Annotated in this window: 84 protein-coding genes and 1 tRNA gene; 51 read left to right on the plus strand and 34 right to left on the minus strand. The window is 71.8% G+C overall.

The window, feature by feature from the left end; genetic code table 11:
* Positions 1 to 58 precede the first annotated feature (58 nt).
* From OO63_RS28480 to OO63_RS28490, 3 genes are all read left to right on the plus strand, one after another.
* Positions 59 to 2191 carry a PTS fructose transporter subunit IIABC gene (locus OO63_RS28480; RefSeq protein ID WP_030359403.1) on the plus strand — a complete coding sequence of 711 codons (2133 nt, stop codon included), beginning with the start codon at positions 59 to 61 and terminating at the stop codon, positions 2189 to 2191.
* 136 nt (positions 2192 to 2327) lie between these two features.
* Positions 2328 to 2750: a hypothetical protein gene (locus tag OO63_RS28485; protein WP_030359404.1), complete on the plus strand. Its 423-nt coding sequence runs from the start codon at positions 2328 to 2330 to the stop codon at positions 2748 to 2750.
* Positions 2751 to 2838: 88 nt separating this feature from the next.
* Entirely contained in the window at positions 2839 to 3090 is a 252-nt protein-coding gene (locus OO63_RS28490) for a hypothetical protein (RefSeq protein WP_030359405.1), read from the plus strand.
* Positions 3091 to 3116: 26 nt separating this feature from the next.
* On the opposite strand, the gene OO63_RS28495 is transcribed toward OO63_RS28490, so the two are convergent.
* From OO63_RS28495 to OO63_RS28510, 4 genes are all read right to left on the minus strand, one after another.
* On the minus strand, positions 3117 to 3890 hold the full coding sequence (locus OO63_RS28495) for a DUF6227 family protein (protein WP_031192658.1): 774 nt from the start codon (positions 3888 to 3890) through the stop codon (positions 3117 to 3119).
* 233 nt (positions 3891 to 4123) lie between these two features.
* Positions 4124 to 5359: an Ig-like domain-containing protein gene (locus tag OO63_RS28500; RefSeq protein WP_030359406.1), complete on the minus strand. Its 1236-nt coding sequence runs from the start codon at positions 5357 to 5359 to the stop codon at positions 4124 to 4126.
* Between the two features lie 173 nt (positions 5360 to 5532).
* Entirely contained in the window at positions 5533 to 6696 is a 1164-nt protein-coding gene (locus OO63_RS28505; protein ID WP_051811285.1) for a P1 family peptidase, read from the minus strand.
* A gap of 110 nt (positions 6697 to 6806) precedes the next feature.
* Complete coding sequence (locus OO63_RS28510) at positions 6807 to 8021, minus strand: low temperature requirement protein A (protein ID WP_030359408.1); 1215 nt, start codon at positions 8019 to 8021, stop codon at positions 6807 to 6809.
* A gap of 295 nt (positions 8022 to 8316) precedes the next feature.
* Between OO63_RS28510 and pflB the strand changes: the two genes are divergently transcribed.
* From pflB to OO63_RS28525, 3 genes are all read left to right on the plus strand, one after another.
* A complete protein-coding gene (gene pflB, locus OO63_RS28515; RefSeq protein WP_078619414.1) occupies positions 8317 to 10662 on the plus strand; it encodes a formate C-acetyltransferase in 2346 nt (781 codons plus the stop codon).
* A 129-nt stretch (positions 10663 to 10791) separates the two neighbouring features.
* On the plus strand, positions 10792 to 11649 hold the full coding sequence (pflA, locus tag OO63_RS28520; RefSeq protein WP_078619415.1) for a pyruvate formate-lyase-activating protein: 858 nt from the start codon (positions 10792 to 10794) through the stop codon (positions 11647 to 11649).
* An 82-nt stretch (positions 11650 to 11731) separates the two neighbouring features.
* Positions 11732 to 11950, plus strand: coding sequence for a hypothetical protein (locus OO63_RS28525; RefSeq protein ID WP_030359411.1), 219 nt, complete (start codon positions 11732 to 11734; stop codon positions 11948 to 11950).
* 91 nt (positions 11951 to 12041) lie between these two features.
* Here OO63_RS28525 and mscL read toward each other — a convergent pair whose 3' ends face one another.
* From mscL to OO63_RS28560, 6 genes are all read right to left on the minus strand, one after another.
* A complete protein-coding gene (mscL, locus tag OO63_RS28530; RefSeq protein ID WP_051811295.1) occupies positions 12042 to 12566 on the minus strand; it encodes a large conductance mechanosensitive channel protein MscL in 525 nt (174 codons plus the stop codon).
* 180 nt (positions 12567 to 12746) lie between these two features.
* Positions 12747 to 13400 carry a hypothetical protein gene (locus OO63_RS28535; protein ID WP_078619419.1) on the minus strand — a complete coding sequence of 218 codons (654 nt, stop codon included), beginning with the start codon at positions 13398 to 13400 and terminating at the stop codon, positions 12747 to 12749.
* A 270-nt stretch (positions 13401 to 13670) separates the two neighbouring features.
* On the minus strand, positions 13671 to 14522 hold the full coding sequence (locus OO63_RS28540) for an S-methyl-5'-thioadenosine phosphorylase (protein WP_030359414.1): 852 nt from the start codon (positions 14520 to 14522) through the stop codon (positions 13671 to 13673).
* A 112-nt stretch (positions 14523 to 14634) separates the two neighbouring features.
* Positions 14635 to 14976 carry an FmdB family zinc ribbon protein gene (locus OO63_RS43985; RefSeq protein ID WP_030359415.1) on the minus strand — a complete coding sequence of 114 codons (342 nt, stop codon included), beginning with the start codon at positions 14974 to 14976 and terminating at the stop codon, positions 14635 to 14637.
* A gap of 67 nt (positions 14977 to 15043) precedes the next feature.
* Complete coding sequence (locus OO63_RS28555) at positions 15044 to 16309, minus strand: MFS transporter (protein ID WP_030359416.1); 1266 nt, start codon at positions 16307 to 16309, stop codon at positions 15044 to 15046.
* A 383-nt stretch (positions 16310 to 16692) separates the two neighbouring features.
* Positions 16693 to 18192 carry a potassium/proton antiporter gene (locus OO63_RS28560; protein ID WP_030359417.1) on the minus strand — a complete coding sequence of 500 codons (1500 nt, stop codon included), beginning with the start codon at positions 18190 to 18192 and terminating at the stop codon, positions 16693 to 16695.
* Positions 18193 to 18421: 229 nt separating this feature from the next.
* Between OO63_RS28560 and OO63_RS28565 the strand changes: the two genes are divergently transcribed.
* Positions 18422 to 21268 carry a penicillin acylase family protein gene (locus tag OO63_RS28565; protein WP_030359418.1) on the plus strand — a complete coding sequence of 949 codons (2847 nt, stop codon included), beginning with the start codon at positions 18422 to 18424 and terminating at the stop codon, positions 21266 to 21268.
* A 100-nt stretch (positions 21269 to 21368) separates the two neighbouring features.
* On the opposite strand, the gene OO63_RS28570 is transcribed toward OO63_RS28565, so the two are convergent.
* Positions 21369 to 21980: a 5-formyltetrahydrofolate cyclo-ligase gene (locus OO63_RS28570; RefSeq protein ID WP_078619416.1), complete on the minus strand. Its 612-nt coding sequence runs from the start codon at positions 21978 to 21980 to the stop codon at positions 21369 to 21371.
* Positions 21981 to 22074: 94 nt separating this feature from the next.
* On the opposite strand from OO63_RS28570, the gene galU reads away from it, so the two are divergent.
* The 8 genes from galU to OO63_RS28610 all read left to right on the plus strand — a co-directional run bounded on the left by galU (position 22075) and on the right by OO63_RS28610 (position 28970).
* Positions 22075 to 22977, plus strand: coding sequence for a UTP--glucose-1-phosphate uridylyltransferase GalU (gene galU / locus OO63_RS28575; RefSeq protein ID WP_030359420.1), 903 nt, complete (start codon positions 22075 to 22077; stop codon positions 22975 to 22977).
* A gap of 3 nt (positions 22978 to 22980) precedes the next feature.
* Positions 22981 to 24330, plus strand: a complete 1350-nt coding sequence (gene glp, locus OO63_RS28580) for a molybdotransferase-like divisome protein Glp (RefSeq protein ID WP_030359421.1) — start codon at positions 22981 to 22983, stop codon at positions 24328 to 24330.
* A gap of 122 nt (positions 24331 to 24452) precedes the next feature.
* Entirely contained in the window at positions 24453 to 24944 is a 492-nt protein-coding gene (moaC, locus tag OO63_RS28585) for a cyclic pyranopterin monophosphate synthase MoaC (RefSeq protein WP_030359422.1), read from the plus strand.
* The gene (locus OO63_RS28590) at positions 24941 to 25492 is read left to right on the plus strand and encodes a MogA/MoaB family molybdenum cofactor biosynthesis protein (protein WP_051811288.1); all 552 of its coding nucleotides are present in this window, start codon (positions 24941 to 24943) and stop codon (positions 25490 to 25492) included. Before moaC ends, OO63_RS28590 begins: the two co-directional genes overlap by 4 nt.
* Positions 25489 to 26112: a GNAT family N-acetyltransferase gene (locus OO63_RS28595; RefSeq protein ID WP_030359424.1), complete on the plus strand. Its 624-nt coding sequence runs from the start codon at positions 25489 to 25491 to the stop codon at positions 26110 to 26112. The genes OO63_RS28590 and OO63_RS28595 overlap by 4 nt, the downstream gene beginning before the upstream one ends.
* Positions 26113 to 26367: 255 nt before the next feature.
* Positions 26368 to 27744 carry a divisome protein SepX/GlpR gene (sepX, locus tag OO63_RS28600; RefSeq protein ID WP_030359425.1) on the plus strand — a complete coding sequence of 459 codons (1377 nt, stop codon included), beginning with the start codon at positions 26368 to 26370 and terminating at the stop codon, positions 27742 to 27744.
* A gap of 180 nt (positions 27745 to 27924) precedes the next feature.
* Positions 27925 to 27998 (plus strand) — tRNA-Ala (locus OO63_RS28605).
* Between the two features lie 123 nt (positions 27999 to 28121).
* A complete protein-coding gene (locus tag OO63_RS28610) occupies positions 28122 to 28970 on the plus strand; it encodes an arylamine N-acetyltransferase family protein (protein WP_030359426.1) in 849 nt (282 codons plus the stop codon).
* Between the two features lie 102 nt (positions 28971 to 29072).
* On the opposite strand, the gene OO63_RS28615 is transcribed toward OO63_RS28610, so the two are convergent.
* Complete coding sequence (locus tag OO63_RS28615) at positions 29073 to 30161, minus strand: sigma factor (protein ID WP_030359427.1); 1089 nt, start codon at positions 30159 to 30161, stop codon at positions 29073 to 29075.
* Positions 30162 to 30248: 87 nt separating this feature from the next.
* Between OO63_RS28615 and OO63_RS28620 the strand changes: the two genes are divergently transcribed.
* From OO63_RS28620 to OO63_RS28630, 3 genes are read left to right on the plus strand one after another with little or no spacing between them, the layout of a single operon-like run.
* Entirely contained in the window at positions 30249 to 31043 is a 795-nt protein-coding gene (locus tag OO63_RS28620; protein ID WP_234311233.1) for an FMN-dependent NADH-azoreductase, read from the plus strand.
* Positions 31044 to 31071: 28 nt separating this feature from the next.
* Complete coding sequence (locus tag OO63_RS28625; protein WP_030359429.1) at positions 31072 to 31548, plus strand: hypothetical protein; 477 nt, start codon at positions 31072 to 31074, stop codon at positions 31546 to 31548.
* A 6-nt stretch (positions 31549 to 31554) separates the two neighbouring features.
* Complete coding sequence (locus tag OO63_RS28630; protein WP_063750469.1) at positions 31555 to 32916, plus strand: sensor histidine kinase; 1362 nt, start codon at positions 31555 to 31557, stop codon at positions 32914 to 32916.
* On the opposite strand, the gene OO63_RS28635 is transcribed toward OO63_RS28630, so the two are convergent.
* On the minus strand, positions 32913 to 33392 hold the full coding sequence (locus OO63_RS28635) for a GNAT family N-acetyltransferase (protein WP_030359431.1): 480 nt from the start codon (positions 33390 to 33392) through the stop codon (positions 32913 to 32915). The genes OO63_RS28630 and OO63_RS28635 overlap by 4 nt on opposite strands.
* An 82-nt stretch (positions 33393 to 33474) precedes the next feature.
* Between OO63_RS28635 and OO63_RS28640 the strand changes: the two genes are divergently transcribed.
* Both OO63_RS28640 and OO63_RS28645 read left to right on the plus strand, forming a co-directional pair.
* Positions 33475 to 34266: an exodeoxyribonuclease III gene (locus OO63_RS28640; RefSeq protein WP_030359432.1), complete on the plus strand. Its 792-nt coding sequence runs from the start codon at positions 33475 to 33477 to the stop codon at positions 34264 to 34266.
* Positions 34267 to 34480: 214 nt separating this feature from the next.
* Positions 34481 to 35578, plus strand: coding sequence for a DUF6528 family protein (locus OO63_RS28645; RefSeq protein WP_157854067.1), 1098 nt, complete (start codon positions 34481 to 34483; stop codon positions 35576 to 35578).
* Positions 35579 to 35611: 33 nt separating this feature from the next.
* On the opposite strand, the gene OO63_RS28650 is transcribed toward OO63_RS28645, so the two are convergent.
* Positions 35612 to 36283: a MerR family transcriptional regulator gene (locus OO63_RS28650; protein ID WP_051811289.1), complete on the minus strand. Its 672-nt coding sequence runs from the start codon at positions 36281 to 36283 to the stop codon at positions 35612 to 35614.
* A 207-nt stretch (positions 36284 to 36490) separates the two neighbouring features.
* Here OO63_RS28650 and OO63_RS28655 point away from each other — a divergent pair, with 207 nt between their 5' ends.
* Genes OO63_RS28655 through OO63_RS28665 form a run of 3 tightly spaced genes read left to right on the plus strand, consistent with a single transcriptional unit; the run spans position 36491 to position 39869 of the window.
* The gene (locus OO63_RS28655; protein WP_030359435.1) at positions 36491 to 38041 is read left to right on the plus strand and encodes a flavin-containing monooxygenase; all 1551 of its coding nucleotides are present in this window, start codon (positions 36491 to 36493) and stop codon (positions 38039 to 38041) included.
* Positions 38038 to 38997: an alpha/beta fold hydrolase gene (locus tag OO63_RS28660; RefSeq protein ID WP_030359436.1), complete on the plus strand. Its 960-nt coding sequence runs from the start codon at positions 38038 to 38040 to the stop codon at positions 38995 to 38997. The genes OO63_RS28655 and OO63_RS28660 overlap by 4 nt, the downstream gene beginning before the upstream one ends.
* Entirely contained in the window at positions 38994 to 39869 is an 876-nt protein-coding gene (locus OO63_RS28665) for an SDR family oxidoreductase (protein WP_030359437.1), read from the plus strand. Before OO63_RS28660 ends, OO63_RS28665 begins: the two co-directional genes overlap by 4 nt.
* A gap of 134 nt (positions 39870 to 40003) precedes the next feature.
* Here OO63_RS28665 and OO63_RS28670 read toward each other — a convergent pair whose 3' ends face one another.
* Positions 40004 to 40198, minus strand: a complete 195-nt coding sequence (locus OO63_RS28670; RefSeq protein ID WP_030359438.1) for a hypothetical protein — start codon at positions 40196 to 40198, stop codon at positions 40004 to 40006.
* Positions 40199 to 40312: 114 nt separating this feature from the next.
* Complete coding sequence (locus tag OO63_RS28675; protein WP_234311228.1) at positions 40313 to 43618, minus strand: S41 family peptidase; 3306 nt, start codon at positions 43616 to 43618, stop codon at positions 40313 to 40315.
* A 184-nt stretch (positions 43619 to 43802) separates the two neighbouring features.
* Here OO63_RS28675 and OO63_RS28680 point away from each other — a divergent pair, with 184 nt between their 5' ends.
* Complete coding sequence (locus OO63_RS28680) at positions 43803 to 44399, plus strand: TetR/AcrR family transcriptional regulator (protein ID WP_030359440.1); 597 nt, start codon at positions 43803 to 43805, stop codon at positions 44397 to 44399.
* 180 nt (positions 44400 to 44579) lie between these two features.
* Complete coding sequence (locus OO63_RS28685; protein ID WP_030359441.1) at positions 44580 to 46874, plus strand: MMPL family transporter; 2295 nt, start codon at positions 44580 to 44582, stop codon at positions 46872 to 46874.
* Between the two features lie 27 nt (positions 46875 to 46901).
* Here OO63_RS28685 and OO63_RS28690 read toward each other — a convergent pair whose 3' ends face one another.
* On the minus strand, positions 46902 to 47243 hold the full coding sequence (locus OO63_RS28690) for an SsgA family sporulation/cell division regulator (protein WP_030359442.1): 342 nt from the start codon (positions 47241 to 47243) through the stop codon (positions 46902 to 46904).
* A gap of 268 nt (positions 47244 to 47511) precedes the next feature.
* On the opposite strand from OO63_RS28690, the gene OO63_RS28695 reads away from it, so the two are divergent.
* Genes OO63_RS28695 through OO63_RS28710 form a run of 4 tightly spaced genes read left to right on the plus strand, consistent with a single transcriptional unit; the run spans position 47512 to position 51444 of the window.
* Positions 47512 to 48663 (plus strand): energy-coupling factor ABC transporter permease, encoded by a 1152-nt coding sequence (locus OO63_RS28695; protein ID WP_030359443.1) that lies wholly within the window; start codon positions 47512 to 47514, stop codon positions 48661 to 48663.
* Position 48664: 1 nt separating this feature from the next.
* Positions 48665 to 49429, plus strand: coding sequence for a cobalt ECF transporter T component CbiQ (gene cbiQ, locus OO63_RS28700; protein WP_030359444.1), 765 nt, complete (start codon positions 48665 to 48667; stop codon positions 49427 to 49429).
* Positions 49414 to 50187 (plus strand): energy-coupling factor ABC transporter ATP-binding protein, encoded by a 774-nt coding sequence (locus OO63_RS28705; protein WP_030359445.1) that lies wholly within the window; start codon positions 49414 to 49416, stop codon positions 50185 to 50187. The genes cbiQ and OO63_RS28705 overlap by 16 nt, the downstream gene beginning before the upstream one ends.
* Positions 50188 to 50223: 36 nt before the next feature.
* Positions 50224 to 51444, plus strand: coding sequence for a serine hydrolase domain-containing protein (locus OO63_RS28710; protein ID WP_051811290.1), 1221 nt, complete (start codon positions 50224 to 50226; stop codon positions 51442 to 51444).
* 196 nt (positions 51445 to 51640) lie between these two features.
* Here OO63_RS28710 and OO63_RS28715 read toward each other — a convergent pair whose 3' ends face one another.
* A complete protein-coding gene (locus tag OO63_RS28715) occupies positions 51641 to 52213 on the minus strand; it encodes a TetR/AcrR family transcriptional regulator (protein ID WP_030359447.1) in 573 nt (190 codons plus the stop codon).
* Between the two features lie 83 nt (positions 52214 to 52296).
* Between OO63_RS28715 and OO63_RS28720 the strand changes: the two genes are divergently transcribed.
* The gene (locus tag OO63_RS28720) at positions 52297 to 53247 is read left to right on the plus strand and encodes an NADP-dependent oxidoreductase (RefSeq protein WP_030359448.1); all 951 of its coding nucleotides are present in this window, start codon (positions 52297 to 52299) and stop codon (positions 53245 to 53247) included.
* Positions 53248 to 53351: 104 nt separating this feature from the next.
* On the opposite strand, the gene OO63_RS45615 is transcribed toward OO63_RS28720, so the two are convergent.
* Positions 53352 to 53804, minus strand: a complete 453-nt coding sequence (locus tag OO63_RS45615) for a hypothetical protein (protein WP_157854068.1) — start codon at positions 53802 to 53804, stop codon at positions 53352 to 53354.
* A gap of 32 nt (positions 53805 to 53836) precedes the next feature.
* Positions 53837 to 54556 carry an ATP-binding protein gene (locus OO63_RS43990; protein ID WP_078619417.1) on the minus strand — a complete coding sequence of 240 codons (720 nt, stop codon included), beginning with the start codon at positions 54554 to 54556 and terminating at the stop codon, positions 53837 to 53839.
* A 111-nt stretch (positions 54557 to 54667) separates the two neighbouring features.
* Here OO63_RS43990 and OO63_RS28730 point away from each other — a divergent pair, with 111 nt between their 5' ends.
* Positions 54668 to 55456, plus strand: a complete 789-nt coding sequence (locus OO63_RS28730) for a helix-turn-helix domain-containing protein (RefSeq protein WP_030359450.1) — start codon at positions 54668 to 54670, stop codon at positions 55454 to 55456.
* Positions 55453 to 55632 carry a DUF397 domain-containing protein gene (locus OO63_RS28735; RefSeq protein WP_030359451.1) on the plus strand — a complete coding sequence of 60 codons (180 nt, stop codon included), beginning with the start codon at positions 55453 to 55455 and terminating at the stop codon, positions 55630 to 55632. The genes OO63_RS28730 and OO63_RS28735 overlap by 4 nt, the downstream gene beginning before the upstream one ends.
* Before the next feature lies 1 nt (position 55633).
* On the opposite strand, the gene OO63_RS28740 is transcribed toward OO63_RS28735, so the two are convergent.
* Positions 55634 to 56923, minus strand: coding sequence for a helix-turn-helix domain-containing protein (locus tag OO63_RS28740; protein ID WP_030359452.1), 1290 nt, complete (start codon positions 56921 to 56923; stop codon positions 55634 to 55636).
* A 232-nt stretch (positions 56924 to 57155) separates the two neighbouring features.
* On the opposite strand from OO63_RS28740, the gene OO63_RS28745 reads away from it, so the two are divergent.
* The 4 genes from OO63_RS28745 to OO63_RS28760 all read left to right on the plus strand — a co-directional run bounded on the left by OO63_RS28745 (position 57156) and on the right by OO63_RS28760 (position 60598).
* Positions 57156 to 57596: a glycine-rich domain-containing protein gene (locus OO63_RS28745; protein WP_030359453.1), complete on the plus strand. Its 441-nt coding sequence runs from the start codon at positions 57156 to 57158 to the stop codon at positions 57594 to 57596.
* 108 nt (positions 57597 to 57704) lie between these two features.
* Positions 57705 to 58427 (plus strand): class I SAM-dependent methyltransferase, encoded by a 723-nt coding sequence (locus OO63_RS28750; RefSeq protein ID WP_346009341.1) that lies wholly within the window; start codon positions 57705 to 57707, stop codon positions 58425 to 58427.
* Between the two features lie 257 nt (positions 58428 to 58684).
* A complete protein-coding gene (locus OO63_RS28755) occupies positions 58685 to 59656 on the plus strand; it encodes a hypothetical protein (protein ID WP_157854069.1) in 972 nt (323 codons plus the stop codon).
* 285 nt (positions 59657 to 59941) lie between these two features.
* Positions 59942 to 60598, plus strand: coding sequence for a class I SAM-dependent methyltransferase (locus OO63_RS28760; protein ID WP_030359456.1), 657 nt, complete (start codon positions 59942 to 59944; stop codon positions 60596 to 60598).
* A 29-nt stretch (positions 60599 to 60627) separates the two neighbouring features.
* On the opposite strand, the gene OO63_RS28765 is transcribed toward OO63_RS28760, so the two are convergent.
* From OO63_RS28765 to OO63_RS28790, 6 genes are all read right to left on the minus strand, one after another.
* Positions 60628 to 61026 carry a hypothetical protein gene (locus OO63_RS28765; RefSeq protein ID WP_030359457.1) on the minus strand — a complete coding sequence of 133 codons (399 nt, stop codon included), beginning with the start codon at positions 61024 to 61026 and terminating at the stop codon, positions 60628 to 60630.
* A gap of 315 nt (positions 61027 to 61341) precedes the next feature.
* Positions 61342 to 62190: a DMT family transporter gene (locus OO63_RS28770; RefSeq protein ID WP_030359458.1), complete on the minus strand. Its 849-nt coding sequence runs from the start codon at positions 62188 to 62190 to the stop codon at positions 61342 to 61344.
* A complete protein-coding gene (locus tag OO63_RS28775) occupies positions 62187 to 62738 on the minus strand; it encodes a YbaK/EbsC family protein (protein WP_051811297.1) in 552 nt (183 codons plus the stop codon). Before OO63_RS28775 ends, OO63_RS28770 begins: the two co-directional genes overlap by 4 nt.
* 119 nt (positions 62739 to 62857) lie before the next feature.
* Positions 62858 to 64582, minus strand: a complete 1725-nt coding sequence (locus OO63_RS28780; RefSeq protein ID WP_030359460.1) for a penicillin-binding transpeptidase domain-containing protein — start codon at positions 64580 to 64582, stop codon at positions 62858 to 62860.
* A gap of 159 nt (positions 64583 to 64741) precedes the next feature.
* On the minus strand, positions 64742 to 66376 hold the full coding sequence (locus tag OO63_RS28785) for a penicillin-binding transpeptidase domain-containing protein (RefSeq protein ID WP_030359461.1): 1635 nt from the start codon (positions 66374 to 66376) through the stop codon (positions 64742 to 64744).
* Between the two features lie 312 nt (positions 66377 to 66688).
* Positions 66689 to 68431, minus strand: coding sequence for a dolichyl-phosphate-mannose--protein mannosyltransferase (locus OO63_RS28790; protein ID WP_030359462.1), 1743 nt, complete (start codon positions 68429 to 68431; stop codon positions 66689 to 66691).
* Positions 68432 to 68583: 152 nt separating this feature from the next.
* Here OO63_RS28790 and rsmI point away from each other — a divergent pair, with 152 nt between their 5' ends.
* From rsmI to OO63_RS28820, 6 genes are all read left to right on the plus strand, one after another.
* Entirely contained in the window at positions 68584 to 69408 is an 825-nt protein-coding gene (gene rsmI, locus OO63_RS28795; protein ID WP_030359463.1) for a 16S rRNA (cytidine(1402)-2'-O)-methyltransferase, read from the plus strand.
* A 319-nt stretch (positions 69409 to 69727) separates the two neighbouring features.
* A complete protein-coding gene (locus tag OO63_RS28800) occupies positions 69728 to 70165 on the plus strand; it encodes a hypothetical protein (RefSeq protein ID WP_030359464.1) in 438 nt (145 codons plus the stop codon).
* A gap of 139 nt (positions 70166 to 70304) precedes the next feature.
* Positions 70305 to 71069 (plus strand): TatD family hydrolase, encoded by a 765-nt coding sequence (locus OO63_RS28805; protein ID WP_051811291.1) that lies wholly within the window; start codon positions 70305 to 70307, stop codon positions 71067 to 71069.
* 168 nt (positions 71070 to 71237) lie between these two features.
* Positions 71238 to 72986, plus strand: a complete 1749-nt coding sequence (locus tag OO63_RS41720) for a resuscitation-promoting factor (RefSeq protein ID WP_037631346.1) — start codon at positions 71238 to 71240, stop codon at positions 72984 to 72986.
* A 966-nt stretch (positions 72987 to 73952) separates the two neighbouring features.
* Positions 73953 to 74879 (plus strand): 16S rRNA (adenine(1518)-N(6)/adenine(1519)-N(6))-dimethyltransferase RsmA, encoded by a 927-nt coding sequence (rsmA, locus tag OO63_RS28815; RefSeq protein ID WP_051811292.1) that lies wholly within the window; start codon positions 73953 to 73955, stop codon positions 74877 to 74879.
* A gap of 133 nt (positions 74880 to 75012) precedes the next feature.
* Complete coding sequence (locus OO63_RS28820) at positions 75013 to 75924, plus strand: 4-(cytidine 5'-diphospho)-2-C-methyl-D-erythritol kinase (protein WP_033264559.1); 912 nt, start codon at positions 75013 to 75015, stop codon at positions 75922 to 75924.
* Between the two features lie 8 nt (positions 75925 to 75932).
* On the opposite strand, the gene OO63_RS28825 is transcribed toward OO63_RS28820, so the two are convergent.
* A complete protein-coding gene (locus tag OO63_RS28825; RefSeq protein WP_051811293.1) occupies positions 75933 to 76556 on the minus strand; it encodes a Uma2 family endonuclease in 624 nt (207 codons plus the stop codon).
* A gap of 160 nt (positions 76557 to 76716) precedes the next feature.
* On the opposite strand from OO63_RS28825, the gene OO63_RS28830 reads away from it, so the two are divergent.
* The 4 genes from OO63_RS28830 (at position 76717) to OO63_RS28845 (ending at position 83449) form a co-directional block, all read left to right on the plus strand.
* Complete coding sequence (locus OO63_RS28830; RefSeq protein WP_030359470.1) at positions 76717 to 78531, plus strand: ABC-F family ATP-binding cassette domain-containing protein; 1815 nt, start codon at positions 76717 to 76719, stop codon at positions 78529 to 78531.
* A gap of 146 nt (positions 78532 to 78677) precedes the next feature.
* Complete coding sequence (locus OO63_RS28835; protein ID WP_030359471.1) at positions 78678 to 80471, plus strand: outer membrane protein assembly factor BamB family protein; 1794 nt, start codon at positions 78678 to 78680, stop codon at positions 80469 to 80471.
* A 49-nt stretch (positions 80472 to 80520) separates the two neighbouring features.
* A complete protein-coding gene (locus tag OO63_RS28840) occupies positions 80521 to 82431 on the plus strand; it encodes an outer membrane protein assembly factor BamB family protein (RefSeq protein WP_030359472.1) in 1911 nt (636 codons plus the stop codon).
* A 292-nt stretch (positions 82432 to 82723) separates the two neighbouring features.
* Complete coding sequence (locus tag OO63_RS28845) at positions 82724 to 83449, plus strand: helix-turn-helix transcriptional regulator (RefSeq protein ID WP_051811294.1); 726 nt, start codon at positions 82724 to 82726, stop codon at positions 83447 to 83449.
* 59 nt (positions 83450 to 83508) lie between these two features.
* Here the strand turns inward: OO63_RS28845 and OO63_RS28850 are convergent, their stop codons facing one another.
* From OO63_RS28850 to galT, 4 genes are all read right to left on the minus strand, one after another.
* On the minus strand, positions 83509 to 83982 hold the full coding sequence (locus OO63_RS28850; RefSeq protein WP_030359474.1) for a carboxymuconolactone decarboxylase family protein: 474 nt from the start codon (positions 83980 to 83982) through the stop codon (positions 83509 to 83511).
* A gap of 113 nt (positions 83983 to 84095) precedes the next feature.
* A complete protein-coding gene (gene galK / locus OO63_RS28855; RefSeq protein WP_030359475.1) occupies positions 84096 to 85259 on the minus strand; it encodes a galactokinase in 1164 nt (387 codons plus the stop codon).
* 7 nt (positions 85260 to 85266) lie between these two features.
* Entirely contained in the window at positions 85267 to 86238 is a 972-nt protein-coding gene (galE, locus tag OO63_RS28860) for a UDP-glucose 4-epimerase GalE (RefSeq protein WP_030359476.1), read from the minus strand.
* Positions 86238 to 87314, minus strand: coding sequence for a galactose-1-phosphate uridylyltransferase (gene galT / locus OO63_RS28865; RefSeq protein ID WP_030359477.1), 1077 nt, complete (start codon positions 87312 to 87314; stop codon positions 86238 to 86240). Before galT ends, galE begins: the two co-directional genes overlap by 1 nt.
* Before the next feature lie 247 nt (positions 87315 to 87561).
* Here galT and OO63_RS28870 point away from each other — a divergent pair, with 247 nt between their 5' ends.
* Both OO63_RS28870 and OO63_RS28875 read left to right on the plus strand, forming a co-directional pair.
* Complete coding sequence (locus OO63_RS28870; RefSeq protein WP_030359478.1) at positions 87562 to 89259, plus strand: sodium:solute symporter family protein; 1698 nt, start codon at positions 87562 to 87564, stop codon at positions 89257 to 89259.
* A gap of 62 nt (positions 89260 to 89321) precedes the next feature.
* A complete protein-coding gene (locus OO63_RS28875) occupies positions 89322 to 89600 on the plus strand; it encodes a hypothetical protein (RefSeq protein WP_030359479.1) in 279 nt (92 codons plus the stop codon).
* Positions 89601 to 89710: 110 nt separating this feature from the next.
* Here OO63_RS28875 and OO63_RS28880 read toward each other — a convergent pair whose 3' ends face one another.
* Positions 89711 to 90217: a GNAT family N-acetyltransferase gene (locus OO63_RS28880; RefSeq protein ID WP_211271476.1), complete on the minus strand. Its 507-nt coding sequence runs from the start codon at positions 90215 to 90217 to the stop codon at positions 89711 to 89713.
* Between the two features lie 228 nt (positions 90218 to 90445).
* On the opposite strand from OO63_RS28880, the gene OO63_RS28885 reads away from it, so the two are divergent.
* Complete coding sequence (locus tag OO63_RS28885) at positions 90446 to 91222, plus strand: response regulator transcription factor (RefSeq protein ID WP_030359480.1); 777 nt, start codon at positions 90446 to 90448, stop codon at positions 91220 to 91222.
* Here the strand turns inward: OO63_RS28885 and tamR are convergent.
* Positions 91181 to 91678, minus strand: a complete 498-nt coding sequence (gene tamR / locus OO63_RS28890) for a MarR family transcriptional regulator TamR (protein ID WP_030359481.1) — start codon at positions 91676 to 91678, stop codon at positions 91181 to 91183. The two genes, OO63_RS28885 and tamR, sit on opposite strands and share 42 nt — an antisense overlap.
* 202 nt (positions 91679 to 91880) lie before the next feature.
* Here tamR and OO63_RS28895 point away from each other — a divergent pair, with 202 nt between their 5' ends.
* Together OO63_RS28895 and OO63_RS28900 are read left to right on the plus strand one after the other, a co-directional pair.
* A complete protein-coding gene (locus tag OO63_RS28895; RefSeq protein ID WP_030359482.1) occupies positions 91881 to 92720 on the plus strand; it encodes a trans-aconitate 2-methyltransferase in 840 nt (279 codons plus the stop codon).
* Positions 92720 to 93097, plus strand: coding sequence for a VOC family protein (locus OO63_RS28900; protein WP_030359483.1), 378 nt, complete (start codon positions 92720 to 92722; stop codon positions 93095 to 93097). Before OO63_RS28895 ends, OO63_RS28900 begins: the two co-directional genes overlap by 1 nt.
* Positions 93098 to 93145: the final 48 nt, after the last annotated feature.

Consider the following 93145-nt stretch of genomic DNA (forward strand, 5'->3'; position numbering starts at 1 on the left):
GTCCCCACCCCCGCCCTCATCCCCGCCCCCGAGGGATACGCGTGCGAAGGAGCCCGCGATGAGCAGCGAAATGATCACCGCGGACCTGGTCGACCTCGAACTCGACCGGTCCGCCGACACCAAGGAGGCGGCGGCCCGCGCCCTCGCCACCCGCATGGTGACCCTCGGCCGTGTGACCGACCTCGACGGCTTCCTCGCCGACGTGGCGGCCCGCGAGGCCCAGATGCCGACGGGCCTCGACGGCGGCATCGGCATCCCGCACTGCCGCAGCGCCCACGTCACGGAGCCCACCCTGGCCTTCGGCCGCTCGGCCACAGGCATCGACTTCGGCGCCCCCGACGGCCCCGCCGACCTCATCTTCCTCATCGCGGCCCCCGCGGGCGCGGACGACGCCCACCTGACGATCTTGTCGTCATTGGCCCGCCAGCTGATGAACACGGAGTTCACGACGGCACTGCGCGAGGCCCGGGACGCGGGGTCGGCAGCGGCCCTGATCCGAGGCGAGCAACCCACCTCCACGCCCGCCACGGTCAGCAGCGCGGATGGCGCCGCACCCACTCCACCGACCGCCGCGGCCGGTGACGCAGGGGGCGCCGCGACTCCTACCCCTACCGCTGTGGGCATCAGTTCCGCTGGGGCGGAACGGGTGGGCACAGCCCCCGGTTCCGGTGCACCGGAGTCCAACGCAGAACAGACCACCCCAACGTTCAGAATCGTCGCCGTAACCTCCTGCCCAACGGGCATAGCCCACACGTACATGGCAGCAGAGTCCCTGGAAAACGCCGCCCGCGCCGAGGGCATAGAGCTCACCGTCGAAACCCAGGGCTCCGCAGGCTTCACCCCCCTCACCGCAGAGGCCATCGCAGCCGCAGACGCAGTCGTCTTCGCCCACGACGTCCCCGTAAGGGACAAGCCCCGCTTCGCGGGCAAGCCCACCGTCGACGTAGGCGTAAAGGCAGCCATCAACCGCCCGGCGGAACTCCTCGCGGAGGCAAGGGAGAAGGCGGCCCGGGGCGAGATCACGGCCCCGGCCCCGGCGGGCTCGACGCCGGTCGACAACGCGGGCGACACCGGCGACAGCTACGGCACCAAGCTCCGCAAGTGGCTGATGTCCGGCGTCAGCTACATGGTCCCCTTCGTGGCGGCCGGCGGCCTCCTCATAGCCCTCGGCTTCGCCATCGGCGGCTGGAAGATCGACAAGGCCCCGTCCGTGGCGGACCACTTCATCTGGACCGACCACACCAGCTGGGCGGCCCTCCTCTTCCAGGTCGGCGGCCTGGCGTTCGCCTTCCTGGTCCCGGTCCTCGCGGGCTACATCGCGTATGGCATGGCGGACCGCCCCGGCCTGGTCCCCGGCTTCGTGGGCGGCTCGGTCGCCGTCACCATCGACGCGGGCTTCCTCGGCGGCCTGGCCGCGGGCCTGCTCGCGGGCGCGGTGGTCCTCGGCATCCAACGGGTCCGCATCCCGCCCGTCCTGCGCGGCATCATGCCGGTCGTGGTGATCCCCCTGATCTCCGCGGCGGTCGTCGGCTTCCTGATGTTCCTCGTCGTCGGCAAGCCCATCGCCTCCCTGCAGAGCGCGCTGACGGACTGGCTGGAGGGCCTGAGCGGCGCCAACGCGATCATTCTCGGCGTCATCCTCGGCCTGATGATGTGCTTCGACCTCGGCGGCCCGCTCAACAAGGTCGCGTACGCCTTCGCGATCGGCGGCCTCACCCACCCGACGGACGGCTCCCTGAAGGTCATGGCCGCGGTGATGGCGGCGGGCATGGTCCCGCCGCTGGCCATGGCTCTCGCGACCACCGTACGGGGACGGCTTTTCACCAGGACCGAGCGCGAGAACGGCAAGGCGGCCTGGTTCCTCGGCGCCTCCTTCATCACGGAGGGCGCGATTCCGTTCGCGGCCGCCGACCCGCTGCGCGTCATCCCCGCGTCGATGGCGGGCGGCGCGGTCACCGGCGCCCTGTCGATGGCCTTCGGCTGCACCCTGCGCGCCCCGCACGGCGGTGTCTTCGTGGTCCCGCTGATCGGGCAGCCGCTGCTGTACCTGGTCGCCGTCGCGGCGGGCGTCTGCGTGTCGACCGTCGTGGTCGTCCTCCTGAAGGGCGCGCGCCGGACGGCGGACCCGGCCGGTGACGGCGGCGCGGGCGCCGCGGCGGCGGACGAGACCCGGGTGCCGGTGGCCGCCTGAGCGCGCGGCGTACGAGCGGGGTGTGAAGGGCGCGTCGGCACCGGCGTGCCCTTCACACGTTCCCCGACGCCCCACGCGTGGGCATACTGCTGATACTGCGGTTCGAACCCGAGTACGGGCACGGGCGGGGGCCAACGTGAGCCACCTTCAGCAGAGTCACCTCACCAGCCTGCTCGACATGGTCGGCCAGCTCACCGAGCAGGCACAGGCCGGCCTCGAGACCGACACCGAGGCGGCACGTGTCTTCCTCGCGGTCTACTCCGGCTTCCTCATCGAGACCGGCACGGGCATCCGCTGGATCCTCGAACCGGATCTGATCGAACACGCCACGGAGGTCATCGCCCGTCGCGCCCCTGACGCCGGTCCCGCGAGCGCGGACCTCGCCGCCCGCCTCCTCGCCACCCTGTGGGCGAGTTGCGTCCTCGCGGGCGTCGACACCGAGGACTGGGCCCGCGAGGCGCCCGAACTGCCCGCGATCTGCGTCCGGATGGCTGGTTTCCTCACCGGCGAACGCGAAGCGGGACGGGAGAAACGGACAAAAGGCATGCGAGATGGGTGAGTCGTGATGTGCGAGATGCGTCACTTCAGGACCAAAGGCCCATTAGCACCTCTGTTGTAGATCCGGCCGCTGTTGTCTACTGAGCGGCATGTTCCAGGGTGCATCGATCGTTCAGCAGACAGGCGTGGTCCTGCTCGCCGCGCTGACCGCCATCTGGGCCGTCACGTTCCTGCATGTGCAGCGCCGCCGCGCGGCGGAACCCGCGACCGGCAACAGCCCCTCGCTGGGCTCGCTCCCGGTCCAGTCGGGGCCACCGCGCGCGGAGTCCGTCGAGCTGACCCCGGACGAGCGCGCCGCGTTCGCCGGTCTGATACGTCAATTCGGCCGTGGGCGGCCGTGACTGGCGGGACCGTGGGGCGGCCGTGACTAGCGGGACCTGGTCGCCGGATACGTCCGGGCCCGGCGCGCCATCGCCGACCGTGCCGCGCGCTCGCTGACGTACACCTCGCACATGTGTCGGCCGTCGGTCGTCGCCGTGTGCTCGACCTCCCAGAGGCTGACCTCGGAGCCGTCGAACAGCAGGAACGCGTGCTCGTACAGCGCGAAGCCGAGCCGGGGTTCGCCGCTGAGGCCCGTGCGGCCGAAGGCCTGCGTGATCTGGTGGGCGAACGCCGAGCGCAGCAGGCGGGCCATGTCGTCGCCGGGGCGGTCCGCGCCCGCCGGGTTCTCCGCGCGGCGCAGCAGTCTGCGGGCGTGGTCGGCGGAGTCGTCGGGGACGTAGGTGTGCCGGGGCTCGGGCGGTGGGGCCGTCTGGAGCAGGACGGGCAGGTCGCTCGCGGGGGTGTCCGGCGGGAGCGGCAGCCGGGCCGTCGCGACGCCCGCCTCCTCCTCGTCCAGATACAGCTCGTACTGCGCGTGGCTGCCGGGTCCTGTGTTGTGCGCCAGCTCCCAGAGGGTGAGCGCCTGGCCGTCGGCGAGCAGCCACGTGTGGCGGTAGGTCTCGCGGTGCAGGCCCGCGCTGTGGTGCGCGGAGTGCAGCGAACTGTCGTACGCCAACGCCCGCTCGAGGCGCCGGACGGCCTCGTCCGGCAGGTCGAAGGAGTTCAGGGCGCGGCTGAGCAGTCGCTCGAGGTGCTCCTCGGGGGAGGCTGGCTCGGGCGACTCTGGTGGTTCGTACGCTGTCTCGTACGGAACGCTCACGGATACTCCCGGATGCTTCCGGCGTTGCTGCATGTCACCTTGTGCGTGCATACCGTAGCCCCTGGGTCCGACATCATGTCCGGGAACAGGAAAACGATCGAGCCGCACGGCAAGTTCCCGTGCGGCTCGTTCCGTTGGCGCCCAAAGGGCACCATGTGCGCCCTTGCGGGACATCGAACGCGCCCCGCGCTGTGGGCCTTTCAGCCCCTTCGGTGCCCTCGGGCACCTTCCGGTCAGACGGCGCTGCCCGCCGTCCACTGGCTCCAGGACATGTTCCAGCCGTTCAGGCCGTTGTCCGGGGCGATGGTCTTGTCCGGCGAGCCCTTGACCGTCACGACGTCACCGACGAGGGAGTTGTCGTAGAACCACTTGGCGACGGTGTCGCCCTGCGCGCCCTGGACGTCCCGGAGGCCGACGCAGCCGTGGCTGGTGTTGGCGCTGCCGAAGATGGAGGGGGAGCTCCAGTAGTTGCCGTGGATGAAGGTGCCGGACGTCGAAAGACGCATGGCGTGCGGTACGTCCTTGATGTCGTACTCACCGCCGAAGCCGACCGTCGAACCGTTCATCCGCGTCTGCGTGAACTTCTCCGAGATCACCATCTGGCCGTTGTACGTGGGGTTCTGGGGGCTGCCCGCGGAGATCGGGATGGTCTTGACGACCTTGCCGTCCCGCTCGACCGTCATCTTCTTGGCCTTCACGTCGACGGTGGAGACCTGGGAGCGGCCGACGGTGAACGTGACGGTCTTGTCCTGCACGCCGGTCGCGTTCGCCGCGCCCTTCACGCCGTCCAGCTCGATCTTCATCGTGACCTTGGAGCCGGCCTTCCAGTACTCCTGCGGGCGGAAGTCCAGGCGCTGGTTGCCGAACCAGTGGCCGACGACCTTCTGGCCGCTGCTCGAGCTGACCGTGATGTGCGACTGCACGGCCTTCTTGTCGGTGATCGCCTTGTCGAAGGTGAAGGACACCGGCATGCCCGCGCCGACCGTGGTGCCGCCGTCGGGCGTGTACGTGCCGATGAAGCTGTTGGCGTTCGACACCGTCGTGAACGTGGCGTTCTCGGTCGCCGGGCGGCCTTCGGAGTCCTTGGCGTTCGCGGTGACCTTGTACTTGGTGCCGCGCTCCAGCTGCGCCTTCGGCTTCCAGGTGCCGCCGTCGGCGGATATGGAGCCCTCGACGGCCGCGCCGGAGGCCACGTCCGTCATCTTCACGTTCGTGAGCTTGCCGTCCTTGACCTTCACGCCGGTGGCGTTGATCGAGGCGTCGGTCGCGCCGTCCTTGGACGAGATGGCGATGCGCGCGCCGGACGCGTCCTTGGACGTGTCGGACTTCTTGTCGCCCTTGGCGTCGGCGTCGCCGCCGCAGGCCGAGAGGGTCAGCGCGCCGACGGCCGCGAGCGCGGCTGTCGCCAGCAGTACCCGCCGACGGCGACGGGGCTGAGGCTGCTGCGCTGCTGTGTCCGGCGTTGTCACGAGCTGCTCCAAGTGCGTCGTCTGGTCCAGTACGAGTAAAGAGCGCCCGGGCGGCGGAACGGTTCCGACCAGGGGGTGTGAGTGCACGCACACCGGAGCGCCCCCGTCCGACGCTAACAACACGAGATGAAAAGGGACTTAACGCCCTTGATAGTGGTTCGCCGACGACTGGGCTATTGCTGATAAAGATCCCGGTATGACGGGAATGTTCCTCCCGGTGTCTCCACCGAATCCGCCGCGAGCAGCGCCCCGACGATCGCCTCCGTGACCATGTCCGCGCCCGCCGCGAGGACCTCGTTCAGCGCCAGCGGGTCGGTCTCGGCCAGCGACCGGGTGCCGGTCGACAGGGCGAACACCGTGTCGCCGTCGTTCAGCAGGTGCACCGGCCGCACGGCCCGGGCCAGGCCGTCGTGCGACGTGCCCGCGAGCTTCTGCGCCTGCGCCTTGGTGAGTGCCGCGTCGGTGGCGACGACGGCCAGCGTCGTGTTCAGCGGCGGCGCCACGTTCCGCGCCGCGGCCTCGGCGAGGCGCCGCAGCGCGGCCGCGTGCACCTCGGGCGGGGGCGGGGTCACGAGGGCGGCGGACCCGGCGGCTCCGGCAGACCCGGCGGCTCCGGCCGGGCCGTCACCCGCGTCGGCGCCCGCGCCGACCCCGGTCCCTGCCCCGGTCCCTGCCCCTGCCCCTGCCCCGAAGAGCTGTCCGTACAGCACCCCCGTCCGCGGGTCGATCCCCGACCCCGCTGCGTTCGCCACCGCCAGCGCGGCCACCGTGATCCCCGAGCCGAGCACCGTGCTCGCCGTGCCGACCCCGCCCTTGACCTGCCCGACCACCGCCCCGATTCCCGCACCCACCGCGCCCACGTCCACCGCGTGCCCGCTCTCCCTGGCCGCCGCGTCCGCCACCGCCGCCCGCCCCGTCGCCGCGTCGGGCCGCGCCCCGAAGTCGCCGCCCCGGCCCAGGTCGAACACGCACGCCGCGGGCACCACCGGCACCACATGCGCCGGGTCCGGGCCGACCCGCACCCCGCGGCCCCGCTCCTCGAGCCACGCCATCACCCCGCCCGCCGCGTCGAGCCCGTACGCGCTGCCGCCCGTCAGGACCACCGCCTCCACCCGCTGCACCAGGTTCCGCGGGTCCAGCGCGTCGGTCTCCCGCGTGCCCGGGCCGCCGCCGCGCACATCCACGGCCGCGACCGCCCCGCCCTCGGGGGCGAGCACGACCGTCGTGCCGGAGAGCCAGCCGCCCCCGGCGCGCCCCGCGTGCCCCACCCGCAGCCCCGCCACGTCGGTCAGCCCTCCGGCCCGCCCGGATCCCGTCGGTACGTCACGTGTCGTCATACGCCATGCGTATCACGCGTGTTGACTCCTGCTGGCGGCAATCGATCGAGGTCACACCGCGCCGGGCGATGTCGGACGACCCTCGGGCGATGTCGGGCGCCCCGGCGATGTCACGCCGACTCCGCCCGCACCATCCGCGACGTCAGCGTCACCCCGGTCACGACCGCGAGCGCCGCCACCACCCCGGCCGCGAACACCGCCCAGCCGCCCGCGAACGTGCACGCGAGCACCGCCAACGCCGTCACCGGAAGCACCAGTTGCTGCGCCAGACCGACCTTGAAGTAGCGCGAGTGCAGCAGCCACACCGCGAACATGTACACCGCCGCCGGGATCGTCACCGCCGCCGACGCCGCCGTCTCCGAGATGTGCGCCTTGCCGACGGCCTGCTCCACCGCCACCTCGATGCCCGCCCCGATCGCCGCCGCCGACGCGAAGATCACGAAGTGGCCGTAACCCCACAGGAAGGCCTGGCTGTTGGAGCGCAGATGGCCGTGGATCGGCACCACGAAGTAGATCCACCAGGCGGCGAAGACGAGGAGGAGCCCGCCCGCGGCGATCGGCAGGACCTCGCCGAGCGCGTCGTTCTCGTCGATGCCCGACTTCACCGCGACCGTCGCCGCGGCGATCGTCTCGCCGAGCACGATGATCGTGAACAGGCCGTACCGCTCGGAGATGTGATGCGGGTGCCAGGGCGTCGTCCGGGTCCGCTCCGCCCACGTCGGCACCGCCATCTCGGCGATCGCCATCACCAGGAACAGCCACCCCCGCGCCCCCTCCGGCAGGAGCAGCAGCCCGAGCCAGCCGACCTGGCACAGCGCGACCCCGCCCGCGTACCGCAGCGCCGTGCGCCGCTCGTCCCCCGTCGTCGAGGCCGCCGCCCGCAGCCACTGGGTGATCAGGGCGAGCCGCATGATCAGGTAGCCGAGCCAGACGACCAGGAACTCGTGGTCCTGGAAGGCCTTCGAGACCCCCGCCGCGAGGACCAGGACACCGGCGATCTGGACGAGCGTCACGACCCGGTACAGCGTGTCGTCGTTGTCGTACGCCGACGCGAACCAGGTGAAGTTCATCCAGGCCCACCACATCGCGAAGAACACCATCGCGTAGTTGAGGACCCCTTCGCCCGGATGCCCCTCGGCGACCGCGTGGACCAGCTGCACCCCGGCCTGGGCGACCGCCACCACGAAGCACAGGTCGAAGAAGAGCTCCAGCGGGGTCGCGGCGCGGTGCTCCTCCTCGCGGCCGCGGGCGACCATCGGACGCAGTGGGGGAGGCGGTGCGGGCGGTGCGGTCGCGGCACCCGGTGGGGGAGTGGTCGACGTCATGGGCCAACAACAGCAGAGCTCGGCGGCCAGTCGTCCCGGCGCGAGCCGTGTCGGGGCCGGAGCACCCGAGTGGGCGGTGGCGGCACCCCCTAGGGAAAATATTGTGAATGCTTTCACAAGCGAACACGGGGCCAAAGTCCCCCGAGAACCCCCAGCTCACCCCGCGCCCTCGCGCGAAAGCCGCGCCGCCGACGGGACTTGTGGCCCTCAAGCCGGGACCAACGCGGCGCCCCGGACCGCCCGCGCGGGAGTGCAATGGAGCCGTAGCGACACGGCGACTCGGAAGGTGCGGGCGATGACTGCGACTCCTGCGGATGCGACTTCTGCGGAAGCGACCTCTGTGGATGCGGCCCCTGCGGATGCGACTTCTGTGGATGCGGCCCCTGTGGATGCGACGGGGCACGGCGGGGCCTGGGACGGCTTCAAGGGCGGCCTGTGGCGCGACTCCATCGACGTCCGCGACTTCGTTCAGCACAACTACGCCCCGTACGAAGGCGACGCGGACTTCCTCACCGGCCCCACACCGCGCACCACCGCCGTCTGGCAGCGGCTCCTCTCGATGTTCCCGGAGGAGAACGAGCGCGGCGTGCACGACGTCGACATCGCGACGCCCTCCCGCATCGACGCCTTCAAGCCCGGCTACGTCGACGGCACCGCGGTCGACCACAAGGACCTGATCGTCGGCCTCCAGACCGACGCCCCGCTCAAGCGCGCCATCATGCCGAACGGCGGCTGGCGCATGGTCGAGAGCGCGCTCAACTCCTACGGCTACCCGGCCGACCCCGCCGTCAAGGACATCTACACCCACCTCCGCAAGACCCACAACGAAGGCGTCTTCGACGCCTACACGCCCGAGATCCGCGCCTGCCGCTCCGCCGGCATCATCACCGGCCTGCCCGACGCCTACGGCCGCGGCCGCATCATCGGCGACTACCGCCGCGTCGCCCTCTACGGCGTCGACCGCCTCATCGCCGCCAAGGAGGCCGACAAGGCCCGGCGCTGCCTCGACTGGCCGACCGAGCACGTCATCCGCGACCGCGAGGAGATCTCCGAGCAGATCAAGGCCCTCGGCGAACTCAAGGCGATGGCCCTGTCCTACGGCTACGACATCTCCGGCCCCGCCCGCACCGGCCGCGAGGCCGTGCAGTGGCTGTACTTCGGTTACCTCGCCGCCGTGAAGGAGCAGAACGGCGCGGCCATGTCGATCGGCCGCATCGACAACTTCCTGGACGTCTACCTCCAGCGCGACCTCGACCGCGGCCTCATCACCGAGTCCGAAGCCCAGGAGTTCATCGACGACTTCGTCATCAAGCTGCGCATCGTCCGCTTCCTGCGCACCCCCGAGTACAACGAGGGCTTCTCCGGCGACCCCACCTGGGTCACCTGGTCCATGGCGGGCATCGGCGAGGACGGCCGCCCGCTGGTCTCCCGCACCACCTTCCGCGCCCTGCAGACCCTCTACAACCTCGGCCCCGCCCCCGAACCCAACCTGACCGTCTTCTGGTCCGGCCGACTGCCCCGCGCCTTCAAGGACTTCGCCGCCCGCGTCGCCATCGACACCTCGGCCATCCAGTTCGAGTCCGACGAGCTGATGCGCCCCAAGTACGGTGACGACACCGCGATCGCCTGCTGCGTCTCCGCGATGGCCGTCGGCAGGCAGATGCAGTTCTTCGGCGCCCGCGTCAACGTCGCCAAGGCCCTGCTCTACGCCATCAACGGCGGCCGGGACGAGCTCACCGGCAAGCGCGTCGTCGAGGGCTTCGAGCCCATCGAGGGCGACCACCTCGACTACGACACCGTCGCCGAACGCTACGACGCCATGCTCGGCTGGCTCGGCAAGACCTACGTACACGCGCTCAACGTCATCCACTACATGCACGACAAGTACGCCTACGAGCGCCTGGAGATGGCCCTGCACGACCAGGACGTCCTGCGCACCATGGCCTGCGGCATCGCCGGCCTGTCGGTCGCCGCCGACTCGCTCTCGGCCATCAAGCACGCCCGTGTCAAGGTCGTCCGCGACGAGACCGGCCTCGCCGTCGACTACGAGATCGAGGGCGACTACCCGGCCTACGGCAACAACGACGAGCGGGCCGACGCCCTCGCCCAGCGGATCGTCTCCGACTTCATGGGCAAGATCCGACAGCACCCCACCTACCGCGACGCCGTCCACACCCAGTCCGTCCTGACCATCACCTCGAACGTCGTCTACGGCAAGAAGACCGGCAACACCCCCGACGGCCGCCGCGCGGGCGAGCCCTTCGCCCCCGGCGCCAACCCGATGAACGGCCGCGACGCACACGGCTACATCGCCTCGGCCCTGTCCGTCGCCAAGCTCGACTACGACGACGCCGAGGACGGCATCTCGCTGACCAACACCATCACCCCGGACGCCCTCGGCCGCACCCCCGACGAGCGCGTCGCCAACCTCGCCGGAGTCCTCGACGGCTACATGGCGAGCGGCGGCTTCCACATGAACGTCAACGTGCTCGACAAGGCCACCCTCCAGGACGCCATGGAGCACCCCGAGCACCACCCGCAGCTGACCATCCGCGTCTCCGGCTACGCGGTCAACTTCGTCCGCCTCACCCGCGAACAGCAGCTCGACGTCATCAACCGCACCTTCCACGGCTCCCTCTGAGCCCCGGGCGCGCCCCGGACCGCACCCCCGCCGCGCCCCACCGACTCGCGGCCCCGGGACCGGGCCCTCACCCCGGCCCCGGGCGCCGCGACCACCACGTCCCGCCGACAGAAGTCCGGGAGACCCACCATGACCGTCCTGCTCGCACCCGCCACGACCACCGCCACGGGGGCCACGAGCAAGCCCCCGGCCACCCCCGTCCCCGCCGCGCCCCTCGTTCCCGCCGTGACCCCCGCGGCCGCCGCCACCCGCCGCCCCGTGACCGGCTCCGTGCACTCCTGGGACCTGTCCACCGGCGTCGACGGCCCCGGCACCCGCTTCGTCACCTTCCTCGCGGGCTGCCCCCTCACCTGTCTGTACTGCCACAACCCCGACACCTGGCGGATGCGCTCGGGGCGCCGGAGCACCGCCGACGAGGTGCTCGCGGAGGCCGCCAAGTACACGGAGTTCATCGCGGCCGCGGGCGGCGGCGCCACCGTCAGCGGCGGCGAACCCCTCCTCCAGCCCGTCTTCACCGGCGAGCTCCTGCACCGGCTCAAGCACCAGCTCGGCCTGCACACGGCCCTCGACACCTCCGGCTTCCTCGGCGTCCGGGCCACCGACGCTCTGCTGCGCGACGTCGACCTCGTCCTGCTCGACATCAAGTCCTGGGACCGCGAGACGTACCGCGAGGTCACCGGGCGCCCGCTGCGGCCGACCCTCGACTTCGCCGACCGCCTCGCCGCTCTCGGCAAGGAGGTCTGGGTGCGCTTCGTCCTCGTGCCGGGACTGACCGACGACCCGGCCAACGTCGACGGCGTCGCCCGCTTCGCCGCCGGGCTCGGCAACGTCTCCCGCGTGGACGTGCTGCCCTTCCACAAGCTCGGCACCGCGAAGTGGGACGCCCTCGGCAAGGACTTCACCCTCCGGGACACCCCCGCGCCGACGCCGGGGCAGCTCGCGGCGGCCAGGGAGACCTTCGCCGCACGGGGCCTGCGGGCCGTCTGACGGCTCCCACCGCCCCGGCGGCCCCGGTCGCCCCGGCAGATCCCGGACCTCCCGCCGCTCCCGGCGGACGTACGCTGGAGGCATGAGCACCGCCCCCGCCCCCGAACCGCGCGATCCGAAGGACGCGAAGCCCCGGCAGGACGCCAAGAAGCCGGCGAACGCGCTGATCTTCGACGACCCGCTGGCGCAGCAGTCCGCGGACGACACGGATCGCGGGTGGGGTGAGCGGCCGACGTCGTCCGGCGACAGCGCCGCCGACCTCGCCCGCTTCCTGGACGAGAAGCCGCCCCACCACATCTGAGCCCGCCGGAGCCCCCGGGCCCACCGCAGCCCTCGGGCCCACCGCAGCCCCCGGGCCCACCGGGGCCTCCCCGCCCCGGCCCCGAGCCGGGCTAGAGAGCCGGGCCGCCCGGCCTGCCCTCGCCGCCGGACGTCTCGTCGCCGCCGGGCCGGTCGCCCCCGGCGCCGCGCTGGGCGACTAGCACGTCGCGGATCTCCTTGAGCACCTCCAGCTCCGAGATCTCGATGACCTCCTGCGTGCCCTCCTTCGCCGCCTGCCGCGCGGCCTGCTTGGCCAGGTACTTCGCCATCGGCATGACCATCAGGAAGTAGACGACGGCGGCGGTGATCACAAAGCTGAGGGTGGCGCTGAGCACCGAGCCCCACAGGATCGGGATGCCGCTGACCGCCTCGCCGTTCTTCACCACGCACGGCGATTTCAGGCAGGAGCTGTAGTGGTCGAGATCCTTGGTGCCCAGGGCGCCGACCAGCGGGTTGATGACGCCCTTCACCACCGAGTTCACGATGTTCGTGAACGCGGCGCCGATGACGACCGCGACGGCCAGGTCGACGACATTGCCGCGCATCAGGAAGGCCTTGAAGCCCTGCCAGATGCCCGGATCCTTCTTCTCGCTCACCACTGAGCCTTTCGTTGCATGTGCGGATTGTGCGGCAAACCGCCTTGCAACCTACGGCAGTGCGTGGCAGCCCTGTCCAATTCCATAACGCGAACGAGCGACTTGACGGGCGGTCAGCCGTGTCGTAGGCGCTTCTGCCCGTCGGACGGGTATGTACCCGGTTCATCGCAGGGTCACCGTTCATCGCAGGGTCACCGCGAGCCGGGCCGTCGCGCTCGCCCCGGCGAGCCGGGCCGCCGTCGCGCGCGGCACCGCGAGGACGACCAGGGCCCCGCCCTCGGCCACCGCGTCGGAAGGCTCCGGCACCTCCGACACCCGCGCCCCGGCCGCGACCACCCGCGCCGCCCCGCCCGGCCGCGCCCCCGCCGAACCCACCGGACCCGCAGGCCCCGCCCCCGTGCCGTCCACCCCCGCGCCGTCCGCGGCCACGATGTCCACCCGGTCGCCAGGCCTCAGCAGCCGCACCGTCGCCGCGTCCGCGATCCGCACCGGCGCCGTCACCAACCGGGCGGCCCGCCGCGTCCGTTGCGGCGTCGTGTCCTCCCCGTGCTCCCCGGCGGTCGCGGGCGCCGGGGACCCCTGTGGCTGTGGTCGCCCCGGCTCACGCGGCCCCGAGGCCAGCAGCGCGGCCGCCGTCATCGCGAGGCCCACGGCAAGCGCCCGCCGCCGGTGCCTGAGCAGGCGTCGCAGCCGCTGGCGTCCGCCGCGCACATGCAGCGGGGAGAAGTGCGGCACCTGGCAGGGCGGCGGCGCGCCGCCGCCCGGGCCGGAGCTCGACGCCGCGGAATCGTGGGAAGCCGTACGTGCGGACGTACGCGAAGGGACCTGCGTCATGACGACCACCACCTGCTGCGAGAAGTTGGAATCCCGGTCCGGATTCCGTTCTCACGATGCAGGCCCCCGCCAGATCCCGCTGAGCCCCGTGCACTACTCGCCGGTTGTGGACAACTCCCTCACCCGAAGGGGAAGTTCCGCCCCCGCGCGCCGCAGCGGCACCGCGCCGCCCGCCCCCAGCTCACCTCGCAGCGGCACCGCACCGCCCACCCCCAGCCCTCCCCGCAGCGGCACCGCGCCGCCCGCCCCAGCCAGCCCTCCCCGCAGCCCCTACGGCAGCCGAATCCCCGTCTCCAGCCCGCCCAGCGCCCCCACGCACAAACAGTCCCGCTCGGCGTTCGCCGGCAGCCCCGCCACCGCGTCGAAAAGCACCGTCCGCAGTCGGCCGACATTGGCGGCGAAGACCTGGAGCACCTCGTCGTGCGAGACGCCCTCGCCGGACTCGGCGCCCGCGTCGAGGTCGGTGACGAGGGTCAGCGACGCGTAGCAGAGCTCCAGTTCACGGGCGAGGATCGCCTCGGGGTGGCCGGTCATGCCGACCACGGACCAGCCCTGCGCCGCGTACCAGCGCGACTCGGCGCGGGTCGAGAACCGGGGCCCCTCGATCACCACGAGCGTGCCGCCGTCCACCGGCTCCCAGTCGCGGCCGCGCGCGGCCTTGAGGGCGGCGGCGCGGCCCGTCGGGCAGTAGGGGTCGGCCAGCGACACGTGCACGACCTTCGGGATGCTGCCGTCGGCCAGCGGCAGGCCGTCGAAGTAGGTCCCCGGGCGGGACTGGGTGCGGTCCACGAGCTGGTCGGGCACCAGGAGCGTGCCGGGCCCGTACTCGGGCCGCAGCCCGCCGACAGCGCACGGGGCGAGTACCTGGCGCACGCCGACGGAGCGCAGCGCCCACATGTTGGCGCGGTAGTTGATGCGGTGCGGAGGCAGATGGTGGTCGCGGCCGTGGCGCGGCAGGAAGGCGACCCGCCGTCCGGCGATCTCGCCGAGGAACAGGGAGTCGCTGGGGGAGCCGTAGGGGGTGTCGACGTGCACTTCGGTGACGTCGTCGAGGAAGGAGTAGAAGCCGGAGCCGCCGATGACGCCGAGCTCGGCCTGAGTCGCGTTCGCCGTATTCACCATGGCCAGCACAGTAGCCGGGGCCGGATACGCCGAGGACCCCGCCGTCGTACGACAGCGGGGTCCTGGGAAGTGCCGGGGGCCGGAGCGAACCGGCGGTCCCTGTGGGGCTCGGTCAGGCCGCCGAGGAGCTCGTCGACGACGAGGCGGAACCCGACGACGAGGACGAGGAGGAAGAAGACGTGGAGGACGATGTCGACGAGGAGGACGACGAGCTGTCCGACGACTTCGACGAGGAGGCCGAGGACGACGTCGACGCGGGCGAGCTGCTGGACGACGAGCCGCGGCTGTCGTTGCGGTAGAAGCCGGAGCCCTTGAAGACGATGCCGACCGCCGAGAACACCTTCTTGAGGCGTCCGTCGCAGTTCGGGCACACGGTCAGGGCGTCATCGGTGAACTTCTGCACCGCCTCGAGGCCCTCGCCGCACTCGGTGCACTGGTACTGGTACGTCGGCACTTGCTTCCTCCTGGCACTCTCACTCGATGAGTGCTAACGACGGTCCATAGTGACGTATTCCGCGGGATCAGTCCACCGTCACCGGCACGCGGTGACCGACGCCACGTGCCACGGTGCGGCCCGGGCTCTTCGGAGTGAGCCGGGAGCGCAGCGACAGGAGCACGGCCAGGGCGAGCGCCGTGCCGCCGAGGGGCACCAGGAATCCGGCGCCGTCCCAGAAGCGGTCCTCCAGCTGTCCCGCGACCGTGACGGCCGCCGCCTGCCCGAGCGCGACCGCGCCGGTGAGCAGGGTGAACGCCTCCGTGCGCGCGGTCGGCGCGACCAGGCTGTCGACCAGCGTGTAGCCGGTGATCAGGGCGGGCGCGATGCAGACGCCGACGAGCAGGCCGAGACCGGCGAGCAGCAGCACGGAGTGCGCGGCCCACAGGCCGGACGCCATCAGCGTCAGTCCGGCGTACCCGAGGACGAGCCGCCGCTGCGGGGCGATCTTCCAGGCGATGGCGCCGCACGCGATCCCGGAGAGCATGTTGCCCGCCGCGAACGTGCCGTACAGGACACCGTTCAGGCCGGGCTCCCCGATGGACTCGGTGAAGGCGGCCAGGGAGACCTGCATGCCGCCGAAGACGGTGCCGATGCCGAGGAAGGCGACGATCAGGACGCGTACGCCGGGCACCCGCAGCGCCGAATCGTGCGCCACGCGCGCGTGGCCGGCGGCGGCGGGCTTCGGCTGGGTGGACTTCTGGGCGGCGAACAGCAGACCGCCGACGAGGGTGAGGCCCGCCTCGGTGAGCAGTCCGGCCGCCGGGTCGATGCCGGTGCACAGCGCGGTGGCGACCAGTGGGCCGAGGACGAAGGTCAGCTCGTCGGTGACGGACTCGAAGGCCGCCGCGGTCTGCGCGAGCGGGGTGCCCTGGAGCTTGACGCCCCAGCGTGCCCGCACCATCGGCCCGATCTGCGGGGTCGACGCACCCGTCGGCACGGCGGCCACGAAGAGCGCCCACAGCGGGGCGTCGGTCAGCGCGAGCACGGTCAGCGTGACGCCGGACGCGGTGTGCACGAGGACGCCGGGCAGCAGGACGGCGCGCTGCCCGAAGCGGTCGGCGAGCTTGCCGGTGAAGGGCGCGAACAGGGCCATGGAGACGCCGGTGACGGCCGACACCGCACCGGCGGCCCCGTACGAGCCGGTGGTGTGCTGCACGAGCAGCACGATGGAGATGGTGAGCATCGCGAACGGCTGCCGCGCGGCGAATCCCGGAAGCAGGAAGGTCCAGGCGCGAGGGGTGCGCAGAAGTTGTCCGTAGCCCGGGCGGGGTTCGGTGACCGTGGACACCACGGCCCTTGCCTTTCTGCTGCCTGGTAGCGCGGCCGCCTTCCGGGGCGACGGCGCCGAGAGCTGTCCTCTTGCGCAGAACTGCGGTAGATACCGGTCGCCCACTGCAAGGGCGCCGCGGCCGCCATACGGTCGCGCCAGCTCTGCGTCAGACAGAGTTGGTTCGATCAGTGTCCGTACCGAGTGCCCGATGATTCGATGCGCCGGTACGTTCAGAAGTGTGCCTTCATCGTACAGGTGCTACGTAAAACGCACCTGGGATTACGAGAAGTGAGACCCCCGCCACCTGCGAATGCCCCCGTACCGCCCCCGAGGCGCCCCCACGCCTGCCTGTTCCGGGCTCCGCCCGGCCGTGCGCCGCCGCGACCGTCAGGCCGCGAGCCCCCTCATCGCTGCCCGCCCGGCAGCCCCAGCCAGCCCACCAGCTTGCCGCCCTGCGCCACGGCCCGCAGCCGCTGCTCGGCCGCGTCGCGCACCGGGTCCGTGGCCACCACCAGGAGCTCGTCGTCCTGCCGCAGCACCGTCGTGGGACCCGGTACGAATGATGTGCCCTCGCGCACGATCAGGGTGACGGCGGACCCCGTGGGCAGCCGCAGCTCGCTGATCTCGACGCCGTGGAGGCGGGAGCCCTCCGGGACGGGCACCGAGAGCAGATGGCCGCGCAGGCGTTCCAGGGGAGCCGACTCGATGCCCAGGTCGGCGGCCTCCGTGCCCTTGCCGATGCCGAGGAGTCTGGCGAGTCCCGGCAGGGTGGGCCCCTGCACCAGGGTGTAGACGACGACGAGCACGAAGACGATGTTGAAGATCTCCTCGCTGTTGTCGACACCGTTCACCATCGGGATGGTGGCGAGAATGATGGGCACGGCGCCGCGCAGCCCGGCCCAGGACATCAGCGCCTTCTCCTGCCAGGGCATCCGGAAGGGCGCCAGGCCCACCACGACGGACAGCGGCCGGGCGACCGCGGTCAGGATGAGGCCGATGATCACCGCGGGCCAGATGTCGTCGAGCAGCCGGTGCGGAGTGACCAGCAGGCCGAGCAGGACGAACATGCCGATCTGGGCGATCCACCCGACGCCTTCGGCGAAACCGCGGGTGGCCGCCCAGTGCGGCAGCTTGGCGTTGCCGAGCACCATCGAGGCCAGGTACACGGCGAGGAATCCGCTGCCGTGGGCGATGGCCCCGGCGGCGTAGGCGGCGACGGCGATGGCCATCACCGCGATCGGATAGAGGCCGGACGCGGGCAGCGCCACATGCCGCAGCCCGTAGGCGCCGAGCCAGCCCACCGCGAGCCCGATGGCCGCGCCGATGGCCAGCTCCAGGGCTATCTCCCCGACCAGGACGTACCAGTGGTGCACCGGTCCCGCGGTGGAGAAGGCCACGACGAGGATCACCACCGGGGCGTCGTTGAACCCCGACTCCGCCTCCAGGACCCCCGTGATCCGGGACGGGAGCGGCACCCTGCGCAGCACCGAGAAGACGGCCGCCGCGTCCGTGGAGGACACCACCGCGCCGATGATGAGCGCCTGCCGCCATTCGAGCCCGACCAGGTAGTGTGCGGCGGCGGCCGTCACGCCGACGCTGACCGCGACGCCGACGACGGCCATGCAGGCCGCCGCGGGCAGCGCAGGCTTGATCTCTTTCCACTTGGTGCCGAGACCGCCCTCGGCCAGGATCACGACCAGCGCGGCGTAACCGATGACCTGGGTGAGCTGGGCGTTGTTGAAGGTGACGTTGCCTATGCCGTCCTGGCCCATGGCGACGCCGATGCCGAGGTAGAGCAGCAGGCTCGGCAGCCCACTGCGCGAGGAGAGGCGCACCGCGACGACCGCGACGAGCAGGACGAGTGAGCTGATGAGCAGAAGCTGGTTGAGGTCGTGGACAGACAGGGGCTGATCCTTCCGTCGTGCGAGCCGTGATGCTTCGTTACGTTACCTAAGCTTTAACGCGCTCTTGACGCACACCCCCATGCTCCGTCCGGCATCTCCGAACCTTCGTTCGATGTCGGTTTCCGACTCCGCGTCCGGGGCCGTATCGCCCTGCGCCTATGGTTGCTCCAGCACTCCAGGACCCGCACAAGCCCCGCCCTGCCGCTCGCGAAGGACAGCAAGGACAGCGATGCCCTCCAACACCAACGCCTCTTCCGGTCGCAAGTCCGGTAGGAAGAAGGGGCGCCGAGCCCGACTGATCGTGATCGTCCTGGTCCTGGCCGTCGTGGGAGGCATCGGTTTCGGCGCGTACTGGAGCATCAGCACCGTCCGTGCCTCCTTCCCGCAGACCAAGGGCTCCATCGACCTGAAGGGCCTGTCGGGCACGGTCGAGGTCAAGCGCGACGGCAACGGCATTCCGCAGATCTACGCCGAGTCCGACGAGGACCTGTTCATGGCACAGGGCTTCGTGCAGGCTCAGGACCGCTTCTGGGAGATGGACGTACGCCGCCATATGACCTCCGGCAAGCTCTCCGAGATGTTCGGGAAGAGCCAGGTCAAGACCGATGAGTTCCTGCGCACTCTCGGTTGGCACCGCGTGGCCAAGAAGGAGTACGACTCCAAGCTCTCGCCGAAGACGAAGAAGTACCTCCAGGCGTACGCCAAGGGGGTCAACGCCTACCTCGACGGCAAGGACGGCAAGGAGATCTCCGTCGAGTACGCGGCGCTCTCCTTCGAGAACGACTACAAGCCGCAGAAGTGGACTCCCGTCGACTCCATCGCCTGGCTGAAGGCCATGGCCTGGGACCTGCGCGGCAATATGCAGGACGAGATCGACCGCGCCCTGATGACGAGCCGCCTCGGCCCGTCGCAGATCAAGGACCTGTACCCGGAGTACCCCTTCGACCTGCACAAGCCCATCGTGCAGGAGGGCCGCTACAACGAGGTCACCGAGAAGTTCAGCGGCGACGACTCGACGGGCGCGCAGTCGGACACGGGTACGGGCACCGGGACCGGCACGGGCACTGGGACCGGCACGGGCACCGGGACCGGGACCGGGACCGGCACGGGAACGGGCACAGGAACCGGTACGGGCACGGGAACGGGCACCGGCACGGGAACCGCCAGCGGCCTGCAGTCCCAGCTCTCCGGCCTCTCCGACGTCCTCGACAAGATCCCGGACGCGGGCCTCGGCTCGAACGGCAACGGCATCGGGTCGAACTCCTGGGTGGTCGCCGGGGCGCACACCATCACCGGCAAGCCGCTCCTCGCCAACGACCCGCACCTCGCGCCGCAGCTGCCGTCCGTCTGGTACCAGATGGGCCTGCACTGCAAGTCGGTGTCGGCCAAGTGCCAGTACGACGTCAGCGGCTACACCTTCTCCGGGCTGCCCGGCGTGGTCATCGGCCACAACAAGGACATCGCCTGGGGCATGACGAACCTCGGCGCCGACGTCACCGACCTGTACCTGGAGAAGTTCACCGCCGACGGCTACCAGTACGACGGCAAGATCGTGCCGTTCAAGCCGCGCAAGGAGAAGATCAAGGTCGCGGGCGGCAAGACCAAGACGATCACGGTCCGGGAGACGAACAACGGCCCGCTGATCTCCGACCGCGACGACGAGCTGGTCAAGGTCGGCAAGAAGGCCCAGGTCGACGCGTCCGCGCCGGACCGCGGCGACGGCTACGGCATCGCCCTGCGCTGGACCGCCCTGGAGCCCGGCAAGTCCATGGACGCCGTCTTCGAGCTGAACAAGGCGAAGAACTTCAAGGAGTTCCGCAAGGCCGCCACCGACTTCGAGGTGCCCTCGCAGAACCTGATCTACGCCGACACCAAGGGCAACATCGGCTACCAGGCGCCCGGCAAGATCCCCACCCGGGGCAAGGGCGACGGCTCGCTGCCCGCGCCCGGCTGGGACCCCGACTACCGCTGGGGCGACCCGATCCCGCAGGACGCCCTGCCGTACGAGTACAACCCCAAGCGCGGCTACATCGTCACCGCCAACCAGGCCGTGATCGACGACGACGGCGGCAAGAAGTACCCGTACAAGCTCACGTCGGACTGGGGCTACGGCGCGCGCAGCCAGCGCATCGAGGACCTCATCAAGTCCAAGACGAAGAACGGCGGCAAGATCTCCACGGAGGACATGCGGCTGATGCAGACGGACAACAGCAGCGAGATCGCCCGGCTGCTCGTGCCCAAGCTGCTCAAGATCGACATCAACGACAAGCACGTCCGTGAGGCCCAGAAGCTCCTGGAGGGCTGGGACTACACCCAGGACGCCGATTCGGCCGCCGCCGCGTACTTCAACGCCGTCTGGCGCAGCATCCTGCAGCTCGCCATCGGCAACAAGCTCCCCAAGGAGCTGCGCGTCAAGGGCCAGTGCCTGTCCGTCGAGCCGACGGGCAACACCCGCCCGGCCGACGAGGAGAACCGGGTCCGCGAGTGCGGCGAGCGCGACGCGGACTCCGCCCAGCCCGACGGCGGCGACCGCTACTTCGAGGTCATCCGCAAGATCCTCGACGACCAGGACAACGACTGGTGGAAGACGCCGGGCACGCGCACCGACAAGGAGACCAAGAACCGCGACCAGCTGTTCGCGCGGGCCATGGAGGACGCCCGCTGGGACCTGACGGCCAAGCTCGGCAAGGACATCGACACCTGGAGCTGGGGGCGTCTGCACACCCTCACGCTGAAGAACCAGACGCTCGGCACCGAGGGTCCCGGCTGGCTCCAGTGGGTGCTCAACCGCGGCCCCTGGAAGCTCGGCGGCGGCGAGGCCACGGTCAACGCCACCGGCTGGAACGCGGCCGGCGGCTACGGAGTGATCTGGGTGCCCTCCATGCGGATGGTCGTGAACCTGAAGGATCTCGACAAGTCCCGCTGGATCAACCTCACCGGCGCCTCCGGGCACGCCTACAGCGACCACTACACCGACCAGACCGGCAAGTGGATCAAGGGCGAACTGCTGCCGTGGGCCTACTCCGAGAAGGCCGTCGAGGACAGCACGAACGACACCCTGGTGCTCAAGCCGTGACGGGCGCACCACGGACCGGATGACACGGGAAAGGGCCCTCCACGCGCGCGTGGAGGGCCCTTTCGCCGTACGGGACGCACTGCGGGGGCGCGCCCGCGGGTCATGCGAAGCGGCGCACCGCCGACGGCGTCACCACGGCGTGCACCGGCCGGTCGTGCGCCTCTTCGGGGACGTGCGCGACCACTTCGGAGTCGTACAGGAGCACCACCAGGGCGGGGGAGAGGGCGGCGCGCTCCAGGCGGGCGAGCACCCGGTCGTAGGAGCCGCCGCCGCGGCCGAGCCGCATCCCGCGCGCGTCCACGGCGAGCCCCGGGAGCAGCACCGCGTCGGCCTCCAGGACGGCGTCGGGGCCGAGGCGCGGGCCCGCGGGCTCCAACAGCGTCATCTTTCCGGAGTGTTGGACGGGGACGAGGGAGTCCGGTCCGTCGTACGCGGCCCAGTCCAGGTCGTTGTCCGGGAGCAGGACGGGCAGCAGGACCCGTGTCCCGCGCGTGTGGAGGGTGTCCAGAAGGGCACGGGTGCCGGGTTCGGTGCCTACGGAGACGTACGCCGCGACCGTGCGGGCGCCGGAGAGTTCGGGCAGCTCCAGGGCGCGCTCGGCGAGGGCGGCGGCTGTCTTCCGCGTGTCACCGGGCGTCAACCCGCGTCTTACCGTGAGGATCTCCGCGCGCAATGTGCGCTTGTTTCCCTTGCCCGGGCCGGGTTGATCCATGGTGAACTCACAAATCCTTCCTATTGTGCGCACATGTGGGCCTATATTCCGGAGCCACAGATTCCACACATAGGCACCGGTTAAGGTAACGCTCATGACTGAGTCTCCCCCCAAGATCACCAAGGCTGTCATCCCAGCAGCGGGACTTGGCACTCGCTTCCTGCCCGCCACGAAGGCGACGCCCAAGGAGATGCTGCCGGTCGTCGACAAGCCGGCGATCCAGTACGTGGTCGAAGAGGCTGTCGCCGCGGGCCTGGACGACGTCCTCATGATCACGGGCCGCAACAAGCGCCCCCTGGAGGACCACTTCGACCGCAACTACGAGCTGGAGTCCGCCCTCGCGAAGAAGGGCGACGAGTCCCGGCTCGCGAAGGTCCAGGAGTCCAGCGACCTGGCGACCATGCACTACGTCCGCCAGGGCGACCCCCGAGGACTCGGTCACGCCGTCCTGTGCGCCGCCCCCCACGTCGGCCGCGAGCCCTTCGCCGTGCTCCTCGGCGACGACCTGATCGACCCGCGCGACCCGCTGCTCGCGCGCATGGTCGAGATCCAGGAGCGGCACGGCGGCAGCGTCATCGCGCTCATGGAGGTCGCGCCCGAGCAGATCCACCTCTACGGCTGCGCGGCCGTCGAGCCCACCGCCGACGGCGACGTCGTGAAGGTGACCGACCTGGTCGAGAAGCCGGAGGCGGCCGACGCCCCGTCGAACTACGCGATCATCGGCCGGTATGTCCTCGACCCCCACGTCTTCGACATACTGCGCAAGACCGAGCCCGGCCGCGGCGGCGAGATCCAGCTCACCGACGCCCTCCAGCAGCTCGCCGCCGACGAGAAGATCGGCGGCCCGGTGCACGGCGTGGTCTTCAAGGGCCGCCGCTATGACACCGGCGACCGCGGCGACTATCTGCGTGCCATTGTCAGACTCGCGTGCGAACGTGAAGACCTGGGCCCTGACTTCAAGGCCTGGCTTCGCAGTTACGTCACCGAGGAGATGTAGCACTTGAGCAGCAGCGGCACGACGCACCACACCACCGGCCGGGACCGGCTCTGGTCGGTGGACGAGCATCTGGACGACATCCTCGCGACCGTCCGCCCCCTGGAGCCCATCGAGCTCCAGCTCCTCGACGCCCAGGGCTGTGTCCTGATCGAGGACGTCACGGTGCCCGTCTCGCTGCCGCCGTTCGACAACAGCTCCATGGACGGGTACGCGGTGCGGGTGGCCGACGTCGCGGGCGCGAGCGAGGAGTTCCCCGCCGTCCTCACGGTCATCGGGGACGTCGCCGCGGGCCAGGGCGAGCAGCCCACGGTCGGCCCCGGCGAGGCCGCCCGCATCATGACCGGCGCCCCGCTGCCGCCCGGCGCCGAGGCCGTCGTGCCTGTGGAGTGGACCGACGGCGGGCTCGGCCAGGGCCCCGCCACCGGCATGCGCGCCCACAGCGCGGCCCCCGAGGGCGCCTCCGGCGAGGTTCGGGTGCACCGCCCCGCCGAAGCACGCGCCCACGTGCGCGCGCGGGGCAGCGACGTCCGCGCCGGAGACCGCGCCCTCACCGCGGGCACGGTCCTCGGCGCCCCGCAGATCGCCCTGCTCGCGGCGATCGGCAGGGGCACGGTCAAGGTGCGCCCGCGCCCGCGCGTGGTCGTCATGTCCACCGGCAGCGAACTGGTCCAGCCCGGCGAGCAGTTGGCCGACGGCCAGATCTACGACTCCAACAGCTTCGCCCTCACCGCGGCCGCCCGCGAGGCCGGAGCCATCGCCTACCGCGTCGGCGCGGTCACCGACGACGCCGAGATCCTGCGCTCCACCATCGAGGACCAGCTGATCCGCGCCGACCTGCTCGTCACCACGGGCGGCGTCAGCGTGGGGGCGTACGACGTCGTCAAGGAGGCCCTGGACTCCATCGGCGACCCGGACGACGAGGAGGGCCTGGGCGCGGGCGGCGGGGTGGAGTTCCGCAAGCTCGCCATGCAGCCGGGCAAGCCGCAGGGGTTCGGCACCATCGGCCCCGACCACACCCCGCTCCTGGCCCTGCCGGGCAACCCGGTGTCGTCGTACGTCTCCTTCGAGATGTTCGTACGGCCCGCCGTGCGCGCCCTCATGGGCCTGCCGGACGTCCACAGGACCACCGCCCGCGCCCGGCTCACCGCCGACAAGGCGCTGACCTCGCCCGCGGGGCGGCGCCAGTTCCTGCGCGGACGCCACGACGCGGACGCGGGCACGGTCACGCCGGTCGGCGGCTCCGGGTCGCATCTGATCGCCGCCCTGGCCCACGCGGACGCCCTGATCGTCGTCCCCGAGGACACCACGTCCGTGGAGCCGGGCACGGACGTCGACGTGGTGCTGCTCGGCTGACCGGCCCCGCCGCCCGGGCGGGCGCGCGGCTCGGGCGGGGCGGCGCGGGGGCGGTACTGTGTCGCGCACAGCAGGCCCGCGCACCGCACCGCGCGGGGCCCGGACCGGGAGCGCCACAGCACATGAGCACGCAGCAGCGACTGACGCACATCGACGAGGCGGGCGCCGCCCGCATGGTCGACGTATCCGAGAAGGACGTGACCGCCCGCACCGCGCGCGCCAGTGGCCGCGTCCTGGTCTCGCCCCGCGTGATCGAGCTGCTGCGGGGTGAGGGCGTGCCCAAGGGCGACGCCCTCGCGACCGCCCGTATCGCCGGAATCATGGGCGCCAAGCGCACCCCCGACCTGATCCCGCTCTGCCACCCGCTGGCCGTCTCCGGGGTGAAGGTCGACCTGAGCGTCGCCGACGACGCCGTGGAGATCCTGGCCACCGTGAAGACGACCGACCGCACCGGCGTCGAGATGGAGGCCCTCACCGCGGTCACCGTCGCCGCCCTCACCGTCGTCGACATGGTCAAGGCCGTCGACAAGGGCGCCGTCATCACGGACGTGCGGGTCGAGGAGAAGACGGGCGGCAAGTCCGGCGACTGGAACCGGCGGGGAGCGGGGGCATGACCCACCGCGCGCCCGCCGACGCCGCGGCCGCGGCCGAGGGGAGCGAGGGCACGGCGTACCGGGCACTCGTCGTCACCGCCTCCAACCGCGCCGCCGCGGGCGTCTACGCCGACAAGGGCGGCCCGATCCTCGCCGAAGGCCTCGCCGCCCTCGGCTTCGCCGTCGACGGACCGCGGGTGGTGCCGGACGGCGACCCCGTCGAGCGGGCCCTGCGCGAGGGCGTCGCCGCCGGGTACGACGTCATCCTCACCACCGGCGGCACCGGCATCTCGCCCACCGACGCCACCCCCGAGGCGACCCGCCGCGTCCTCGACCACGACGTCCCCGGCATCCCCGAGGCGATCCGCGCGTACGGCCGCGAGAAGGTGCCCACCGCCGTGCTCTCCCGGGGCCTCGCCGGGGTCGCGGGGCGCACGCTGATCGTGAACCTGCCGGGCTCGAGCGGCGGCGTGCGCGACGGAATGGCCGTCCTCGCGCCCCTGTTGATCCACGCCGTCGACCAGTTGCGCGGCGGCGACCATCCGAGAACCGACGGGGGTGCGAGCTGAACAGCCCCAGCTGGCCCGCCGAGCTGACCGACGGCGATGTGGTCCTGCGGCCGATAAAACTGCGTGACCAGCGCGCGTGGCGCGAGGTCAACCGGCGCAACCGCGACTGGCTGCGCCCCTGGGAGGCCACGATCCCGCCGCCCACCCCCAGCGGCCCGGTCACCCACCGCCCCACCTACCGGCAGATGGTCCGGCACCTGCGCGCCGAGGCGAACGCGGGCCGCATGCTGCCGTTCGTCATCGAGTTCCAGGGCCGCCTCGTCGGGCAGTTGACGATCGCCGGGATCACCTGGGGGTCGATGTGCTCGGCCCATGTGGGCTACTGGGTCGACGAGTCGGTCGCGGGGCGCGGGGTGATGCCGACCGCCGTGGCGCTCGCCGTCGACCACTGCTTCCGCACCGTCGGGCTGCACCGCATCGAGGTCTGCATTCGGCCCGAGAACGCGCCGAGCCGCCGGGTCGTGGAGAAACTCGGATTCCGCGAGGAGGGGCTCAGGCCCCGCTATCTCCACATCGACGGGGCCTGGCGCGACCACCTGGTGTTCGCGCTCACCGTGGAAGAGGTGCCCGAAGGGCTGCTGCACCGCTGGCAGCAGGCACGTCCGCAGAACACCGCGTGACACCGCGTGACGTCCTCCGCGGAGCGTGGAACGGGCGCCTGACGGACCGTCGCGCCCCCGTCGCGGCACAATGCTGCCACTCTCATAAATGAAATACCTGTTCGAAATTGATCGGTGAGTGACCGTTAAATTCGGTGCCGCGTCGGCCTGTTGATCGCATCAGTCACAAAAAAAGTTCGAGATATCAGCCAGATCGTGCGACACACCGGCTCAATTGGCGGATGGCCTCGACAAAACCCCTCTACCGTGTGAGGCGTGAGCAGCAGCGGCCTCATCTACGCAGTCATCGTCGGGGCCTGGGCCGCCTACTTGGTGCCGATGTGGCTCCGTAGGCAGGACGAGCTCAACGAAGCTCGTCCGACGGAACGCTTCAGCACCGCCATCCGGCTGCTGTCCGGACGGGCGGGAATGGAGCGCCGTTACGCCAAGGACCTGCAAGCGCGCTCGCCTGAGGAGGAGGAGTCGCGCAGCGACCCGGACGTCGTGACCGACTCGGTCGACGTCCGGGCCTTCGCCGTGCCTCCGGGACAGGAACGCGAGGGGCGCGCCACGGACTCCCGCGGCCGCCCCCCGGCCGGCAGGCCTCAGGCCCGCGCGTCCGCCGCCGAACAGGCCAAGCCCGGCGCACAGGCGCGCGTCGGCGCGCGCCCGGCCGCCAAGCCGGGGTCCGGGCAGGGCCCGCGGACTGCCGGGGGCTCCGGCGCGGAGCGGGGTAAGGGGCAGGGGCAGGGCCAGGCGCACGGCCAGGGGCACGGCCAGGGCCAGAACCAGAACCAGGGCCAGAACCAGAGCCAGGGCCAGAGCCAGGGCCAGAGCCGGGGCCAGGGCCCGTCCGCCGCAGCCCGGCGCGCCGCCGCTGCCGACGCCGCCGCGCGGGCCCGGCGCACGAAGGTGCTCGCGCGCCGTCGCCGCACCACGGTCATGCTGTTCCTCACGTTCACGGTCGGCGCGATCGTCGCGGCGGTCGGCGGCTTGGCGTTCCTGTGGGCGCCCGCCGTCCCGGCCGCGCTGCTGAGCGCGTACATCGTCTATCTCCGCCGCCAGGAGCGGCGCCGCTTCACGTACACGATGGACCGGCGCCGGGCGGAGGCCGCCGCGCGGCGGCTGCGCGAGCGGCAGCCGCGCGGGCGCGAGGCGAGCGCCGAGCCCGCCGCCGAGGAGCCCGCCCCAGAGTCGGAGACCGGCCTGTCGGCGCTCGCCGCCGACCGCCGCGCCCTCGTCGAGCAGACCGACCACGCCGAGTGGGTCGACCAGCAGCGCGAACGCCAGCACGGCCCCGGCCGCGCCGACAGCTGGGACCCGGTCCCCGTACCGCTGCCGACGTACGTGACGGCGCCGGTCGCCCCGCGCGCCCCCGGCAGCGTCGACCTGGGCGCCCCCGACACCTGGAGCTCGGCCCGCTCCAGCACCGCCGAGCCCGCCGCCGACCGCAGGCAGGCGCCCGAGGCGGCGGCGCCCGCCGACGAGCAGCGGGCGGACGACGCCGAGGGCGACGAGAGCGGAGCCGACGGCGGCCGCAGCGACGCCCGCCGCGCGGCCTCCGCCCGCCGCTCCCGCGAGCGCGGCCGCACCCCCCTGTTCGACCAGTACGACGACGGCGCCGACGGACGCCCGCGCGCCGCCAACGAGTGACAGGCGGGCCCGGCGGCCACCCGTGAGGTGCCGCGCGCCCGCCTCCTCGACCGGCCCGGACGCGCCGGTCCGACCAGCGCGGACGCACCTGTCCGACCCGCCCGGGCGGGCCACCCTGACCAGCACGGGAACGGATTTCCAAGCACCCGGATGGGGATGCTAGAGTTTCACTCGTTGCAAGGGCCTGTGGCGCAGTCCGGTAGCGCACCTCGTTCGCATCGAGGGGGCCAGGGGTTCAAATCCCCTCAGGTCCACTGCACAAGGAGATCCCGTCCGATCGAAAGATCGGGCGGGATCTTTTCGTTGTGCCATGTGTACGTCGGCCAAGCATCCTGCCTGCGTCGGCAATTGACGTGATGACACAAGGAGACCCCTGCATGTGGAACGGCGACGCACTCGACCTCGACGCCTATCTGGCGCGCCTCGGGTATGAAGGGGACCGCTCGCCCTCGCTCGCGACGCTGCGTGCCCTGCACCGGGCCCATGTGCTCTCCGTTCGCTGGGAGAACGTCGAGGCGGTGCTGCGCAAGTACCGGCCGCTCGACCTGGAGTCCGTCCAGGCCAAGCTGATCGGCTCCCGCCGTGGCGGGACCTGCTTCGAGCACGTCACCCTGTACGCGGCCGCCCTGGAACGGCTCGGGTTCCGGTTCGTCGTGGTGCAGGGGCGGGTGCAGATGGGCGAGACGAAGATCCGGCCCGAGACGCACGCCGCAGTGATCGTGGAACTTGACGGGAAGCGCTGGCTCAGTGACGTCGGGTTCGGGGCCAGCCCCCTGGAGCCCATCGAGGTGACCGACGCGACCGACGTGAACGACGGCACCTGGGCGTACCGGCTGCGGCGCCAGGAGGTCACCCCCGGCGCCGACGGCTGGGCGCTCTACCAGCCCGCGGGCAAGGGGCTTCCCGACAACTCCGGCGACGGCTGGACGGTCCGGCACACCTTCACGCTCCACCCGCAGTACCCCACCGACCTGCGCGTCACCAACCACTTCGGCGCCAGCAGCCGCCACTCGGCCTTCGGCGACCGCGTCTTCGTGCAGCGCCTGCACCCGGACCGGCTGCACCTCCTGGACAACCGGCAGCTGACCACGGTCACGCCGGGGCGGCCCGGCCCGCCGGAGAGCCGGGAGCTGGCGGCGCACGAGGTGCCCCAGGTGCTCGCCGACGTCTTCGGCGTCGAGCTGTCGGCCGAGGACGCCGAGCTGCTGCTGCCCAAGCTGGTCTGAGGTGGTCGGCCCGCCGGTCCCGGGCGTCGGGGCCGCCGCGCCCGGGCGTCGGGCCCGCCGGTCCGGGGTGCATCGGCCCTTCGGCCCGGGAGCGTCCGTTCCTCAGTCCGGGAGCAGCGCGAGGGTCAGGTCGCGCAGGCGGGCCGGGTCCGCGACGACCTCGTACGACGTGACCCTGCCCGATCTCACCGTGAGGGTGAGGGCGAGCAGGAGGCGGCCGCGCGGGGCGACGACGATGCCGGGGGTGCCGTCGAGGAGGAGCACGGCCGCGTGCCGGGCGTTGCGGGCGAGCAGGACCGTCTCGCGGGCCACCGCCTCGGCGCCTTGGATCTCGGCGGCCGTGCCCGGCGGGAGCACTGCCGGGTCGGCGCGGCGGACCACGTCCGGGGCGAGTACCGCCAGGAGGGCCCCGAGGTCGCCGCCGCGGGCCGCGGCGAGGAAGGCCTCGACTGCCCGCCGGTGCCCGGCCGGGTCCGTCTGCGGGCGGGCCGGGTCCGCCTGCGGGACGGCCGGGGTGCCGCGCACCTTGCTGCGGGCGCGGCTCGCCAGCTTCTTCGCGGCCACCGGTGAGCGCTCCACGATGGCCGCGATCCGGTCGAAGGGCACGGCGAAGGAGTCGTGCAGCACGAAGGCGACCCGCTCCGCCGGGCCCAGCGTGGCGAGGACCACGAGCAGGGCGCGGCCCACCGACTCGATCAGGAGCGCCTCCTCCTCGGGGGTGTGCGCGTCGGCGGCGGCGATGTGGTCGGGGATCCGGCCGCCGACGAAGTCCTCCCGGCGGGTGCCGCGGGTGCGGAGCATGTCCAGGCAGACGCGGGAGACGACGGTCGTCAGCCAGGCGGGCAGGTTCTCCACCGGCTCGGGCAGGTTCTCCACCGGCTCGGGGTGGTCGGGAGCTGGATTGGGACGGTCGGGAGCTGGCTCGGGGCTGCCGGGAGCCGGACCGGGGTGGTCGGGAGCCGGGCCGGGGCCGCCGGGGTCCGGCTCGGCGCGGTCGGGGTCCGGATCGGGGCTGCCGGGCGCCGGGCCGCGGCGTCCCCGGGCCCCGGCGGCCGTGCGGCTCAGGCGCAGCCACGTCTCCTGCACCGCGTCGTCCGCCTCGTGCAGCGAGCCCAGCATGCGGTACGCGATGCCCCGCAGCCGCCCGCGCTGCGCCTCGAAGCGGTCCGCCAGTGCGGCCGGCTCGTCCATCGGTCACCTTTCCCTCGCGTGCTCCGTCACCTCCTTGACGTACCGGACCACATGGGATGTGACAGGAGTTGAATCGACGTGAGCACCATGGGTGACGCAGAGGTCATGGGGGACATCAGGGGCGGTGGACTGCTGCATCTGGACTCCGGCGCCGACCGGCGCGCGCAGTCCGTGACGCGGGCGCTGGGCGGTCTGTTCGCGCGGAGCTGGCGGGAGCGGTACGGGGACGCCGGGTACCGGCACCGGGACCTGGCCGCCGAGCCGGTGCCCCCGCTGGGCTCCGGCTTCGTCTCGCTCGGGACGCGTACGGAACGGCAGGGAGCCGTACCGCTCGCGAAGGTGGCCGCGCTGGCCGAGGGCGCCGACGAGGAGCGGGAGTGGGCGCTGACGCTGCCGCTGGTCGAGGAGGTGCGGGCGGCGGGGACCCTGCTGCTCGGGGTGCCCATGTACAACTTCGGGGTGCCCGCGGCGCTGAAGGCGTGGATCGACCGGGTGTCCTTCCCGGGGGCGTACACCGACCCGGACAGCGGGCGGTCGGTGCTCGGCCGGACGCGGGTCGTGGTGGTCGCCGCGTGCGGCGGTGGCTACGGGCCGGGCACGCCGCGCGAGGGCTGCGACTTCCAGGTGCCCTACCTGCGGGCGTTCTTCGGCGCCCTCGGGGTGCCCGACGAGGAGCTGCACGTCGTGCGGGCCGAGCTGACGCGGTCCGGGGACATCGCCGCGCTCGCCCCGTTCAAGGACCTCGCGGCGGACTCGCTCGCGGCGGCGCGGGCGGCGGTCGCCGAGCTCGCCGTACGTCCTCACGGCAGGAGTGCCGTAGGTCCTCACGACAGGAGTGCCGTACGTCCTCACGACAGGCGTCCGGACGCTCTCCACATGTGAGAAATGTCCTGATCGATACATTTGAGGCATGTGGAGCAGCCCGGGCCGCCCCGGCAGGACCGTCGCCGCCGTCTGCGGCATGGCCCTGACGGCCGTGCTCTGCGGCGGCTGCGCCGAGCACGGCGGTCTGTACGTGGAGGGGCCCGCGCTGCGGCCCTCGCGGATCAGCGGGCCCGTGTACGTCGCCGACGCGCTCGGCTCGCCGCTGCAGAAACCGGCCGTCGTCGGGCTCACCGACGACGTCGCGATGTCCTCGCTGCGCTGGAAGGGCTGGGGCGGGCCTACCGCGCGCGCCACCGGGAGGCTGAGCGGCACCTGGTGTCTGCCCGGGTGCTCGCGGGAGCCGTACGCCGCGACCCTGACGCTCAGCGGCGTCGAGCGGCAGGACGCGGCCGCGTACGCCTACCGGCGGGCGACCGTCGAACCGGAGCGGCCCGAGGCGCTGCCGCCCGCCGCGGTGAACGTGCAGTTCCAGGGGATCCGGCTGATGGTCCCGGAGTTCTGAGCCGCCGTGGGGCTGCGGACGAAGATCGGGATCGCCATCGCGGGCACGGCCGCCGTGGTGTCGGTCGTGATCGGTCTGCTCGTGCACCACCGGACGGTCGAGGCGCAGTACGCGAGCGCCCGCAGCCAGGCCAGGGACCGGCTGCAGACCGCCGTCCAGGACCACGCCGCCGGGATCGACGGCGACCGCACGCTGATCGACCCGCCCGATCTGCCGAGGCCCCTCGCCGACGCCGTGCGGCGGGGTAAATGGGGCAGCTATCTCGACTGGAGCGGGAAGGTGCCGCAGATGTGGGCGGCCAGCGTGTACCGCGACGAGGTCGTCGCCCTGAAGCGGCCCTACGAGCGGGAGGCCGAGACCGTCCGCGACCTCGACCGGGTGCTGTGGATCTCCGGCGCCATCGGGACCGCGCTCGCCTGTGTCGCCGGGCTGCTCGTCGCCACCCGGCTCGGGCGGCGGCTCACCGCGTCCGCGGACACCGCGCAGCGCATCGCCGACGGGGATCTGACCGCGCGCCTGCCGCTGCGCGGCCAGGACGAGATCACCAGGCTGACCGCCGCCGTGAACACCATGGCCGACGCCCTCGCCGGGCGGCTGCGGGCCGAGCGCGAGGTCACCGCCAACATCGCGCACGAGCTGCGGACGCCGGTCGCGGGGATGGTCACCGCGGCCGGGCTTCTGCCGCCCGGGCGGCCCGCCGAACTGGTGCGGGAGTCCGCCGCGCGGTTGCGGGAGCTGGTCGACGACGTGATCGAGGTGGCTCGGCTCGATGGCGCGGGGGAGGAGGTGCGGGTCGAGGTGTGCGGGGTGGGGGAGGTGGTGCGGCGGGCCGTCGCGGGGGTGCGGGCTGTTTCCGGGGGTGCTGAGGCCGGGCGTGCCGGGGCCGGGGGTGCCGAGGCCGGGGGTGATGGGGCCGGGGGTGCCGGGGGTGCTCCGAACGGGGTGCGCGTGGAGGTGGTGCGGGACGCCTCGGTCGAGACCGATCCTCGGCGGGTGGAGCGGATCGTGGTCAACCTCGTCAGCAACGCCCTGCGGCACGGGCGGGAGCCGGTCGTGGTGGAGGTCGACGGGGGTGTGGTGCGGGTGCGGGATGCCGGGGACGGCTTTCCTGAGGGGTTGCTCGCGGGTGGGCCGCAGCGGTTCCGCACGGGGGCGGAGGGGACCGGTCTCGGTCTCGGGCTCACCATCGCGGTGGGGCAGGCGAAGGTGCTGGGGGCGTCCTTGCGGTTCGCCAATCCGGACGGGGGCGGGGCTTTGGCGGAGCTGGACCTGACGGGGACCGTGGTCCACGCCGACCCCTCGCGCCTCGCCGACCCCTCGCGCCTCGCCGACCCCTCGCCCCGCGCCGACCCGCCGGACAGGCCCTAGCGCAAGGGCTTCGCGAAGCAGCGGCTCAAGGGGGAGTCGCGGTAGTAGCCGAACTTGGGGCAGGGCTCGTAGGCGGTCGAGGTGTAGAGGGCTATGGCCTCGGGCTGCTTGCTGCCGGTTTCGAGGACCATGCGGGTGCGGCCCGCCTCGCGGGCGTCGGACTCCAGGGCCGCGAGGATGCGGCGGGCGAGGCCGAGGCCCCGGGCCTCCGGGGTGACGTACATGCGCTTGATCTCGGCATCCCCGTCGGCGTACCCCTCGCCGTTCTGGTCCATCGCGCGCCAGCCGCCCGTGGCCAGCGGGGTGCCCGCGTCGTCGTACGCGATGAGGTACAGGCCGTACGGCGGCTTGAACATGGCCGCGTCCAGCGGGGTCGCGTCGCCCTCGTCGCCGTAGCGCTCGGCGTATTCGAGCTGGACGCGGTCGTTGAGCTTGACGGCGTCCGGGTGGTCGAAGGCGACGGGCTGTATGTTCATGCTCTCCATCGTACTTCTATGCAGGGCCGAGGGGGCGGCGACGGATTCCGGGCGCCTACCAGTGTGCCGGTATCGTGCCGGGATGCTCACAGTGACCAGCGTGAATGTGAACGGCCTGCGTGCCGCCGCCAAGAAGGGCTTCGTGGAGTGGCTCGCCGGGACCGGCGCGGACGTGCTGTGTCTGCAGGAGGTGCGGGCCGAGCCGCAGCAGCTGCCGGACGAGGTCAGGGACCCGGAGGGCTGGTACGTCACGCACGCCCCGGCCGCCGCGAAGGGCCGCGCGGGGGTGTCGCTGTACACGCGGCGCGAGCCGGAGCGGGTGCGGGTGGGCTTCGGGTCGCAGGAGTTCGGCGGCAGCGGGCGGTACGTGGAGGCCGACCTGCCGGGCGTCACCGTCGCGAGCCTGTACCTGCCCTCGGGTGAGGTCGGCACCGAGCGGCAGGACGAGAAGGTCCGGTTCATGGGGGAGTTCCTCACGTACCTGAAGGACCTCAGGGCGCGGGCCGCCGCCGACGGGCGTGAGGTCCTCGTCTGCGGGGACTGGAACATCGCCCACCAGGAGGCCGACCTCAAGAACTGGAAGGGCAACAAGAAGAACTCCGGCTTCCTGCCCGAGGAGCGGGCCTGGATGGGGGAGGTCTTCGAGGACTTCGGCGACGACGTGATGCGCGCGCTGCACCCGGACGTCGAGGGCCCCTACTCCTGGTGGTCCTACCGCGGCCGCGCCTTCGACAACGACACGGGCTGGCGCATCGACTACCACGTGGCGACGCCGGGCCTCGCCGGGCGCGCCGTCAAGGGCTACGTGGAGCGGGCCGCCACGCACGCCGAGCGCTGGTCGGACCACGCGCCGGTCACCGTCGTCTACGAGTAGGCCGGTCACCGTCGTCTACGAGTAGTCCGATCGGCGTCGTCCGCGAGTGGCTCGGTCACCGTCGTCGGGGAGTGGTCCGGGCGGCGGCCGGCGGGCGAAGTCGCGGCCAAAAGTCCGGCGGAGGGCTGTCCGGGCGCCGCGTGGCGTGGCAGATTGCGGTCGCGCTCGTCGTTCATGATGAGCGCGCCAACTGATCCTCGTGCGGGGGTGCTTCATGTCTGCTGGTCCTTCCGGAGGTCTTTCCAGACGCGGGCTGCTGGCCGGTGCCGCGGGCGCGGTGGCGGGCGCGGGACTCGCGGGGGCGCTGCCCGCGGGCGCGGCGCACGCGGCGGCCGACGCGACCGCGGCGTCCCCGGGCGCCGCTCCGGCTCCGTACGCCAGCGGCCCCGGCATCCCCCCGGGCACCCCGCCCATCCTCGTCACCGAGCAGGCGAGCAAGCGGCTCCTCCTGCTCGACCCGCGCCGCCGCGTCTGGGACCCGGCGGCCGAACCGGGCGTCGTGCGCTGGCAGTTCTCACCGCTCGGCGACCCCCGCTACCGGGACCTCCAGCCCGAGGCCAGCTGGGTGTACCCGTGCGAGGCGAAGGTGCGCGTGCACCGCAAGCGGACCCTCGTGCTGACCACGGCGTCGTTCGGGTTCGTGGCCGCCGTCGAGTACCCCACGGGGCGCCGCTACTGGGGCGCCGCGCTCGGCCCCGGCGACGACCTCTTCAACCCGCACAGCGCGGAGGTCCTGCCGGACGGCAACGTCGCGGTGGCGTGCAGCTCCGGCGCGCTCGTGCGGTTGTACGCCGCCTCGCTCGGACCCACCGCGACGCGGTACGCCGAGGACCGCCTCAAGGGTGCGCACGGGCTGCACTGGGACCGCGCCCGCCGGGTCCTGTGGGCGCTCGGCGACGACGACCTGGTGGCGTACGCGGTCGGCGGCACCCCCGCGCGGCCCACGCTGACGCGGACGTCCGTGACCCCGCTGCCGGTCGCCGTGCCCGGGAAGACCGCGGGCGGGCACGACCTGTTCCCCGTCGCGGGCAGGCCGGGGCGGCTGTGGGTGACGACGAACGCGGGCGTGTTCCAGTACGACCGGCGCCACGGCACCTTCGTCCGCGACTACCCGGGCCACGAGCTGATCGACCGGGCGTCGGTGAAGGCCGTCGGCAACGACCCGCGCACCGGGCAGGTCCTCAGCACCGTGCCGGAGAAGGGCCTCGAAGAGACCTGGTGGACCACGAAGGTGGGCGTGCACCGGCCCACGGGGACGTACACGCTGGTCAACGGGGGGATCTACAAGGCGCGTTGGTGGCTGCCGCGCTGAGCCCCGGCCTGCCGGGCCCCGGTCGTCCGACCTCTACCCGGCCGAGCCCCGCGCACCCGCACCCGCGTCCTCGTCCGGCTTCTCGCCCGCGAGCCGCCGGTCGAGCGCCAGCGAAAGCTCCGCCTCCACCACGGCCTTGGCGACAGGCCGCAGCATCTCGACGCTGACGTCCGCGTCGTCGGGGGCGTGCGTGCGGACCACCGTCAGGAACAACTCGGCCAGCGCGTCGGTGTGTTCGCGCACGCGCTGGCCCGCCTCCAGGACCGCGGCGAGCGGGATGCCCTTGCGCACCAGGGTGGTCGAGGCGTCCAGGAGGCGGCGGCTGATGTGGACGATCTCGTCGCCGTCGGTGCCGAGATAGCCGAGGTCCAGGGCCGCCGACAGGTTCTCGGGGGTGACCTCGCCCGCGAAGCGGTCGGCCAGCTCCTCCGGGGTGAGGCGGACCGGGGTCTCCTCCGACGGGCCGTCCATGCCGAGGAGTTCGGCCACATCGCGGCCCTGCTCGAAGGCCTCGGCCAGCTCCGCGATGCCGTTCAGGGTGTGGCCGCGCTCCAGGAGTGCGGCGATGGTGCGCAGGCGGGCCAGGTGGTGCTCGTCGTACCAGGCGATGCGGCCCTCGCGGCGCGGTGGCGGGATGAGGCCGCGCTCGCGGTAGAAGCGGACGGTGCGGACGGTGATGCCGGCCTCCTTGGCCAGTTCCTCCATGCGGAACTCGCGTAGGTCCGCCGCCGCTGCCGGGTCTCCCGTGTGATCTGCCACGTGAGCAGCCTATGTCGGGACGGCTGCGCCGCGCCGGGGTCGTACCGCCGGTAACTTTCTCGCTCCCGACCCCTACCCATGAGTACGAGCCTGTTCTACGCTCCCCATTGCGCCAGTACTTACTGGCAGAGTCACACCTCGGGAGGCGTCGGCATGGCCGGGAGCGAACGTGTGGAACACGTGCGGGTGGCGGTGATCGGGTCCGGGTTCGGCGGGATCGGGGCCGCCGTCCGGCTGCGCAGGGAGGGCGTCACCGACTTCGTCGTCCTGGAGCGGGCGGGTGCGGTCGGCGGCACCTGGCGGGACAACAGCTACCCGGGCTGCGCCTGCGACGTGCCGTCCCACCTGTACTCGTTCTCGTTCGCGCCGAACCCGGACTGGCCGCGCACCTTCTCCGGGCAGGAGCACATCTGGGACTACCTGGAGGGGGTCGCGGACACCTTCCGGCTGCGTCCGCACATCCGCCTCGACACCGAGGTCCTGAAGCTGACCTGGGACGCCGACGAGCTGCGCTGGCTGATCGAGACCAGCACCGGGAACCTCACCGCCGACGTCGTGGTCTCCGCCACCGGACCGCTCTCCGACCCCAAGACGCCCGACATCCCGGGCCTGGACACCTTCCCCGGCAAGGTCTTCCACTCCGCGCGCTGGGACCACGACTACGACCTGCGCGGCAAGCGCGTCGCCATGGTCGGCACCGGGGCATCCGCGATCCAGATCGTGCCCGAGATCCAGCGCGACGTGCGCAGGCTCACCCTGTTCCAGCGGACCCCGCCGTGGGTCCTGCCGCGCGCCGACCGGGCCATCAGCGGCGTCGAGCGCTGGCTGCACCGGCAGTTGCCGTTCACCACCCAGGCGCGCCGCGGCATCCTGTGGGGCCTCCGCGAGCTCCAGGTGCAGGCCTTCACCAAGCGGCCCGACGAACTCGGCCTGATCGAGCGCATCGCCAAGCGGAACATGGAGCGGTCCGTCAAGGACCCGGCGCTGCGGGCCAAGCTGACGCCGACGTACCGCATCGGCTGCAAGCGGATCCTGCTCTCCAACTCCTACTACCCGGCGCTCGCCAAGCCGCATGTCGACGTCGTCGCGAGCGGCCTCGCAGAGGTGCGCGGGTCCACCGTCGTGGCCGCCGACGGCACCGAGGCCGAGGTCGACGCGATCGTCTTCGGGACCGGCTTCCACGTCACGGACATGCCGATCGCCGAGCGCGTCGTCGGCGCGGAAGGACAGACGCTGATGGAGTCCTGGAAGGACGGCATGAAGTCGCTGCGCGGCGCCACCGCCGCGGGCTTCCCGAACTTCTTCACCGTCATCGGCCCGAACACCGGCCTCGGCAACTCCTCGATGATCCTCATGATCGAGTCCCAGCTGAACTACCTCGCCGACTACATGCGGCAGTTGAACATGATCGGCGGCCGCGCCGCGCTGTCCCCGCGCACCACCGCGGTCGACGCCTGGAACCACCGCGTCCAGGAGCGCATGAAGCGCACCGTCTGGAACACCGGCGGCTGCACCAGCTGGTACCTGGACGCCAACGGCGTCAACACCACCGTCTGGCCCGGTACGACGACGGAGTTCCGCACCGCCACGCGCCGCGTCGACCTGTCCGAGTACGAGGTCACACGCGCCCTCGAGCGGGAGGCGGAGCCCCGGCCGCGCACCGCCCGCAAGAGCAGGCCGTCGAAGGCGAGGGCCACCGCATGAGCAGGCTCACCCACGTCCGCGGCGGCCCCTACGCCCCGCCGGTGCCCGCGCACGAGCTCACCGCCGTGTCCGCCGACGGCGCGCGGATCCACGTCGAGGTGCACGGCGCCGAGCACGCGCCCGCCGTCGTCCTCGTGCACGGCTGGACCTGCTCGACGGCGTTCTGGGCGGCGCAGATCCGGGCCCTCGCGGGCGCGTACCGCGTGATCGCCTACGACCAGCGCGGGCACGGCCGCACCGAGGCGCCCCTGGAGGCCGCCGGTTACGGCACCCGGGCCCTCGCCGACGACCTGGAGGCGGTGCTCGCCGCGACCCTCGCCCCCGGCGAAGCGGCCGTCCTCGCCGGTCACTCCATGGGCGGCATGACGCTGATGGCGGCGGCCGACCGGCCCGGCGTGCGCGACCACGCGGCCGCGGTGCTCCTGTGCAGCACGGGCAGCTCTCGGCTCGTCGCCGAGTCGACGGTCCTGCCGCTGCGCGCCGGGGGACTGCGGACCCGGCTCACCCGCCGCGTACTCGGCTCGCGGGCACCCCTCGGGCCGGTGACGCCGATCGCCCGGCGGGTCCTCAAGTACGCCACGATGGGGCCCGGTTCGGCGCCCGAGCGGGTCGAGGTGTGCGCGCGGATCGTGCACGGCTGCCCGCGCGTGGTGCGCTACCGCTGGGCGCACGTCCTGGACGAGCTGCACCTGGACGCCGGGGTGGCCGCCCTGACGGCGCCCACGGCGGTGCTCGCGGGGACCGCCGACCGGCTCACGCCCGTCGCGCACGCCCGGCGGATCGCGGCCGCGCTGCCGCACTGCCTCGGCCTGACCGAGCTGACCGGCGTCGGCCACATGACGCCGGTGGAGGCGCCGGAAGCGGTGACCCGAAAGATCATGGAACTGGCCGAGGCCCATGTCGTACGACAGCCCGTGCGGGAGTCCGCGCGGCAGCACGAGAGGGAGGGCGCGTGAGCAAGGTGAGCCTGGAAGGACAGGTCGCGGTCGTCACGGGGGCCGCGCGCGGGGTCGGTGAACTCCTCGCCCGCAAGCTGTCGGCGCGCGGCGCGCACGTGGCGCTCGTGGGCCTCGAACCCGACGAGCTGAAGCAGGTGGCGTCCCGGCTGCACGGGGAGGCCGCGTACTGGCACGCCGACGTCACCGACCACGAGGCGATGGCGCGCGTCGCCGAGGAGGTCAAGGAGCGGTTCGGGAAGGTCGACATCGTCGTCGCGAACGCCGGGGTGGCGAGCGGGGGGCCGTTCCTCGGCTCCGACCCCGTCGCCTGGCGGCGGGTCATCGAGGTCAACCTCATCGGCAGCGCGGTGACGGCGCGGGCGTTCCTGCCCGTCCTCATGGAGAGCCGCGGCTATCTCCTCCAGATCGCCTCGCTGGCCGCGCTGACGCCCGCGCCGATGATGACCGCGTACTGCGCGTCCAAGTCGGGCGTGGAGGCGTACGCGCACGCGCTGCGCGCCGAGGTCGGCTACAAGGGCGTGAAGGTCGGCGTCGGCTATCTGTCCTGGACGGACACCGACATGGTGCGCGGCGCCGACCGGGACGACGTGATGCGGGAGCTGCGGTCGCGCCTTCCGTGGCCGTCCAACAAGACGTATCCGCTGGGGCCCGCCGTCGACCGGATTGTCGCCGGGATCGAGCGGCGCTCGGCGCACGTGTACGCGCAGTGGTGGCTGCGGGGCATGCAGGGCATGCGGCCGTATCTGCCCGGGGTCATCGCCGCCGTCGGGCAGCGGGAGATGCGGCGCTTCGAGCCGCGGCTCGGGGAGGTGCCGACGGGTCTGGTCGGGGCCGGGGGCGCCGCCGACGTGGCGGCTCGCCGGGGGTAAACGGGTGGGTGGGGGAAATCCGTCGCGGAGCGTCGGGACAGGATCGCGCCCCACCGGCCCGCAGGTGAGCGTGGGAGTGGGGCCCGCCCAGGGAAAAGCCCGGGCGGGCCCCACATGTCCGGCACAGCGCAGCGTTACGCGTCGTAGTCCCGGTTGAAGCGGTCCTCGGCCTCCTGCTGCGCGTCGTCCAGGGAGTCCTGGGGCTGCTGGGACTTCTCGCGGGCCTGCGAGGAGCGCTCGCTCTCCTCGCTCCGCCCGCGCTGCGCGGCCTGCTTGGCCTTCTCGGAAAGCTCCTGCGCCTTGTCCTGGAACTGGTCCTTCATGCCCATGCTGGTCACTCCCGATGTGGGTGAGGGGATTGGGCCTCGACCAGACTCACACGGCGGCATGGGCCGCGCATTTCGATCACTCACCCTCAGTGATACGCCCCGTTCAGCGCCGCCTCAGGCGTCCCGCGGCGGCAGCTTCGGGCGCCGCCGGTCCGGCACGTCCGCGTAGCCGGGGGGCACCGCCGCCGGGCGCAGCGCGAGCAGGTCGAGGGCGACGCGCACCGCGTCGTCGAGCTGGGCGTGCCGTCCCTCCGCCCAGTCCAACGGCGTGCGCAGGACGGCGAGATCGGGCTCCACGCCGTGGTTCTCCACGGACCAGCCGTAGCCGTCGAACCAGGCCGCGTTCATCGGCACCGTGATGACCGTGCCGTCGCCGAGCGTGTGCCGTCCGGTCATCCCGACCACCCCGCCCCACGTCCGCTGCCCCACCACGGGCCCGAGGCCGAGGAGCTTGAACACGGCCGTGATCATGTCGCCGTCGGAGGAGGTGGCCTCGTCGGCGAGGGCGACGACCGGGCCCCGGGGCGCGTTGGAGGCGTACGACACCGGCTGGGCGTCCCGGGTGAGGTCCCAGCCGAGGATCTTGCGGGTCAGCTTCTCCACGACCAGCTCGCTGATGTGCCCGCCCGCGTTGCCGCGCACGTCCACGAGCAGCGCGGGCAGCGACATCTCCAGGCGCAGGTCCCGGTTGAACTGCGCCCAGCCGGACCCGCCCATGTCGGGGATGTGCAGATAGCCGCACTGGCCGTCGCTCAACTCCCGTACGACCTCACGCCGTTTGGCCACCCAGTCCTGGTACCGCAGCGGCCGTTCGTTGACGAGCGGCACGATGGCGACCCGGCGCGCGCGGCCCTCGCCCGCCGCGGGCTGGAAGGTCAGCTCCACCGTGGTGCCGCCCGCCGCCGCGAGCAGCGGGTAGGGGCCGGTCACCGGGTCGACGGGGCGCCCGTCGACGTGGGTGAGGACGGCGCCCTCGCGGATGCCCGCGCCCGCCAGCGGTGAGCGCGCCTTGGAGTCGGAGGACTCGCCCGGCAGGATCCGCTTGACCACCCAGCCCTCGTCCCTGTGCACCAGGTTGGCGCCGAGCAGCCCCATCGCCCGCTGGTAGTGCGGCGGCCCCTCGTTGCGCCGGGCGGGGGTGACGTAGGCGTGCGAGGTGCCGAGTTCGCCGAGGACCTCGCGGAGCAGGTCGGCGAACTCGTCGGGGGACGCGACGCGCTCCACCAGCGGGCGGTACTGGTCGAGCACGCCGTCCCAGTCGATGCCGCACATGTCCGGCTCCCAGAACAGGGCGCGGATGAGGCGGCCCGCCTCGTCGAAGGACTGCCGCCACTCCGCGGCCGGGTCGACGTCGTGCAGGATGCGGCGCAGGTCGAGCCAGACGGTGCTGTCGCTGTCGCCGGACTCGGTGGACGGCACGGCCCGCAGGTCGCCCTCGTCCACGACGACGAGCCGGGAGCCGTCCCCGCTGGTCGCGAACCAGTCGAGGTGGTCGACGAGTTCGGACTTCTTGGCCTTGGTGATGTTGAAGTACTCCAGGGTCGGACGGCCCGAGGTGTCGGCGGGGTTGGCGAAGGTCTCGCCGAGCGCGCCCGAGATGGGCCAGCGCAGCCACACCAGGCCGCCGCCGCTCACCGGGCACAGCGCCGAGTACTTCGACGCCGCCACCGGGAACGGCGTCACCCGGCTCGCCAGGCCCTCCGCCTCCACGGTCACCGTCCCGTCGCCGGAGCCGTCGTCGCCGTCCGCGTCCGGGTCGAGCCCGCCCGCCGCGGGCCGTCCGTCGGGAAGCAGCGCGAACGGCGAGGGGGTCGCGGACGACAGGGGTACGAGGTAGGGGCGGCAGCCGAGCGGGAAGGACAGGTCGCCGGTGTGCACGTCGTAGACGGGGTCGAAGCCGCGCCAGGAGAGGAAGGCGAGGTAGCGGCCGTCCCGCGTGAACACCGGGTTCTCGTCCTCGAAGCGGCCGTTGGTGACGTCGATGACGGTGCGGGCCCCGGGGCCTTCGATCCGGGCCAGCTTGATCTTCCGCAGGGACCGTCCGATGCCGGGGTGGGACCAGGTGAGCCAGGCCCCGTCCGGCGAGAAGGCGAGGTCGCGTACGGGGCCGTTGAGGGACCGGATCAGCTCGGTGACCTCGCCCTCGCCGTCCGATGCCCCGGCGGCCACGTCGTCGGCCGCCTCGTCGTCGGGCACGGTGACCAGGAGCAGCCGCCCGTCGTGCGAGGCGATGGCGAGCCGCTCCCCGTCCGGGTCGGACACCAGCTCCTGCACCCGCCCGAGCTGCCCGGCCGCCAGCCTGCGCGGCTCCCGGGCGCCGCTGGCCCGGGGCAGATAGGCGATCTCGATGGCGTCCTCGCCCTCGGCGTCGGTGACGTACGCGACCTGCCCGCCGGTGCCCAGCATCTCCGGCAGCCGCACCCGCACGCCCGGGGTGTCGGCGATGGTGCGGGCGGGGCCGTCGCGGTGGGTCAGCCAGTACAGGCTGCCGCGTACGACGACGGCGCTCGCGCGGCCCGTGGTGTCCACCGAGAGCGCGTCGACGTGCTGCGCGGCAGGCACCTGGTACGTCCGCCGTCCCGCGCGCGGGCCGCCGATCTCGACCTCGACCCGGCGCGGCTCGGAGTCGGCGGCCAGGTCGTCCACCAGCCAGATCTCGCCCGCGCACTGGTAGACGACGCGGGTGCCGTCGCTGGCGGCGTGCCGGGCGTAGAAGGCGTCGTGGTCGGTGTGGCGGCGCAGGTCGGTGCCGTCGGGGCGGCAGGAGTACAGGTTCCCCACGCCCTCGTGGTCGGAGAGGAACGCGACCCGGCCGGACACGAACATCGGCGCGTCCAGATGCCCCCCGAGGTCCGCGAGCAGTCGCTCGCCGTGCAGCCAGAGGCGGCCCGTCGCGCCGCCCCGGTAGCGCTTCCAGGCGGCGGGCTCGTGCGGCGGCTTGCCGGTCAGGAGCAGCGTGCGGCGCTCGCCGTCACCCTCGCCGTCGAGCACGGCGATGTCGTGCACCGGGCCCCAGGGGAGCTTGCCGCCGGGGGAGCCGTCGGTGGGGACGCTGTAGGCCCAGCAGAAGTGGGAGAAGGGCTGGCCGTGCGAGGAGACGGCGAGGATGTCGCCGTCCGGGGTCCAGCCGCAGACGCGGGTGTCGGTGGAGCCCCAGTAGGTCAGGCGCCGCGCGGGGCCGCCGTCCACCGGCGCCAGATGGATCTCGGGGTCCAGGCTGCGCCAGCTCGTGTACGCGATGTGACTGCCGTCGGGGCTGAAGCGGGGGTGCCCCACCTTGGTGCGGTCCGCCGTGATGCGCCAGGCCCGGGCGGGTGGGGTGCCCTCCGGGGGGAGGGGGGTCACCCAGAGGTCGTCCTCGGTGACGAAGCAGAGTCGGTCGCCGCTGACGTGGGGGAATCTTAGGTACGCCTGAGTCACCCTCCCCATGGTGCGGCAACTTATGGGGCTTCGCCCCTTTCCCCCTGTTGGCGCTTCGCGCCTCGTCCTCAAGCGCCGGACGGGCTAAATGCGTGTGGCTCACGACACGTACGAAACCGTTTCGTTTCGATAGGGGGTCCCGGTAGAGTTCTCGGCATCGCAGTGGAATCGGGAAGGAGTCCTCATGGCCGAAGTGGCGGCGGCGGCGCCGCGGCGGAGCCGGATCTCGCCCGAGCGGGAGGCGGAGCTTTATGAGGCCGTCCTGGAACTGCTGCGCGAGGTCGGGTACGACGGGCTGACGATGGACGCCATCGCCACCCGCACCCGGTCCAGCAAGGCCACGCTCTACCGCCAGTGGGGCGGCAAGGCCGAGTTGGTGGCGCGGGCGCTGAGGCACGACAAGCCCGCGTCCATGGCGGACATCGACACGGGGTCCCTGCGCGGGGACTTCATGCGGATGGTCGCCCTCCACGACGACTGCAAGATGGAGCAGGACCAGGCGCTGATGCGGGCCCTGTTCCACGCCGTCCACGAAAACCCAGAACTGCACAAGGCGCTCCGGCAGTTGCTCATCGAGCCCGAGATCACCGGTCTCAACGAGCTGTTGCGCCGCGCCGTCGCCCGGGGCGAGATCGCCGCCGACAACCCGGCGCTGGAGTACGTCATCCACATGCTGGTCGGCGCTTTCGTCGCCCGGGGCCTGGTCGAGGAACGCCCCGCCGACCAGGAGTTCCTCCGCAGCTACATCAACGCCGTGATCCTCCCCGCCCTCGGCGTCTGACGCTCACCCCGCCGGGGATCCCTCGCGGTCGCACCCGCGGCCACACCACCACCTGACGCGCCCCCGCTCACGTCGTCGGGCCGATCACCCCTGCCCCTCGGCCGATCACCCCTGCCCCTCGGGCCGATCACCCCTGCCCAGAAGCCATCAGCCACCACGACCTGACCGGGAGTACTCCCCGTGGCCACATTCCTGTACAAACTAGGCCGACTCGCCTTCCGGCGACGGCACTTCGTCGCCCTGATCTGGGTCGCGCTGCTCACCCTCGCGGGTGTCGGCGCGGCGTCCGCGCCCACTGCGGCCTCCAGTTCGTTCTCGATCCCGGGCACGGAGGCGCAGAAGGCCTTCGACCTGCTCGACGAGCGCGTGCCCGAGGCCAGTGCGGACGGCGCGAGCGCCCGGGTCGTGTTCAAGGCGCCGGCCGGTGAGAAGGTCACCGACCCGGCCAACAAGGCCGAGATCCAGAAGACGGTCTCCAAGCTCAAGTCCGGCTCGGACCAGGTCGCTTCGGCCGCCGACCCGTTCGCCGCCAAGGTGGTCTCCAAGGACGGCACGACGGCGTACGCCTCCGTGACGTACAAGGTCACCTCCATGGAGCTGACCGACGGCAGCAGGGACGCGCTGGAGAAGACCACCGACGAGGCGCGCGACAGCGGCATGACCGTCGAGGTCGGCGGTGACGCGCTGCAGGCCATGCCGCACACCGGTGCCACGGAGATCATCGGCATCGCGGTCGCGGCCGTGGTCCTCGTCATCACCTTCGGCTCGCTGGTCTCGGCCGGGCTTCCGCTGCTCACCGCGCTGATCGGCGTCGGCATCGGCGTCTCCTCGATCGCCGCGCTCGCCAGCGCCCTCGACCTGGGCACGACCACCTCGACGCTGGCCATGATGATCGGTCTCGCGGTCGGCATCGACTACGCGCTGTTCATCGTCTCGCGCTACCGCGCCGAACTCGCCGAGGGCCGCGAGCGCGAGGACGCCGCGGGCCGCGCCGTCGGCACGGCCGGGTCGGCCGTCGTCTTCGCCGGTCTGACCGTCGTGATCGCGCTCGTCGGGCTCGCCGTGGTCAACATCCCGATGCTCACCAAGATGGGCTTCGCGGCGGCGGGCACGGTGGCCATCGCCGTACTGATCGCGCTCACGATGATCCCGGCGCTGCTCGGGTACGCGGGCAGGAAGGTCACGCCGACGGGGGAGAAGGGGAGGCTGTTCGGCGGTCGCAAGAAGGCCGCCGGGACCGGTCCGGCCGAGGGGAACGCCTCGTCCGAGGGGAACGCCCCGGTCAAGGGCAGCGCCCCAGCCAAGGGCAGCGCCCCCGCCAAGGAGAACCTCGGCACCCGCTGGGCCCGCTTCGTCGTCCGGCGCCCCGTCGCCGTCCTGCTGCTCGGCGTGCTCGGCCTCGGCGCCGCCGCCCTGCCCGTCTCGCAGCTCGAACTCGGCCTGCCCGACGACGGCGCGCAGCCCACGTCCACGACCCAGCGCAAGGCCTACGACCTGATCGCGGACGGCTTCGGGCCAGGCTTCAACGGCCCGCTGATGGTGGTCACCGACCTCAAGGGCGTCGACGACGCCAAGGGCGAGGCGGCCGCCGTACAGAAGAAGATCGCGGGCCTCGACGACGTGCTCACGGTCGGCCCGCCGCAGCTCAACAAGGCCGGCGACACCGCGATGATCAGCGTCGTGCCGTCGTCCAAGCCCAGCGGCACCGAGACCGAGGACCTGGTGCACGCGATCCGCGGCGAGGCGAAGGACGTCAAGGCCGACAGCGGCGCCGAGGTCATGGTCACCGGCACCACGGCCATGAACATCGACGTCTCGGAGAAGCTCAACGACGCGCTGATCCCGTATCTCGCGCTGGTGGTGGGCCTCGCGTTCCTGCTCCTGATCGTCGTCTTCCGCTCGATTCTGGTCCCGCTCAAGGCGGCCCTCGGCTTCCTGCTGTCGGTGCTCGCCGCGCTCGGCGCCGTGGTCGCGGTCTTCCAGTGGGGCTGGCTCGGCTCGCTGTTCGGCGTGGAGCAGACCGGCCCGATCATGAGCATGATGCCGATCTTCATGGTGGGCGTGGTCTTCGGCCTCGCGATGGACTACGAGGTGTTCCTCGTGACCCGGATGCGGGAGGCGTACGTCCACGGCGAGAGCCCGCACGAGGCGATCGTCACCGGCTTCAAGCACGGGGCGCGGGTCGTGTCCGCGGCGGCGGTCATCATGATCGCGGTGTTCGCCGGGTTCATCGGCTCCAGCGAGCAGATGGTCAAGATGATCGGCTTCGGCCTCGCCATCGCGGTCTTCTTCGACGCGTTCATCGTGCGCATGGCGCTGGTCCCGGCCGTCCTCGCGCTGCTCGGCCGCAAGGCCTGGTGGCTGCCGAGGTGGCTGGACCACTCGCTGCCGAACGTGGACGTCGAGGGCGAGGGCCTGCGCACCCCGGCCGACCAGGGCGACCCCGACGAGAAGCGGGAACTGGTCCGCGTCTGAGCCGACCGGGCCGGTGCCGCGCCCGAATCAATGGGGCACGGGGGCGGCCGCGTACGTACGACGCAGGAAGCGGATCAGCGCCGAAGCGTCGAACTGCACGACCGCCACCCCCTGCGCCGAGTGGAACTCCAGGATCGTCTGGACCCGCCCGCACGGCCAGATGCTCACGTCGCCGCTCTCCGTCGGGGCCCGCAGGCCCTGTTCGAGCAGCTCGCGGCTGAAGGTCCAGTCGTGGGACCCAGGGAGGTCGACCCGCACCGAGCGCGGGTCGGCCTCCGGGTCGTAGCGCAGCGCGACGGGGACGACGACGTGCTCGTCGGGGGAGTCGGTGACCAGGTGGGCCCGGGTGTACTGCTCGACTGCGGACATACTGACTCCTCGTAGTCGTTCCGGCCCACGGAAAGCGGCTCTCCCCCTAATGTCCCATATGTACGCATATGCCACATGGGGCGAAGGGGGGAGTGGAGGCGGTCCGGGGCGCTCCCGGCCCGCCCCAATCGTTGCTGGGCCGCTCTTGCAAGCGATTCGCAACAACGCCCATCATTGAAAGGTTCACGAGCGACCCGCTCGGAGCGATCCGCTCTTGTCATGAGCGCCTCCCCACGCTCATGACCTGCGCCTTTCCAGGAGCACGCGCATGCATGTCCCCGATGGCTTCATCAATGCGCCCGTTTCCGTCGCCGCCGGTGCCGTAGCAGTCGGCGCGGTCGCCGTGAGCCTGCGTGGCGCGCGGCGTGAACTCGACGAGCGGACGGCACCGCTCGCCGGCCTTGTCGCGGCCTTCATCTTTGCCGTACAGATGCTCAACTTCCCCGTGGCGGCCGGAACAAGCGGCCATCTGCTGGGCGGAGCCCTTGCGGCGATACTCGTCGGCCCCTATACGGCGGTCCTCTGCGTCTCCGTCGTCCTGCTCATGCAGGGCCTGCTCTTCGCCGACGGCGGCCTGACCGCGCTCGGCGTGAACATCACCGTCATGGCGTGCGTGACGACGGTCGTGGCGTACGCGATCTTCCGCGGCCTGGCGAAGGTCCTGCCGCGCGGCCGCCGCTCGGTGACCGCGGCCGCGTTCACGGCCGCGCTCGTGTCGGTCCCGGCCGCGGCCGCCGCCTTCACCCTCCTCTACGCCGTCGGCGGCACCACGGACGTGCCCCTCGGCAAGGTCGCCACGGCCATGATCGGCGTCCACGTCCTGATCGGCATCGGCGAGGCCGCCATCACGGCGCTCACCGTCGGCGCGGTCATCGCGGTCCGGCCGGACCTGGTGCACGGGGCGCGCGGCCTGACGGCGCCGCTGAAGCTGCGCGTCGGCGGCGAGCTGGTCGACGCCCCCGCCACCCCCGCTCCCGCACCGGCCCCCGCCGCCGCGGGCTCGCACCGCAAGCTGTGGGCCGCGGGCCTCGTCACCTCCCTGATCCTCGCGGGCTTCGTCTCCTTCTACGCCTCCACGAACCCCGACGGCCTGGAGAAGGTCGCCCACGACAAGGGCTTCGACAAGGGCGAGAAGGAGCACGACGCGGCGGACTCGCCGCTCGCGGACTACGGCGTGAAGGACATCAGCAACACCCGCCTGTCCGGCGGCCTCGCGGGCGTCATCGGCGTCGGCGTGACCGTGGTCGCGGGCAGCGCGGTGTTCTGGGCGGTACGACGGCGGCGCGACGGCGACGGCACGGAGAGCGGCCCCGCGTCGACGGCCACGGACGACGTGACCGCCGCGACGGCGACCTCCGCGACCTCGACGACCTCCGCGACCTCGGCGACCTCCGTGACCAAGCCCGCGGAGAACGCCTGACATGGGTGCGGGCCACGCCCACCGCCTCTACCGGCACGGCCACTCGCCGGTGCACGCCCTGCCCCCGCACACGAAGCTGACCGCCGTCTTCTGCTTCGTCGTCGTGGTGGTCTCCACGCCCCGCGAGGCGGTGTGGGCGTTCGCCGCGTACGCGCTGCTGCTCGCGTCGGTGGCGTACGCGGCCCGCGTACCGCCCCTGTTCTGGCTGAAGCGGCTCCTCATCGAGGTCCCCTTCGTGGCGTTCGCCCTGCTCCTGCCCTTCGTGGCCGAGGGCGAGCGCACCGAGGTCCTCGGGATGTCCCTGAGCGTCCACGGCCTGTGGGGCGCCTGGAACGTCCTCGCCAAGGGCACCCTCGGCGTCGCCGCGTCCGTCCTGCTCGCCGCCACGACGGAACTGCGCGAACTGCTCCTCGGCCTGCAGCGCCTGAAGCTCCCGCCGCTCCTCGTCCAGATCGCCTCCTTCATGATCCGCTACGGCGACGTCGTCGCCGACGAGATGCGGCGCATGCGGATCGCGCGCGAGTCCCGCGGCTTCGAGGCGCGCGGCGTGCGGCACTGGGGCGTGCTCGCCAAGTCGGCGGGCGCGCTGTTCATCCGCTCCTACGAACGCGGCGAGCGCGTGCACCTCGCCATGGTCAGCCGGGGCTACGCGGGGTCGATGCCGGTCATCGACGAGGTGGCGGCGACCCGCGCGCAGTGGACGTACGCCCTGACCCTGCCCCTGACCGCCCTCGCCGTCTGCCTGTTGGGATGGACCCTGTCGTGACCACCGCACCGCCCCCCTCCCTGGAGGTCACCGGCCTCGCCTACGCCTACCCCGACGGCCACCAGGCCCTGTTCGGCGTCGACCTGAGCATCGCGCGCGGCGAACGCGTCGCGCTGCTCGGGCCCAACGGCGCGGGCAAGACCACCCTGGTCCTGCACCTCAACGGCATCCTCACCGCGGGCGCGGGGAGCGTCACCGTGGCCGGGCTGCCCGTCGGCAAGCGGCACATGGCGGAGATCCGCCGCAAGGTCGGCATCGTCTTCCAGGACCCCGACGACCAGCTGTTCATGCCGACGGTCCGCGAGGACGTGGCCTTCGGGCCCGCGGCGGCCGGGGTGCGCGGCCCCGAGCTGGAGGCGCGCGTCCTGAAGGCCCTCGGGCAGGTCGGCATGGCCGCGTACGTCGACCGGCCGCCGCACCACCTGTCCTTCGGCCAGCGCCGCCGCGTCGCCGTCGCCACCGTCCTCGCCATGGAGCCCGAGATCCTCGTCCTCGACGAGCCGTCCTCCAACCTCGACCCCGCGTCCCGCCGCGAACTCGCCGACATCCTGCGCTCCCTGGACGTCACCGTCCTCATGGTCACCCACGACCTGCCCTACGCCCTCGAACTCTGCCCCCGCGCCCTGATCCTCAGCGAGGGCGTCATCGCGGCCGACGGCCCCACCGCAGAACTCCTCTCCGACGCCGACCTCATGAGCAGCCACCGCCTGGAGCTCCCCTTCGGCTTCGATCCGAAGTCCGTACGGGAGAAGAGCTAGTGGAATCTTCGGCGGCGGGTGGCTGTTGTGCGTGACATGAGCGCTGATCAGGTCGAGGTCGGGAACGCCGGGGTGCACGGCACGGTGTCCGAGGGCTTCGAGCCCGTACGGGACGCCTTCGTACGCAACTTCGCCGCGCTCGGGGAGCGCGGGGCCGGGGTCGTGGTGTACCGGGACGGGCGTCCGGTGGTGGACCTGTGGGGCGGGGTGCGGGACTTCGACGGGGCGGAGGCCGAGGCCGGGGGTGCCGCGCCCTGGGAGCGGGGCACCGCGCAGGTCGTCCGCTCCGCGACCAAGGGGGTCGCCGCGGCCGTCCTGCTCCTCCTCCACCAGCGCGGCGACCTGGACCTGGACGCTCCCGTCGGCACGTACTGGCCCGAGTACAAGGCCCACGGCAAGGACCGGACTCTCGTACGCCACGTCCTCGCCCACCGCGCCGGGGTGCCCGCCCTCGACCGCCCCCTGACCCCCGAGCAGGCCCTCGACCCCGACGTGGCCGCCGCCACGGTCGCCGCGCAGCGCCCCTTCTGGGAGCCCGGGACGGACCACGGCTACCACGCGCACACGTACAGCTGGCTGACCGGGGAACTGGTGCGGAGGGTCACCGGGCGCTCCATACGGGACGTGATCGCGTCGGAGATCGCGGGGCCGCTGGGGCTGGATCTGTGGGTGGGGGCGCTTGCGGCCGACGGCCCGGCCGGGCGTGTGGGACGGCTCGGGCGGCTGCCCGACCCGCCCGCCGCCGCGTCGGGGCTCCGCACCCGCCCCAAGCCGCAGGTGTCCGACGCCTACCGGGACCCGGACTCCCTCACCCGCCGGGCCTTCGGGGTGGTCGAGCCGTTCCCCGACGAGAACTCCGCCGCGTACCACTCGGCCGTGCTCCCCGCCTCCAACGGCATCGCGACCGCCGGTGCGCTGGCCCGCTTCTACGCATCCCTCATCGGCGAAGTGGAGGGCGGCGCGAGGCTGTTCACCCCCTCCACCCTCGCCCTCGCCCGCGCCGAGGCGTCCACCGGGCCCGACCGTGTCCTCGTCGTCCACACCCGCCTCGGCCTCGGCTACATGCTCCACGGCGCCGCGTCGCCCCTCCTCGCCCCGACGTCCTTCGGCCACCCCGGCCGCGGCGGCGCCCTCGCCTTCGCGGACCCCGAGTCCGGGATCGCCTTCGGCTACGTCACGAACGGGATGGGCAAGGGGGTCACGGCGGACGCGCGGGCCCAGGCCCTGGTCCGAGCCGTCCGCACCGCCGCCGGGTAGCTCGCCCCCGACAGGGGCGGTAGTACGTCTGCGCGACGCGATGGGATGCCGAACAGAACTCCCGCCGGGTGCTTAGGTGTGCCATTTCAAGAGATTGGTGCCACGCAGATGACCATCACTCTCGTGCCAATGGCCTTCCGGGACGCGTGCGCGTATGTCGATCGCGCCCACCGCCATCACGCCGCTCCGCACGGGCTCAGTGGACTGTCGGAGCTGGCAGTGTGACCGCCTCGCGCAGTTCGGCGGTGGCCTGGGTCATGAGCTGAGCGAGGGTGGTGTCCGGCTCGGCTAGCCAGCGGGGCATGGCGCGCCGGTGGATCGCCAGCACCACGTCGATGAGGAAGCGTGCTTTGCCGGGCTCGACGCCGCGGTGCTCGAGCGCCGGTGCCAGCGCGTCGGCGATGTTGGCGAGCTTGATCAGGTCGCGCTCGGCCAGTGCCGGGTTGGCGGCGATCACTCTGCCCCGGCGCAGCAGGAACTCGCGTGGGCGGAAGATCTCCTCGGCGGTTCCCAGCGCGGTCAGCAGCGCCTCGATCGGGGTGAGGCCCGGGTCGGCCGACTCGACCTGGGCGACGAGGTGGGCCTCGAGTTCGTTGCCGGCGAAGAGGACTTCCCGCTTGTCGGGGAAGTAGCGATAGAAGGAGCGCTCCTTCAGACCGGCGGCGCCTGCGATCTGCGCAACCGAGGTGCGCTCGAACCCCTGCGTCTCGAACAGCTCGAGCGCCGCGCGTTCGAGCCGGCCCTGTGCGTCAGATTCCCATCGCGGCATACCCACCAGCGTACGACAACAGGAGTTGTTATCAGCTGGTACGGTCAATGACAACAGATGCTGTCATCAGTCGGGAGATCGTCATGAAAGCTCTGCAATTCGACCAGTTCGGCTCCCCGGACGTGATCGCTCTCCGCGATGCCCCACAGCCGGAGCCTGGACCCGGCCAGATCCGCATCGCCGTGCGGGCGTGCGGCCTGACACCGGCCGACTGGCACATCGTCGACGGTCTCCTCGCCGACCATCTGCCGCCGCTGCCGCGCGGGCTCGGCCTCGAGGTCGCGGGCACCGTCGACGCGCTCGGCGAGGGCGTCACCGGCGTCCAGATCGGCGACCGCGTGTTCGGCCCTGCCGCCTTCGACGGGCCGACGGCCGGCGCCGCCGAGTACGCGCTGATGCCAGCCTGGGCACGCATTCCCGAGGGCGTAACCGCCGAGCAGGCCGCCGCGCTGCCGATGGCGGCCGAGACGGCGTGGCGCGCGCTCGACGACCTCGGCGTCCAGCCGGGTGAACTGCTGCTCGTCCACGGCGCGGGCACCACCGTGGGTGAGGCGGCGGTGCGCTTCGCGCTGCACCGGGGTATTCGGGTGATCGCCACCGCTGGGCCGACCCGGACCGCCGCCCTGGAAGAGATCGGCGCCCAGGTGACCGCCTACGGCGAGGGCATGGCCGAACGCGTCAGCGCACTGACTCCAGGCCCCGTGGACCGCGCCCTGGACACCGCGCCGTCCGGGGGCCGGATCGACCGCGCCGACCAGCCCAGTCCGGCCGGCGGCTCGCTACCGACCTTGATCGAGCTCACCGGGGATCCCGACCGTGTCCTCACCGTCTCGGACTTCGCCGCCGCAGCCGAACTGGGCGTCCGGATCACTACCGAGATCCGCTACGACCAGATGAATGAGTTCGCCAGGCTTGCCAGCGAAGGCATCCTGGTCGTACCGGTCGCCCGCACCTACACCCTCGACCAGATCCAGGAAGCGGCCAAGCTCAGCCAATCCCGCCGCCCCGGCGGCAAACTCATACTCGTCCTGTGAGCGCCCTGCCAGTCCCCGTCCTGCCCGCTATTGCTCTCCTGCGTGTCGACAACGGGCCTACCGCAAGCGCCTCACCAAGCCACCAACGTCCTGAGACACGACACTTAGGGCTTTGAAGTCTCTTTGTTGCTGGGCCACTCGAACAGGACGACTTGCCAGTGGCTCTGCTCGTACACCAGATCAACCCTCTCCCGGAGCGGGGGCCCTTCACTGGCAGAAGCTGTCAGGGCGACCTTGCCTAGATAGTCGCCCATTTGTTCATACTCAATGGGTGCCTTCTTGATGGTTAGCCCTTTGCCGCCCTTGGCTTGAATGATCTTGTCTGCCTGCTTCCGCGACCACGGCTTGTTGGGGGCGTCCCCTACTTCCAGGAGGCCCTTCACGTCACGATTGTTGAGGGCTTCGACGTAGCGCTTGACTGCATCCGGAGCCCCAGAGGGCGGGGAGTTCCTACCAGGGCCGCCGCTGTCATCAGAGGCGTCCCCGGCGTCGGCGGAGCCGCAGCCCGCGGCGAGGAGCAAGGCAATGGTTGCTACGAGTGCGCGTTGCCTGCTCAAGGCGCCTCCAGGATCGGCCGACTGCCAGCTTCTCAGATGCGGCTGTCCGTGTGACGTCGCCGTGGTCGCCCTCGGTCAGGGCCACACCCCCGCGCCACGGCGAGTTCGAACCAGACCCTCTTGCCGATGCCCCCAGGGCGAAGTTCCGTGCCCCAGTCGTCCGACAGCGTGGCGACCAGTGCCAGGCCTCGGCCCGACTCGTCCTCCGGGCACGCCTGCCTGGGCGCGGGCGGTGTCGCGTTCGCGTCCGACACCGCGATGTGGAGGAGGCCCGCCTTCAGCACGCAGCGGGTCCAGATCTCTCTGCCCGGGGAGACCTTCGCGTGCCGGTACGCGTTCGTCATCAGCTCGCTCAGGAGCAGCGTCGCCGTCTCGGTGACCTCGGGTGGCAGGTCCCACGAACTCGCCTGCTCCCGCAGAAGAGTTCGGGCCCGCCCCACGCTCCTTGCGTGGCGCGGCAGGCGCCATTCGATCTCCTGGGGGAGGGGTTCGTTGGCGTTCCTGCTCTTCTCCGGCGTGCGGCCGGCGATCTCGAATTCTCGTTGCTCCCCGGGGAGGGCCCGTCGGCAGTTCAGGCGCCGCGTCTCCCAGGAGAGGCCCGCGGGCCGGGTCACCGTCAGCACCTCCCCGTCCGCAGCCGTCACTTGGACTACGCGCCCTCGGCGCGTGTCCACGACGACGTCCCCCACGGTCGTCGCCGTGCTTGCGTCAGGCGGCTCGATGTGCTGGCGCGTCCCGTTGTCGTTGGTCATGGGTGGTACCTCGTAGGGGAGTTGGTCCTTCTGTGGGACTCCCAGACTGCTCACCTGCGGGTACGTTGACCAGGAGTAGCGATTCCGGAACCGGACCGTGGAACGGGGCATATGCCAGGCGCTAACGAGCTCGATCCGGCCGAGAGCCTTGAGGCGTACATCGGGAATCAGGTCAGGGAGGCGCGGCGGGCGAAGGGCTGGTCCCAGACCGACCTCGCGGCCAAGGTGTTCAGCAACAAGAGCAGGATCTCCGAGGTGGAGAACGGGGAGGCGCTGGACCGCGCCCTGGCGGCCAAGCTGGGTGTGGTGCTCGAACTGGGCGACTCTCTGACGGACTTGGTCAAGATCCAGGAGCGGAAGACTGTTCGCGAATACGCCAAGCCGTACCTAGCGAAGCAAGAAAAGGCGGCGCTGATCCACACCGCTGGATTCGTCGTTCATGGACTGCTTCAGACTCCTGACTATGCACGCGAGCTCATTCTGGCTGGCCAGGATGATGACCCGTCCGTCGTCGAGTCATACGTCGAGCAGCGCATGGAGCGCCAGAAGCTGTGGGAGCGGGATAACCCCCCGTGGTTCGCAGCCGTCCTCGACGAGGCCACCATCGCTCACGCCACAGCCCCTCAACTGGAACGCCTGCGTGAGGCGCAGGAGCAGCCGAACATCACGCTCCAGCTTCTCCCCTTCGGAGCTGGCAGGATCATGGGAACCATGGCTGTCCTGACGCAGCCGGACGGTTCGCGAGGCGCGTACACGGAGGGCCTTCTGGTCGGCCAGTACTTCGAAGAACCAGCAGCTGTCCTGCGGCTCCAACGAATCTATGATCGGCTCGCCTCCAGCTCATTGACGGCTGAAGCGACCACAGTTCGCATCGAAGAAGCATTGAAGAGGTACAAGTGAGCAACCCGAATTGGCACAAGTCGACTTACAGTGGGAACGCCACCAACGACTGCATAGAGGTCGCCGACAATCTGCCGCTCATCCTGATCCGCGACACCAAGGACCATGCGGCCGGACTCATAGAGGTGACCCCCGCGGCCTGGGCCGCGTTCACCGGCCACGTGAGCCGTAACTGACTCAGACGCCAGTCGCGGCGGCCAACTCGCGAACGCCGCTCACCCGTGGGTGTCGCCGCGAGAGATCACCGACGATCTTGCGGATCGCCGGACGATCGCGGACCTCGCCCGGCGAGACGCGCAGAGCCGACAGTAGTTCGTCGGCGGTCTGTTCCGCCTTGCCCCACTGCCACCACGCTCGACCGAGATCGGTATGCATCCTGCCTTTGCGTTCGGCCGTGGGGAACTGGCTCGCGCGCAGTTCGCGACCGGCGTGGAGGGCGGCCCCGGCATCGCCAAGCGCCCAGTGAACGCCGACTTCGTAGAGGACGACAGCGGCAGGAGTGAGCGGAAACAGGCGCGTAGACGGAGCCTGTTGAGGAAGGCGGCGCGCGGCTTGAGAGGCTTCGCGGATCATGGCTTGCGCCTGGTCACGGTCTCCCGCCCGCGCCGCCGTGTACGACGTGGTGCACAGCATCTGTGCGTAGGCCGCTGCTTGCGCCGGGGTCTTCAGCCCGGTGGCCTCAACCTTGTTCGCGGCATCAAGAATGAGCCGCTGAGCGGCGCCGCCCTGGTCCTGGTGGCGCAGGACGATGCTTAGTTCACGGGCCGCTGCCGCAGCCACCAGCGGTGAGCCGGAAAGGTCCGCGTACACCGTGGCGCGGTCAGCGGTGAGCCGCGCCTGGTCGTACCGTCCGATCTTCGTCAGGACCTGAGCGGCGAGGCTGTAGCAGGCCGAGAGACGGGCGTGCGCGAGGTCGTCACGGGACCGGGCGCCATGGTGCGCGTCGGCGAGCAGTCCCGGTAGTGCTTCCAAGAGATCGGCGTGCTTGCCGACGTCGAACAGGGCACGTGCCTGAGAGAGGCGGGCATCGAGGGGGACGGCCGAGCCGGTCGGAGCGGGCGTGATCGCGAGGGCGTCATCCACGCCGATGAGGAGCTGGGCGGGGGCCGCGAGCCCGGCGGCAGCGAGCAGTGTGCGGCGGCGCATGGGGTCCTCCTCGACGCAACGTGGACCGTCCGCCGCAACTCTAGTGGTATCGAGTGTGCCTAACCCGAGTGCCGCACCCAGGATATTTGTCGGCACCCCAACCGCTTCGGCGGCCGACCGCAGGAGATCCAGGTCACCTGTCTGTCCGCCGCGATGCTCCATCCTGGAAACGGTGGACGCGTCGCACCCGAGCCGTGCGCCCAGATCGGCTTGCCGCCACCCCCGACCGAGGCGGCCCACACGGATGAGTCCGCCGGCATCACGGCGATCGACGAGCGAACGCACCTCGGTGGATCTCCACAGTGGGTCGATAGGGCGCATCGAGCCTCCCGTCCCCAAGCTCTCGGTCCCGCTCGACCAGGGATTTGTCTCATCGCCGGGGTCGGGCCCACTCACGGTAGCGACCGCCTGATGGCGCGTCGACAGCGTGTGCACGTTCTGCACATCGCGTGTGCGCCACGCCAGTCGACCGCCACAGACCGCGGGCCGGTGGTGTCGTTCGAACACGGGCCGCCCGCTCGGCGGCAGGCTCGACGACATCGCGGAGGACACCATGGCGACAGCAGTCGAAACCCAAGCCCGTGACCCGAAGGACTACGTCAAGCGTGAGGTGTGGGACCGGGAGGTCCAGCTCCTGATGCGGGACCATCCGGTCGATGAGGTGATGGCCAACCGTCTGTTCGGTGCGGCCGTCATGTACCTGATCACGGCAATGGAGAAGTGGGGCCAGGGGCTCGAAATGTGCTGTGGCCGCCTGGTCGACCTCGCGGTCCATGTCTTCATCCTGGACACGCGGAACTATCGCGAGTTCTGCGCCGAGCACTTCCACGGCAAGTTCCTGGAGCACATCCCGGAAATCGAGTTCAAGTACGACGGCTCGGTCGAGCGCACCGCGAGGATCATCGCGGACGCAGGGTTCGATGTGGACTGGAAGCTGTGGGAGCGCGACTACGGCAAGTGCGGTCCGTGCAGGCCGGGGGCGAACTGCCACTGATCCGATGAAGTCAGGTCCGGGAGCGCCGTGAGTGCTCCCGGACCTCTGTGCGCCCTCATCGGATGACGTTGTGTCATTCACCCGTGCGCGGGAGGAAGCGCCGATACGGTGTCCAGTTCGACCGGCACCGGTCCCACCGTCCTCCCGAGGAGCTTTATGCCCCACGAGCCAACGACACCGGCTGAATACTGGGACAAGTACAAGCCCTTCAAGGGGGAGGGCATCCAACCCGCACCACAGGCGGACCGCTTCGACTGGACCCAGTACCCCGGCCACGGACCCGGTGCCGAAGCCCTTGGCCGTCCCCGCCGCGTCCTCGAACTGGGGTCGGCTGAAGGCAAGGAAGCCGCCTACCTGGCTCATGCCGGAGTGGACGTGACAGCGGTGGACTTCTCCGCGGTTCAGGTCGAGCGTGCCCGCTCCTTCTGGCGAGACACACCCGGTCTGTCCTTTGTCCATGGGGAGGCATGCGACTACCTCGCGTCCGGCACGACGACGTATGACGCGATCTACTCGGTATGGGGCGCCGTCTGGTTCACAGACCCCGAGGAACTGTTCCCGCCCATCAGCAAGCGGCTCGCACCCGGGGGAGTCTTCGCGTTCTCCCAAGCCGAGCCGGTCGCTGGTTCCTGCGGACCTCAGCAGATGTGTGGCAAGTGGCTCGAAGGCCGGGAACGCGAGCTGACGGTACTTCGCTGGCAGTACGCCCCCGAGATGTGGGCGGACGTCCTCAAGCGTCACGGCTTCACGGAGATCGACGCCCACATTCTCGCGGCACCGGCCCCCGAGGATTTGGGCACGCTCATGGTGCGCGCCTGCGTTCCCCATTAGAGCGTTCGCACAGAGCTGAGCCTCGGGCCCCGGGCTTCGGGGGCCGAGATCCGAGCCCCTTTTGTAAGGATTGGGTGGTTGGGTTACCTCCACCCACCCCTGCCAACTCCCGCTCGTACCACCGCACATCACATTTCGTGACCGACTTGCCACGCGCCGTCGTGACCCTCTAGGTTCGCGGCAACAAAGAAACGACCCCGACCGGGTGCTACCAACACCCGCCGGGGTCTCGCCCCAAGATCGAAAGCAGCGATCCCGTGGCTTACGAAAACTCTAACGCCGCCCTGCCTGCCTCCGCACACCCCATGGCCAAGCCGGGGTACGGCAAGCGATCCGCACCTGACCAAGGGCCCGCCCGCGCCCGGGACTTCGGACACCTCCCCGCCCGCGAGGCCTACCTCGCCGCCTTCGTCGACCGGCTTCCCGAAGGCGCCGCGATGGACGCCAAGACCCTCGCCAACGCCCAGCCGCTCTACGGCCAGCAGGCCGTCCGCACCGCCCTCAACGAGCTGTCGCGAGCCGGGCACCTGCGCCGCGTACGGCGACTCGCTCAGGGCGAGGGCGACACCGGGACCGGTACGCGCTGGGTGTTCCGCACGTACTGGACCCGTACCGCACGTGACAGCGAATGGTGGAACCGGTTCCTCGACGGTGACGCACCCTCGCGGGCCGAGGCCCGAGGCGGCGGCGCCCCCGACGACGTACCCGAAGAGCGGCACCAGCCCGGGACTCCGCCCGCGCCGCCCTCCTCCGCGTACAGCGTCCTCGCCCAACTCGGCCGAACGGCACCGCAGTTGATCCTGTCCGCCGCCGACTGTGCCGCTCTGGAGGACCTGGCCGCCGACTGGCTCGCCCGAGGTGCCACGGCCGACCACCTCACCCGGGCCCTGAGCGCGGGACTTCCCGAGCAGGTCCACGCACCCCGCGCCTTCGTGCAGCGGCGCCTCCTGGACAAGATGCCGCCCGTTCCCCCTCCGAGTGCGCCCCGTACACCGCACCGCACGATCATGGAGTGCACCGGCTGTGGCGTACCGGGGCGACCGGAAGCCCTGCCCGAAGGCCTGTGCCGCGCCTGTCGGGCACCGGAAGGAACGGGCGACCCCGGCAGCCGTGGGCGGCCCGTACCCGCCACCCCTGAACCCGCCGACGTGCACCGCCATGCCACCCAGGTCCGCCGCGCTCTCGCCGGACCGCACAGGGGCCGGGCGGACTGTTCCGGTCGGCAGTAATACGAAGTCCTGGTCGCGGAAGCCGCGACGTGTCCCTGTTTGAGGCCGGACGATGATCCTGCTGGCTTATTCCGTGCCCGGCGGGGCCGGCAGCTCGTTGGTCGGGACAGCAGCGGCCGTCTTGGCGATCCCGGTAAACGGCGTATCGGCTCCGGGTCCCACCGGCCTCGTTGCGGAGCCGGGTGGTGGTCTTGTCGTGGTAGCGAGAGCGTCTGCGGCGACGGGCGCGGGATTCGGCACGAGGTGGGAGAACAGCTGCGAACGGCGGGTGTTAACTTCCTTCCCGTGGCGGAGCACCAGGACGAGACCAGGGCGGCCTACGACGGGGTCGTCGAGCTGTATGCGTCGATGTTCGCTGACCGGCTGGAGACGCAGCCGTTCTCGCGGAACATGATCGGCACCTTCGCCGAGCTCGTGCGCGGGACGGGGAACCCGCGGGCGGCCGATGTCGGCTGCGGGCCCGGACATCTGACGGCCATGCTGCATGACCTGGGGCTGGATGCCTTCGGGCTCGACCTCTCCCCAGCCATGGTCGACCACGCCCGGCGGGCCCATCCGGCGCTGCAGTTCGACGAGGCGCGCATGGAGGCCCTGCCAGTCGAGGACGGCGCGCTCGGCGGCGTGCTGGCCCACTACTCGATGATCCATACCCCGCCTGGGGAATTGCCCGCGCTGCTCGCCGAGCAGGCGCGTGTCCTGGCACCAGGGGGCCTGCTCCTGGTGTCCTTCTTTGGGACCGAGGGGCCTGAGCCGGTCCGCTTCGACCACAAGGTGACGCCCGCCTATAGCTGGCCGGCGGACCGGTTCGCCGAGCTGCTGGCCCGGTCCGGGCTCGTCACGTTCGCGCGGCTGCTCCACGACCCGGCCTCTGAGCGGGGCTTCCTCGACGCTCACTTGCTGGCCCGCAAGTCGGAGGACACCGTCGAGGCCACCGCACAATAAGCCAGCAGGATCGGACGATAGCGGCAAGCTCAGGGGTTGCCGCACTCGGACTGCGGGAGGACCTCGTTGGCCTCACCGAGAGGTGAGTCGCCGAGTCCGGCTCCGGACCAGTAGACCGCGACCGATGCCTGGGGTGTCCCCTGGGGGGCGGTGACGAAGAACTCGGAGACGTAGCGTTGACCGCCCGCGGTCCTGCCCTCGATCTCCAGCACCCTGCCGCCGGCGGATTCTTCAGTATTCCTGACCACGGCAGAGCGCAGCACGCGGGGTTCGGGGCCGGGCTTGAGGCAGAAGTCGTCAGCCTGCTTGCGCGTGTAGGCGCACGACTGCTGCTGGTAGGCGAGTTCCTTGCAGAACTGCGCGGCAGTCAGCTTCGGCGCGCGGGCGACGACGCGGTTCAGAACCTGCTTCGCCTGCTTGTCGCTCACCGCCGCGGGCCGCTCACGGTCAGGGGTGTCGCTTCCGCCGGAACATGCGCTCACCGTGAGCAAGAGCGGTGCCGACAGAAGTGCGAGGGGGAGAAGCGGTCGTCGCATGGGTGCCTTACAGATCCGGGTTGGTGAAATGGACAGCCCGTAGGGGCGAGAGGGTCAGAGGGATGGGAGGGCGACCGACGCTCGCCCCTCGTCGAGCGGGCCGGGAGGAGTGACGCGAAGGGGGCAGCGCGCTGTTCCTCAGCGGGCGTACGCGGGCTGCGGGCGGCAGGTCCCCATCGATGACAAGCGCGGCTACGCCCCGCCAGCTCACGCGTGGAGCATCAGGCCGATCCCCGCAACCATCACCCCCGCCGCCACGATCCGCGACCACCCGAACTTCTCCTTGAAGAAGAGCGCCCCGATGGCCGCGCCCACGATGATGGAGGACTCGCGGAGGGCGGAGATGGGCGCGAGGTCGGCCCGCGTCTGGGCCCAGAGGACGAGACCGTACGCGGCGACGGACAGCGCGGCCCCGAAGAGCCCGACGGCGGCGAACGGCCGCAGCCGGGCGCCGAGTTCCCCACGCCACCGGTACCAGGCGTAGGCGGGCACGGCGAGCCCTTCGAGGATCATCAGCCAGGCGATGTACCCGATGGACGTCCCGGAGGCCCGCACCCCGAGCCCGTCCACGACGGTGTACGCGGCGATGGACACCCCGGTCGCGAGCGCGGCCCCGATCGCCGCCCAGTCGGGCCGCTGCCCGGACCCGCGGATCCCCCACACGGCGAGCCCGGTGAGCCCGGCGGAACAGACGAGGACGCCCGCGGCCTGCCACCCGCCGGGCACCTCACCGGCGAAGACGGCGGCGAGCACGGTCACGACGAGCGGCGCGCTGCCGCGGGCGATGGGGTAGGCCTGCCCGAAGTCCCCGAGCCGGAAGGACCGCATGAGCAGCACCATGTAGGCGCCGTGCAGGACGGCGGAGAGGAGGAGGTAAGGCCAGGCCCCGGCGGCGGGGAGCGGGGCGAAGGGGGCGAGGAGGAGGCCGATGAGGGCGCCGCCGCCGGATATGAGGGTGAAGCCGAGGAGCTTGTCGGTGATGTGGTGGGCGATGGCGTTCCAGCTGGCGTGGGTGACGGCGGCCAGCAGGACGGCCCCCGCGACCAGCGGGGTCACTGAGCGGAGCCGGAGGTACCGGACTGCTCGCCCGCGCCGGACGGCGCCTCGCGTACGTCCACCAGCGTTCCGCCCGCCTGGGCGACCAGCGCGTCCGGCGCCATCGGGAACACGGTGTACGGCGTGCCCGCCGCGGCCCACACCACGGAGTGCCCGAGCAGCGACCGGTCGGCGAGTACCCGCGTCGGGTTGGCGTGCCCGAACGGCGGGACGCCCCCGATCGCGTACCCCGTCGTCTCGCGCACGACGTCCGCCTTGGCCCGCGTGACCTTCTCCGCGCCCAGCGCCCGCCGCACCAGCTCCACGTCGACGCGCGAGGACCCGTCCATGAGGACGAGGACGGGCACGCCGTCGGCCGCGAAGATCAGGGACTTGCAGATCTGGCTGAGCTCGCAGCCGATCGCGGCGGCCGCCTCGGCCGCCGTCCGGGTCTGGTCCGGGAAGCGGCGGATGCGGTCGGGCAGGTCGTCGAGGCCGAGCCCGCGCAGGGCCTCGACGAAGCGGGGGTGGGCGCCGGAAGCACCCGTGGCGTGGTCCGTAGTGCTCATGCGCTGCACGCTAGCGGTACGTGTGTAGGCCACGCGACCACGTACCGCGGCGTCCCGGATACCGGACACCCGGCCCCGCACACGGGACCCTGCCCGGTCCCTGCTCCCTCTACTTCTTCCTACTTCCCCACCAACAACATCTCCCGCACCACCGGCCCCGCCGTCTCCCCGCCGTGCCCGGCGGCCTGCACGACCGCTGCCGCGGCCACGTCCCCGCGGTACGCGGTGAACCAGCCGTTGGGCTTCTTCTGGCCGTCGACCTCCGCGGAGCCGGTCTTCGCGCCGGAGTCGGAGCCGAGGCCCGCCATGGGCTTGGCGGCGGTGCCGGAGACGCCGGTGTAGTGCATGAGGTCGCGCAGCGCGGACGCCGTCTTCCCGGACATCTTGCGCGGCGCCGTGGCGAGTTGGCGGTCGTCGACCTCGGGCGAGACCAGGTAGGGCTGGCGGAACGTGCCGGACTTCACGGTCGCGGCGACCGACGCCATGTTCAGCGGGTTCATCCGGACACCGCCCTGGCCGATGAGCGAGGCCGCCATCTGCGCGTGCGACTGCACCGGCACGGCGCCGTCGAACGAGGAGACGCCGATGGACCAGTTGTCACGGCCGAGGCCGAACACGTCCTGGGCCTGCTTCGTCAGGTCGTCGTTCGACAGCTTCTCGGCCTGCGTGATGAAGGCCGTGTTGCAGGACCGCGCGAAGCTGGCCCGGAACGTACCGCCCTTGATCTGGAACTTGTTGTCGTTCTGGAACTTCCAGCCGCCGTACGCCTTGTACTTCGGGCACGGATGCTTCTTGTCGACGCCCGCGAGCCCCTTCTCCAGGAGCATCGACGAGGTGATGACCTTCATCGTGGAGCCGGGCGCGAGGGAGCCCTGGAAGGCCGTGTTGAAGCCGCCCGGGTTGGAGTTGGCGACGGCCAGGATCTCGCCGGTGGACGGCTTGACCACGACCACCGAGGCCTGCTTGCGCTTCGCCGTCTGCTTCTCCGCCGCGGCCTGCGTGCGCGCGCTGATCGTCGTCTTCAGCGTGCCCGGGGTGCCGGGGGAGAGGGCGAGGAGCGTCTTGTCGGGGGTGTCCTTCGCGTCACCCTTCTTGGCAGCAGCGTCCTTGCTGCCCTTGCCGCCCTTGGCGCCCTTGCCGTCGGCGGCCGCCTTCGCATCGGCGCGCACCACCCGCAGCTCCACGCCCGCCTTGCCGCCCGCCTCCTTGCCGAACTTCTCCCGCAGCCCGTCCAGGACCGTGCCGAGGGAGGGGTACTTGGCGGCCGTCAGCGGACCGCCGTCCCGGTCCACGGCCTTGATCGGCGGTACGCCCGCCGCGCCCGTGACCAGCCGGTCCCCGTCCCGCAGTTCGGGGTGCACGACCGACGGCTGCCAGGAGACGAGCACCTTGCCGTCGGCCGCGCGGCGCGCGACGCTCAGCGTGGAGTCGTACGCGTACCGCTTGTCCTTTCCCCCGTACGAGATCGTGGCCGCCGCCTTGAACGGCACCTTCGGGCTCTTGCGGGTGGCGGGCTTGCCGGGCTTCAGGCGCACCGCGGAGACCTTGGCCTCCTCGCGGTAGGCGGTGAGCGCCGCGCGGGCCGCCTTCCGGTCGTCCGTCAGCGCCGCCGCCGCGGCCACGTCACCCTTCTCCCAGGCGGTCAGGAACGCCCGCGTGGTGGTGCGCACTTCGGCGGCCGTGGGCGGCCCCGTCGCCACCGTCTTCCCGTCGGACTTCCCGCCGTCCCCGCCGGACAGCGCGTACGCGGCGACCCCCACGCCGCACACGATCGCCACCGCCGCGCCGCCGAGCACGCCCGGGTGCATCTTCCTGCCCTCGGTCGCACGTCTTCTCTTGCCCACAGACCCTCCGCCAATCCCCTTCGGCCCCCGCCGCACCCAACTCACCGGCTGCCCAACCTAGCGGCACCCGCGCACCCCTTCGACCACGGCATCGCCCACCCGGGCGACCGGGCTCCGTGCCGCCCGTCCGTCGTCACCCACTCGCACCCGGCCGCGCCCTCACGCGCCCGCGCGCAGCACCGCCGCCACGATCGGCCCGGCGGTGTCCCCGCCGTGCCCGCCCTCCTGCGCCATCGCGGCCACCGCCAGGTCCCCGCGGTAGCCCGCGAACCAGCTGTTGGGCCGCCGCTGACCGTCGACCTCCGCCGACCCCGTCTTCGCGCCGACGTCACCGCCGAGCCCCGCCATGGCCCGCGCACCCGTGCCCGAGACCGCCGTCCGCCGCATCATCTGCCGCAGTTGGGCGACCGTGCCCGCGGACAGGCCGCGCGCGGTGGCCAGTTCCTCGCCGATCAGAGACTTCGGTACGAGGACGGGCTGGCGGAACGAGCCCGTCATGGCCGTCGCCGTCACCGACGCCAGGTTCAGCGGGTTCAGCTGCACCTGGCCCTGGCCGATGGCGTTGGCGGCGCGGTCGGGGCCGGCGGACGCGGGCACGGCGCCGTCCGACGACGTGATGCCGGTGCGCCAGTCGTCCCGGCCCAGGCCGAAGTTGTCCCGCGCCTCCTCGGTCAGCGAGGCGTCCGTGAGCGGCTTCTCGTCGACCAGCTTCACGAACGCGGTGTTGCAGGACCGCGCGAAGCTGTCCGCGAGGGTCGCGTTCCCGTCCGGCGCCATGCCCTTGAGGTTGTGGAAGGTCTGGCTCTGCCAGGTCGCCTCGGGGGTGCAGGGCGCGGGCCCGGACGCCTTCGTGACGCCCCGGTCGATGAGCATGGCCGCCGTCACGATCTTCATGGTGGAGCCGGGCGCCAGCTTGCCCTCGAAGGCCGCGTTGAACTCGTCCTTACGGTGGTTGGCGACGGCGAGCACTTCGCCGGTGCTCGGCTTCACGGCGACCACCGACGACTCGGCGTACCGGCCCACCGCCCTCTCCGCGGCCCGCTGCGCCGAGGCGCTCAGCGTCGTCCGCAGCGTCCCGGCCCGCCCCTCGGCGAGCGTGACCAGCGTCTTCGTACCGGCGTCCGCGCCCTCACGCTCGATGTACAGCTCGACGCCGGGCCTGCCGCCCGCCCGGTCGCCGTACCTCGACCGGAGCTGGTCGAGGACGGGCGCGAGCGACGGGTACGCCGTCGCGGTCAGCGTCCGGCCGTCGCGGTCGACGGCCCTGATGGGCGGCGTCTCGGCCTCACCGGTCTCCAGCGTGTCGCCCGCGCGCAGGTCCGGGTGCACGACGTCGGCCCGCCAGTCCACGAGGGCCCGCCCGCTGTGCACACCCCGGACGACCTTGAAGGCGGAGGAGTACCGCAGCGCCTTGCTCTTCCCGTCGTACGCCACCGTCGCCCGCACCGTGAACGGCACCCGCGTCCCACTGATCCGCCCCGCCGTGAGCCGCACCTTCCGGATGTGCGCGTCCTCCCGATACCCCGTCAGGACCTCGGCGGCCACCGCCGCGTTGTCGGTGTACCCCGCCGCTTCGTCCGCGTCGCCCTTCGCCCACGCGGCGAGGAACGCGGCGGCCGTCTCCTTGACCTCCGCGTGCGACGGCGGCCCGCTCCGGCGCGCGGAGTCCTTCGCCGCCGACGAACCGCCGTCGGCGTTCACCGCGGTCACCACGTTGTACGCGCCATACCCGGAACCCCCCACCAGGACGGCGAACACCCCACCGACCAGAGCAGCTTTCGCTCCCTTGCGCATCAAGCGCTCCCTCCCCAGGAATACCGTCAGCCTAAGAGGGCCCTGGGACAGGGGCCGCGCGAAGCACCGGGTGTTATCCGAAGGTGTCCGTTTATCGCTGCCAGACCCAGATATCGAGCCACATTCTGAACCGCCAGGATCGGCACGCGCTGGGACCACCCCCGCATGCGCGGGGACCACGAGATCACCACGGGCAACCCCGTCGTCTTCGGGGGACCACCCCCGCACGCGCGGGGACCACAGGAGCTGACCAGGCACGTTAGTCGAGCGGGCTTCGAGTTCTACTCACTTTCAGGGAAACGGACATTTCTCCTAGACCCAGGTGTCCAGCCACATCCGGGACCGCCACGAGTCGATCGGGATCGCCTGCCCCGTATAGATCGGCCAGAAGTAGATGAAATTCCAGAAGATCAGCAGGACCAGGACGCCGGACGCCACGGCGCCCACCACCCGGCGGCGTTCCGAGGAACCCGGTGGGCCCAGGATCGCGCCGATCATCATGGCGACGGCCAGGCACAGGAACGGCACGAAGACCACGGCGTAGAAGTAGAAGATGGTCCGTTCCTGGTACATGAACCAGGGCAGATATCCCGCCGCGACGCCGCACACGATCGCGCCCGCGCGCCAGTCCCTGCGGAAGAACCAGCGCCACAGGACGTAGAGGAGCGCGATGGCGGCCGCCCACCAGAGCAGCGGCGTGCCGAGGGCGAGGACCTCGCGGGCGCACTTCTCCTTGGTGTCGGCGGGGCAGCCGTCGACGCCGGGCGCGGGTGACTCGTAGAAGTACGAGACCGGGCGGCCGTCGACGATCCAGCTCCAGGGGTTGGACTGGTAGGTGTGCGGCGAGGACAGGCCGACGTGGAAGTCGTAGACCTTGTTCTCGTAGTGCCACAGGCTGCGCAGCCAGTCCGGGAGCCAGGACCAGTCGCTGTTCTTGCCGTCGGTGGCCGCCCAGTTGCGGTAGTAGCCGCCGCTGCCGTCGCTCGGCGAGAGGATCCAGCCGAGCCAGGACACCAGATAGGTGAACATCGCGACCGGCACCGTGGCCACGAACGCGGGCAGCACGTCCCGCCGCATCGCCGCGAGGTAGGGCCGGTCCGCTCCGGCCACCCGCCGCGCGCCCGCGTCCCACAACACGGTCATCAGGCAGAAGAAGACCATGATGTAGAGGCCGTTCCACTTCGTGGCGAAGGCCAGGCCCAGGCAGAGCCCGGCCGCCCAGCGCCACGGCCGCCACCCCAGGCGCAGCGTGTGCGCCACGTACGCGTCGGGGCGCGCGATCCCGTCGGCGTCCACCGGCAGCGCCGCCGCGAGTCTCGCCCGCGCCTTGTCCCGGTCGATCAGGAGACAGCCGAACGCCGCCAGCACGAAGAACATCAGGACCTGGTCGAGCAGCGCCGTGCGGCTCATCACGAAGTGCAGGCCGTCCACGGCGAGCAGCGCGCCCGCGAGGCAGCCGAGGAACGTCGAGCGGAACAGGCGCCGCCCGATCCGGCACAGCATCAGGACCGACAGCGTGCCGAGGACCGCCGTCATGAACCGCCAGCCGAACGGGTCGAAGCCGAACAGCCACTCCCCGACACCGATCACGTACTTGCCGACCGGCGGATGCACCACGTACGCCGGGTCCGTGGGCAGCGCGATGTCGCTGCCCTGCTTGATGACCGACTCGTTGATCTTGTCCGGCCAGCTCAGCTCGTAGCCCTTGTGGATGAGGGCCCAGGCGTCCTTCGCGTAGTACGTCTCGTCGAATATCACGTCCTTGGGGCTGCCGAGGTTCCAGAACCGCAGCACCCCCGCCACCAGCGCGACCGCCAGCGGACCCAGCCAGCCCGACCAGCGCACCAGCCGCCGCGACAGCTGCGGGGGCACGCCGAGCGCCACCCAGAGCCGGTCACCGGGCCGGGCGTACGGCGGGACGAGCCGCTCCCGCACGTCTCCTCTGGTCCTGGCCGTGTAGCCGAAGCGGCGCAGCCGGTGCTGCCACGACGACGGCTGCCGCTCCTCGGCTGCCTGGCCCTGGCGGGTGTCCGGGGAAGACGCGGTACTGGTCACCGCGCCATCGTAGGGAACCCGACTGTGACAGTCCCGCGCCCGGCCCCTGCGAGGATGGATCCGTGACAGGAAGCGCAGATTCAGTCGTCCGTCCGTCCGGAAGCGCCGAGACCCCGGCTTCCGTCGGCACCCTCGTCCTCGCGGGCACCCCCATCGGCGATGTCGCGGACGCGCCGCCGCGGCTCGCCGCCGAGCTGGCCGGGGCCGACGTCGTGGCCGCCGAGGACACCCGCAGGCTGCGCCGGCTCACGCAGGCGCTCGGCGTGCAGGTGGGCGGCCGGGTCGTGTCGTACTTCGAGGGCAATGAGGCGGCGCGCACGCCCGAGCTGGTCGAGGCCCTGGCCGACGGGTCGCGGGTGCTCCTGGTGACGGACGCGGGCATGCCGTCGGTGTCCGACCCCGGGTACCGGCTTGTGGCCGCCGCCGTCGAGCGCGGCATCCGGGTCACGGCCGTGCCGGGCCCCTCCGCCGTCCTCACCGCCCTCGCCCTGTCCGGGCTTCCCGTCGACCGCTTCTGCTTCGAGGGCTTCCTGCCGCGCAAGGCGGGCGAGCGGCTGTCGCGCCTGCGCGAGTCGGCTGAGGAGCGGCGCACGCTGGTGTACTTCGAGTCGCCGCGCCGCCTCGACGACACCCTCGCCGCGATGGCGGAGGCCTTCGGCGACGAGCGGCGTGCCGCGGTGTGCCGGGAGCTGACCAAGACGTACGAGGAGGTCCGCCGCGGTTCGCTGAAGGAGCTGGCCGAGTGGGCGGCCCCCGGCGACGTGCGCGGCGAGATCACCGTGGTGGTCGAGGGCGCCCCCGAGAAGGGTCCCGCCGCTCTTGGTCCGGACGAGCTGGTGCGCAGGGTCCGGGTGCGCGAGGAGGCGGGGGAGCGGCGCAAGGAGGCCATCGCGGCGGTCGCGGCCGACGCGGGGCTGCCCAAGCGGGAGGTGTTCGACGCGGTGGTCGCGGCGAAGAACGCGGGGCTCGGGGGCTGACGCCGCGGGGGCGGTGCCCGGCGCGGGGCGGGTGACCCGGCGCACATGCCCCGCGCACAGGTCACGGTTACGGCGCAGGGGGCGCGCGGAAGAGCCCATCTGCGGGCAAAGGACTATCGTGAAGGTTAAAGCGCGGGCCCGCGCACCAGGCCTGTTCTCTATGGAATGCCCAAATCGCGCCCAACAGTCGACAGGTCTGATGCGCTCGCTTCGGGAAAGGCGTCCACTGGTTCCAGGGACGCACCCGTCCCACACCGCCGGACCGGGTCAGGAAAGACCCCGGTCGACGGTGCTTGTCCAGCGGACAAGAGGAGCTGGCATGAGTGAGATCGCAGACACCGGTCACCGCACCGCGGCTGTCAATGTCGTCCATGAGTCCTACGCCTTCGCCTGCATGCGCTGCGGGCACGGCTGGGAGCAGTCGTACGAGATCGAGCACCACGTCGACGGCAAGGGCCAGGAATTCGTGATGTACGTGGCGAACGGCCAGCGGGTGCCGTCGCCGCTGACCCGGCCCACCTGCCTGAACTGCGGCGGGCACGTGGTGCGCATCATGCGGGCGGGTCAGGTGTCCTCGGTGCGGTCGGCGCTCGAGTCCCTGCATCACCGGCAGGCGGCCCGGCCTGTGTCCCGGGCCGGGACGGCGGCGGCCGCCTCCTCCGCCGCCGACGACGCCGAGCCGTCGGCCGAGCCCAAGCACCACCACTGGCACCTGTCGGACTTGCTGCACCCGTTCCAGCACCGCAAGGCGGGCTGAGGCCGGGGCCCTGCCGGGGGCTCCCCAATCCCGCCCCTTCCCGAAACTGGGGCTCCGCCCCAGACCCCGCTCCTCAAACGCCGGAGGGGCTGAATAATCACGCCGGTGCGGCAAGGTTCCAGCCCGCCTAGAGGCGGCCCTGGCGAAGGCGGCCGAGGTGGGCGTGACGACGGTCGTGCAGGTCGGCTGCGACGTGGCGGGCTCACGCTGGGCCGCCGACACCGCCGCCGCCCACACGCCGGTGCACGCGGCCGTGGCCCTGCACCCGAACGAGGCCCCCCGCATCGTGCACGGCGACCCCGACGGCTGGTCGCGCCAGGGCGCCCGCCCCGCCGGGGGCGAGGGCGCCCTCGACGAGGCGCTCGCCGAGATCGACCGCCTCGCGGCCCTCCCGCACGTGAAGGGCGTCGGCGAGACCGGCCTCGACTACTTCCGCACGGGCCCGGAGGGCAAGGCCGCCCAGGAGCGCTCCTTCCGCGCGCACATAGAGATCGCCAAGCGGCACGGCAAGGCCCTGGTCATCCACGACCGGGAGGCCCACGAGGACGTGTTGCGGGTCCTGAAGGAGGAGGGCGCCCCGGAGCGCACCGTCTTCCACTGCTACTCCGGCGACGCCGCCATGGCCCGCGTGTGCGCGGAGCACGGCTACTTCATGTCCTTCGCGGGCAACGTCACGTTCAAGAACGCCAAGCCGCTGCGCGACGCGCTCGCCGTCGCCCCGCTGGAACTCGTCCTCGTCGAGACCGACGCGCCCTTCCTGACCCCCGCCCCGTACCGCGGACGGCCCAACGCCCCCTATCTCATTCCGGTCACGCTGCGCGCCATGGCCGAGGTCCGGGGCATCGACGAGGACGCCATGGCCGCGGCGATCTCCTCGAACACGGCTCGCGCCTTTGATTACTGATCGATAACGACCGAAGCTTTCTTCGGCCTGACAGCTTGGGTCAACACAGCGACACAGAGTAGTCACCCTGCTTTGGAGAGTGACGGCGCCTCCGCTAGGTTCTGCAAGCCGATCTGCACTTGGCTTGTCAGTGCTTGTCAGTGGTCACTTGTCAGCTGGAGCGTCGTCGTGAGCAAACCGCAGTACGAGACGTACGAGCAGCCGCAGTACGCGCCGCACGGGCCGCAGGGTCCCTATGACGCCTACGACCCGTACGACCCCTACGGGCCCGCGTACGGATACGAGGGCGCGGGCGTCGGCGGGGGCGCGGGGGACGGGCCCGCGACGCAGGTGTTCACCGCTGCGGAGTTCAGCGCGGCGGACGCGTTCGACCGGGCCGAGGGGTTCGCCGGGAACGGGGTGCCCACGCAGGTCTTCGGGGCGGGCGGCGCCGTCGTGGACGAGCTGCCGACGCGGACGTTCACCCCGGACGCGTTCGCCGGGGACGGCTTCGCGGTGGATCCGGCGGTGGATCTGGCGGCGGGGCCGGACGGGGGCGCGTACGGGTATCCGCACGCCGGTGTACGGGGGTACGCGGGGGTGGCGGACGGGCGGGAGAGCCGGGGGGCCGGCGAAGGGGTGGCCGGGGACGTGGCGTTCGACGACGAGGGGCTTGCCGACGGGGCGGCCGGGGGCGGGACGGCCGGGATGCGCGGGTACGAGGGGGGCGAGGAGGCCGACGGCGAGGTCGTCGACGGCGCGGTCGACGGTGAGGCGGTCGACGGTGAGGCCGCCGGTGACGGGCGGGCCGGGGGACGGCGGGGGGCGCGGCGCAGGCGGACCGCCGAGCGGCCCGACGGCCTGCGCAGGCTGGTGCCGCAGGCGCTCGTCGTCGCGTTCCTCGCGGGCGGCACCTCCGCCTTCGTCGCCAACGACAAGGCCGTCCAGCTCACCGTCGACGGCAAGGCGCGCACCCTGCACACCTTCGCCGACGACGTGGGCGAACTCCTCGCCGACGAGGGCGTGGACGTCGGCGCGCACGACATCGTCGCCCCCACCACGGCCACCGCGCTCGCCAGCGGCGACGAGATCGCCGTCCGCTACGGCCGGCCCGTCCAGCTCACCCTCGACGGCCACCGCCGCGAGGTCTGGACGACCGCCCGCACCGTCGACGGGGCGCTCAAGCAGCTCGGCGTGCGCGCCGAGGGGGCGTACCTGTCGACCTCGCGCAGCAAGCGCATCGACCGCGAAGGGCTCGACCTGGACGTCCGCACCGAACGCACCGTGACGATCATGGCCGACGGGCGGTCCCGGACCATCCGTACGAACGCCGCGACCGTCGGCGAGGCCGTCGAGGAGTCCGGGGTGACCCTGCGCGGCTCCGACACCACGTCCGTGCCGCCCGGCAGCTTCCCGCGCGACGGCCAGACCGTCACCGTCATGCGGATCTCCGGCCGCAAGGAGGTCCGCGAGGAGCCGATCCCCTTCGACGTCCAGAAGACCGAGGACGCGTCGCTGCCGCGCGGCACGGAGGTCGTGGAGCAGGCGGGGCGTGCGGGTGCGCGGCGGATCACGTACTCGGTACGCACCGTCAACGGCGTGAAGCAGAAGCCGAAGCGGTTGCGCAGCGAGGTGGTGCGGGAGCCGCAGACGCGGATCGTGAAGGTCGGCACGAAGACCGTGCCGACCGCCGTCGCCGGGGCCGAGGGCCTCAACTGGGGCGCCCTCGCGGCGTGCGAGTCCGGCGGCCGGGCCAGCGCCGTCGACCCCTCCGGCACGTACGGCGGCCTCTACCAGTTCGACACCCAGACCTGGCAGTCCCTCGGCGGCGCGGGCCGCCCCCAGGACGCCCCCGCCGCCGAACAGACCCACCGCGCGAAGAAGCTCTACGTCCAACGCGGCGCCAGTCCCTGGCCGCACTGCGGCCGCCGCCTCTGACGTACGACTGGCGCAACCAGCCCCTCCCCCGCCGCTCCGCGGCGGATATCCCCCGCCCCCGCAGCCACCCCGTGCTCCCGGTGCCACGTCCTGCTGCTCGGCGTCGCTGGGGTGGGTGGGGGAGGAGGGGGCTCCAGACAGCCCGACGGGCAGGATTCCGGCCCGTCCGGTGCTTGAGGGGAGGAGGCGGAGGCGGAGGCTGTAGGTGACGGTGGGGGTTCCGGCCCGTCCAGCGCTCAGGGAGGGGGAGGCTGTGGTCGGCGGGCGGGGTTCCGGGACCTGAGGAGCAGGAGGAGGAGGGGAGGCCGCGGCTGGCGGCCGGGATTCGACCTGTCCGGCACTTGGCCATGGTCAGGCCATGGCGGGGATGGTCAGGCTATGGCGGGCGCGGGTGGGCCATGGCGGGGATGGTCAGGCTATGGCGGGCGCGGGTGGGCCATGGCGGGGATGGTCAGGCTACGGCGGACGCGGGTGGGCCACGGCGGAAATGGTCAGGCCATGGCGGCCACGGTCAGACCACGGCGGGGACGGGCGGGCCACGGCGGCGACGGTCAGGCCATGGCGCGGACGGTCAGGCTACGGCGGACACGGGTGGGCCACAGCGGACACGGGCGGCCACAGCGGGGACGGTCAGGCCACGGCGGGAACGGTCAGGCTACGGCTGACGGTGGCCATCCCAGCCCGTCCGGCGCTTGAGGACGAGGCGCGGAGCGCCGACAGGGGGAAAGGGGCGAAGCCCCATAGTCGCGGGCGGGCGCAGGCCGAGGCGGCAGGGCGGCCGCAGGCCAAGGCGGCAGGACGGGCGTGGGGCGGGCGCAGGCCGAGGTGGCAGGGCGGGCGTGGGGCGGGCGCAGGCCGAGGTGGCAGGGCGGGTGCGGGCCGGCCGGCCGGCGGGGGCGGGGGCAGCGTGCCCCCGGGGCAACCGCACGAGCAGGTGAGCGGCGGACCCAGGGCTACCCTGGGGCGGTGAGCACCACCGAGCAAGGCCCCCTCCTCGGCCCCGCAGACATCCGCGACCTCGCCGCGACCCTCGGCGTACGCCCGACCAAGCAGCGCGGCCAGAACTTCGTCATCGACGCGAACACGGTCCGCCGCATCGTCCGCACCGCGGACGTCGGCCCGGACGACGTCGTCGTCGAGGTCGGCCCGGGCCTCGGCTCGCTGACCCTGGCCCTCCTGGAGACCGCGTCCCACGTGACCGCCGTGGAGATCGACGACGTGCTCGCCGCGGCACTCCCGGCGACGGTCGAGGCCCGCATCCCGCGGAAGGCGGCCGCCTTCGACCTGGTCCACAGCGACGCCATGCTGGTGCGCGAACTCCCGGGCCCCGCCCCGACGGCCCTGGTCGCGAACCTCCCGTACAACGTCGCCGTACCGGTCCTGCTGCACATGCTCGACACCTTCCCCAGCATCGAGCGCACGCTGGTGATGGTGCAGGCGGAGGTCGCCGACCGCCTCGCCGCCGACCCCGGCTCGAAGGTCTACGGCGTCCCGTCGGTGAAGGCCAACTGGTACGCCGAGGTCAAGCGCGCGGGCGCCATCGGCCGCAACGTCTTCTGGCCCGCCCCGAACGTCGACTCGGGCCTGGTGTCGCTGGTGCGCCGCGCCGAGCCCCTGAAGACCACCGCGTCCAAGCGGGAGGTGTTCGCCGTCGTCGACGCGGCCTTCGCCCAGCGCAGGAAGACGCTGCGCGCGGCCCTCGCGGGCTGGGCGGGCTCCGCAGCCGCGGCGGAGGCGGCGCTGGTGGCGGCGGGCGTCTCGCCGCAGGCGCGCGGCGAGTCCCTGACGGTGGAGGAGTTCGCGCGGATCGCAGAGAACAAGCTGCCGCAGCCCGACACCGGCACCGCTGCGTCCGACGCCACCGCCGCGTCCGACACCACCTCCGGGGACTAGCCCCCGGGGCCGCACCACCGCCGAGCGCAAGCTCCCCAGCCCGGAACCGGCACCGGCACCGCCGGATCCGCCACCACCGCCCCCGCCCCGCCACCGAAGCCGAAACCGAAGCCGAAACCGAGGATCCCGGTAAGTGACCCCCCGCAGCGCCGCCCCCGGCAGCATCACCGTCCGCGTCCCCGCCAAGGTCAACGTCCAGCTCGCTGTCGGTGCCGCGCGCCCCGACGGGTTCCACGACCTCGCGAACGTCTTCCTGGCCGTCGGCCTGTACGACGAGGTCACGGCGACCCCGGCGGACGAGCTGCGGGTGACCTGCGCGGGCCCGGGTGCCGACCAGGTGCCCCTGGATCGGACGAACCTGGCGGCGCGCGCGGCCGAGGCGCTGGCCGCGCGGTACGGGCGCCGGGCCGACGTACACCTCCACATCGCCAAGGACATCCCCGTCGCGGGCGGCATGGCGGGCGGCAGCGCGGACGGCGCGGGCGCCCTGGTGGCGTGCGACGCGCTGTGGGGGACCGGGGCGTCCCGGGACGAACTGCTCGACATCTGCGCCGAGTTGGGCAGCGACGTGCCGTTCAGCCTGGTCGGCGGCGCGGCCCTCGGCACCGGGCGCGGTGAGAAGCTGGCCGAGCTGGCGGTCGGCGGCACCTTCCACTGGGTGTTCGCGGTCGCCGACGGCGGCCTGTCCACGCCCGCCGTGTACCGCGAGTTCGACCGCCTCACCCCCGACGCCCCCGAGCCGGTCGCGTCCCCCGCGCTGCTTGACGCCCTGCGCACCGGCGATCCGACCGCCCTCGCCGGGGCCCTGACCAACGACCTCCAGCCCGCCGCTCTCTCCCTCTTCCCCGCCCTCACCGACACCCTGAAGGCGGGCACGGAGGCGGGCGCCCTCGCGGGCCTGGTCTCCGGGTCCGGGCCGACGACGGCGTTCCTGGCCAAGGACGCGGAGTCCGCGGAGCGGGTCGCGGCGGCGCTGCGCGCGTCCGGCACGTGCCGGACGGCGCGGGTGGCGGTCGCGCCCGCCCCGGGGGCGACGGTTGTGTGAGCGGCGCTTTACCGCTTGTGGAGGGCGGTCAGGTCAATGTCGATGTCATACGGTGCGCGAACCTTGAGCCGGTCACGGTGGGTGCCGCTCCATGTGTACTCATGGGTGACCGGGTCGAGTTCGTAGACGCGGACAATCGGGTGGTCGTCCTTGCCCTCCATCTCGACGAGCCAGAAGTGCTTGATCCCGGCCGCCGCGTACTTACGGGGCTTGGTGTTGCGGTCCCGCGCTTCGGACTCCGGCGAGACGACTTCGACGGCGAGAAGGACGTCGGCGACGTCGAACGAGGTCTGCCTCAGACCCTCGAAGGCTTCCTCGCGGACGACGAGTACGTCCGGTTCGGGACCGTTCTTGCGGTCGATGACGACGGTCATCTCGTTGAAAACCGCGAGCTCGGGGGGCACGCCGGCGAGCAGGCCGTTCGTCAGCAGGCGAATCATGAGGTTGTGGAAGGCGCGCTGCGGAGTCACGAAGACCAAGCTCCCGTCGATCATCTCGGTGTGAGGCGGGAGGCCAGGCAAGGTGTGCAGGTCATCCACGGTCCAGCCGTCCACCGGCGGCCTTGGCCACCACCGGGGCGTCGGCTCGGACACGGGCTCGGCGGCGGCCTCGGAGATCGGCTCGGCGGTCATGGTTGTTCCTCCCATGCGCGGGATTCTTCGGCCTGCCCCTCCACCGTAGCGACCCGCTCTCGATCACGTCATCACATCGAGTGACCGTTCGACCCCGGCTCGGCTTCGCCGCCCCACGGCCTACCCTTGAAGGCTGATCCACCCCCTCGTCAGGAGTGAAATGGCCGTCAACCTGGTCAATGTCGAAAACGTCAGCAAGGTGTACGGCACCCGTGCCCTGCTGGACGGCGTGTCGCTCGGCGTGTCCGAGGGGGACAGGATCGGCGTCGTGGGCCGCAACGGCGACGGCAAGACGACCCTCATCCGCATGCTCGCCAAGCTGGAGGAGGCCGACACGGGGCGCGTCACGCACAGCGGCGGGCTGCGGATCGGGGTGCTCACGCAGCACGACTCGCTCGACCCGGCGGCCACCGTGCGGCACGAGGTCATCGGCGACCTCGCCGACCACGAGTGGGCGGGCAACGCGAAGATCAGGGACGTGCTCACGGGCCTGTTCGGCGGGCTCGACCTGCCCGGGTTCCCGCAGGGGCTCGACACGGTCATCGGCCCGCTCTCCGGCGGCGAGCGCCGCCGCATCGCGCTCGCCCAGCTCCTGATCGCCGAGCAGGACCTGATCGTCCTCGACGAGCCCACCAACCACCTCGACGTGGAAGGCATCTCCTGGCTCGCCCGGCACCTGCGCGAGCGCCGCTCGGCGCTGGTGTGCGTCACGCACGACCGGTGGTTCCTGGACCAGGTGTGCACGCGGATGTGGGACGTGCAGAAGGGCACGGTCTACGAGTACGAGGGCGGGTACTCCGACTACGTGTTCGCGCGCGCCGAGCGCGAGCGCATCGCCGCCACCGAGGAGGCCAAGCGGCAGAACCTGGTCCGCAAGGAGCTGGCGTGGCTGCGGCGCGGCGCCCCCGCCCGCACGTCCAAGCCGCGCTTCCGCGTCGAGGCCGCCAACGAGCTGATCAAGGACGTGCCGCCGCCCCGGGACACCAGCGAGCTGATGAAGTTCGCCACCACCCGGCTCGGCAAGACCGTCTTCGACCTGGAGGACGTGAGCGTCCAGGCCGGGCCGAAGCTGCTGCTCAAGCATCTGACCTGGCAGCTCGGCCCCGGCGACCGCATCGGCCTGGTGGGCGTGAACGGCGCGGGCAAGACCTCGCTGCTCCGTGCCATGGCGGAGGCGGCCCGGTCGGCCGGTGAGACGCAGCCCGCCGCGGGCCGCGTGGTGGTCGGCAAGACGGTCAAGCTGGCCTATCTGTCGCAGGAGGTCGCCGAGCTGAAGCCGACCCTGCGTGTCCTTGAGGCCGTGCAACAGGTGCGGGAGCGGGTCGACCTCGGCAAGGGCCGGGAGATGACCGCGGGGCAGTTGTGCGAGACCTTCGGGTTCGGCAAGGAGAAGCAGTGGACGCCCGTCGGCGATCTGTCCGGCGGTGAGCGGCGGCGGCTGCAACTGCTGCGTCTGCTGATGGACGAGCCGAACGTCCTCTTCCTCGACGAGCCCACCAACGACCTCGACATCGAGACGCTGACGCAGCTGGAGGACGTGCTCGACGGGTGGCCCGGCTCGATGGTCGTGATCTCCCACGACCGCTTCTTCGTCGAGCGCACCACGGACCGGGTGTTCGCTCTCATGGGTGACGCGACGATGCGGATGCTGCCGCGCGGCATCGACGAGTACCTGGAGCGCAGGAGCCGGATGGCGGAGACGGCGGCGGCCACGGTCGCCCCGGCCCCCGCCGCCGTCGCGGACGGCGCGAAGCCCGTGTCGGCCGCCGACGCGCGCGCCGCGAAGAAGGAACTGCAGAAGATCGAACGGCAGCTGGACAAGATTTCCGAGAAGGAGACCAAGCTGCACGCGCAGATCGCCGATAACGCCACAGACTTTGAAAAGGTGGCGAAATGGGACGTCGAACTACGCGAACTTGTCGGCGAGCGCGAGGAGTTGGAGATGCGTTGGCTGGAACTCGCGGAGGATGCGTGAGTTTCCCGTAACAGACGCATTACAGGCCGGTCCTCCCTTGGGAACAGGGGCAGGACCGGCACCCGCGATGGCTGGATCGGAGTGATAGAAAGGGCAGCCTGAGCACCACTTGGCGTGCCGAAAAATCAGTGAAGGGGGAAGCGCTGATGACTCAGCCGCCCAATCAGCCGCCGCACGGCGGCTTCGGAGCTCCACAGGATCCACAGCAGGGCGGGAACCCGCAGCCGGGCTACGGCTACCCCCAGCAGCAGCCCGGCCAGGCAGGTCCTTACGGCTATCCGCAGCAGCCGGGCCCGTACGGCCAGCCGACGCAGCCCGGCCAGCCGGGTCAGCCCGCCCAGCCCGGCCCCTACGGCCAGCCCACCCAGCCGGGCCAGCCCGGTCCCTACGGGCAGCAGCCCGGACCGTACGGCCAGCCCACCCAGCCCGGCCAGCCGGGCCCCTACGGCCAGCAGCCGGGCTACGGCTACCCGCAGCAGATGCCCACCGGCGCCCCCGGCACCCCGCCTCCGGGCGGCGGCAAGGGGCCCTTCAAGGGCAAGACCGCCGTGATCATCGGGGCGGCCGTGGCCGCCCTGCTCGTCGCGGGCGGCGCCGTCTTCGCGCTCTCCGGCGGTGACGACGGCAAGAAGAAGTCCGAGTCGAAGAAGAAGGACCCCAAGGCCTCCGCCCCGGTCAATCCGGGTGACGGCAGCGGCGACGGCCACGAGGGCAAGGAGGACCTCAACGAGGGCCGCCAGTCCGGCGAGGCCAAGGTCCTCTGGTACAAGGAGGCCCCCAAGGCCCCCGGCAGGGGCGCCGAGGCCCCCGGCATGTGGGTCGAGGACGGCATCGCGGTCAAGGCCGCGTACCGCGAACTCCTCGCCTACCACGTGGATTCCGGCAAGCCCGCCTGGCCCGCGATCAAGCTGCCGCAGGAGATCTGCGCGGCGACCCCGCAGGTCAGCGACGACGGCAAGATCGTCGTCGCGTACAAGGCCGGCATGAAGCGGAACGCAAAGTGCGACCAGCTCCAGGTCATCGACCTGAAGACGGGCAAGAAGGGCTGGCAGAAGCAGACCAAGGAGAAAGGTCTCTTCGACTTCACCACCGGCCTTGAGCTGAGCATCACCGGCGACACCCTGATGGTCGGCCGCTCCCAGTCCGGCACCGCCTACAGCATCAGCGACGGCGACAAGCTGTTCGACGCGGAGAAGAAGGACGAGGGCACCTGCTTCCCGGCCGGGTTCACCGGCGGCGACCGGATGCTGATGAAGTTCTCGTGCGGGGCGAGCACGCCCACCGAGCACGACGAGGTCGTGGAGCTGAACCCCAGGACCGGCAAGATCCAGTGGACGAAGAAGTTCCCCAAGGGCTGGCGTCTTGAGCACGTCTACTCCACCAGCCCCACCGTCCTCTACGCCACCAACGAGGACAAGAAGCAGTGGAACATCACCACGCTGAAGTCCGGCAGCGCCAAGACCCGCTCCGAGGTCCAGGTGAACGAGGACTTCGCACCGGAGTGCGGCTGGGGCGGCCTCGGCGGTGACCTGCAGGCCTGCTCCGGTGCCGTCGCCGACGACAAGTACCTCTACCTGCCGACCAAGAAGACCTCCGGCGCCAACCAGATCGTCGCGATCAGCCTGGCCAGCGGCAAGGAGGCCTGGCGGGCCAAGTCCCCCCTCGACACCTCGATGGTGCCGATGAAGACGCAGGGCGGCGACCTGGTGGCGTACGTCGAGCCGTCGTACGACTCCGGCGGCCGCGTCGTGTCCATCGGGACCAGCGGCTCGCACACGCCGAAGACGCTGCTGCAGCACCCGGCGGGGACGTCGAAGATCGAGAACGGCTTCTACTCGAAGGCGGTCGACTACGTGGACGGGCGCTTCTACCTCTCCACCACCCGGCTCTCCGGCACCGCTCAGGGCCGCGAGAAGCTGATGCTGGCCTACGGCAAGTGACCCTCCCCACCGCTCAGTCACCCCATCCGTCCCCCCAAGGAAAGACGTCATGACACAGCCGCCCCAGCCGCCCAACCAGCCGCCGCAGGGTGGGTTCGGCGCCCCCCAGGACCCCCCGCCCGGAGGGTTCGGCGCCCCGCAGACGCCCCCGCAGCCCGGCTACGGCTACCCGCAGGCGCCGCAGCCCCCGCAGACCCCGCCGCCCGCGGCCCCGGCGGCCCCGCAGACGCCTCCGCCGCCCCCGCAGGGCCAGCCGAACCAGGGCTACCCGCAGGCGCCCGGCGCCCCCGGCACCCCGCCGCCCGCCGCGCCCGGCACCCCGCCGCCCTCCTACGCCCAGCCGACGCAGGCGGCCTTCCCGGCCGTCGGGCAGCAGCCCGGGTACGGCTACCCGGGGCAGCCGGGGCAGCCCGCCCCGCAGCAGGGCTACGGCTTCCCGCAGCCGCCGACCATGCCGATGCAGCCCCAGCCGGGCGGCGGCGGTGGCGGCAAGAAGCCCAACAAGCAGATGCTGATCATCGTCGCGGCCGTCGCGGCCATCGGCCTGATCGTGGGCGGCGGTGTCATCTACGCCGGTTCGAAGAAGGACGACGACAAGAAGAACAGCGCCGACGGCGGCGACGGCAAGGGCGGCAAGGGCAAGAAGGGCGGCTCCGACGGACCGCCCGCCGCCGGTGGCCCCGCCAAGGAGAAGGTCCCGGCGAACACCAGCGCCAAGGTCGGCTTCCAGGTCCCGGCGCCCGCGGTGCCCAAGGACAGCGTGTGGAGCGTCGCGGGCTCCTGGCTCACCGACGACACGTACGTCAAGAGCGGCTACACGGGCAAGGACAAGGACCACGCCCTCATCGCCTACGACCCCGCCTCCGGCAAGCAGAAGTGGACGATCCCGCTGGCCGGTGAGACCTGCGCGGTCTCCAAGGAGATCACCGACGAGGGCATCGCCGCGGTCGTCTACAAGGACGCCAAGTCCACCAAGGCGAACAAGTACCCCGACTGCACCCAGGTCTCCGCCGTCGACCTGAAGTCCGGCAAGAAGCTGTGGACGGAGAGCGTCGACGGCAGCGGCTCGCCCGTGGAGTTCGAGGAGATCACCATCTCCGGCGACACCGTCGCCGCGGGCGCGGGCACCGGCGGCACCGGCGCCGCCTGGGACATGTCCGGCAAGCTGCTGTGGAAGCCGAAGATCGGCGACGAGTGCAAGGACGCCGGTTACGCGGGCGGCGACCAGCTCGTCGCGGTCCGCAAGTGCGGCGGCTACGGCGACGAGAAGCTGAAGATCCAGCTCCTCGACCCCAAGACCGGCAAGGACAAGTGGACCTACCCGCTGACCGCCGGCGTCGACAACGCCAAGATCATCTCGACCAACCCGATCGTCTTCGGCCAGGACACCGAGGAGATCACGGCGAGCGGCGCCACGGACGTGTTCTCGCTCAGCAACGCCGGCAAGCTGCGGGCCCGCATCAAGCTGGAGGACGGCAAGTACTCCCACGACTGCGAGGTCAACAAGTGGGCGAGCTGCAAGGCCATCGTCGTCGGCAACGACAAGCTGTACGTGCCCACGCGCCAGCACGACGCGGGCGGCTCCGACTACGGCTTCACCAACGAGATCATCGCGTTCTCGCTGGCCACCGGCAAGACGACCGGTGACCGCGCCGACGCGGGCGACGACGGCGAGATGTTCCCGATCCGCATGGACGGCGGCAACCTCCTCGCGTACAAGGGCGGCGGCTACAACAAGGGCGCCAAGGTCGTCTCGCTCGACGGCAAGTCGATGAAGGAGACCACGCTCCTGCAGACGCCCGCGACCGAGTCGGTCAGCCGCGCCATCAGCGGCATGGTCCCGAAGTCCAACGAACTGCTCTACACCGGCGGCAACCTGTTCTTCGGCAAGGAGCTGATCAGCAAGCCGTACTCCAAGGACGACAAGGAGTACATCGCGCTGGGCTTCACCACCCAGTAGCCGCTCCCGAAGCGTCACCGGCCCCGCGCTCGCCCGAACGAGTGCGGGGCCGTTTCGCGTTGCCCCGGTTCACGCTCCGTACTCGCGTGCTGGACCCGCCGTGCGCATACCGCGGGCCCGCCGTGTCCATGCTTCTGAACGGCCGTGATTGAGGCATTCCGGGCCGCTTCTGCACGGTAGGGGCAGCGCAATGTCGAACAAGCGTGTAGCTTCCGGGGGATGGAGGGCCGGGGCCCCCGATCCGTGGGGGGATCATTGGGGGAATCCGTGGGGGACTTTGGGGGGTTGCGCTGTGGGTGTGCGGCTCATGGTGGTCGACGACCACCGATTGCTCGCCGAGGCACTCGCCTCGGCGCTGAAGCTGCGCGGGCACCGGGTGCTCGCTGCGGCGGCACCCGCCGCCGGGGCGGCGGACCTGGTGATCAGCAGGGCGCCGGAGGTGTGCCTGCTCGGCACGGCCACACCGGCGGAGCCGGGCATGTTCGACCCGGTGGTGCGGATCAAGCGGGAGCGGCCGCAGGTCGCCGTGGTGGTGCTCGGGCCGGTGCCCTCGCCCCGCGGGATCGCGGCGGCGTTCGCCTCCGGCGCGTCCGGATACGTACGACATGACGAGCGCATCGAAGGAGTCGAGCGCGCCATCATGAAGGCGCGCGCCGGGGAGGCCGCCGTCGCGCCCCAATTGCTCCAAGGCGCCTTCAGCGAGCTCCTCAACCCCGCCGCGCAGCCCGACGACGAGGGGCAGCGGCTCCTTCAGATGCTCACTCCCCGTGAGGTGGAGGTCCTCGTGCGGGTCGCCGACGGCGAGGACACACGGCTCATCGCCGCCGGGATGGGGATCGCGCCCAGCACGGCGCGGACCCATGTGCAGCGGGTCCTGATGAAGCTCGGCGTCGGGTCCCGCCTTGAGGCCGCCGCGCTCGCCGCCCGCACGGGCTTGCTGGACCGGGCCGAGCGGAGCGGGGGAGCGGAGGAACAGCACGTCGGGGGCGGGGAACCCCCGGACGCGCTGAAGGCCTAGGGTCTGCCCGACGGGCCCCAGGGCTGTCCGATGGGCCCTAGGGCCTGTCCGATGGGTCCCTAGGCGTACTGGCCCGGCACGTAGTCGCCCGCGGGCTGCTGGGTGATGACGTTGCCGCGGTTGAAGGTGTTGATGACGGCGATCTGGCCCACCAGCGCCGCGAGTTGCTCCTCGTCGTAGTGCTTGGCGGCGTTCGCCCAGGCCTCGTCGGTGACGCCGCCCGCCGCGTCCGCGATGCGGGTGCCCTGCTCCGTCAGTTCCAGGGCGGCGCGCTCGGCGTCGGTGAAGACCTTGGCCTCGCGCCACGCGGCCACCAGGTGCAGGCGCAGCGAGGTCTCGCCGGCGGCCGCGGCGTCCTTGGTGTGCATGTCGAGGCAGGCGCCGCAGCCGTTGATCTGGCTGGCGCGGATCTTCACCAGTTCCATGGTCGCGGCGGGGACCGTCGACTCGGCGAGGACCTTGTTCGCCGCGATGATGTGCTTCCAGAACTTCATCGCGGTCGCGTTCTCGAACATGTTCAGACGGGCTTCCATGGCGTGCTCCTCTGCCGTTGTCGTGGCTACACACCTAGGACGGAGGCAGGGCGGGGCGATGTGACATGCAGGCGTGTGACCTGCGTCGCAGCCCGTCCGGCGAAGCCGTACGGCTATACGCGGCGCGCACCCGCCGACGCCACCGCGGGGAACACCCGCGGCGCCGCGTACCCGGCCGCCGCGAACGCCTCCTGGACCGACTTCGTGAGGGACTCCGCGTCCGCGGCCTCGGCGAGCACGATCGCGGAGCCGCCGAAGCCGCCCCCGGTCATCCGGGCCCCGAGCGCCCCGGCCGCGCACACCGTCTCCACCACGAGGTCCAGCTCCGGGCAGGAGATGCGCAGGTCGTCCCGGAGCGAGGCGTGGCCCTCGGTGAGGACGGGGCCGATGCCGCGCACGTCACCGGCGTCGAGGAGGGCGATGACCCGCTCGACGCGGTGGTCGTCGGAGACGACGTGCCGGACGTAGCGGCGCACCTTCTCGTCGGACAACCGCTCCAGAGCGGCGGGGAGTTCGGCGTACGGGACGTCGCGGAGGTGGGAGACGCCGAGCGCCCGCGCGCCCGCCTCGCAGCCGGCCCGCCGCTCCGCGTACGCCCCGTCGCCGAGGGCGTGCTTGACGCGGGTGTCGACGACCAGGAGCGTCAGGCCGTCCGCGGTCAGGTCGAAGGGGACCTGGCGCACGGACAGGTCACGGCAGTCCAGGTGCAGGACGTGCCCCGGCGTGCAGGCCGCGGACGCCATCTGGTCCATGACGCCGCACGGCACGCCGACGAAGGCGTTCTCGGCGCGCTGGGCGAGCAGGGCCAACTCGCGGCGGGACAGGCCCAGTTCGTAGAGGTCGTTGAGGGCGAGGGCGGTGACGACCTCAAGGGCGGCGGAGGAGGAGAGGCCCGCGCCGGTCGGGACGGTGGACGCCAGATGCAGGTCCGCGCCGCCGACCGGGTGGCCCGCGTCCCGCAGCGCCCAGACGACGCCCGCCGGGTACGCGGCCCAGCCCCCGTCGGACAGCGGCGTCAGGGAGTCCACCGCCAGCTCGACGACGGGTCCATCGATGTCCGCGGAGTGCAGCCGCAGGACCCCGTCGTCGCGCCGGGCCACCGCCGCGACCGCGGTGTGCGGCAGCGCGAGGGGCATCACGAAGCCCTCGTTGAAGTCCGTGTACTCGCCGATGAGGTTGACGCGGCCCGGCGCCGCCCAGACTCCGGCGGGCTCGTGGCCGTACAACTCCCTGAAGGTGTCGACGAGTTCGGCGGTCGGCTCCGTGACGGCGGACATCTTCCGGTTACCCCCTCTGCTGGGCGAAGGCCCAGGCGTCGGCGACGATGCCCGCGAGGTCCGCGCGGGACGGGTTCCAGCCGAGCCGCTCGCGGGCGGTGGCGGCGGAGGCCACGAGGACCGCCGGGTCGCCGCCGCGGCGCGCCGCCACGACCTCGGGGATCGGGTGCCCGGTGACCTTGCGGACGGTCTCGATGACCTCGCGCACGGAGAAGCCGTTGCCGTTGCCCAGGTTGCAGATCAGGTGCTCGCCGGGCGTCGCGGCGTCCAGGGCGAGGAGGTGGGCGTCGGCGAGGTCGGCGACGTGGATGTAGTCGCGCACGCAGGTGCCGTCCGGCGTCGGGTAGTCGTCGCCGAAGACGGAGATGGCCTCGCGCCTGCCCTGGGCGACCTGGAGGACGAGCGGGATGAGGTGCGACTCGGGGTCGTGCCGCTCGCCGCAACTGCCGTACGCGCCCGCCACGTTGAAGTACCGAAGGGATACGGCACCGAGTCCGTGCGCCGCCGCCTCGCCGGTGATCATGTGGTCGACGGCGAGCTTGGAGGCGCCGTAGGGGGAGGTGGGGGCGGTCGGGTCGGACTCGGTGATGGGTGTGCTCACCGGCTCGCCGTACGTGGCCGCCGTGGAGGAGAACACCAGCTTGCGCACGCCCGCCTCGCGCATCGCGGCGAGCAGCGCCATGGTGCCGCCGACGTTGTTGTCCCAGTACTTCTCGGGCTTGATGACGGACTCGCCGACCTGCGAGAAGGCGGCGAAGTGCAGCACCGCGTCGTACGGGGCCTCACCCTCGGTGTGCAGCCACTTGGCGGCGTCCCGGATGTCGCCCTCGATGAACGTCGCGCCCGCGGGCACGCCCTCGCGGAAGCCGGTGGAGAGGTTGTCGAGGACCGTCACCTCGTGCCCGGCCTCGATCAGATGCTGGGCGACGACACTGCCGACATAGCCGGCGCCACCCGTGACCAGGTACTTCCCACTCATCAACTCGCTACCTCTCGCAGTCGCTGGGCCGCGGCCTCCGGCGGCACATCGTTGATGAACACACTCATGCCGGATTCGGAACCCGCGAGGAACTTCAGCTTGCCCGAAGTGCGGCGAATGGTGAAAAGCTCGAGGTGGAGCGCGAAGTCGTCCCTGTTGACGCCTTCGTACTCCGGGAGCGTCGTGAACGGGGCCTGGTGCCAGGCCGCGATGTACGGCGTCGGCGGCTCGGCGCCGCCCTCGCGCTCACCCTTGCCGAAGATCCGGTCGAAGCGCCGCAACAGTTCCAGATACACCTGGGGGAACTCTGTGCGGGCCGCCTCGTCGAGGCCGAGCAGGTCGGGCACGCGGCGCTTGGGGTAGAGGTGCACCTCGTAGGGCCAGTGCGCGGCGTACGGCACGAAGGCCACCCAGTGCTCGGCGTCCAGGACGACGCGCTCGCCGGCGCGCTCCTCGGCGAGGACGTCGTCGAAGAGATTGCGGCCTTCGGTGGCCGCGCGGTGCTCGGCCAGGGAGCGCAGCATCAGGGCCGTGCGCGGGGTGACGAAGGGGTAGGCGTAGATCTGCCCGTGCGGGTGGCCGAGGGTCACGCCGATCTCCGCGCCCCGGTTCTCGAAGCAGAAGACCTGTGCGACGGACGGCAGGTGCGAGAGCTCGGCGGTGCGGTCCGTCCAGGCGTCCAGGACCAGCGCGGCCTGCTCCTCGGTGAGGTCGGCGAAGGACGCGGTGTGGTCGGGGGTGAAGCAGACGACCTCGCAGCGGCCCGCGTCCCCGGCGAGGGAGGGGAAGCGGTTCTCGAAGACCACGACGTCGTACGAGGAGTCGGGGACCTCGGTGCGGCGGCCGCCGGTGGAGGGGCACAGGGGGCACTCGTCGGCCGGGGGGTGGTAGGTGCGGCCCTGGCGGTGCGAGGCGATGGCGACGCTGTCGCCGAGGAGGGGGTCGCGGCGGACCTCGGAGGTGGTGGCGACGGGGTCCAGGGGCCTCGAGTCGGCCGCCGTGCGGACGGCGTCGTCGCGCACGTCGTAGTAGATGAGCTCACGACCGTCGGCGAGACGAGTCGAGGTCTTCTTCACGTTCGGGGCTCCTTACACCGCCCGCCAACAGAACCGAACACAACAAACCACAAGCCAACAAGCACGTCAATGCCCACGACGCCCGCCGGGGCGTCGCCCCCTCGCCCAGCTCACCCGGTGATCCGCAGCGAGAAACGATCATGGACTCGATCACAATCAAACAAAGAACATCAACAGAACTGTTCACTTACTGAAGGTCGAGGCGTAGGTTCCGGTCTGATCAGTTCGCGCGACGAAGCGAGTTCCTATGCAGTCCCCTTCTTCCGCCACGCACATCACCCTCGCCGAAGGGCTCCGGCTGCCCACCAACGGGCTGGACTACGCGATCCTGGCGATCTACTTCGTGGTCGTCCTCGGCATCGGATTCGCCGCCCGGCGCTCCGTGAAGACCAGCCTCGACTTCTTCCTCTCCGGGCGCTCCCTGCCCGCCTGGGTCACCGGCCTCGCCTTCGTCGCCGCCAACCTCGGCGCCACCGAGATCCTCGGCATGGCGGCCACGGGTGCGCAGTACGGCGTCGCGGTCGTCCACTGGTACTGGATCGGCGCCATCCCGGCCATGGTCTTCCTCGGCCTGGTCATGATGCCGTTCTACTACCGCAGCAAGGTCCGCTCGGTCCCCGAGTTCCTGCTCCAGCGCTTCGACAAGTCCGCGCACCTGCTCAGCTCGGCGCTCTTCGCCTTCGCCGCCGTCCTCATCGCGGGCGTGAACCTCTACGCCCTCGCGATCGTCGTCGAGGCGCTGCTCGGCTGGCCGCAGTGGGTCGCCATCGTCGTCGCCGGATTCTTCGTGCTCGCCTACATCACCATCGGCGGCCTGTCCTCGGCGATCTACAACGAAGTGCTCCAGTTCTTCGTCATCCTCGCCGCGCTCATCCCGATCTGCGTCATCGGCATGAAGAAGGTCGGCGGCTGGGACGGGCTCACCGGCTCCATCGAGAAGCAGCACGGCGACAACTTCATGACCGCCTGGGGCGGCACCGGCATCGGCGACGCCAACCCGCTCGGCGCCAACTGGCTCACCATCATCCTGGGCCTCGGCTTCGTGCTCTCCTTCGGCTACTGGACGACCAACTTCGCCGAGGTGCAGCGCGCCCTCTCCGCGAAGAACCTCTCCGCCGCCCAGCGCACGCCGCTGATCGCCGCCTTCCCCAAGATCTTCATCGTCTTCCTGGTGATGATCCCCGGCCTGGTCGCCGCCGTCCTCGTCCCCAAGATCGGCACCCCCGGCTCGGACCTCACCTACAACGACGCGATCCCCTACCTGATGCAGGAGTTGCTGCCCAACGGCGTCCTCGGCATCGCCGTCACCGGACTCCTCGCCGCCTTCATGGCGGGCATGGCCGCCAACGTCTCGTCCTTCAACACCGTCTTCACGTACGACATCTGGGCCAAGTACGTCGTCAAGGGCCGCGAGGACGGCTACTACCTGAAGTTCGGGCGGCTCATCACCGCGATCGGCGTCTTCGCCTCCATCGGCACCGCCTTCATCGCCTCGTCCTTCTCGAACATCATGGGCTACCTCCAGACCCTCTTCTCCTTCTTCAACGTCCCGATGTTCGTCGTCTTCATCATCGGCATGTTCTGGAAGCGGGCGTCCATGAAGTCCGGCGTCTGGGGGCTGCTCGCCGGCACCACCGCCGCGATGGTCAACTACTTCTGGATCTACAAGCAGGGCGTCATCGACATCCCCACCGACCAGGGCGCCAACTTCGTCTCCGCCATCGTCGGCTTCGTCGCCGGCGCGGTCGTCATGGTCGCCGTCACCCTCTTCACCGCCCCCAAGCCGGAGGCCGAGTTGGCCGGGCTCGTGTACGGGACGGTGTCGCCCGGCATGGAGGACGACGGGGCCGAGCCGGGCGACGACGCCTGGTACCGGCGGCCCGCGCTGCTCGGGTGGGGCGCGGTCGTGCTGGCCACCGCGTGCTACGTCCCGTACTCGTTCTGAACCGGCCTCCCACCTCGCGCTGGACCCGCCCCCCTACACACATTCACACGTTCTGAGGAAACATGTCCGACCTGCAGAAGGAAGTCTCCGAGCTGGAGCGGAAGTCCGCGACGGCCGCGCGTCTCTTCGACATCCGGCGCATCATCGGCGGCCTGTTCGTCGTCTACGGCGTCATCGTCACCATCGCCGGGATCACCGCGTCCGACGCCGACCTCGACAAGGCCGATGGCATCAACATCAACCTCTGGACCGGCCTCGGCATGCTTGCCCTCGGCCTGTTCTTCCTGGCCTGGCTGTGGCTGCGGCCGGCTACGGCGCCGGGGCCGGAGGGGGAGGGGTAGGCCTCGCGGGGGCGCCCCAGTCCCGCCCCTTCTCCGAAACTGGGGCTCCGCCCCAGACCCCGCTCCTCAAACGCCGGAGGGGCTATAACTTTCGCCGGTGCGGCAAGGTTTTAGCCCGTCCGGCGTTTGAGGACGAGGCGCGGAGCGCCGATAAAGCGGGGTCCAGGGGGCGCAGCCCCCGGTTTCGGAGAAGGGGCGGGACTGGGGTAGTCGGGGATGACGGCGACGACTTCGTAGCCCTGCTGCCGGTAGAAGGCGGGAGCCTGGAAGTCCCACGTCTCCAGGCGGGAGTTGAGACAGCCGCGCTCCTCGGCGGCAAGCCGCTCCGCATCGGCGAGCAACCGCCCCCCAAGCCCCGCCCCCCGCGCATCCTCGGCCACCCACAGCAGACTCACATGCAGCCACCGCCCCCACGTGTACCCCGAGAGCCCCCCGACCAGTTCACCCGCGTCGTCCAACGCCCAGACACCGAGCGGCTCTTCCCGTTCCTCGGGCGTGCCCTGAAGAGCACGAAGAACCGGCGAGGCATCCCTGTTGGCGTCCCGCAGGGCCCCCCGAAGCAGACGAAGACGTTCTTTGTCGACTCCTGTCTCAATACGAAACATACGGCCCACCATAAACGCGCTGGCCAATCAGTTCTGCAAATCCACTTCCGCTCGGGGCCCCCGTCCGTACTCTGAAGGGCAGCGCCGGTGGGGGCCGGCGCCGATCAGGGGGCGAGACAGTCGGGTGCGACGCCCGGCGTGGGGGTGGCAGTCACGGCACGGCGGCGGCCGTGCGGCTGCGGTGTCCCCACTCCGGGTGCCGCATCCGCGTCGGTCGCTCTCCGACCTGTGGGGGTTTCCGTGGTTCGAATCCGAGTCCTGGTCGTCGACGACCACCGTATCTTCGCCGAGTCGCTCGCCGCGGCGCTCGCCGCGGAGCCCGACGTGGAGGTGTCCGCCGCGGGCAGCGGCCCCGCGGCCCTGCGCTGCCTGGACCGCGCGGCCGCGGAGGGCCGCAGATACGACGTCCTGCTCGTGGACGCCGACCTGGGCAGCTCCGCTTCGGCACTGCAGGGCGCCCGCCCCGCCGTGCCGGTGCACGACGGCCAGGCCGACGGCCTGGTGGACGGCATCTCGCTGGTGGCGGGCGTGCGTTCGGGCCAGCCCGCCGTGCGCACGGTCGTGCTCGCGGAGAAGGACGACCCGCGCCGTGCGGCCCTCGCCCTCGGCGCCGGAGCGTCCGGCTGGGTGGCGAAGGACTGCTCGCTGTCGCGGCTGCTCACGGTCATCCGGGGCGTCCTTCGCGACGAGACGCATCTGCCGCCCGCCCTGCTCACCGGCGTCCTGCGGGAACTGACCGCGGCGCGCAAGCACCGCACGGAGAGCGAGCGGCTCGTGGAGTCCCTCACCCCGCGCGAGCGCGAAGTGCTGCGGTGCATGGTCGCGGGGCTCGGCCGCAAGGCCGTCGCCGAGCGTCTTTTCCTGTCGCCGCACACCGTCCGCACCCATATGCAGAACGTCCTCGGCAAACTCGGCGTGCACTCCACGCTCGCCGCCGTCGCCCTGGCCCGCAGGGCGGGCGTCGGCCCCGCCGACCTAGCCGGGGACGTTGTCGAACGGGGCGGTCAACTGGCGTAGCAACGCCGCCAGTTCACCGCGCTGGGCGCGCGAGAGCTCACCGAGGATCGCCCGCTCCTGGTCGAGCAGGCCCGCGAGGGCCTGGTCGGCCCGGTCGCGGCCCTCGTCGGTGAGCCGCACAAGCACGCCGCGGCGGTCGCTGGGATCCGGCAGCCGCTCCACCAGGCCCTTCTTCGTGAGCCTGTCGATGCGGTTGGTCATCGTGCCCGACGTGACCAGGGTCTGGGTGAGGAGCTGGCCCGGCGAGAGCTGATACGGCGCGCCCGCCCGCCGCAGCGACGTCAGCACGTCGAACTCCCAGGGCTCCAGCTCATGCTCGGAGAACGCCAGCCGACGCGCACGATCGAGGTGGCGCGCCAGCCTGCTCACGCGGCTCAGCACCTCGAGCGGTTCCACGTCGAGGTCAGGGCGCTCCCGACGCCATGCAGCGACCAGCCGGTCGACCTCGTCCTCCATGACGATCAGTGTAGGGGGTCCCTCGACATGAAGTCTCTTGACGTCAAGATACTTCGGGGTCGAGGATGGGGCTGACCGAGTCGGTACGCGTTCACGGCGACGTCGGCCGTGGGCCATCTCGCCGTCTTCGTCGTCTCGGTCGTCTCGTTCGTCTCCGTCGTCTCCGTTGTCTCCGTTGTCTCCGTCGCAGAGGAGCACCCCCATGCCGCCCGCCGCGTCGCCCACCTGGGACCCGGACCAGTACCTGCGCCACTCCGGGCACCGCGCCCGGCCCTTCCTCGACCTCCTCGCCCGGGTGCCCCGGCTCCCCGCCGCCGCCGACGGCCGCCCGCCCCGCGTCGCCGACCTCGGCTGCGGGCCCGGCAACGTCACCGTCCTGCTCGCCGAGCGCTGGCCCGACGCGCACATCACCGGCTACGACAACTCCCCGCAGATGCTCGAGCAGGCCGCGGCCCTCGCCGGGCCCACGGCGGGCGGCGGCCGCCTGGAGTTCGAGGCCGCCGACGCCGGGGCGTGGGCGCCCGCCCCGGGGACGTACGACCTGATCCTTTCCAACGCCACCCTCCAGTGGGTGCCCGGGCACGCCGACCGCTTCCCCGACTGGGTGGCCGCGCTGCGGCCCGGCGGGGTGCTCGCCGTCCAGATGCCCGCCAACTTCCAGGCGCCCAGCCACGCCCTGATGCGGGAGCTCTGCGCGAGCGGGCGGTGGCGGGAGCGGCTCGGCGGGGTGCTGCGGCACGCCGACGCCGTCCTGGAGCCCGGCGCCTATCTGGAGCTGCTTGCCGGGCTCGGGTGCGAGGCCGACGTCTGGGAGAGCACGTACCAGCAGCTGCTCGGTGGGGACGATCCCGTCCTCGACTGGGTCAAGGGGACCGGGCTTCGGCCCGTGCTCACCGCCCTCGCCGACGATCCCTCGGCCCGGGACGCCTTCCTCGGTGAGTACCGCGATCTGCTGCGCGTGGCCTATCCGGCCGGGGCGCACGGGACCGTGTTCCCCTTCCGGCGGCTCTTCGCGGTGGCCCGCAAGGGGGGTGCGGTCTGATGCTCGCCGCCGTCGATCATGTGCAGCTCGCCGCTCCGGTCGGCAGCGAGGAAGCGCTGCGCTCCTTCTACGTGGACGTGCTCGGCATGACCGAGGTGCCGAAGCCGCCCGTGCTCGCCGGGCGCGGGGGATGCTGGTTCGAGGCGGGCGCCGTCCGGCTGCACCTCGGCGTCGAGGCCGACTTCCGGCCCGCCCGCAAGGCCCACCCCGGCCTCCTCGTCACCGCCATCGAGGCCTACGCGGCCCGGCTCGCCGCCCTCGGCGCGGCCGTCACCTGGGACGAGCACCTCCCCGGACACCGGCGCTTCTATTCCGAGGACCCGGTGGGCAACCGCCTGGAGTTCCTCGAGCCGTACCCCGCGGCTCCCTCCGCCTGACCCACCCGGCAACCCCGCCCCCGCTCCGCGGGTGCCGCCCCACCCACC

This window comes from Streptomyces alboflavus (genome assembly GCF_000716675.1).
GTDB lineage: Bacteria > Actinomycetota > Actinomycetes > Streptomycetales > Streptomycetaceae > Streptomyces > Streptomyces alboflavus.

Excerpts from the sequence above, each read along its gene's own strand:
- OO63_RS28480 (WP_030359403.1), top strand. The coding sequence starts at position 59 with ATGAGCAGCGAAATGATCACCGCGGACCTGGTCGACCTCGAACTCGAC.
- OO63_RS28490 (WP_030359405.1), top strand. The coding sequence starts at position 2,839 with ATGTTCCAGGGTGCATCGATCGTTCAGCAGACAGGCGTGGTCCTGCTC.
- OO63_RS28505 (WP_051811285.1), bottom strand. The coding sequence starts at position 6,696 with ATGACGACACGTGACGTACCGACGGGATCCGGGCGGGCCGGAGGGCTG.
- OO63_RS28510 (WP_030359408.1), bottom strand. The coding sequence starts at position 8,021 with ATGACGTCGACCACTCCCCCACCGGGTGCCGCGACCGCACCGCCCGCA.
- pflB (WP_078619414.1), top strand. The coding sequence starts at position 8,317 with ATGACTGCGACTCCTGCGGATGCGACTTCTGCGGAAGCGACCTCTGTG.
- pflA (WP_078619415.1), top strand. The coding sequence starts at position 10,792 with ATGACCGTCCTGCTCGCACCCGCCACGACCACCGCCACGGGGGCCACG.
- OO63_RS28525 (WP_030359411.1), top strand. The coding sequence starts at position 11,732 with ATGAGCACCGCCCCCGCCCCCGAACCGCGCGATCCGAAGGACGCGAAG.
- OO63_RS28535 (WP_078619419.1), bottom strand. The coding sequence starts at position 13,400 with ATGACGCAGGTCCCTTCGCGTACGTCCGCACGTACGGCTTCCCACGAT.
- OO63_RS28540 (WP_030359414.1), bottom strand. The coding sequence starts at position 14,522 with ATGGTGAATACGGCGAACGCGACTCAGGCCGAGCTCGGCGTCATCGGC.
- OO63_RS28565 (WP_030359418.1), top strand. The coding sequence starts at position 18,422 with ATGCCCTCCAACACCAACGCCTCTTCCGGTCGCAAGTCCGGTAGGAAG.
- OO63_RS28570 (WP_078619416.1), bottom strand. The coding sequence starts at position 21,980 with ATGGATCAACCCGGCCCGGGCAAGGGAAACAAGCGCACATTGCGCGCG.
- galU (WP_030359420.1), top strand. The coding sequence starts at position 22,075 with ATGACTGAGTCTCCCCCCAAGATCACCAAGGCTGTCATCCCAGCAGCG.
- moaC (WP_030359422.1), top strand. The coding sequence starts at position 24,453 with ATGAGCACGCAGCAGCGACTGACGCACATCGACGAGGCGGGCGCCGCC.
- OO63_RS28590 (WP_051811288.1), top strand. The coding sequence starts at position 24,941 with ATGACCCACCGCGCGCCCGCCGACGCCGCGGCCGCGGCCGAGGGGAGC.
- OO63_RS28610 (WP_030359426.1), top strand. The coding sequence starts at position 28,122 with ATGTGGAACGGCGACGCACTCGACCTCGACGCCTATCTGGCGCGCCTC.
- OO63_RS28615 (WP_030359427.1), bottom strand. The coding sequence starts at position 30,161 with ATGGACGAGCCGGCCGCACTGGCGGACCGCTTCGAGGCGCAGCGCGGG.
- OO63_RS28620 (WP_234311233.1), top strand. The coding sequence starts at position 30,249 with ATGGGTGACGCAGAGGTCATGGGGGACATCAGGGGCGGTGGACTGCTG.
- OO63_RS28625 (WP_030359429.1), top strand. The coding sequence starts at position 31,072 with ATGTGGAGCAGCCCGGGCCGCCCCGGCAGGACCGTCGCCGCCGTCTGC.
- OO63_RS28635 (WP_030359431.1), bottom strand. The coding sequence starts at position 33,392 with ATGAACATACAGCCCGTCGCCTTCGACCACCCGGACGCCGTCAAGCTC.
- OO63_RS28640 (WP_030359432.1), top strand. The coding sequence starts at position 33,475 with ATGCTCACAGTGACCAGCGTGAATGTGAACGGCCTGCGTGCCGCCGCC.
- OO63_RS28645 (WP_157854067.1), top strand. The coding sequence starts at position 34,481 with ATGTCTGCTGGTCCTTCCGGAGGTCTTTCCAGACGCGGGCTGCTGGCC.
- OO63_RS28650 (WP_051811289.1), bottom strand. The coding sequence starts at position 36,283 with ATGGAGGAACTGGCCAAGGAGGCCGGCATCACCGTCCGCACCGTCCGC.
- OO63_RS28655 (WP_030359435.1), top strand. The coding sequence starts at position 36,491 with ATGGCCGGGAGCGAACGTGTGGAACACGTGCGGGTGGCGGTGATCGGG.
- OO63_RS28660 (WP_030359436.1), top strand. The coding sequence starts at position 38,038 with ATGAGCAGGCTCACCCACGTCCGCGGCGGCCCCTACGCCCCGCCGGTG.
- OO63_RS28670 (WP_030359438.1), bottom strand. The coding sequence starts at position 40,198 with ATGGGCATGAAGGACCAGTTCCAGGACAAGGCGCAGGAGCTTTCCGAG.
- OO63_RS28680 (WP_030359440.1), top strand. The coding sequence starts at position 43,803 with ATGGCCGAAGTGGCGGCGGCGGCGCCGCGGCGGAGCCGGATCTCGCCC.
- OO63_RS28690 (WP_030359442.1), bottom strand. The coding sequence starts at position 47,243 with ATGTCCGCAGTCGAGCAGTACACCCGGGCCCACCTGGTCACCGACTCC.
- OO63_RS28695 (WP_030359443.1), top strand. The coding sequence starts at position 47,512 with ATGCATGTCCCCGATGGCTTCATCAATGCGCCCGTTTCCGTCGCCGCC.
- cbiQ (WP_030359444.1), top strand. The coding sequence starts at position 48,665 with ATGGGTGCGGGCCACGCCCACCGCCTCTACCGGCACGGCCACTCGCCG.
- OO63_RS28705 (WP_030359445.1), top strand. The coding sequence starts at position 49,414 with ATGGACCCTGTCGTGACCACCGCACCGCCCCCCTCCCTGGAGGTCACC.
- OO63_RS28710 (WP_051811290.1), top strand. The coding sequence starts at position 50,224 with ATGAGCGCTGATCAGGTCGAGGTCGGGAACGCCGGGGTGCACGGCACG.
- OO63_RS28715 (WP_030359447.1), bottom strand. The coding sequence starts at position 52,213 with ATGCCGCGATGGGAATCTGACGCACAGGGCCGGCTCGAACGCGCGGCG.
- OO63_RS28720 (WP_030359448.1), top strand. The coding sequence starts at position 52,297 with ATGAAAGCTCTGCAATTCGACCAGTTCGGCTCCCCGGACGTGATCGCT.
- OO63_RS43990 (WP_078619417.1), bottom strand. The coding sequence starts at position 54,556 with ATGACCAACGACAACGGGACGCGCCAGCACATCGAGCCGCCTGACGCA.
- OO63_RS28730 (WP_030359450.1), top strand. The coding sequence starts at position 54,668 with ATGCCAGGCGCTAACGAGCTCGATCCGGCCGAGAGCCTTGAGGCGTAC.
- OO63_RS28740 (WP_030359452.1), bottom strand. The coding sequence starts at position 56,923 with ATGCGCCCTATCGACCCACTGTGGAGATCCACCGAGGTGCGTTCGCTC.
- OO63_RS28745 (WP_030359453.1), top strand. The coding sequence starts at position 57,156 with ATGGCGACAGCAGTCGAAACCCAAGCCCGTGACCCGAAGGACTACGTC.
- OO63_RS28775 (WP_051811297.1), bottom strand. The coding sequence starts at position 62,738 with ATGAGCACTACGGACCACGCCACGGGTGCTTCCGGCGCCCACCCCCGC.
- OO63_RS28785 (WP_030359461.1), bottom strand. The coding sequence starts at position 66,376 with ATGCGCAAGGGAGCGAAAGCTGCTCTGGTCGGTGGGGTGTTCGCCGTC.
- OO63_RS28800 (WP_030359464.1), top strand. The coding sequence starts at position 69,728 with ATGAGTGAGATCGCAGACACCGGTCACCGCACCGCGGCTGTCAATGTC.
- OO63_RS28825 (WP_051811293.1), bottom strand. The coding sequence starts at position 76,556 with ATGACCGCCGAGCCGATCTCCGAGGCCGCCGCCGAGCCCGTGTCCGAG.
- OO63_RS28830 (WP_030359470.1), top strand. The coding sequence starts at position 76,717 with ATGGCCGTCAACCTGGTCAATGTCGAAAACGTCAGCAAGGTGTACGGC.
- OO63_RS28835 (WP_030359471.1), top strand. The coding sequence starts at position 78,678 with ATGACTCAGCCGCCCAATCAGCCGCCGCACGGCGGCTTCGGAGCTCCA.
- OO63_RS28840 (WP_030359472.1), top strand. The coding sequence starts at position 80,521 with ATGACACAGCCGCCCCAGCCGCCCAACCAGCCGCCGCAGGGTGGGTTC.
- OO63_RS28850 (WP_030359474.1), bottom strand. The coding sequence starts at position 83,982 with ATGGAAGCCCGTCTGAACATGTTCGAGAACGCGACCGCGATGAAGTTC.
- galK (WP_030359475.1), bottom strand. The coding sequence starts at position 85,259 with ATGTCCGCCGTCACGGAGCCGACCGCCGAACTCGTCGACACCTTCAGG.
- galE (WP_030359476.1), bottom strand. The coding sequence starts at position 86,238 with ATGAGTGGGAAGTACCTGGTCACGGGTGGCGCCGGCTATGTCGGCAGT.
- OO63_RS28870 (WP_030359478.1), top strand. The coding sequence starts at position 87,562 with ATGCAGTCCCCTTCTTCCGCCACGCACATCACCCTCGCCGAAGGGCTC.
- OO63_RS28875 (WP_030359479.1), top strand. The coding sequence starts at position 89,322 with ATGTCCGACCTGCAGAAGGAAGTCTCCGAGCTGGAGCGGAAGTCCGCG.
- OO63_RS28880 (WP_211271476.1), bottom strand. The coding sequence starts at position 90,217 with ATGGTGGGCCGTATGTTTCGTATTGAGACAGGAGTCGACAAAGAACGT.
- tamR (WP_030359481.1), bottom strand. The coding sequence starts at position 91,678 with ATGGAGGACGAGGTCGACCGGCTGGTCGCTGCATGGCGTCGGGAGCGC.
- OO63_RS28895 (WP_030359482.1), top strand. The coding sequence starts at position 91,881 with ATGCCGCCCGCCGCGTCGCCCACCTGGGACCCGGACCAGTACCTGCGC.
- OO63_RS28900 (WP_030359483.1), top strand. The coding sequence starts at position 92,720 with ATGCTCGCCGCCGTCGATCATGTGCAGCTCGCCGCTCCGGTCGGCAGC.